This window comes from Photobacterium rosenbergii (assembly GCF_033022775.1).
GTDB classification, from domain to species: domain Bacteria; phylum Pseudomonadota; class Gammaproteobacteria; order Enterobacterales; family Vibrionaceae; genus Photobacterium; species Photobacterium rosenbergii_A.
Genome location: NZ_JAWJZI010000006.1, coordinates 91,970 through 207,312 on the forward strand (window position 1 = coordinate 91,970; position 115,343 = coordinate 207,312).

The 115,343-nt window shown below is 49.6% G+C and carries 105 protein-coding genes, 1 tRNA gene, 1 riboswitch and 1 other annotated feature (1 of these 108 cut by a window edge); of the genes, 46 read left to right on the plus strand and 60 right to left on the minus strand.

From position 1 onward, the window contains the following. Window positions 1-218 precede the first annotated feature (218 nt). Window positions 219-2,231, minus strand: a complete 2,013-nt coding sequence (locus R2X38_RS16090) for an NADPH-dependent 2,4-dienoyl-CoA reductase (RefSeq protein WP_317523347.1) — start codon at window positions 2,229-2,231, stop codon at window positions 219-221. A 344-nt stretch (window positions 2,232-2,575) separates the two neighbouring features. Between R2X38_RS16090 and sppA the strand changes: the two genes are divergently transcribed. The 3 genes from sppA (at window position 2,576) to R2X38_RS16105 (ending at window position 6,325) form a co-directional block, all read left to right on the plus strand. Next, entirely contained in the window at window positions 2,576-4,426 is a 1,851-nt protein-coding gene (sppA, locus tag R2X38_RS16095) for a signal peptide peptidase SppA (protein WP_317523348.1), read from the plus strand. A gap of 89 nt (window positions 4,427-4,515) precedes the next feature. Beyond that, window positions 4,516-5,526, plus strand: a complete 1,011-nt coding sequence (gene ansA, locus R2X38_RS16100; RefSeq protein ID WP_317523349.1) for an asparaginase — start codon at window positions 4,516-4,518, stop codon at window positions 5,524-5,526. A gap of 130 nt (window positions 5,527-5,656) precedes the next feature. Then, window positions 5,657-6,325, plus strand: a complete 669-nt coding sequence (locus R2X38_RS16105) for a glutathione S-transferase family protein (protein ID WP_317523350.1) — start codon at window positions 5,657-5,659, stop codon at window positions 6,323-6,325. Between the two features lie 26 nt (window positions 6,326-6,351). On the opposite strand, the gene R2X38_RS16110 is transcribed toward R2X38_RS16105, so the two are convergent. Next, window positions 6,352-6,660, minus strand: a complete 309-nt coding sequence (locus tag R2X38_RS16110; protein ID WP_317523351.1) for a YeaC family protein — start codon at window positions 6,658-6,660, stop codon at window positions 6,352-6,354. 186 nt (window positions 6,661-6,846) lie between these two features. Between R2X38_RS16110 and R2X38_RS16115 the strand changes: the two genes are divergently transcribed. Then, the gene (locus R2X38_RS16115; protein ID WP_317523352.1) at window positions 6,847-7,659 is read left to right on the plus strand and encodes a DUF2989 domain-containing protein; all 813 of its coding nucleotides are present in this window, start codon (window positions 6,847-6,849) and stop codon (window positions 7,657-7,659) included. A 98-nt stretch (window positions 7,660-7,757) separates the two neighbouring features. Here the strand turns inward: R2X38_RS16115 and msrB are convergent, their stop codons facing one another. Continuing rightward, entirely contained in the window at window positions 7,758-8,174 is a 417-nt protein-coding gene (gene msrB, locus R2X38_RS16120) for a peptide-methionine (R)-S-oxide reductase MsrB (protein ID WP_317523354.1), read from the minus strand. A gap of 348 nt (window positions 8,175-8,522) precedes the next feature. Here msrB and gap point away from each other — a divergent pair, with 348 nt between their 5' ends. Both gap and R2X38_RS16130 read left to right on the plus strand, forming a co-directional pair. After that, the gene (gene gap, locus R2X38_RS16125) at window positions 8,523-9,518 is read left to right on the plus strand and encodes a type I glyceraldehyde-3-phosphate dehydrogenase (RefSeq protein ID WP_039459186.1); all 996 of its coding nucleotides are present in this window, start codon (window positions 8,523-8,525) and stop codon (window positions 9,516-9,518) included. Between the two features lie 254 nt (window positions 9,519-9,772). Continuing rightward, window positions 9,773-10,648, plus strand: coding sequence for a D-hexose-6-phosphate mutarotase (locus R2X38_RS16130; RefSeq protein WP_317523355.1), 876 nt, complete (start codon window positions 9,773-9,775; stop codon window positions 10,646-10,648). Between the two features lie 83 nt (window positions 10,649-10,731). Here the strand turns inward: R2X38_RS16130 and R2X38_RS16135 are convergent, their stop codons facing one another. Next, complete coding sequence (locus tag R2X38_RS16135) at window positions 10,732-11,112, minus strand: VOC family protein (protein ID WP_317523356.1); 381 nt, start codon at window positions 11,110-11,112, stop codon at window positions 10,732-10,734. Between the two features lie 573 nt (window positions 11,113-11,685). Here R2X38_RS16135 and R2X38_RS16140 point away from each other — a divergent pair. From R2X38_RS16140 to R2X38_RS16150, 3 genes are read left to right on the plus strand one after another with little or no spacing between them, the layout of a single operon-like run. Beyond that, a complete protein-coding gene (locus R2X38_RS16140; RefSeq protein ID WP_317523357.1) occupies window positions 11,686-13,620 on the plus strand; it encodes a PrkA family serine protein kinase in 1,935 nt (644 codons plus the stop codon). Between the two features lie 34 nt (window positions 13,621-13,654). Continuing rightward, window positions 13,655-14,926, plus strand: coding sequence for a YeaH/YhbH family protein (locus R2X38_RS16145; protein WP_317523358.1), 1,272 nt, complete (start codon window positions 13,655-13,657; stop codon window positions 14,924-14,926). Between the two features lie 23 nt (window positions 14,927-14,949). After that, on the plus strand, window positions 14,950-16,479 hold the full coding sequence (locus tag R2X38_RS16150) for a SpoVR family protein (protein WP_317523359.1): 1,530 nt from the start codon (window positions 14,950-14,952) through the stop codon (window positions 16,477-16,479). A gap of 83 nt (window positions 16,480-16,562) precedes the next feature. Here the strand turns inward: R2X38_RS16150 and fadR are convergent, their stop codons facing one another. After that, window positions 16,563-17,414, minus strand: a complete 852-nt coding sequence (gene fadR / locus R2X38_RS16155) for a fatty acid metabolism transcriptional regulator FadR (RefSeq protein WP_317523360.1) — start codon at window positions 17,412-17,414, stop codon at window positions 16,563-16,565. A 558-nt stretch (window positions 17,415-17,972) separates the two neighbouring features. Here fadR and nhaB point away from each other — a divergent pair. Beyond that, window positions 17,973-19,565: a Na(+)/H(+) antiporter NhaB gene (gene nhaB, locus R2X38_RS16160; protein ID WP_317523361.1), complete on the plus strand. Its 1,593-nt coding sequence runs from the start codon at window positions 17,973-17,975 to the stop codon at window positions 19,563-19,565. Between the two features lie 231 nt (window positions 19,566-19,796). Beyond that, entirely contained in the window at window positions 19,797-20,315 is a 519-nt protein-coding gene (gene dsbB / locus R2X38_RS16165) for a disulfide bond formation protein DsbB (RefSeq protein ID WP_317523362.1), read from the plus strand. Between the two features lie 6 nt (window positions 20,316-20,321). On the opposite strand, the gene R2X38_RS16170 is transcribed toward dsbB, so the two are convergent. Further along, window positions 20,322-21,053: a PHP domain-containing protein gene (locus R2X38_RS16170; protein ID WP_317523363.1), complete on the minus strand. Its 732-nt coding sequence runs from the start codon at window positions 21,051-21,053 to the stop codon at window positions 20,322-20,324. 153 nt (window positions 21,054-21,206) lie between these two features. Between R2X38_RS16170 and R2X38_RS16175 the strand changes: the two genes are divergently transcribed. Next, window positions 21,207-23,711: a Lon protease family protein gene (locus tag R2X38_RS16175; RefSeq protein ID WP_317523364.1), complete on the plus strand. Its 2,505-nt coding sequence runs from the start codon at window positions 21,207-21,209 to the stop codon at window positions 23,709-23,711. Between the two features lie 131 nt (window positions 23,712-23,842). Here the strand turns inward: R2X38_RS16175 and R2X38_RS16180 are convergent. Beyond that, a tRNA-Ser gene (locus R2X38_RS16180) sits at window positions 23,843-23,930 on the minus strand. Window positions 23,931-24,175: 245 nt separating this feature from the next. On the opposite strand from R2X38_RS16180, the gene R2X38_RS16185 reads away from it, so the two are divergent. Next, window positions 24,176-24,763 carry a UPF0149 family protein gene (locus R2X38_RS16185; protein WP_317523365.1) on the plus strand — a complete coding sequence of 196 codons (588 nt, stop codon included), beginning with the start codon at window positions 24,176-24,178 and terminating at the stop codon, window positions 24,761-24,763. Window positions 24,764-24,838: 75 nt separating this feature from the next. Here the strand turns inward: R2X38_RS16185 and R2X38_RS16190 are convergent, their stop codons facing one another. The 18 genes from R2X38_RS16190 to R2X38_RS16275 form a co-directional block, all read right to left on the minus strand. Next, window positions 24,839-25,711, minus strand: a complete 873-nt coding sequence (locus R2X38_RS16190; protein WP_317523366.1) for a bile acid:sodium symporter family protein — start codon at window positions 25,709-25,711, stop codon at window positions 24,839-24,841. 102 nt (window positions 25,712-25,813) lie between these two features. Continuing rightward, window positions 25,814-26,875, minus strand: a complete 1,062-nt coding sequence (nadA, locus tag R2X38_RS16195; protein WP_317523367.1) for a quinolinate synthase NadA — start codon at window positions 26,873-26,875, stop codon at window positions 25,814-25,816. 120 nt (window positions 26,876-26,995) lie between these two features. Further along, window positions 26,996-27,742, minus strand: coding sequence for a tol-pal system protein YbgF (gene ybgF, locus R2X38_RS16200; protein ID WP_317523368.1), 747 nt, complete (start codon window positions 27,740-27,742; stop codon window positions 26,996-26,998). Between the two features lie 18 nt (window positions 27,743-27,760). After that, complete coding sequence (pal, locus tag R2X38_RS16205; RefSeq protein ID WP_317523369.1) at window positions 27,761-28,291, minus strand: peptidoglycan-associated lipoprotein Pal; 531 nt, start codon at window positions 28,289-28,291, stop codon at window positions 27,761-27,763. Between the two features lie 35 nt (window positions 28,292-28,326). Beyond that, window positions 28,327-29,676 (minus strand): Tol-Pal system beta propeller repeat protein TolB, encoded by a 1,350-nt coding sequence (tolB, locus tag R2X38_RS16210; RefSeq protein ID WP_317523370.1) that lies wholly within the window; start codon window positions 29,674-29,676, stop codon window positions 28,327-28,329. 10 nt (window positions 29,677-29,686) lie between these two features. Further along, on the minus strand, window positions 29,687-30,730 hold the full coding sequence (tolA, locus tag R2X38_RS16215) for a cell envelope integrity protein TolA (protein WP_317523371.1): 1,044 nt from the start codon (window positions 30,728-30,730) through the stop codon (window positions 29,687-29,689). 13 nt (window positions 30,731-30,743) lie between these two features. Next, window positions 30,744-31,190 (minus strand): protein TolR, encoded by a 447-nt coding sequence (gene tolR, locus R2X38_RS16220; RefSeq protein ID WP_317523372.1) that lies wholly within the window; start codon window positions 31,188-31,190, stop codon window positions 30,744-30,746. A gap of 5 nt (window positions 31,191-31,195) precedes the next feature. Further along, window positions 31,196-31,879 carry a protein TolQ gene (gene tolQ / locus R2X38_RS16225; protein WP_317523373.1) on the minus strand — a complete coding sequence of 228 codons (684 nt, stop codon included), beginning with the start codon at window positions 31,877-31,879 and terminating at the stop codon, window positions 31,196-31,198. Next, the gene (ybgC, locus tag R2X38_RS16230; protein WP_317523374.1) at window positions 31,876-32,283 is read right to left on the minus strand and encodes a tol-pal system-associated acyl-CoA thioesterase; all 408 of its coding nucleotides are present in this window, start codon (window positions 32,281-32,283) and stop codon (window positions 31,876-31,878) included. Before ybgC ends, tolQ begins: the two co-directional genes overlap by 4 nt. Window positions 32,284-32,558: 275 nt before the next feature. Continuing rightward, complete coding sequence (gene ybgE, locus R2X38_RS16235) at window positions 32,559-32,861, minus strand: cyd operon protein YbgE (protein WP_317523375.1); 303 nt, start codon at window positions 32,859-32,861, stop codon at window positions 32,559-32,561. After that, entirely contained in the window at window positions 32,854-32,967 is a 114-nt protein-coding gene (cydX, locus tag R2X38_RS16240; protein WP_317523376.1) for a cytochrome bd-I oxidase subunit CydX, read from the minus strand. The genes ybgE and cydX overlap by 8 nt, the downstream gene beginning before the upstream one ends. A gap of 11 nt (window positions 32,968-32,978) precedes the next feature. Beyond that, window positions 32,979-34,115, minus strand: coding sequence for a cytochrome d ubiquinol oxidase subunit II (gene cydB, locus R2X38_RS16245; RefSeq protein WP_317523377.1), 1,137 nt, complete (start codon window positions 34,113-34,115; stop codon window positions 32,979-32,981). Window positions 34,116-34,132: 17 nt separating this feature from the next. Then, window positions 34,133-35,719 carry a cytochrome ubiquinol oxidase subunit I gene (gene cydA, locus R2X38_RS16250; RefSeq protein WP_317523378.1) on the minus strand — a complete coding sequence of 529 codons (1,587 nt, stop codon included), beginning with the start codon at window positions 35,717-35,719 and terminating at the stop codon, window positions 34,133-34,135. A 996-nt stretch (window positions 35,720-36,715) separates the two neighbouring features. Next, complete coding sequence (gene nanQ, locus R2X38_RS16255) at window positions 36,716-37,186, minus strand: N-acetylneuraminate anomerase (protein WP_317523379.1); 471 nt, start codon at window positions 37,184-37,186, stop codon at window positions 36,716-36,718. Window positions 37,187-37,267: 81 nt separating this feature from the next. Then, window positions 37,268-38,749: a sodium:solute symporter gene (locus R2X38_RS16260; RefSeq protein ID WP_317523380.1), complete on the minus strand. Its 1,482-nt coding sequence runs from the start codon at window positions 38,747-38,749 to the stop codon at window positions 37,268-37,270. Between the two features lie 50 nt (window positions 38,750-38,799). Then, window positions 38,800-39,681: an N-acetylmannosamine kinase gene (locus R2X38_RS16265; RefSeq protein ID WP_317523381.1), complete on the minus strand. Its 882-nt coding sequence runs from the start codon at window positions 39,679-39,681 to the stop codon at window positions 38,800-38,802. Continuing rightward, complete coding sequence (locus tag R2X38_RS16270) at window positions 39,678-40,391, minus strand: N-acetylmannosamine-6-phosphate 2-epimerase (RefSeq protein WP_317523382.1); 714 nt, start codon at window positions 40,389-40,391, stop codon at window positions 39,678-39,680. The genes R2X38_RS16265 and R2X38_RS16270 overlap by 4 nt, the downstream gene beginning before the upstream one ends. Before the next feature lie 479 nt (window positions 40,392-40,870). Beyond that, window positions 40,871-41,743 (minus strand): MurR/RpiR family transcriptional regulator, encoded by an 873-nt coding sequence (locus R2X38_RS16275; RefSeq protein ID WP_317523383.1) that lies wholly within the window; start codon window positions 41,741-41,743, stop codon window positions 40,871-40,873. A gap of 278 nt (window positions 41,744-42,021) precedes the next feature. On the opposite strand from R2X38_RS16275, the gene R2X38_RS16280 reads away from it, so the two are divergent. Beyond that, window positions 42,022-42,918 carry a dihydrodipicolinate synthase family protein gene (locus R2X38_RS16280; protein ID WP_317523384.1) on the plus strand — a complete coding sequence of 299 codons (897 nt, stop codon included), beginning with the start codon at window positions 42,022-42,024 and terminating at the stop codon, window positions 42,916-42,918. 73 nt (window positions 42,919-42,991) lie between these two features. On the opposite strand, the gene ruvB is transcribed toward R2X38_RS16280, so the two are convergent. The 6 genes from ruvB to aspS all read right to left on the minus strand — a co-directional run bounded on the left by ruvB (window position 42,992) and on the right by aspS (window position 49,680). Then, complete coding sequence (gene ruvB / locus R2X38_RS16285; RefSeq protein ID WP_317523385.1) at window positions 42,992-44,008, minus strand: Holliday junction branch migration DNA helicase RuvB; 1,017 nt, start codon at window positions 44,006-44,008, stop codon at window positions 42,992-42,994. A gap of 38 nt (window positions 44,009-44,046) precedes the next feature. After that, window positions 44,047-44,670 (minus strand): Holliday junction branch migration protein RuvA, encoded by a 624-nt coding sequence (ruvA, locus tag R2X38_RS16290; protein WP_317523386.1) that lies wholly within the window; start codon window positions 44,668-44,670, stop codon window positions 44,047-44,049. Window positions 44,671-44,775: 105 nt separating this feature from the next. After that, window positions 44,776-46,239, minus strand: coding sequence for a methyl-accepting chemotaxis protein (locus R2X38_RS16295; protein WP_317523387.1), 1,464 nt, complete (start codon window positions 46,237-46,239; stop codon window positions 44,776-44,778). A gap of 216 nt (window positions 46,240-46,455) precedes the next feature. After that, a complete protein-coding gene (gene ruvC / locus R2X38_RS16300; RefSeq protein WP_044622848.1) occupies window positions 46,456-46,977 on the minus strand; it encodes a crossover junction endodeoxyribonuclease RuvC in 522 nt (173 codons plus the stop codon). Between the two features lie 12 nt (window positions 46,978-46,989). Then, window positions 46,990-47,733, minus strand: coding sequence for a YebC/PmpR family DNA-binding transcriptional regulator (locus R2X38_RS16305; protein WP_317523388.1), 744 nt, complete (start codon window positions 47,731-47,733; stop codon window positions 46,990-46,992). 162 nt (window positions 47,734-47,895) lie between these two features. Beyond that, the gene (aspS, locus tag R2X38_RS16310) at window positions 47,896-49,680 is read right to left on the minus strand and encodes an aspartate--tRNA ligase (RefSeq protein ID WP_317523389.1); all 1,785 of its coding nucleotides are present in this window, start codon (window positions 49,678-49,680) and stop codon (window positions 47,896-47,898) included. 416 nt (window positions 49,681-50,096) lie between these two features. On the opposite strand from aspS, the gene R2X38_RS16315 reads away from it, so the two are divergent. After that, window positions 50,097-50,981 (plus strand): DUF72 domain-containing protein, encoded by an 885-nt coding sequence (locus tag R2X38_RS16315; RefSeq protein ID WP_317523390.1) that lies wholly within the window; start codon window positions 50,097-50,099, stop codon window positions 50,979-50,981. Between the two features lie 288 nt (window positions 50,982-51,269). On the opposite strand, the gene R2X38_RS16320 is transcribed toward R2X38_RS16315, so the two are convergent. The 3 genes from R2X38_RS16320 to R2X38_RS16330 all read right to left on the minus strand — a co-directional run bounded on the left by R2X38_RS16320 (window position 51,270) and on the right by R2X38_RS16330 (window position 53,559). Continuing rightward, window positions 51,270-52,166: a DMT family transporter gene (locus tag R2X38_RS16320; protein ID WP_317523391.1), complete on the minus strand. Its 897-nt coding sequence runs from the start codon at window positions 52,164-52,166 to the stop codon at window positions 51,270-51,272. Between the two features lie 102 nt (window positions 52,167-52,268). Next, on the minus strand, window positions 52,269-52,982 hold the full coding sequence (locus R2X38_RS16325; RefSeq protein WP_317523392.1) for an AraC family transcriptional regulator: 714 nt from the start codon (window positions 52,980-52,982) through the stop codon (window positions 52,269-52,271). Window positions 52,983-53,139: 157 nt separating this feature from the next. Beyond that, the gene (locus R2X38_RS16330) at window positions 53,140-53,559 is read right to left on the minus strand and encodes a GFA family protein (RefSeq protein ID WP_317523393.1); all 420 of its coding nucleotides are present in this window, start codon (window positions 53,557-53,559) and stop codon (window positions 53,140-53,142) included. A gap of 389 nt (window positions 53,560-53,948) precedes the next feature. Here R2X38_RS16330 and cmoA point away from each other — a divergent pair, with 389 nt between their 5' ends. The 8 genes from cmoA to R2X38_RS16370 all read left to right on the plus strand — a co-directional run bounded on the left by cmoA (window position 53,949) and on the right by R2X38_RS16370 (window position 61,917). Further along, window positions 53,949-54,677: a carboxy-S-adenosyl-L-methionine synthase CmoA gene (cmoA, locus tag R2X38_RS16335; protein ID WP_317523394.1), complete on the plus strand. Its 729-nt coding sequence runs from the start codon at window positions 53,949-53,951 to the stop codon at window positions 54,675-54,677. 14 nt (window positions 54,678-54,691) lie between these two features. Continuing rightward, window positions 54,692-55,666: a tRNA 5-methoxyuridine(34)/uridine 5-oxyacetic acid(34) synthase CmoB gene (gene cmoB / locus R2X38_RS16340; protein ID WP_317523471.1), complete on the plus strand. Its 975-nt coding sequence runs from the start codon at window positions 54,692-54,694 to the stop codon at window positions 55,664-55,666. A gap of 90 nt (window positions 55,667-55,756) precedes the next feature. Further along, on the plus strand, window positions 55,757-56,524 hold the full coding sequence (locus R2X38_RS16345; protein WP_317523395.1) for an ATP-dependent zinc protease: 768 nt from the start codon (window positions 55,757-55,759) through the stop codon (window positions 56,522-56,524). 20 nt (window positions 56,525-56,544) lie between these two features. Then, the gene (locus R2X38_RS16350; protein ID WP_317523396.1) at window positions 56,545-58,050 is read left to right on the plus strand and encodes an inactive transglutaminase family protein; all 1,506 of its coding nucleotides are present in this window, start codon (window positions 56,545-56,547) and stop codon (window positions 58,048-58,050) included. A gap of 9 nt (window positions 58,051-58,059) precedes the next feature. Further along, window positions 58,060-59,028, plus strand: coding sequence for an alpha-L-glutamate ligase-like protein (locus tag R2X38_RS16355; protein ID WP_317523472.1), 969 nt, complete (start codon window positions 58,060-58,062; stop codon window positions 59,026-59,028). 108 nt (window positions 59,029-59,136) lie between these two features. Further along, the gene (locus tag R2X38_RS16360) at window positions 59,137-60,336 is read left to right on the plus strand and encodes a PatB family C-S lyase (protein ID WP_317523397.1); all 1,200 of its coding nucleotides are present in this window, start codon (window positions 59,137-59,139) and stop codon (window positions 60,334-60,336) included. 97 nt (window positions 60,337-60,433) lie between these two features. Next, window positions 60,434-60,940: a VC2046/SO_2500 family protein gene (locus R2X38_RS16365; RefSeq protein WP_317523398.1), complete on the plus strand. Its 507-nt coding sequence runs from the start codon at window positions 60,434-60,436 to the stop codon at window positions 60,938-60,940. A gap of 290 nt (window positions 60,941-61,230) precedes the next feature. Then, the gene (locus R2X38_RS16370; RefSeq protein WP_317523399.1) at window positions 61,231-61,917 is read left to right on the plus strand and encodes an SDR family oxidoreductase; all 687 of its coding nucleotides are present in this window, start codon (window positions 61,231-61,233) and stop codon (window positions 61,915-61,917) included. A 108-nt stretch (window positions 61,918-62,025) separates the two neighbouring features. On the opposite strand, the gene adhE is transcribed toward R2X38_RS16370, so the two are convergent. Further along, entirely contained in the window at window positions 62,026-64,725 is a 2,700-nt protein-coding gene (adhE, locus tag R2X38_RS16375; RefSeq protein ID WP_317523400.1) for a bifunctional acetaldehyde-CoA/alcohol dehydrogenase, read from the minus strand. A 710-nt stretch (window positions 64,726-65,435) separates the two neighbouring features. On the opposite strand from adhE, the gene R2X38_RS16380 reads away from it, so the two are divergent. Then, window positions 65,436-66,074 (plus strand): YchE family NAAT transporter, encoded by a 639-nt coding sequence (locus R2X38_RS16380; protein WP_317523401.1) that lies wholly within the window; start codon window positions 65,436-65,438, stop codon window positions 66,072-66,074. A 46-nt stretch (window positions 66,075-66,120) separates the two neighbouring features. On the opposite strand, the gene R2X38_RS16385 is transcribed toward R2X38_RS16380, so the two are convergent. Together R2X38_RS16385 and cysS are read right to left on the minus strand one after the other, a co-directional pair. Beyond that, window positions 66,121-67,416, minus strand: coding sequence for a mechanosensitive ion channel family protein (locus tag R2X38_RS16385; protein WP_317523402.1), 1,296 nt, complete (start codon window positions 67,414-67,416; stop codon window positions 66,121-66,123). A gap of 164 nt (window positions 67,417-67,580) precedes the next feature. Beyond that, complete coding sequence (cysS, locus tag R2X38_RS16390) at window positions 67,581-68,963, minus strand: cysteine--tRNA ligase (protein WP_317523403.1); 1,383 nt, start codon at window positions 68,961-68,963, stop codon at window positions 67,581-67,583. Between the two features lie 319 nt (window positions 68,964-69,282). On the opposite strand from cysS, the gene R2X38_RS16395 reads away from it, so the two are divergent. Continuing rightward, window positions 69,283-69,780 (plus strand): peptidylprolyl isomerase, encoded by a 498-nt coding sequence (locus tag R2X38_RS16395; RefSeq protein WP_039463212.1) that lies wholly within the window; start codon window positions 69,283-69,285, stop codon window positions 69,778-69,780. Between the two features lie 40 nt (window positions 69,781-69,820). Further along, window positions 69,821-70,549: a UDP-2,3-diacylglucosamine diphosphatase gene (gene lpxH, locus R2X38_RS16400; protein WP_317523473.1), complete on the plus strand. Its 729-nt coding sequence runs from the start codon at window positions 69,821-69,823 to the stop codon at window positions 70,547-70,549. A 120-nt stretch (window positions 70,550-70,669) separates the two neighbouring features. On the opposite strand, the gene R2X38_RS16405 is transcribed toward lpxH, so the two are convergent. Then, window positions 70,670-71,572 carry a sulfite exporter TauE/SafE family protein gene (locus tag R2X38_RS16405; protein WP_317523405.1) on the minus strand — a complete coding sequence of 301 codons (903 nt, stop codon included), beginning with the start codon at window positions 71,570-71,572 and terminating at the stop codon, window positions 70,670-70,672. Between the two features lie 210 nt (window positions 71,573-71,782). Here R2X38_RS16405 and R2X38_RS16410 point away from each other — a divergent pair, with 210 nt between their 5' ends. From R2X38_RS16410 to hisIE, 10 genes are all read left to right on the plus strand, one after another. Then, entirely contained in the window at window positions 71,783-73,015 is a 1,233-nt protein-coding gene (locus R2X38_RS16410; protein ID WP_317523406.1) for an EAL and HDOD domain-containing protein, read from the plus strand. After that, the gene (locus R2X38_RS16415; protein ID WP_317523407.1) at window positions 73,012-73,530 is read left to right on the plus strand and encodes a YchJ family metal-binding protein; all 519 of its coding nucleotides are present in this window, start codon (window positions 73,012-73,014) and stop codon (window positions 73,528-73,530) included. Before R2X38_RS16410 ends, R2X38_RS16415 begins: the two co-directional genes overlap by 4 nt. 393 nt (window positions 73,531-73,923) lie before the next feature. Further along, window positions 73,924-74,061: a sequence feature (His leader region), on the plus strand. A 35-nt stretch (window positions 74,062-74,096) separates the two neighbouring features. After that, a complete protein-coding gene (gene hisG, locus R2X38_RS16420) occupies window positions 74,097-74,993 on the plus strand; it encodes an ATP phosphoribosyltransferase (RefSeq protein ID WP_317523408.1) in 897 nt (298 codons plus the stop codon). Between the two features lie 3 nt (window positions 74,994-74,996). Continuing rightward, on the plus strand, window positions 74,997-76,310 hold the full coding sequence (gene hisD / locus R2X38_RS16425) for a histidinol dehydrogenase (RefSeq protein WP_317523409.1): 1,314 nt from the start codon (window positions 74,997-74,999) through the stop codon (window positions 76,308-76,310). A 1-nt stretch (window position 76,311) separates the two neighbouring features. Further along, a complete protein-coding gene (hisC, locus tag R2X38_RS16430) occupies window positions 76,312-77,364 on the plus strand; it encodes a histidinol-phosphate transaminase (protein WP_317523410.1) in 1,053 nt (350 codons plus the stop codon). Window positions 77,365-77,380: 16 nt separating this feature from the next. Next, on the plus strand, window positions 77,381-78,451 hold the full coding sequence (gene hisB / locus R2X38_RS16435; protein ID WP_317523411.1) for a bifunctional histidinol-phosphatase/imidazoleglycerol-phosphate dehydratase HisB: 1,071 nt from the start codon (window positions 77,381-77,383) through the stop codon (window positions 78,449-78,451). After that, complete coding sequence (hisH, locus tag R2X38_RS16440) at window positions 78,451-79,086, plus strand: imidazole glycerol phosphate synthase subunit HisH (RefSeq protein WP_317523412.1); 636 nt, start codon at window positions 78,451-78,453, stop codon at window positions 79,084-79,086. Before hisB ends, hisH begins: the two co-directional genes overlap by 1 nt. A 20-nt stretch (window positions 79,087-79,106) precedes the next feature. Beyond that, window positions 79,107-79,841 carry a 1-(5-phosphoribosyl)-5-[(5-phosphoribosylamino)methylideneamino]imidazole-4-carboxamide isomerase gene (gene hisA, locus R2X38_RS16445; protein WP_317523413.1) on the plus strand — a complete coding sequence of 245 codons (735 nt, stop codon included), beginning with the start codon at window positions 79,107-79,109 and terminating at the stop codon, window positions 79,839-79,841. Window positions 79,842-79,858: 17 nt separating this feature from the next. Further along, a complete protein-coding gene (hisF, locus tag R2X38_RS16450) occupies window positions 79,859-80,632 on the plus strand; it encodes an imidazole glycerol phosphate synthase subunit HisF (protein ID WP_107298545.1) in 774 nt (257 codons plus the stop codon). Beyond that, complete coding sequence (gene hisIE, locus R2X38_RS16455; RefSeq protein ID WP_317523414.1) at window positions 80,629-81,255, plus strand: bifunctional phosphoribosyl-AMP cyclohydrolase/phosphoribosyl-ATP diphosphatase HisIE; 627 nt, start codon at window positions 80,629-80,631, stop codon at window positions 81,253-81,255. Before hisF ends, hisIE begins: the two co-directional genes overlap by 4 nt. Before the next feature lie 93 nt (window positions 81,256-81,348). Here hisIE and R2X38_RS16460 read toward each other — a convergent pair whose 3' ends face one another. Both R2X38_RS16460 and R2X38_RS16465 read right to left on the minus strand, forming a co-directional pair. Beyond that, window positions 81,349-81,927, minus strand: a complete 579-nt coding sequence (locus R2X38_RS16460; protein ID WP_317523415.1) for a thymidine kinase — start codon at window positions 81,925-81,927, stop codon at window positions 81,349-81,351. 230 nt (window positions 81,928-82,157) lie between these two features. Next, window positions 82,158-83,753 carry a Na+/H+ antiporter NhaC family protein gene (locus R2X38_RS16465; protein WP_317523416.1) on the minus strand — a complete coding sequence of 532 codons (1,596 nt, stop codon included), beginning with the start codon at window positions 83,751-83,753 and terminating at the stop codon, window positions 82,158-82,160. A gap of 99 nt (window positions 83,754-83,852) precedes the next feature. Beyond that, window positions 83,853-84,036, minus strand: a riboswitch (Lysine riboswitch). A 370-nt stretch (window positions 84,037-84,406) separates the two neighbouring features. Here R2X38_RS16465 and R2X38_RS16470 point away from each other — a divergent pair. Next, entirely contained in the window at window positions 84,407-84,805 is a 399-nt protein-coding gene (locus tag R2X38_RS16470) for an H-NS family nucleoid-associated regulatory protein (RefSeq protein ID WP_317523417.1), read from the plus strand. A 279-nt stretch (window positions 84,806-85,084) separates the two neighbouring features. On the opposite strand, the gene R2X38_RS16475 is transcribed toward R2X38_RS16470, so the two are convergent. Beyond that, a complete protein-coding gene (locus tag R2X38_RS16475) occupies window positions 85,085-86,053 on the minus strand; it encodes a lytic murein transglycosylase (RefSeq protein ID WP_317523418.1) in 969 nt (322 codons plus the stop codon). Between the two features lie 3 nt (window positions 86,054-86,056). After that, on the minus strand, window positions 86,057-86,341 hold the full coding sequence (locus R2X38_RS16480; RefSeq protein ID WP_317523419.1) for a YcgL domain-containing protein: 285 nt from the start codon (window positions 86,339-86,341) through the stop codon (window positions 86,057-86,059). 222 nt (window positions 86,342-86,563) lie between these two features. Between R2X38_RS16480 and minC the strand changes: the two genes are divergently transcribed. Genes minC through minE form a run of 3 tightly spaced genes read left to right on the plus strand, consistent with a single transcriptional unit; the run spans window position 86,564 to window position 88,331 of the window. Beyond that, window positions 86,564-87,226: a septum site-determining protein MinC gene (gene minC / locus R2X38_RS16485; RefSeq protein WP_317523420.1), complete on the plus strand. Its 663-nt coding sequence runs from the start codon at window positions 86,564-86,566 to the stop codon at window positions 87,224-87,226. Between the two features lie 22 nt (window positions 87,227-87,248). Then, a complete protein-coding gene (gene minD / locus R2X38_RS16490; RefSeq protein WP_107298537.1) occupies window positions 87,249-88,061 on the plus strand; it encodes a septum site-determining protein MinD in 813 nt (270 codons plus the stop codon). A 6-nt stretch (window positions 88,062-88,067) separates the two neighbouring features. Continuing rightward, window positions 88,068-88,331 (plus strand): cell division topological specificity factor MinE, encoded by a 264-nt coding sequence (gene minE, locus R2X38_RS16495; protein ID WP_107298536.1) that lies wholly within the window; start codon window positions 88,068-88,070, stop codon window positions 88,329-88,331. 80 nt (window positions 88,332-88,411) lie between these two features. Here minE and rnd read toward each other — a convergent pair whose 3' ends face one another. From rnd to R2X38_RS16530, 7 genes are all read right to left on the minus strand, one after another. Further along, window positions 88,412-89,536, minus strand: coding sequence for a ribonuclease D (gene rnd / locus R2X38_RS16500; RefSeq protein WP_317523421.1), 1,125 nt, complete (start codon window positions 89,534-89,536; stop codon window positions 88,412-88,414). Between the two features lie 116 nt (window positions 89,537-89,652). Then, window positions 89,653-91,338 (minus strand): long-chain-fatty-acid--CoA ligase FadD, encoded by a 1,686-nt coding sequence (gene fadD, locus R2X38_RS16505; protein ID WP_317523422.1) that lies wholly within the window; start codon window positions 91,336-91,338, stop codon window positions 89,653-89,655. A 110-nt stretch (window positions 91,339-91,448) separates the two neighbouring features. Continuing rightward, window positions 91,449-92,363 (minus strand): alpha/beta hydrolase, encoded by a 915-nt coding sequence (locus R2X38_RS16510; RefSeq protein ID WP_317523423.1) that lies wholly within the window; start codon window positions 92,361-92,363, stop codon window positions 91,449-91,451. Window positions 92,364-92,372: 9 nt separating this feature from the next. Further along, the gene (locus R2X38_RS16515) at window positions 92,373-92,927 is read right to left on the minus strand and encodes a Slp family lipoprotein (RefSeq protein WP_317523424.1); all 555 of its coding nucleotides are present in this window, start codon (window positions 92,925-92,927) and stop codon (window positions 92,373-92,375) included. 65 nt (window positions 92,928-92,992) lie between these two features. Continuing rightward, on the minus strand, window positions 92,993-93,274 hold the full coding sequence (locus R2X38_RS16520; protein WP_317523425.1) for a hypothetical protein: 282 nt from the start codon (window positions 93,272-93,274) through the stop codon (window positions 92,993-92,995). 77 nt (window positions 93,275-93,351) lie between these two features. Then, a complete protein-coding gene (tsaB, locus tag R2X38_RS16525; RefSeq protein WP_317523426.1) occupies window positions 93,352-94,053 on the minus strand; it encodes a tRNA (adenosine(37)-N6)-threonylcarbamoyltransferase complex dimerization subunit type 1 TsaB in 702 nt (233 codons plus the stop codon). Continuing rightward, window positions 94,054-96,012, minus strand: a complete 1,959-nt coding sequence (locus R2X38_RS16530) for an ATP-dependent DNA helicase (RefSeq protein ID WP_317523427.1) — start codon at window positions 96,010-96,012, stop codon at window positions 94,054-94,056. A gap of 209 nt (window positions 96,013-96,221) precedes the next feature. On the opposite strand from R2X38_RS16530, the gene purU reads away from it, so the two are divergent. Beyond that, the gene (gene purU, locus R2X38_RS16535; RefSeq protein ID WP_317523428.1) at window positions 96,222-97,055 is read left to right on the plus strand and encodes a formyltetrahydrofolate deformylase; all 834 of its coding nucleotides are present in this window, start codon (window positions 96,222-96,224) and stop codon (window positions 97,053-97,055) included. Window positions 97,056-97,229: 174 nt separating this feature from the next. Here the strand turns inward: purU and R2X38_RS16540 are convergent, their stop codons facing one another. Beyond that, window positions 97,230-97,820 (minus strand): VOC family protein, encoded by a 591-nt coding sequence (locus R2X38_RS16540; RefSeq protein WP_317523429.1) that lies wholly within the window; start codon window positions 97,818-97,820, stop codon window positions 97,230-97,232. A gap of 423 nt (window positions 97,821-98,243) precedes the next feature. On the opposite strand from R2X38_RS16540, the gene argS reads away from it, so the two are divergent. Beyond that, window positions 98,244-99,974, plus strand: coding sequence for an arginine--tRNA ligase (argS, locus tag R2X38_RS16545; RefSeq protein WP_317523430.1), 1,731 nt, complete (start codon window positions 98,244-98,246; stop codon window positions 99,972-99,974). 161 nt (window positions 99,975-100,135) lie between these two features. Then, the gene (locus R2X38_RS16550) at window positions 100,136-101,155 is read left to right on the plus strand and encodes a GGDEF domain-containing protein (RefSeq protein WP_317523431.1); all 1,020 of its coding nucleotides are present in this window, start codon (window positions 100,136-100,138) and stop codon (window positions 101,153-101,155) included. A gap of 42 nt (window positions 101,156-101,197) precedes the next feature. Here R2X38_RS16550 and R2X38_RS16555 read toward each other — a convergent pair whose 3' ends face one another. Next, window positions 101,198-101,803 carry a DUF924 family protein gene (locus R2X38_RS16555; RefSeq protein WP_317523432.1) on the minus strand — a complete coding sequence of 202 codons (606 nt, stop codon included), beginning with the start codon at window positions 101,801-101,803 and terminating at the stop codon, window positions 101,198-101,200. Window positions 101,804-102,095: 292 nt separating this feature from the next. Here R2X38_RS16555 and R2X38_RS16560 point away from each other — a divergent pair, with 292 nt between their 5' ends. Next, window positions 102,096-102,527 (plus strand): HIT family protein, encoded by a 432-nt coding sequence (locus R2X38_RS16560; protein WP_317523433.1) that lies wholly within the window; start codon window positions 102,096-102,098, stop codon window positions 102,525-102,527. A 50-nt stretch (window positions 102,528-102,577) separates the two neighbouring features. Here R2X38_RS16560 and R2X38_RS16565 read toward each other — a convergent pair whose 3' ends face one another. The 5 genes from R2X38_RS16565 to R2X38_RS16585 form a co-directional block, all read right to left on the minus strand. After that, window positions 102,578-102,823 carry a FeoC-like transcriptional regulator gene (locus R2X38_RS16565; protein ID WP_317523434.1) on the minus strand — a complete coding sequence of 82 codons (246 nt, stop codon included), beginning with the start codon at window positions 102,821-102,823 and terminating at the stop codon, window positions 102,578-102,580. Continuing rightward, window positions 102,820-105,099 (minus strand): Fe(2+) transporter permease subunit FeoB, encoded by a 2,280-nt coding sequence (gene feoB / locus R2X38_RS16570; protein WP_317523435.1) that lies wholly within the window; start codon window positions 105,097-105,099, stop codon window positions 102,820-102,822. Before feoB ends, R2X38_RS16565 begins: the two co-directional genes overlap by 4 nt. Then, on the minus strand, window positions 105,099-105,326 hold the full coding sequence (locus R2X38_RS16575) for a ferrous iron transport protein A (RefSeq protein WP_281026747.1): 228 nt from the start codon (window positions 105,324-105,326) through the stop codon (window positions 105,099-105,101). The genes feoB and R2X38_RS16575 overlap by 1 nt, the downstream gene beginning before the upstream one ends. A gap of 225 nt (window positions 105,327-105,551) precedes the next feature. Beyond that, entirely contained in the window at window positions 105,552-109,220 is a 3,669-nt protein-coding gene (locus R2X38_RS16580; protein WP_317523436.1) for an ATP-binding protein, read from the minus strand. A 290-nt stretch (window positions 109,221-109,510) separates the two neighbouring features. Continuing rightward, complete coding sequence (locus R2X38_RS16585) at window positions 109,511-110,521, minus strand: zinc ABC transporter substrate-binding protein (RefSeq protein WP_317523437.1); 1,011 nt, start codon at window positions 110,519-110,521, stop codon at window positions 109,511-109,513. 93 nt (window positions 110,522-110,614) lie between these two features. On the opposite strand from R2X38_RS16585, the gene znuC reads away from it, so the two are divergent. Then, window positions 110,615-111,400 carry a zinc ABC transporter ATP-binding protein ZnuC gene (gene znuC / locus R2X38_RS16590; RefSeq protein ID WP_317523438.1) on the plus strand — a complete coding sequence of 262 codons (786 nt, stop codon included), beginning with the start codon at window positions 110,615-110,617 and terminating at the stop codon, window positions 111,398-111,400. Then, window positions 111,393-112,178 carry a zinc ABC transporter permease subunit ZnuB gene (znuB, locus tag R2X38_RS16595; protein ID WP_317523439.1) on the plus strand — a complete coding sequence of 262 codons (786 nt, stop codon included), beginning with the start codon at window positions 111,393-111,395 and terminating at the stop codon, window positions 112,176-112,178. Before znuC ends, znuB begins: the two co-directional genes overlap by 8 nt. 113 nt (window positions 112,179-112,291) lie before the next feature. On the opposite strand, the gene R2X38_RS16600 is transcribed toward znuB, so the two are convergent. The 4 genes from R2X38_RS16600 to odhB all read right to left on the minus strand — a co-directional run. Further along, window positions 112,292-112,594: a VF_A0006 family four-cysteine protein gene (locus R2X38_RS16600; protein WP_317523440.1), complete on the minus strand. Its 303-nt coding sequence runs from the start codon at window positions 112,592-112,594 to the stop codon at window positions 112,292-112,294. Window positions 112,595-112,734: 140 nt separating this feature from the next. Then, window positions 112,735-113,607 carry a succinate--CoA ligase subunit alpha gene (gene sucD, locus R2X38_RS16605; protein ID WP_317523441.1) on the minus strand — a complete coding sequence of 291 codons (873 nt, stop codon included), beginning with the start codon at window positions 113,605-113,607 and terminating at the stop codon, window positions 112,735-112,737. After that, on the minus strand, window positions 113,607-114,773 hold the full coding sequence (sucC, locus tag R2X38_RS16610) for an ADP-forming succinate--CoA ligase subunit beta (RefSeq protein ID WP_187461775.1): 1,167 nt from the start codon (window positions 114,771-114,773) through the stop codon (window positions 113,607-113,609). Before sucC ends, sucD begins: the two co-directional genes overlap by 1 nt. A 129-nt stretch (window positions 114,774-114,902) precedes the next feature. Then, window positions 114,903-115,343, minus strand: the 3' end of a protein-coding gene (gene odhB, locus R2X38_RS16615) for a 2-oxoglutarate dehydrogenase complex dihydrolipoyllysine-residue succinyltransferase (RefSeq protein WP_317523442.1). Its footprint extends 777 nt past the window's final position; only the last 441 of its 1,218 coding nucleotides appear in the window; its start codon lies off the right edge, out of view; the stop codon is at window positions 114,903-114,905.

Sequence of the window (115,343 nt, forward strand, 5' to 3'; positions counted from 1 at the left end):
TTGGCTATTGGCTATTGGCTATTGGCTATTGGCTATTGGCTATTGGCTATTGGCTATTGGCTATTGGCTATTGGCTATTTCAGGGGGATATCTTTCAACAAGTCAACACAATTTGAGCACTCTTAGCAAAGTGTTGGGTAAGCTTTTGTATTTAGCATTACCCAACATTTGCTCTTCCTATTGCCCCGAGCCCATGGCCGCTCTTGCCACGCTGATTCCTACAACTTCGCCGCCAGCTCAACCCCTTGGCGGATCACCCGCTTGGCATCGACTTCGCCGGCAACGTCAGCACCACCAATCACATGAACATTGATGTTCTTGGCCTTGAGCGCATCGGAAAGCTCATCCACCGAGGTTTGTCCGGCACACAGAACGACGTTGTCGACCTCCAACACCCGCGACTGGCCTTCAACCGTGATGTGCAAGCCTTGGTCATCGACTTTGTCGTAGCTCACGCCGCTTAGCAGCTCGACCCCTCGTTTTTCCAGTACTTTCTTGTGGATCCAACCGGTTGTCTTGCCCGGCCCTTTACCCATCTTGCCCGGGCGGCGCTGCATCAGCCACACCTGTCGCTGGCTAACGTATTCCTCATGCGGATACAGCCCACCAGCATGCTCAATGGACTTGTCGATCCCCCAATCCTTGAGCCAGTCATCCAAGCTTTGATGATCCGGTTCGGTCAGCATGGTAGAGACATCCACCCCGATCCCACCCGCACCGATGACAGCGACCCGCTGTCCCAGTTCGACTTTGTCGCGGATCAGGGTCTGGTAATCGATGACCTTCTCATGGTCGATACCCGGGATTGGCGGCCTGCGAGGCTGAACGCCGGTTGCAACGATCACTTCATCATAATCTTGCAAGTCATCGACAGACACGGCATGGCCGAGCTTCACATTCACCTCGGTCTGCTCTAGGCGGCGGGTGAAATAGCGGATGGTTTCCTTGAACTCTTCCTTACCGGGGATCTGCATCGCCAGGTTAAATTGGCCGCCGAGATGATCGTTCTTCTCGAACAAATCGACTTTAAAGCCCCTTTCAGCCGCCGCAACAGCCGTTGCCATGCCGGCAGGGCCTGCCCCAACAATGGCAATACGACGCTGGCTGGCTGATGGCGACAAGATCAATTCTGTCTCGTAACAAGCCTGCGGGTTGACCAAGCAGCTCGCTCGCTTACCAACGAATACATGGTCCAAACAGGCTTGGTTACAACCGATACAGGTATTAATGTCATCGGCACGGTCTTGCTCGGCTTTGACCACGAAATCCGGATCGGCCAAGAACGGCCTTGCCATCGACACCATATCCGCTTGATTGCTCGCCAGGATATCTTCAGCGACCTGCGGGGTATTGATACGGTTACAAGTCACCAGAGGAATCGAGATTTCCGACTTGAGCTTTTCGGTCACCCACGCAAAGGCCGCCCGCGGCACCTGGGTGGCAATTGTCGGTATCCTAGCCTCATGCCAGCCAATACCAGTATTGAGGATAGTCACGCCAGCTTGCTCAAGCTGCTTTGCCAGCATCACCACCTCTTCATGGGTGCTGCCCTGCTCCACCAAATCGAGCATCGACAGGCGGAAAACGATAATGAAATCCCGTCCCACACGCGCTCGCACCGCCTTGACCAGCTCAAGCGGGAAGCGCATCCGGTTCTCGTAGCTGCCGCCCCATTCATCGTAACGATGGTTTGAACGCTTACAGATAAACTGGTTGATCAGGTACCCTTCCGAGCCCATCAGCTCCACGCCGTCGTAACCCGCCTCCCTGGCAAGCTCTGAGCTGCGGGCAAAGGCTTCGATGGTTTTCTTGATCTGGCGGGTACTCATCTCTTTGGGCGTGAACTTCGAGATAGGCGCTTTGATAGCGGAAGCACTGACGGCAAAGGGATGCATGGCATAGCGCCCGGCATGGAGTAGCTGCAAAGCGATCTTCCCACCCTCATCATGCACGGCATCGGTAATAACACGGTGTGCCCGTGCTGCGCGGCCGGAACTGAATTCGGCACTCAGCGGATGAAGACGCCCGCGAAAGTTCGGCGAGAAACCGCCAGTAACAATAAGACCAACGCCACCTTTGGCACGGGCGGCGTAGAAAGCAGCAAGTTTCTTGAATCCGTCACGGGATTCTTCCAATCCGGTATGCATCGATCCCATCAACACACGATTACGTAATTGAGTGAAACCAAGTTCTAGCGGTGATAACAGATGAGGGTAAGATTTATCGTCCATGGCTTCCATTCTTTATGTTGTTATGGTCTGACCAGTATACGAAGCAGCCAACCATATTTCAAACAATCGTTTACATTAACGCAACAATATATTGATTTAGATCTAACTCCATGTATAAAAACGTATCGTTAGGCAATGGTAAGAGGTTCGGTCATTTAGATGATAGCTGCCACGCATTTGTATCCCTAAGCCATTCACCTAATACGATTAATTACTGTATTTCCTTTATTACTCGGTTAGCATATACAGTTACATACAGAACTAAATCATTATTATTACGTCCAATCTTATATAGATTGTGAAACAAGCAGGCTCTGAGCCTTGGCGAAAAATCAGGAAACTTCATGAAAGTGATCTTTAAAGGAATTGGCAAACTCTTCCGTTGGATATGGAAACTGATCAGCTTTACCCGCCAGCTGATCATCAACTTACTATTCCTCGTTATCATTGGCGCGCTGTTCTTCGCCTTCACCGAGAGTGGCAAAGAGCCAGAGCTACCGGAGCAAGCAGCATTAGTGTTGGATCTCTCCGGGCCAATCGTCGAGCAGCGTAGCTTTACCAGCCCGCTTGATAGCCTGACCAGCAGTGCATTCGGCAATGAACAAACGCAAGAAAACGTGCTGTTCGATATTGTCGATACCCTGCGTACTGCCGCCACTGATGAGCGAATCACAGGTCTGGTGCTCAACCTGCGTGACATGAGCGAAACCAACCTGACCAAGCTGCGCTACATCGCCAAAGCACTTGAGGAATTCAAGGAGTCCGGCAAACCGGTCTATGCCATTGGCGATCATTACAAGCAGAGCCAATACTACCTGTCGAGCTACGCCGACAAAGTATTCATGTCGCCAGATGGCGGTGTCATGCTTACCGGTTACGGCAGCTATACCCTCTACTACAAGAGCCTGTTCGAGAAGCTTAACGTCAATACTCATGTCTTCCGTGTCGGTACCTACAAGTCCTTTGTCGAGCCTTATACCCTCGATGGTATGTCTGACCAAGCCCGTGAAGCCAACACTGCATGGCTGAACCAGCTTTGGGGCGCTTACACCTCCGATGTGGCTAACAACCGCCAGATCGATGCTAGCACACTGACCCCACAGCTGGATCAGTTTGTTACTGAGCTGAAAAACGTCGATGGTGATTTCGCCAAACTAAGCAAGAAGATGGGCTTGGTTGATGAGCTGGTGAACCGTCCCGAGCTACGCAAACAGCTTATCGAAGCTTTCGGCGAGAATGACGACCACAGCTTCAACCAGATCAGCTATTACGATTACCAGCCAACCATTGGTGATACCCAGTTGCCAAGCGACAACCAGATCGCTGTTGTGGTCGCAAGCGGTGCCATTATGGACGGGCCACAGCAAAGGGGCAATGTTGGCGGTGATACCACGGCTGCCCTGCTGCGCGAAGCTCGCCTTGATGACAAAGTGAAGTCGGTCATTCTCCGTGTCGATAGCCCGGGCGGCAGCGCCTTTGCTTCTGAAGTGATCCGCAACGAAGTTGATGCTCTAAAAGCGGCTGGCAAGCCTGTGGTGGTATCCATGTCGAGTGTCGCGGCATCAGGCGGTTACTGGATTTCGGCTTCTGCTGACAAGATCATGGCCCAGCCAACTACCATCACCGGTTCAATCGGCATCTTTGCTATCTTGACGACGTTCGAAAAAGGCTTGGAGAAAATGGGCGTTTACAGTGACGGGGTCGGCACAACGCCATTCTCTGGTGTCGGTGTGACCCGCGAGCTACCAGAAGGTATCGCCGAGATCTTCCAACTGGGTATCGAAAACGGTTATCAGCGCTTTATCGGCCTAGTCAGCCAAAACCGCGATATGACGCTTGAGCAAGCAGACAGCGTTGCTCAGGGCCGAGTCTGGACCGGTAAGGATGCTCTTGCTCTGGGTCTAGTCGATGAGCTCGGTGACTTCGACGATGCTATTGCCAGTGCCGCCGAACTGGCAACGCTAGATGAAGACTATGAGGTACGCTGGATGGCTAAGCCATTGAGTACGGCCGAAATGTTCATGCAACAATTCAGCTCTGAGGCTAAGGTCTTCTTCCACCAGTTGGTATGGGGAGAGTTGCCTGAAGCAATGCAACCCGTGACACAAAAAGTTGTAACAGACCTTTCCACCCTTGGTAACTTCAATGATCCAAAAGGGCAATATGCCTTCTGTGTAAACTGCCCGGATCTTTAAAAGTGAGATCAGCCCGGCATCGCCGGGCTTTTTTTACGCTACATACCCCGTATAATGCGCCCACCAAACCGATAATTCTGTACCTTCATATGGAAAGAAAACACATTTACATCGCCTACACAGGCGGCACAATTGGTATGCAGAAGTCAGACCATGGCTACGTACCTGTTGCTGGTTTTATGGAACAGCAATTGGAAAGCATGCCAGAATTCCATCGTGCAGAAATGCCAAAGTTCACCATCCACGAATATGATCCCCTGATCGATTCGTCGGATATGACGCCAGCGGATTGGCAGCGCATTGCTGATGATATTAAAGCGAACTACGACAAGTACGACGGTTTTGTGATCCTACATGGTACGGATACCATGGCATATACCGCCTCTGCTCTGTCCTTTATGTTCGAAAACCTCGACAAGCCTGTGATTGTCACCGGTTCGCAAATTCCGCTTGCGGAGCTGCGTTCTGACGGCCAGAGCAACTTGCTCAATGCCCTTCACGTTGCTGCGAATTACCCGATCAATGAAGTCACCGTGTTCTTCAACAATAAACTGATCCGTGGTAACCGCAGCACCAAAGCCCATGCAGACGGATTCGGAGCCTTTATTTCACCTAACCTACCACCGCTGCTGGAAGCCGGTATCAATATTCAACTCAACAATGTTGAAATCGACAAGAAACCGGAAGGCGCATTCAAGGTCCACAACATTACCCCACAGCCGATTGGCGTGATCACCATGTATCCGGGGATCTCACCAGAAGTGATCCGCAATACCCTGCGCCAGCCAGTCAATGCGATGATCCTGCTGACCTTCGGTGTCGGTAATGCCCCGCAGAACCCTGAACTACTGGAACAGCTCAAAGCAGCTAGCGACCGTGGTGTGATCGTCATGAACCTAACCCAGTGCCTGTCGGGCAAGGTCAACATGGGCGGCTACGCAACAGGTTGTGCCCTGGCCGATGCCGGTGTCTTAAGTGGTTACGATATGACGCCTGAGGCTGCTCTGGCCAAGCTGCACTTCCTGCTAAGCCAAGAGCTTCCGGTAGAAACCGTCCGCAGCCTGATGCAACAAGACCTGCGTGGCGAGCTAACCCACTAAGCCCTAGCCTTGCATCAGGACAGCAATTCAAACGGCAGCCTTAGGCTGCCGTTTTTGTTGTTCTACTCTCAAAATCAACTACTCAGCTACACTTTGACTATTCCTGTCAGAGAAAGGCCTTGCGTACATTATGATCCTACATGGCTCCTCGATTTCACCGTCTGTCCGAAAAATCATGCTGGCCCTTGCCTACAAAGGGCTCAACTACGAGCTTCAACCCCTCAATCCCTACGTCGAAAAAGAGCTGGCTCAAAAACGCCATCCGTTGGGGAAGGTCCCGGTATTGGAAATCGACCAGCACAGCATCATGGACTCGACGGTGATAGCCCACTACCTGGATGACCAGTATCCTGTTCCTCCTTTGTATCCCGGTAACGCACTGACCAGGGCAAAAATCCGCTGGCTGGAAGAGTATGCTGACACCCGCCTCACTTCACTGATCGGCGGGGTACTCTTCTATCAGAAAATATTGAGGGGAAAAATGCTCGACAAAGAGGTTGATGAAGAAGCGGTCGAACAGTGCCTCGAGCATCATCTGCCGAAGGCTATTCAGTACCTGGAGGAACAATTGCCTGAAGATGGCTATATCGGCGATCATTTGTCGATGGCAGAAATCAGTCTATGGAGCGTGTTGCGAAGCGGTTGGATGGCCGGGCTGCGTTTTTCCCATTATCCGATGCTAAATAGCTATCTGGCCCGCATCGAGCAGGAGCCGTGGGTGGCTAACCTGGTTGGAGAAGAAGACCACGAGCTGTCAGGTTTCTATTGCCCGCCCGTGGTTCTCGGCACAATCAAATAACAGCGTCTTTACTACAGAGCGCAAACTTACAGTTGGTCATGTTCGAAGCGGGCAATGTCATCTGACGCCCTATCTGATGCTGACGTATCGTTGCCCGCAAACTCTTTTTTCAGCTCCGCCTTGGATTTAAATTTAATCTCCCCTCCTTTTTCCACTGTCATATGCGCAGCTTCGGCATTATGGCGGGACTGGTAGAGCATAACGGCCTGCATGGAAGAGTCACGCTGCTCCGGTGTCAGCGGTGTGCCGTCTGGCCACTTGCCAATTTCAACCGCAGTGGCAAGGCGTTGATAAACTTCTGGGGTCATAGCATTAAGCAGGGTATCAAGATCCATGGCTGTTCTGTTTTCCTTTTATTAGCATTTCTTGCTCGCAGTAATAACAGTTTCCTCTAAAGCTCGCCAAGAATACGTCGATAAAATGCTTGGGAGATCACACTGCTGAAAATCAGCGGCCCGCCGCAGTCTTATATCTCTATTTTGATAAACTTGTCATCTTTTATGCAGACACTGAAAAGCCAAATGAGAATAGCTACCATAAAATTCACCCTATTACTGGCCAGCGTCGTTGTAATGAACGGTTGCTTCGAGCGACACCGTTCTACCGATAGCTTGTGTCAGGCCGAGCCACAACTTTGTGCCGACACCAATCTCAATGATGGCCAATGCCGCCTACAACGGGTCAACCTCATTTGGCAGCGCTACGATGTGCTAAAAAACCCAACAGATAAAGAGAAATTTAAAGAGCTCCAATACACCTACGATTACCAGAAGTGTTTGGAGTACGCCGCACGTATTGAACCGACAGAATTAAAAGAGCGTAAGACTCTGCGAACTCAAGCCATGCTCAGTGCTTACGCCTCTATCAAGCGGCTTAATCTCGAACTAGCAGAGTCCAACGATCCGGAAATCCTTTATTTTCGGTGGAGTCAGGGTGATCAAGATGCCTTACGCAAGTTCCTGAGACTAGAAGGCAGCGAGGTAATGGAAACCCCAGAGATGCAGTTGGCATTGGCGACCTTCTATACCACCAAAGATCAGGAGAAGACGGTTGTCTTGCTCAAGCGCGCTCTGGAGCTTTACGGAAGCCGGCCAAAGATTAAACCAGAAATCATCCTAAGCTTAGCCACTTTGTCTCATCAACAAGGGGAAGCTGAGAAAGCTTACCTGTGGGCTAAAGTCGGCAGTGAGCTGTCGATGCCTGTGGCAAGCCAGGATAAATTGAATGCGTTTTACCCGATGAGCACTGAGCGACGCAGCGAGCTGGATGGTCAGGCCGTCAGCATTGCCCAATCGCTTCGAAACGGCGACTTCAATGCCAGCATGGCCAATTAAGCTTTCAGGCTCGCTATCCCCCCTGTTGCTCGCAAATAAAACGCCCTGCGGTTGAAAGCAGGGCGTGTTAATAAATAATAGAGGTGTGCTAATGCTATTTAAGCATCGCCTTGCTGCCCGCTTTCAGCATCCTCGTGATTAAACATCAAGGACACCGAGTTCACACAATACCTTTCCCCGGTGGTTTTCGGCCCATCGGGGAAAACATGCCCAAGATGGCTATCGCAATTGGCACAACGGATCTCAATCCGGTGCATGCCATGGCTGTTATCTTCCAGATAGCGGATAGCATCTCGCTCAATAGGTGCATCGAAGCTCGGCCAGCCACAGCCTGAATCATACTTACCGCTTGAATGGAACAATGGCGCCTGACAACACGTACAACTATAAACACCTGTTTCGCGGTTATGGAGCAGCTTGCCTGAGAATGGCGCTTCGGTTCCTTGCTCACGACAGATGTGATACTGCTCTTCCGTCAGTTTTTCACGCCAGTAAGAATCTGATTTAACTGACATTATACTTCCTTCTTTTATTATTCACGCTATCAATTTTGAAAAATGGTTGCCATTTACGTCAACTGTGGCACATACTTTCTGCTCGAAAGGATTTTACATCTTCACTGCTCATTTAAGCATATTTTGAATGAGCTTCGTGTTGATATTAAAAGTTAATAACAGCAATGATTGATATTCATACAACTTCTGTACGAATTTGCAGCGTTGTAGTGGGAATGTAAAAAAAATCCGAACTTTTTTTTGACCTTACGCAATTTAAGTTCGTTTTTCACTTGCAGCATCACATTAGATTCTGTAATTTTACTACCAGTTATCTTTCATTAGAAATTAAGTTGTGGAGCAACTGTAATGACTATCAAAGTAGGTATTAACGGTTTTGGCCGTATTGGACGTTTTGTTTTCCGTGCTTCTGTAGAGCGTAACGACATCGAAGTTGTTGGTATCAACGACCTAATCGACGTTGAGTACATGGCTTACATGCTTAAGTACGATTCAACTCACGGCCGCTTCAACGGTACTGTTGAAGTAGAAGGTGGCAACCTAATCGTTAACGGCAAAACAGTTCGCGTAACTGCAGAGCGTAACCCAGCGGACCTTAAGTGGGACGAAATCGGTGTTGACGTTGTTGCTGAAGCAACAGGCATCTTCCTAACTGACGAGACTGCTCGTCAGCACATCACAGCTGGTGCGAAGAAAGTTGTTCTAACTGGTCCATCTAAAGATGCGACTCCAATGATCGTTATGGGTGTTAACCAAGACACTTACGCTGGTCAGGACATCGTTTCTAACGCTTCTTGTACTACGAACTGCCTAGCGCCAATCGCTAAAGTTCTTAACGACAAGTTCGGCATCGAGTCTGGTCTTATGACTACTGTTCACGCAACTACAGCGACTCAGAAGACTGTTGACGGTCCTTCTGCTAAAGACTGGCGTGGTGGTCGTGGTGCTTCTCAGAACATCATCCCATCTTCAACTGGTGCTGCTAAAGCTGTAGGCGTTGTTCTTCCAGAACTAAACGGCAAACTAACTGGTATGGCTTTCCGCGTACCAACTGCTAACGTTTCTGTAGTTGACCTAACAGTTAACCTAAAAACTGGCGCATCTTACGAAGCTATCTGTGCAGCAATGAAAGAAGCTTCTGAAGGCGAACTAAAAGGCGTTCTAGGTTACACTGAAGATCAGGTTGTATCTCAGGACTTCATCGGTGAAGTACAGACTTCTGTATTCGATGCTAAAGCAGGTATCGCTCTAACTGATAACTTCGTTAAAGTTGTATCTTGGTACGACAACGAAATCGGTTACTCAAACAAAGTTCTAGACCTAATCGCTCACATCTCTAAGTAATGTAAGCTTTTAGCTAGATAATAAAAGGCGACGCTACGGTGTCGCCTTTTTTGTATCTGTGTTCTGTATCCGTAGTTTTTTTACTTCCACAAAGAGTGAAGCAATAAAAAGCAACTAAAAAATCATTACAAATTTAACAAATATTTTTTAATAGGCACTGTTATTTTTTAAATAAAAATAAGTGTAGAATTGACTGTTACTTTTCCACCAAGGTGGCAATCATTTATACATTGCTACAACCAAAGGATAGTCTGATGGATTTCAATACTCTTCCAACAGTGGCGGCCTTATCCGATGCTGTCACTATCTGCGAACACCAAGGGATCAAAATTGTACGAATCAGCCATGACCAGGCTGAGGCAGGTATTTCTCTGCATGGTGGCCACCTTGTTTGGTTCAAGCCAAAGGGTGAAGACGATGTAATTTGGCTCAGCGAAAAAGCAGAATTCGATACCGCAAAAGCCATCCGCGGCGGGATCCCTGTCTGCTGGCCTTGGTTTGGCAAGGCCGCCGCCCCATCGCACGGCTTTGCCCGTAACAGTGAATGGACACTGAAAGAGCATCGCGAAAACGACAACGGGGTGATTGTTGCCTTAACTCTTGAGGACTCAGAAGCCACCCGCGCAGTATGGCCACACAAGTTCAGCAATGTACTGACATTTGAAATCGGCACCACTCTAAAGGTCTCATTGACCTCGACCAATACCGACAACACCGAGTGGAGTTTCTCGGGTGCCCTTCATACTTATTTCAATGTAGAAAGCATCCACGGCACCACCATCAGTCAAATGGGTGGCGAGTACCAGGATAGCACTCAAGCGGGTAAAATCTGTCAGGGTGGCGAAGAACTGAGCTTTGAGGGTGAAGTTGACCGTGTCTACACCCAACCAGAACCAACAGTGATGATCCAAGACCACCAGCGTCGTCAGATTGCCGTGACTAACAGCGGTCATAATGCCGCGGTAATTTGGAACCCATGGCAAGAGCTGTCAATTAGCATGACCGATATGGCCGACGATAGCTTCGAAACCATGGTGTGCGTCGAATCAACCATCCACAACAGCAACAGCATCACTCTGGCTCCTGGTGAGTCACATACCCTGACCACTGAGGTCAGTGTAAAGCGATGACAACTGATTAGCTGTAAACAGGCAGTTATCACTCTTATGAAGATACCTGACAGGCCTAAACGTCAGGTATCAACTTCAGCGGCTCAAGCCAGCATTTGCGTGTTTGCTTCAATCAGTACCCAACCATTACCGTCGGGATCAGCAAAAGTCGCAAACCGCCCCCCAATTAAGGTCACAATCTCCGAGAGCGGCACCCCCCGGCTCGACAACTCATCATGGGTCAAGTGGATATCATCAGTCTGCACCACCAAGCCCTGAACCGATCCGGCTTTCATGCCACCGAAAGGCATGACCAAGCTAATTGTTGTCTCAGCTCCTCTGGGTGCAAGCTGAATCCATCGCTTATGCTGATCCGCTTGATGATCACGGATAAGCTCGAATCCCAACATATCGCGGTAAAACGCTAACGCTTGGTTTTGATCAGAAACAGGTATCGACACAGTATCAACACGAGAAATACTCATTAAATTAGCTCCCCCAACTCTCGGCACTTTTTTAGCTTAAGCCAGAGATTTTGATTTAGCTCTCAAAATAACTCCGACTCGCATTTTTTTGACACTGCCCGTTAACACGTTAAAACCCACCATCCCCACATCGACTCCATGCTTATTTGCAAGAATACCGATGGAAAATCTATTTTTTTGCAAAAAAGCCATCATGCCCTAACCGAACATCATTTATCACCATCTTGCATCAATGAAATCCTTTTCATTCAGTAAATAACTCTGCTCTGGAAATAAAATTCACCATATATGACTACCTATTTGTTCAAGCCACGCAAGTCACATTCCATCAACATTTTTGTGAGTTTTTTTAAACACCAGCTCTTGCAGAACACGATTTATAGGAGGATAGTAGATTAATGAGCAAAAATTATTCAGCTTGTAAGGAACACCGAAAAAGGAAATTTAGTTTATAAACCAACAACTCAGTCAAGCAATTTAATCAGTTAGGTCTAGTCTTAAGATATGGGGGATGTGAAAGATTTGTGTTTTCGTCCTTTCTAATTGATTAAAGAACGATTCAGGGGGCATACCATGAGTATTTTTGACCACTATCGTCAACGCTATGAAGAATCCAAGGATGAAGAGCTTTCATTGCAAGAGTTCCTTGAGATCTGTCGTAACGATCGCAGCGCTTACGTCAATGCAGCAGAGCGTCTGCTGATGGCTATAGGCGAACCCGAAATGATTGACACTGCTCAAGACCCACGCTTGAGCCGCCTTTTCTCCAACCGCGTCATTTCCCGCTATAAAACATTTGAAGATTTTTATGGTATGGAAGATGCGATTGAGCAAATCGTTTCCTACCTCAAACATGCCGCACAAGGTCTGGAAGAGCGTAAGCAAATCCTCTATTTACTTGGCCCTGTCGGGGGCGGTAAATCATCATTGGCTGAAAAACTGAAAAGCCTCATGCAGAAGGTGCCAGTCTATGTGCTAACAGCCAACGGCGAACGCAGCCCGGTTAATGATCATCCTTTCTGTCTGTTCGACAAATTAGAAGATGGCGACATCCTCAAGAAGGAATATGGCATTCCTGATCGCTACCTGAATACGATTATGTCGCCTTGGGCCGCCAAGCGCCTGCATGAGTTTGGTGGTGACATTACCAAGTTCAAAGTCGTGAAGGTGCGTCCTTCTATTCTTGACCAAGTCGGTATTGCCAAGACTGAGCCAGGTGATGAAAACAACCAAGATATCTCGTCACTGGTTGGTAAAGTAGATATCCGCCAGCTTGAGCACTTCGCTCAGGATGACCCAGATGCCTATAGCTACTCCGGCGCACTCTGTAAGGCCAACCAAGGCCTGATGGAATTCGTTGAGATGTTCAAGGCACCGCTTAAAGTGCTACACCCACTACTTACCGCGACGCAAGAAGGTAACTACAACGGTACCGAAGGGCTATCAGCACTGCCATTCGACGGCATCATCTTGGCGCACTCAAACGAATCTGAGTGGCAGTCATTCCGTAACAACAAGAACAATGAAGCCTTCCTCGACCGTGTCTTCATTGTCAAAGTGCCATACTGTCTGCGTGTTTCCGAAGAAATCAAAATCTACGAGAAACTGCTGCAGAGCTCTGAGCTGTCAGCGGCACCTTGCTCACCTTCTACCCTGGAAATTCTTGCCCGCTTCTCGGTGCTTTCTCGCCTGAAAGAGCCTGAGAACTCAAGCTTGTACTCGAAGATGCGAGTCTATGACGGTGAAACGCTCAAAGACACCGACCCGAAAGCCAAATCTTATCAGGAATACCGCGATTATGCCGGTGTTGATGAAGGGATGGCCGGCCTGTCTACCCGTTTCGCGTTCAAGATCCTGTCTCGTGTATTCAACTTCGACCACTCCGAAGTGGCCGCTAACCCAGTCCACCTGTTCTATGTCCTAGAGCAGCAGATTGAGCGTGAGCAGTTCCCGCAAGAGCTGGCTGAGAAATATCTTGAGCATCTCAAGGGTTACCTAACACCTAAGTATGTCGAGTTTATCGGTAAAGAAATCCAGACTGCATACCTTGAGTCCTATTCTGAGTACGGCCAGAACATTTTTGACCGCTATGTTAGCTATGCCGACTTCTGGATCCAAGACCAGGAATACCGTGACCCAGAAACCGGACAGCTATTCGACCGCGCCGCTCTGAACAACGAGCTGGAGAAAATCGAGAAACCTGCAGGCATCAGCAATCCGAAGGATTTCCGAAACGAAATCGTCAACTTCGTACTGCGTGCCCGTGCGAGCAACGCCGGTAAGAACCCGAACTGGACCAGCTACGAGAAACTTCGTACGGTTATCGAGAAGAAGATGTTCTCCAACACCGAAGAGCTGCTTCCAGTGATTTCATTCAATGCCAAAACCTCTACCGAAGAGCAGAAGAAACACGACGACTTCGTTGCTCGTATGATGGAAAAAGGCTACACCCGTAAGCAGGTACGTCTACTTTCCGAGTGGTACCTACGCGTACGTAAGTCTTCTTAAGTTAGCGTGGATGGGATGAATAAGGGGAGAGCTTATGGCGCATTTTATAGACCGAAGGCTCAACGGTAAAAACAAAAGCACGGTAAACCGTCAGCGTTTCCTACGCCGTCACAAGCAACAGATCAAGGAGTCTATTGCTGATGCGGTAAACAAACGCTCGATTACCGATGTGGAAAGCGGTGAAGATATTACGATTCCGAACCGTGACATCCGCGAGCCAAGCTTTCACCAAGGCCGTGGTGGACAACGTGAAGTTGTCCACCCGGGCAATGACCAGTTCAGCCCCGGAGACCGAATTGAACGCCCCCAAGGAGGGGGCGGCCAAGGCGGTGCGGGTGAAGGACAGGCCAGCCCTGATGGTGAGGGCCAGGATGAATTCGTATTCCAAATCTCCAAAGATGAATATCTCGATCTGCTCTTTGAGGATTTGGAACTGCCAAACCTCGAGAAGAACCAGCTCAACAAAATTGTTGAGTGGAAAACTTTCCGCTCGGGCTACAAGTCGTCCGGCGTACCGGCCAATATTGCCATTGTAAAATCGCTCCAGAATTCCCTGGCGCGCCGAACGGCAATGACAGCAGGTAAACGCCGCCAACTTCGCGAGCTAGAGAAAACACTGGATCTGCTCATGAACACCGAACCGGCTCAACCTTTTGAGGAAGAGCGGGTGAAGAACGAGATCCAGGCACTACGACAGAAAATCAGCAGCGTACCGTTCATTGATACCTTTGATCTACGCTACAAAAACTATGAGCGTCGACCTCAACCAAGCAGCCAGGCGGTAATGTTCTGCTTGATGGATGTCTCGGGCTCGATGGATCAGGCGACTAAAGATATGGCTAAACGCTTCTATATCTTGCTGTACCTGTTCCTCAACCGAACCTACAAGAATGTCGACGTGGTGTTTATCCGCCACCATACCCAAGCCAAAGAGGTGGATGAGCACGAGTTCTTCTACTCCCAGGAAACTGGGGGCACCATAGTGTCGAGTGCACTGCGGTTGATGAATGAGATTGTGAAGAAACGCTACTCCCCTTCCGAATGGAATATCTACGCAGCACAAGCGTCGGATGGGGATAACTGGGCGGATGATTCACCAGGCTGTCGAGAGCTGCTGGATAAAGAGATCCTGCCAGTCACCCGTTACTACTCATACATCGAAATCACACGCCGGGCACACCAAACACTATGGCGGGAATATGAGGCGCTACAAGCCAGCCACAGTAACTTTGCGATGCAGAACATAAGGAGTGTGGAAGACATTTTCCCTGTATTCCGGGAGCTATTTAAAAAGCAAGTCAGTTAACATCGCTTTAGGGGGAATGTGCTATGGAGACAGTCGCCAAATCTAAGACACTCAGTGACGGTCCAGATTGGACATTCGATTTGTTGGATCAGTATCATAAGGAAATCAAGCGGGTAGCCGACCACTACCGGCTTGATGCCTATCCCAACCAAATCGAGATCATCACTGCCGAACAAATGATGGATGCTTATTCCAGTATTGGTATGCCGATTAACTACCACCACTGGTCATTCGGTAAGCGCTTCATCGAAACCGAGCGAGGCTACAAGCACGGCCAAATGGGCCTCGCCTACGAAATTGTGATCAACTCAGATCCTTGCATTGCCTATTTGATGGAAGAAAACACCATCACCATGCAAGCCCTGGTTATGGCCCATGCCTGCTACGGCCACAACTCGTTCTTCAAAGGCAATTACTTATTCAAGACATGGACCGATGCCAGCTCGATCATCGATTACCTGTTGTTCGCCCGTAAATACATCACCGAGTGCGAAGAAAAATTCGGTGTCGATGAAGTTGAAAGGCTGCTGGATTCCTGCCATGCGCTGATGAACTACGGTGTCGACCGTTACAAGCGACCGCAGAAGATTTCTATGGTCGAGGAAAAAGCGCGCCAAAAAGCTAGGGAAGATTACCTACAGACGCAAGTCAATTCACTGTGGCGAACCATCCCGGTGACACAGGAGGAGGAAGTCGAAGCCGAAGAGGTACGATTCCCGGCAGAGCCACAGGAGAATATCCTGTACTTTATCGAAAAGCATGCCCCGCTACTGGAGCCATGGCAGCGTGAAGTGGTCAGGATCGTACGTAAAGTCAGCCAGTATTTCTACCCGCAGAAACAGACCCAGGTCATGAACGAAGGGTGGGCAACGTTCTGGCACTACACTATCCTCAATCATCTCTATGACGAGGGCTTAGTGACAGACCGTTTCATCATTGAGTTCTTGCACAGCCATACCAATGTGGTGGCCCAACCGGACTACAACAGCCCATATTACAGTGGTATCAACCCTTATGCCCTGGGCTTTGCCATGTTCCAGGATATCCGCCGAATCTGCGAGAACCCAACCGAAGAGGACAAATACTGGTTCCCGGATATTGCCGGCAAGGACTGGTTGGATACGCTGCATTTTGCGATGGAGAACTTCAAGGACGAAAGCTTTATCAGCCAGTTCCTGTCTCCTAAGGTGATGCGTGATTTCAAACTGTTTGCTGTCAATGATGACGACCGCCATAACTATGTTGAAGTCAGTGCGATCCACAATGAGGAAGGCTACCGGATGATCAGGGAGAAGCTTTCATCCCAGTACAACCTCAGCAACAATGAGCCAAATATCCAAGTTTGGAACGTCGCTTTGAAGGGTGATCGCTCGCTAACCCTGCGTTATGTACCGCATAACCGTATTCCGTTAGCCGACAGCCACCAAGAAGTGCTCAAACACCTGCACCGTCTATGGGGCTTTGATGTGACATTGGAAGAGGAATTACCGGACGGCCGCTCCCACATTTTGGGTACCTGCCCGAACCGGGCCCAGTACAATACGGAGATATAATTGCTACACAGCTGTTAATATTTAGATACAAAAAGGAGATGCCGAGGCATCTCCTTTCTTTGCTACGTAGAAAAATACTCGAATTACTGCTCTTCTTCGTACAGGTAACGAGCAATTTCAATACGATTGGCATACCAAATCGCCCCACTCTCACGACCGTATTTGCGGATACGATCAGCGACCATGTCTGGCTGGCTGTTATCGCAATATGCCTTCATGTCACGGTAGAAGTCGAGTGCTAGCTCGCACGCTTCCTTAGACATGAAGTAGTAGCCACCGACACGGGTGTAGATTTTGCGCAGGCCATTGATAGTCAGTACGTACAGGGTGTTGCCCGACTTGGAGGCCAAGCCCTGGAACATACGGTAGTCAAAGTAGTTGAATGCGCGGGCACGGGAAATCGCCTCACACAATTCAGGATCGTCTTTGCCGTATTTATCAACAATCTTCTTCACTTCCTGCATCAGCTCTGCTTTGTCTTCGCTTTGCTCGATGTAGTCAGAGAAACTGTCGGCTTTCAACAAGGCTTCGCACTCTTCAATAACATGATTGATCAGTGCCGAAGACTCTTCAGGGTTACCCTTAACGGCATAACGCATATAGACGCTGCTGATATCAGTACGAGCTGAAAGCAAATCTTCCAGAACGCCCTGAACATCTTGGCCGTCAAGTGTGATTAGGGTGTCGAGAATATTCAGGCCGGAGGTGTCCATGTAATTGTTCACCCGGGTTGGCTTACCGTGTTGAATGGTTAACCAGCCATCACGCGCCAGACGCTGCAATACCTCACGAAGAGTCGTACGAGTAACTCCAATTAGTTCAGACAACTCTCGTTCTGCGGGAAGGATTGAGCCCTGTGGGAAGTGATTATTCCAGATACTCTCAATAATATATTTCTCAGCAAATGTTGCTGGGCTATCAGCCTTTATAACCATCTGATCAGTTTTCCAGTTGCTTCTTGCTCTATTTTTATTAACTCATCATACCACCAGTCTTTACCTAATGCCTACCTAATTACCAAAAGAAGTATCTCGGTTGTCTATTATAATCATTCACTCCAGCGAGCTTGATATGCACCTAGCATACAAGGCGCACGCAAAATTCCGCTCAAAGATTCGTCGAACCAAAACTTGACTAAGCTCAACGTAAAATGAAAATTGTAAGCATATATTTCAAATCTACGTGAAAAATACCCGTACAAGCCATGTTTTGCGATGAAATTTCACAATCTTAAATAACTTCATCTCTAAGCACTTGACTGCGATGGATCACGCGGTAGAGTTAGCACGTTTTCACTCTGGGAGCTGAACGGATGCTGCTGCCTGCTTTAAGTTAAACACCATCAAGGAAATGGTCTTTAGCTTAGAGGGTCTCAAAAGAACACTTAACCAGAACAATAACATAATGGTTATCCTGCTCTCGGACTTCAAAAGGCAAGATAGCAACGCAGCTCGTTAATATTAGTATTTGCGTATATCAAGAGACTCGAACAAATGGCAATTTCGCTAGGGAACGCCTTTATAAAAAACTTCCTAGGAAAAGCACCCGACTGGTACAAAGTCGCGATCATTGCTTTCCTGATCATCAACCCGATTGTTTTCTTTTTCGTTGACCCATTCGTTGCAGGCTGGCTACTCGTTGTCGAGTTCATTTTCACCCTGGCGATGGCACTGAAATGTTACCCTCTCCAGCCAGGCGGCTTACTGGCTATCGAAGCGGTCGCTATCGGGATGACCAGCCCCGAAATGGTCAAGCACGAGTTGGTTGCCAATATTGAAGTTCTATTGCTACTGATCTTCATGGTTGCCGGCATTTACTTCATGAAACAATTGCTGCTTTATATCTTTACCAAGATATTGATCGGCATACGTTCAAAAACCTTACTCTCATTGTCATTCTGTGTCATGGCGGCCTTCCTGTCCGCCTTTCTGGATGCATTGACCGTTATCGCCGTGGTGATCAGTGTGACCATCGGTTTCTACAGCATTTACCACAAAGTAGCTTCAGGCCAGGAGCCTCATGCTTCTCACGACCATACTTCGGACAAGCACATCCTGGAAGTCAGCCGGGATGACCTGGAAAACTACCGAGCATTCCTTCGCAGCCTGCTGATGCATGCCGGTATCGGTACCGCGCTGGGTGGTGTTATGACCATGGTAGGCGAACCGCAGAACCTGATCATTGCCGACCAGGCCGGTTGGTTGTTCGGCGAGTTTATTATCCGCATGCTACCTGTCACCCTGCCGGTGTTCCTGTGCGGTATCGTCACCTGTGTGTTGGTCGAGAAGTTCCAAATCTGTGGCTACGGCGCCCGTCTTCCTGAAAACGTTCGCCGCATCTTGGTTGAATTCGACAATGAAGAACGTAAACGCCGTACCAACCTAGACTACGCCAAACTAGTCGTTCAAGTTATCATTGCCATCTGGCTGATCGTTGGTCTTGCGATGCACCTTGCAGCCGTCGGTCTCATCGGCCTGACAGTGATTATTCTTGCCACCTCGTTCACCGGTATTACCGACGAGCACGCACTGGGTAAAGCGTTTGAAGAAGCACTGCCGTTCACCGCGCTTTTGGCTGTATTCTTCTCGATTGTTGCGGTGATCATCGACCAGCACCTGTTCGCGCCTATTATCGAAATGGTATTGAGCCTTGAAGGTAGCATGCAGATGACCATGTTCTACATTGCCAATGGCCTGCTTTCCATGGTGTCTGACAATGTGTTCGTGGGTACCGTTTATATCAATGAAGTGAAAGCGGCACTGCTGGATGGCATCATTACCCGTGAGCAGTTCGATATGCTGGCTGTTGCTATCAATACCGGTACCAACCTACCGTCTGTGGCGACGCCAAATGGCCAGGCAGCCTTCCTGTTTGCGTTGACATCGGCACTGGCTCCGCTAATTCGCCTATCGTACGGTCGAATGGTATACATGGCATTGCCATACACCATCGTGCTGTCACTGGTTGGCTTGGCCTGTATCGAGTTCACGCTGGTACCAATGACACAGTGGTTCTATGACCTAGGCTGGATCACCCAAGGAGCATTGGAGGCTGCTTCACAGATTGCCCCGGCGGTTGGCCATTAATTGAATTTTTTCAATATCTGATTGTCTGTATTAAAGCCCTGAATCATCAGGGCTTTATTGTATTTTTCGGTATTAATTGGTGCTAAGATTTATTTCACAAGACAAATTTCTGACAGAAATTAGCACTTTCTTGGTCATTAAAATAGATGGCTAAGTGCTAAATCGGCTCATGCTTTGATAGAGACTTGAGTAAGCCGAATTAGCAGTTAACCTTTCAATCGGGAACACTGTATGTATTTTCTAAATACTTTTTCTAAAAGCCGCCTATCTTGGGCTATCTTGCTAGCCTTCATTATCTTTTTTGAAGCCTGTGCCCTGTTCTTCCAGCATGTGATGAAGCTCGACCCGTGCGTAATGTGCATCTACGAGCGCGTTGCCATGATGGGGATCGCGGTGGCGGCAATCGTGGGGATGATTGCACCGAAGAACAATGTGGTTCGCTGGGCTGGCCTTGCAGGCTGGGCCTATAGCTCCTACCAAGGGCTGGCGCTGGCCCAGGAACATGTCGGCTACCAATTTCCTGAATTCCCTTGGTCAGCAACCTGTGCGCTGGATGTGAACTTCCCCGCTTGGGCACCACTGAACCAGTGGGTACCTTGGATGTTTGAAGCCTCTGGCGACTGCGGCAAAATCGTATGGCAGTTCTTCGGCCTATCCATGCCTCAATGGCTGGAAGTGATCTTCGCGGCCAACTTGGTGGCAGTTGCCATTATTGTTATTGCTCAGATCCTTGGCAATAAGAAAGCCTAAGCGAGCTCATTGCCCAGCCCGGCGCTGGGCAAGCCCCACCCTCGAAGGACGTTGGTATAAGCTACCCAGTAGCCGCTGATGGCGCCTTTCTTCTTGCCCGAGAAAACGGCAAAAAGACAACAGCTCATGTCTAATGAAAGCGCTGCTACCAAACGTTGCCTCTAACTGATAAAAACGCCTGATAATTTGTGCATTAACATTTCTGTTCTTGGGAAGTGCATGATTATAAGTTTCGATAGCATCAACCCTCTTAATCACACTTTTCATCTGAGGCATATTTTTCAAGTAATTCTTCTCGGCCAACCCATTGATATGCGGGATTGATAGGTAACAGTCCCTTTCTTGCAACAAATCTAGGTAGTAATCGATCCCCTTATCCGTCCTCGCCATCCGGTAGCGATGTTTGCTCTTTTCTACTTCCTTTGCATAAAAAGCTTCGAGGTCTTGCAGGCTGTTAAAATAGACGAGCAATTCAAAACCATCCTCGCAAACCAGCTCTATACTCGGAATATTGTTCATACCAATTTCACACATTGCAGCAGCACCCCTGATATCGTTGTGGTCTGTCACCGCGATCAAATGGGGTTGTTCCAACAGAAAAGACACGACCGAAGGCGTTATCGTTGCTCCCTCTGCGGCTACAGTATGCAGATGGAAATCAAGATAAATAAACTTATCTCTAGGCTTAAATTGAAAATAGCCAGAGAAGAAACTGGAAAGCTTATCAAACTCAATCATAGTCCCCTCCACCTTAAAGATAGGAGAAATCCTCAGCTTTGATAGGCCCGAAAATAGCACTTTCTAAGCTTCGCTCTAACAGTTGAAGCTGCCAATTGCCCAATGGTTATTATACTTAGCGCTATATCGATATCAGCCGGATAAGCCAGTGCTATGAATGATTTGTATTCTAAGTTCAATCTACAACGTAAGACATTGAGTTCGGCCTGCTACTCCGCTCATCCCGATCAGGTAACGGCTGCGACAAGACTCGAAGCGGCCAAACTATTCCACCCTTGCGATCCCGCGTTACTCGATTTTGATACCACAGAAGACATCGCTGCAGAATCCTCTCCACTTGGCCTAGAGCGTGCCATTGAAGCACTAAAAGTCGGCATAGGGATCCCTAGCAAAGGGTTCAATATCTTTGTTATGGGCTCAGCAGGGCTGGGTAAACACACAATGACCAAGCAGCTGCTGGCCCAACATGCCGATTTAAAAAGTAAACTGTCCGACTGGTGCTACGTCAATAACTTCAGTAACGGAAATAAACCTGTTGCTCTCCAGTTACCCGCAGGTATGGGGATCAGACTGAAAGAGAGTCTTTGGCACCTGATTGAAGAGCTGAAAAAGACCGTGCCTACGCTGTTACAAAACGAGGACTTCATTAGCAATGTTGACAAGCTACAAAACGAGCTCAATGACAAGGAAATTGCCGCCTTCCGAGCCATCGAAAAAAGAGCCAAAACAAAAAGCTGCATCTTGAAGCGCTCGAGCAATGGCTATGTGATCCATCCGGTAAAGGAAGGCAAGATATTCAGCAAGGAAGAGTTTGAAAAATTACCAAAAGAGAAACAGCAAGCCATTGATCAATCAATCAATGAGCTTAGACGAATGCTCGTTAATCTGCTCAAGCAAGTGCCGCTCTGGGATCAGGAAATGAGACAGAAAAAAGACCAACTCGAAAGGGAGTCTATCGCCAGCACTCTCGATTACCTGATCAGCCAACTCCCCGAGGATCTAATGGCCATTGACTGTATTGTCAGCCATACCGAAAACCTTAAGCAGCATGTGCTCAATAATATTCCACTGTTCAACGGCAGCCTCGAGACAGAGGTAAATGAATATACAGGACAAAAACTGAGCTTTAGTCCATATACCATCTATGACGTCAATCTCCTTATTGACAACAGCAGGCTTGAACGCCCTCCTATCATCTACGAAGATAACCCGACCTATGCCAACCTCATTGGACGGATCGAACACAAAGGTGAGCTTGGCACCTTTATCACCAACTTTACCCTCATCAAGCCCGGAGCGTTTCACCGTGCCAACGGCGGCTACCTCATCCTCGATGTCATCCAACTGCTTAACAAACCGTTTGTCTGGGATCTGTTCAAGCGCACTTTGTTGTCAGAGGAAATCAAGCTTCAGCCGCTGGAACAGCAACTCAGTGTCAGTGCTCTTTCTAGCCTTGAGCCGGATTCGATTCCGTTGGATATCAAGGTCATATTAGTTGGTGATCGTACGACATATTACCTGTTAAAGCGCTACGATCCCGACTTCGGGCAACTGTTCAAAATACAAGCCGATTGCTCTGAGCAGCTGACCCGGACCCCGGAATCATGCCGACTGTACTCTCGTTTAATCAAAACCCTGCAGTCAGAAGCAAATACCCGTCACCTTGACCGTAATGCGGTAGCAAGAATCATTGAATATGCCGCGCGGTTAGTCGAAGACGGTGAAAAGCTGACTTTGCATCGAGAAACTCTCAGCGGCGTCTTGCTTGAGGCAAATTACTGGGCCCAACAACATAATCATAATTTGATCACCCTACAAGCCGTTGAGCAAACGATTGACGCCCGCCAATACCGCGCTGGCTACTTAAAAGAGTGCGTTACAGACAGCATTCACCGGGGTATCCATCAAATTGAAACGGAAGGGGAAACCATCGGGCAGGTAAACGGCCTGTCGGTGATCTGCCTTGATGACAGTACGTTTGGCCGCCCAAGCCGCATTACAGCAGCAGTACACCTCGGACCCAGTAATATCCTGGATATTGAGAGAGAGGTAGACCTCAGTGGCGCAAGCCACTCCAAAGGAGTGATGATCCTGACCGCCTTCCTGCGAGAACAATACGAACAACAGCAACCGCTGGCTTTTTCGGCCACCCTCACCTTCGAGCAATCCTATGGTATGGTCGATGGTGACAGTGCCTCGGCCGCCGAACTATGTGCATTGCTATCGGCCATCGCCCAGATCCCCCTAAAACAAAATATTGCGGTAACCGGTGCGATAGACCAGCATGGCAACATTGAAGCCATCGGCGGCGTCAATGAGAAGGTCGAGGGCTTCTTCGATATCTGCAACGCTGGAGGACTAACCGGGGAACAAGGGGTGATCATCCCGAAAACCAATGCTGCCCACCTCATGGTTAACAAGCAGGTACGTCAGTCGGTGGAAAGCAAACAATTTCACGTCTGGGCCGTTGATCACATCAGCCAAGTCATGGTCCTGCTCACCGGACTGCCTATGGGCGAAATTAACAGCCAAAAGCAGTTCCCCGCCCACAGTATTAATGGCGCAGTAATTTCCCGCATAAAACAAATGAATAAGGCGCTCAATAAAACAAACGGCAAAACAAACGGCCATGCACGTTTAAAAAAAACAAAGGACTAGCAGGTAAGCCTACCATTTGGGAAGAGTGAACCGAAAACACGGTTTACCAGGAGACGTCCCGCCCCCCGATGAGACGGTAAATGACAGATACGAAAAAGCCCGTTGGAAACCAACGGGCTTTTCATCGAATATGGCGGTGAGGGAGGGATTCGAACCCTCGATACGTTGCCGTATACACACTTTCCAGGCGTGCTCCTTCAGCCACTCGGACACCTCACCAAATTGTGCTGCCAAGGCATGTTGCCTCAACAGGGTCGGTACTATAGTGGCTGAGGCAGTAAAGGTCAACAAAAAACATAGCACAATCAATTGAGTGTTTACTATTGCAGCAAAGTTCCCGAATTGCCGGTGAACAGTGCCACCTTGTTCACGACCCTGTTACAATACCCCTAATTAAAATCGTGTTCTTCCAGCGACAGACTTGCGTTGGACCTACCCAGATACCAAATATACGAGAGCGAATTATGTCTTCATCTTTACGCACCCTGCTGGCAAACCCACAACTGGCTCAACAGTTGCTTTCCGAAGCCCAGACCCGTGGCTTTGTGACAGCAATGGCAGCGGCCCCTCACCTTATCAATCCGTCTGAATGGCTGGCCTTCATGTGGGGCGGTGAAGAGTCTTCTCCTTTTACAAGCCAGGAAGAACTTGAAGACTATGCCAATGCCATTATTGACCTATGGAATGAAAGCCGTGAATCACTGCTTGAAGGCAGCTGGCAATGGCCGGAAGGTTGTGCACTCGATGACAAAGAGTTGGTCTCAAGCGAAGCCCGCGAATTTTCTGAAGGTCTGCTTCAGGGCTGGCAATTGTCTCGCGATGACTGGGAAACGATTATGCCGGAAGAGAGCGAAAACAACGCGCTGCTTGGCGGTGTATTGCTTTGCTTTAGCCTACTTTACGATCCAGAAAATGCGATGGAAGCCCTTTCCCAAGAAGGTGCTGACGGCCTAGCCCAATTTGAAGAAATCTTCACCTCTGTCCCGACAATGCTGTGTGGCCTGACTATTCGTGGCTACCAGCTGGTCAACGAAGACGAAGAAGAAGCCTAATCTATAACAGACAAAAAAAGGCGGCCAACAGTACAACCCGTACTGAGTGGCCGCCTTTTTTATATCACTGTGAGATCAGTTTGGCTCGCGGGCAAACAAAGCACGCAGGCGTCCGCGCTGATGGCGATAGATCATCACCGCAACCGGAATGTTCATCAATACGCCGTACAACAACGGAGTCAGTGCCAACTCAGGCTGTTTGAGTTGAACGACGGCAACGAAAATGGCGGTGCCGGCATTTTGGATCCCCACCTCGATAGCCAATGTCTTGGTCAATTGCTCCCCACCTTTGAGCAACCGGGCAACTATCACGCCCAATGCCATCCCCAACAAACACAAGGCAATCGCCACGATCGACGCACTTGAGAATAGCTGCTGGAACACCTTAGTGTTGGCAGCCAGTGTGATCGCTACAGTAAACATCAATACCCAAATCGACGAACGCCCCGCCCATTTGGCAAACGTTTCGAACCGTTTTCCACGCCCCAGATGATGGCATAGCATCCCAATTGATACCGGCACCAGAGTCACCATGACCAATTGCAAAATAGCCGTTTTCAGTGGCAACACCAATTGGCTTTCGCTCAATACAACAGGAAGCAATAAAGGCAGGCTAAAAGGGATGATCAAACTGCTGACAGCGGTCATCGAAATTGACAGCGCGGTATTACCGCCGCACAGGTGAGTGATCACATTCGATGATGCCCCGCCAGGTGCCAAAGCCAATAACCACAAGCCCACCGCAACAACTTCTGGCAAACCGAGAATTTGGATCAAAGCCAGTGCGATCAACGGCAAGCCGATCAATTGGGCAGACAGTCCCGCCAGTACCGCCATAGGATAGCGGCCAACCCTTTTGAAGTCCGCCACAGACAGTGTCAGACCCACACAGTACATCATCCATGCCAGCGCGATGGGCAACGCCACCGTCAGCATCGTCTGTCCCATTCGAGATCTCCTTCCTTAAACGTAGAGTCTACTCCAATATGCGCTGTGGCATATAGCAAAAGAGCGACCCAAGGTCGCTCTTTTGCTATACATTATAATGCTTTACGCATTGCCCTTCACGCTCACCTGTAGCTGGGCAGCAAAGTCCAGCATACGGTTCAGCGGGATCAGTGACTTTTCACGTAGCGACTCGTCAACAAAAATCTCATGTTGCTCGCCACCTTCGCGCAGGCCCTGTTCAATCGCTTTGAGGCCATTCATCGCCATCCATGGACAGTGGGCACAGCTGCGACAAGTCGCACCCGCACCAGCTGTCGGCGCTTCGATCAGCTCTTTACCCGGTACCATCTGCTGCATCTTGAAGAAGATACCTTTGTCCGTAGCAACAATCAGCTGCTGGTTAGGCAGCTCTTTCGCTGCCTTGATCAGCTGGCTGGTCGAGCCCACTGCATCGGCAAGGGCTACAACGCTGGCTGGTGATTCTGGGTGAACCAGTATCGCTGCATCCGGATACAGGTGCTTCATATCACGCAGTGCTTTGGCCGAGAACTCGTCATGCACGACACACTCGCCCTGCCACAGCAGCATATCCGCACCGGTTTCTTTCGCGATATAGGAGCCTAGGTGACGGTCGGGGCCCCAGATAATTTTCTTGCCTTCGCTATCTAGGTGCTCAACAATTTCCAGCGCGATACTTGAAGTCACCACCCAGTCTGCACGGGCTTTTACCGCCGCGGATGTATTGGCATACACCACGACAGTGTGGTCTGGATGCGCATCGCAGAACTTGCTGAACTCATCAATCGGGCAACCCAGGTCGAGTGAGCACTCGGCTTCCAGTGTCGGCATCAATACACGCTTTTCCGGGGTCAGGATCTTGGCTGACTCGCCCATAAAGCGTACACCACAGATCACCAGCGTTTTAGCCGGATGCTGGTTACCGAATTTGGCCATTTCCAGCGAATCGCCAACAAAGCCGCCGGTCTCTTCCGCCAGAGCCTGGATCTCAGGATCGGTGTAGTAGTGGGCCACCAGCACTGCATCTTTTTCCTTTAGCAATGCCTTGATTTTTGCCTTGTACTCCTGCTGTTCTTCGACAGATAGCGGAGTCGGCTTAGGTGGAAACGGATAGACCATTTCAGAGGGATCAAATGTTAGACTCATAGCTCGGTTGCTCTATTGCTGTCCATGTACAATCCGCGCATTATACACCGCAAACGTTCAAATAGCATGGATCAAAAAAGGCCGTATAAACGGCCTTCTTATATCTATCCGGGCAAGCGCTTAGAGCTTATCAAGATTACTTTGCGCCTGGCGTGAACTGGTTGAGTTCGGGTAGGCGGAAATCACTTGCTGGTAGTATTTCTTCGCGTCTTCTGTTTTCTTGCTTCGCTCGGCAATGATCCCCAGCTTCAGCAATGCATCAGCACGCTTGTTGGACTTCTCGAAACTGGCAACCGCGGTGAATTGCTCTGCCGCATCAGGTAGCTGGTTCTGTGTGAAGTAAAGCTGCCCAAGCCAGTAGTGCGCATTCGGCTTGTAGCTTGATTCAGGATAGGTAGTAAGGAAACCTTTGAATGCGCTGATCGCACCGGTGTAATCCTTCTCTTTCAAGATCAGGTTCACGGCAGACTCATAGGCTTCGTTTTCACTCACATTACCGGAGTAAACTTCGGTGCTTGCCTTCTCCGATGCTTTTTCTTCAGCTGGCTTCGCTTGCGGCTGACGGCTCAGGGTGTCAATCTCACGGTAGAGTTCACGCTGACGCTCAAGCATCTGGCTAAGATCATAGCTGTTTCTTTCTACGATCCCTCGTAGCTCATCCATTTCGGTTGCCAGCTGATCCAGTTGCCGTTGCATATCCAACTGCACCTGGTTGCGTGCCTCAATCATCCTTTCCAGACGTTCCAGGCTACCGCCCTGCGCACTGTTACCGCTAATTTCAGTAACAGGAGCAGGTGCGGCGACCACCTGGGTCGCCGCACCAACCAGCAACGTAAATGCGAGCTTTCGCATTGTGTTACTGTTCATCGTAATTACCTATTTGGCTTAGTAAACCAGAACCGAACGACGGTTCTTGGCGTAGTCAGCTTCAGTGTGGCCTAGAACTAGAGGCTTTTCTTCACCGTAGCTCACAATTGAGATCTGGCTAGCAGATACGCCTAGCGCCTGAAGGTACTTAGCAACTGCGTTTGCACGGCGCTCACCTAGGGCGATGTTGTACTCTGGCGTACCGCGCTCATCAGCGTGGCCTTCAACAATCACTTTAACTTCCATGTTATCACGAAGGTATTCAGCGTGTGCAGTTAGCATGTCCTGGTAGTCAGGCTGAATTTCAGCGTTGTCAAACTTGAAGTAAACAGTTTGCTCTTGACGTAGCTGCTGGCTGCGTAGCTCCTGCTCAGATAGTACTGGCTCTTGCTCAACAGGAGATGTTACTACAGTAGACTGTTCAGTTGTTGAACCGGTGTTGGTCTCTGACGCCGCTGAGCTATCAGTGCTTTCGCTTGAGCTACATGCCGCTAGAGTGAACATTGGCAGCGCAATTGCCAAACCCTTTAAAACTTTGTTCAGTTGCATTTTATTTTCCTTTTTTATTACTAGTTACTGCTAACTTACAAGAAAGGTCCCCAAGCTGGAGCCCTCACCCGCCCGTTAGTAGCAGGTAATCTTGCTTTAAATCGCCCATCAATCGACACTAGGGACAACTCGTTAGACTTGTTATTGACCGAGCTGTAAATCACCATGCCGCCATTTGGCGCAATGCTTGGTGACTCATCCAAAAATGTCTTGGTCAGTACCTGCACGGCATTGGTTTTCAAGTCTTGTTTGGCAATGTTGTAGCCGGACTCAGACCTATTGACCATAATCAGGAACCGACCGTCAGGCGTCAATTGACCACCGAGGTTCTGACTTCCTTGCCAAGTCAGGCGCTTAGTCGAACCGTCAGCTAAATTTACTCTATATATCTGTGGGTTACCACCTCTGTCTGAGGTAAATATCAAAGAGTCACCGCTCGGATCCCAAAATGCCTCGGTATTGTTCGCGCGACCACGGGTGATCTGCTTCAATTCCTTGGTTTCCAGGTCTTTAATGTAGATCTGCAAGCTACCACTCTTCGACAGTACTATCGCCAGCTTCTTGCCGTCTGGCGAAAAACGCGGGTTACCGTTGTGACGAGGAAAAGAGGTCACCATTTCACGGGTACCCTTGTAGATATCCATGATAAAAATCTGCGCCTGCTGGTTTTCAAAGCTCACGTATGCCAGCTTGCTACCATCCGGTGACCATGACGGTGACATCAATGGCTGCTGGGATTTCAATACAAGGCGCTCGTTAAAACCATCATAATCGGCAATACGCAATTGGTAAGGGTACTGTGCCTTATCATCAATCACCACATAGGCAATACGCGTAAGGAACGCCCCTTTCTCACCGGTCAGCTTCTCGTAGACAAGATCCGAGATACGATGGGCATACATACGCAGCTGTGACTTTGTCGAGGTAAAAGTTTTAGCTATCAGTACATGATCCTTTGTCAGCACCAGCTCACCATTTTCCAAACCGCGGCTCTGACCGCTGGTGAGCTGACCACGCACCACGTCAATCAATTGGTATTTAACGACATAGTTGCCCTGCTCGTTCATGGCGACTGTACCTGTCACCAGGGCATCGACGCCCATTGACGTCCAGGCGTTATAATCCACTTCCGTATCGATGGAAGGGGTTTGCGGCATATTACTGGTCGATACCGGCGAAAACTTACCGCTTCGACGCAAGTCAGAAGCAATGACTGCCGAAATATCAGTCGGCATTTTGCCGGCACCTTCCCACTTAAAAGGTACGACCCCGATAGGACGGGCAGAGTCTACCCCTTCGGTGATCACCAATTCCAACTCTGCATGTGCGATTTGGCTGAAACTCAACAGAGCCACGCACAAACCCATTAACCAACGTTTCATCATTACTCCTTCCTTATTGCGGGCTTACTGTTAGTCTGATATTGCGAAGCTGCTCAACAACGGCTGGATCTTCCGGCATCGGGAACTGGCTAACCTTCACCACCGCGGCTTTCGCTGCGCGGCATACGGCACTATCACCACTATCTTCCGATGCATCAAGCACCAAGCCATTGCTCGACAAACGCATACGGATCACACACTCTTTGCCGATAAAGTTTTGCTCTACCAACAAGTTTTGCTGAATCATCTGGGTATAGATGGCTCCGTAGCGTTGGGTTTCGTCCGCCACAAACTGGCCGCGGGCACCGCCACGCTGCTCAGACTCAGCTTCAAGACCTGCGAACATATCATTCAGTGCCGCTTCCTGCTGGCGCTGTTGTTCACGGGCCTCGGCCGCTTTACGTTCGGCTTCCTTACGGGCAGCCTCCGCTTTGCGGGCTTCTTCTTCGGCTTTCTTCTTGGCAGCGATCTGTGCCTGGCGTTCTGCTTCTGCTTTTGCCGCAGCAGCCTCTGCCTGGCGTTTCGCTTCTTCTGCTTTACGCTGCTCAGCGACTTGACGCTGGCGCTCCTGCTCAGCTTTTTTGGCTGCTTCCTGTTTCGCTTTACGCTCAGCTTCAGCCTTGGCAGCTTGCTCACGCGCTACACGTGCTGCTTCATCCGCTTTACGCTTCTCTTCCGCCGCTTTTGCTCGCTCGGCCGCTACGCGCTTGCGCTCTTGCTCGGCTTCACGGGCTTCTTTTTCCGCTTTCAGCTTATCCGCCTTAAGTTGGCGCAAACGCTGCTCTTCTTCCTGACGCATCTTCTCCAATGCATCGGCTTGCTGCTCCAAACGCTTCAACCTATCTTGCTCTGCAGCTTTTGCTGCTTCACGTTGCTGGCGAATGCGCTGTGCCTGCTGGTTCACCAAAGCCGGATCGACCACCACCGCCTGAACGATGTTTCCCGATGGCTTAGGTTTTGTCATGATGAAATCCGTTCCCCACAACAACATAGCGACCAGTGAACCATGCATAAGTAACGAAATAATGAAGGCAGCACTGTATTCTCTTTTCTTCATCCTGCCTGCCTGCTTATTGCTCTAGAGGTTCAGTCATCAGACCTACTGATCCAACACCAGCCTGATTTAGGGCATCGAGGGTCTCGATGATATAAGCATACGGTGCACGCGCATCACCACCAACCAGCACGGCGGACTCAGGATTAAGCTGCAACTCGGCACGAACACGAGTAAGTATGTCGTTAAGACCCAGCCCACGTTGCATATCCTGATCATCAACACTGATCCCTAGGTGACCGTCTTGGTCAACTTCAACAATAATCGGTGGCTTTTCGTTATTTTCACCAACCAGCTCTGCTGCCGTCTTAGCCGTTGTAGTGCTCGGCAAATCAACATCAACGCCCTGAGTAATAAAGGGAGCGGTTACCATAAAGATGATCAGCAAAACGAACATCACGTCGATATAGGGAACAATGTTTATCTCACAAGTAACCTTGCGTTTTTTCGGTTGATAAGACATTGCCTTTACTCCTGCTGAGCAGCAAATGCCTGGCGGTGCAGGATGCTAGAAAACTCTTCCATAAACGTGGCGTAAGAGTGCTCGAGCTTGGCCACCTGGTTGGTCAGCTTGTTAAAGAAAATAACAGCCGGGATCGCCGCGAACAGGCCAATTGCTGTTGCAATCAGAGATTCTGCGATACCCGGAGCAACCATGGCAAGCGTGGCCTGCTTCACCGCACCAAGCGCGATAAAGGCGTGCATAACACCCCACACCGTACCGAACAGGCCGATATATGGACTGATAGAACCGACGGTCGCCAAAAATGGCAGGTTGGTTTCAAGCTCTTCCACTTCACGAGACATGGCAACGCGCATCGCACGCCCGGTCCCTTCCATCACCGCTTCCGGGGCTTTGCCGTTGTTACGGTGCAAACGAGCGAATTCTTTAAAACCCGCATGAAAAATTTGTTCGGTACCGGTCAGGTTGTCTTTGCGCGCTTCTACCTCTTGGTAAAGCTGCGATAAATCGACCCCAGACCAGAAACGGTCTTCGAAGCGTTCTACATTGGTTTTGGCCCGTGACAAGACCTGGGAACGCTTGATGATCATGGTCCATGATGCAACGGACATACACATCAAAATGATTACAACGACCTTACCTAGCAGACTCGCCTGAAGGAAAAGATCTAAAATCGAAAGTTCAGTCACTTAGTTATCTCCGATAAAATATGTTCTGGGATCTTGATAGGTTTCAACGTATCGGGGTGGACACAGGCTACCTGAATCGATGCGCTACACAAGGTTTGCCCGCTAGTGTTAACTAAAACCTGACAAAATTCGATTGAAGCCCGGCGTATAGTATTAGGCCAGGTTCTTACAACAAGTTGATCATCCAATTTGGCGCCTTTGAGGTAGTCGACCTCTAAATGACGCACAACAAAACTGACTTTTTCGGCGAACAAGTCGTTAAGACTGACACCGACAGAGCGGAAGAGTTCCGTCCTCGCCCGCTCGAAAAACTTAATATAGTTAGCATGATAAACAAGGCCACCTACGTCAGTGTCTTCGTAGTAGACCCTGATCGGCCATTCAAACGGATGCTCTTCGGTCATTATCATTCCAACCTTGGTGTTCGTGTGCCAATGTATTTAGGCTTTTACTCAAGGGCTTACTATACCTAACTTGGCTACCAGATTGGAATCATGCATTAACAGTTAACCGTCAGAGTTTTACTTTTTGATGATCTTGTCACTGCCTGTACTTCCCTATCCACTTCCTAACCGGTGGCATTTTATCCAGATATAAAAAAACAGCCCATTACTCAATTGCAATGGGCTGTTTCAATTGTATGTTTTTGTATCAGCGTAAACAGTTTGAAATCAGTTTGTTACGCCAAACGCAAAAACAAAATGTAAGCCAAGATAGGCAACGAGATATACGGGGTGAAAAACACCTGCCAGTACCAGCGGCGAGGGACAAAACCCACGCCGAAGACCATGGCTGCACACGTTGCCCAAATCAGGGCTGGCGAGATGACCGGTCCGAATCCGCCAATCGCCTGGGCGAAGAGTGTGGGCTCCCACACCACCAGTCCTGCCGATGCCATCGACATCAGCAGTGACGCTACGCGCAGCAGACCGAAGTCCACCCACTGGTGGGCACGCTTCACCCAGTGATCGAGGTTACTCACCGGTATCCTCTTTATCCATATTTTCTGTCGCTTCAAGCCACAGCGCGTTGATGATACCGAATGAGCAAGCAAGTAGCACACCCAGGATCCAAGCGAAATACCACATAGTCTGTCTCCTTAGTACAGTGAGTTCTTGTTGTCTTCGATATATTGAGTATCAAGACGGCCAAACATCTTGTAGTAACACCAAGAGGTGTACGCCAGGATAATCGGAACCATCACAGCGGCAACACCGGTCATGATGTTCAGGGTTAGCTCAGAAGACGTTGCATCCCACATGGTCAAGCTGTGGTTTGGAACCAGGCTTGAAGGCATGATGAACGGGAACAATGCAAAGCCAGCAGTCAAAATCACACCCGCCATCGTTAGGCTAGAAGTGATAAATGCCAGTGCGCCGCGGTTGGCACGAGAACACAATACAGTCAGTACAGGCATCGCTACCGCTAGCGCCGGTGCAATCCACAACAGTGGGTAAGCATCAAAGTTAGCAAATAGAGCACCGCTCTGGCGCATGACTTCTTTAGTCAGCGGGTTAGAAGGCGCGTTAGTCGCGATTTCAGAGGTCACGATGTAGCCTTCGATGCTCTGAGCCCAGATACCAGCGATAGCAAAACATACCGCCGTACCTACTGAGGTTAGCATTGCTACACGGCGAGCGCGCTCGCGGATAGCGTCAGTGGTTTTCATCTGCAGGTATGCGGCACCTTGGGTAGTGATCATCAGGATGCTCACGATACCGCACAACAGTGCAAACGGGTTAAGCAGGCCGAAGAATGAACCCTTGTACGTCGGGATCAGGAATTCGTTCAGCTCGAACGGTACACCCTGCATCAGGTTACCGAACGCCACACCGAAGATCACAGGCGGTACAAAGCTACCGACGAAGATCGCTTTATCCCAGGTTTCACGCCACTTTGGATCTTCAATCTTTGAACGGTAGTCGAAACCGATAGGACGTAGCCAAAGCGCCGCCAGCGTGATGATCATGGCGAAGTAAAAACCAGAGAACGCTGTTGCGTAAACCAATGGCCATGCCGCAAACAGTGCACCACCGGCGGTGATCAACCATACCTGGTTACCGTCCCAGTGCGGGGCGATAGAGTTAATCATTACACGGCGTTCGCTGTCTGTCTTACCGATAACTCGGGACAGCACACCGACACCCATGTCAAAACCATCAGTGACTGCGAAGCCGATGCATAGCACACCGATCAGCACCCACCAAATAAATCGCAATACTTCATATTCAAACATTGCTCAACTCTCCCTGATTATGCTTCAACCTGACGCGCAACAACATTCTGTGGTGCATCGGTAGTTTCAAAGTGGTAGCGGCCAGTTTTCAGGCTGCTAGGACCTAGACGAGCAAACTTGATCATCAGGTACAATTCTGCAATCAGGAACACTGTGTACAGCGCAATAATTGCTAGCAAAGAAGTGATGATATCTGATGGTGCCAGGTTAGACACCGCCATTGATACCGGCAGGATCTCACCCACAGCCCATGGCTGGCGGCCGTATTCTGCAACAAACCAGCCCGCTTCTACTGCGATCCAAGGGAGTGGCAGGCCGTAAAGCGCCGCTTTCAGTACCCACTTGTTCTCGGTGATCTTATGACGGCAAGACTGGACGAATGCCGCACCAATAATACCCAGCATCAGGAAGCCACATGCCACCATGATACGGAAGCTCCAGAATAGCGGCCATACAGTTGGGATAGAGTCATCCGCAGCACGGGCGATATCTTCTTCTGTCGCATCAACCACGTTCTCGGCATAAGGCTTAAGTAGGAAGCCGTAACCAAGATCTTTTTTCACCGCATCGAACGCTGCGATGTTTTCAGGCGTCTTGTCACCGGCACGCAGTTTCTCTAGTAGGCCGTAAGCAACCATACCGTTGCGGATACGCACTTCGTGCTCGTCTTTCAGATCACGCAGGCCAGTTACTTCGGTATCGAAAGAACGCGTGGCGATAATACCCATTACGTAAGGGATCTTGATCGCGTAGTCGGTTTCCATGGTTTCCTGGTTTGGAATACCAAACACCGTGAAGGCGGCTGGTGCTTCTTCTGTGTGCCACTCGGCTTCAATCGCCGCTAGCTTAGTTTGCTGAACATCACCTAGCTCGTAACCTGATTCGTCACCCAGAACGATTACAGATAGGATTGACGCCATACCGAACGCTGCTGCAATCGCAAAAGAACGGCGGGCAAAGGCGATATCACGGCCTTTTAGGATGTAGTAAGCACTGATAGCCAGTACGAACATCGCACCTGTTACGTAACCAGACGCTACAGTGTGAACGAATTTCACCTGTGCAACCGGGTTTAGTACCACTTCTGCAAAGCTCACCATTTCCATACGCATGGTTTCGAAGTTGAACTCTGCACCTACAGGATTCTGCATCCAACCATTTGCCACCAGAATCCATAGCGCCGAGAAGTTAGAGCCAAGAGCAACCAACCAAGTAACAGCAAGGTGCTGACGCTTGGATAGACGATCCCAACCAAAGAAGAACAGGCCGACTAGGGTAGATTCAAGGAAGAAAGCGATAAGGGCTTCGATAGCCAACGGCGCACCGAAAATATCACCTACGTAGTGGGAGTAGTATGCCCAGTTAGTACCGAACTGGAACTCCATGGTAAGACCCGTGGAAACACCAAGGGCGAAGTTAATGGCAAAAAGCTTACCCCAGAACTTGGTCATGTCCTTGTAGATTTGCTTTCCGGTCATTACGTAAACCGACTCCATGATGGCTAGTAGGAAAGCCATACCAAGAGTCAATGGGACGAACAAAAAGTGATACATCGCAGTTAATGCGAACTGTAACCGCGATAGTTCGACGATATCAGTGAACATTGAGAACTCCTTCTTTCGCCAGGCTGACTGACGACAGTACAACACAGTGCACTTATGGTTGGGCTTAGCAAAATGTAGCCAAACATCGTCGCAATTTTGTCACCTTCCTGGTTGCCATTATTTGAATAATCAGTGGCATCCCTGATATGTTGCGACACTGTACCAAATTAGTTAATTTGTTGTTAAGCTACAGCTAATAAAGTCATTGCTAATATTACTGGCATTCGTCTTCTGGCTCAATGGATTTATCGCACAATTTGCTTTGATAAATATCAATAAATGCCGCTCAAAGATTAACCACCCGCACCTTGGTTGACTCAGATCAAACTATTGAGTGCCATTTAAACAACTGGCTTTGCGATATTAAAACCCTACTCTTCTAAATCTTGAATGGCCGTATTAATACCACTTCACATTCTGTTTTATCGCTTCATATTCTTGGCGTTTATCCTTAGAAAAAAAATGATTGAACACACGTAAGGTGGTCAATCTATGACCAGAAAATCCTGGTCACTACTGACAAATCAGTAGTTACATGGACTATAAATTGCAAATTTGGATTAGTTTAACTTATGCGAAATTGAAATTTAACTCGCTTTTGGAATAATCAAAAATACCTATAATCAGCACCAGAAACAGATAAGGCCGCCCAGAGAGTAAAAGTCATCTTTTTGGCGGGTTATAGGCTGTTTCCCCAACCATTTTGATTCAGATTGAGGAAGTAGATATGGCTCGTATTTTTGAAAAAATCATTGCGTTATACCAACCAAGCTTTGCCGAAATGTACAAAAGCAGCTGCTAAAAATCGCCCATAAAGCAATCAACTGCTGCAGCGGCTGCCAAATGCACGATATTTTTTTCCTGTGGCTCCCGCTCGACTTGTCACAGAGTTGTAACGATAGAAACAGCGGTTAAACAAAATAACAGTTGTGCTAGGTGCTAAAAATCAAAAACGAGGCCCGATGGCCTCGTTTTTGTTTGGTTCTCATTTCACATTTATTCAAACAGGCTTCGGTGTACTTTCACCACCGCTTTCTTTATTCGTTGCGACGTCCCAACAACACAACCCGGCTTATGGGGCTGGTTCGGTAGAAAAATCGCAAACATTCCCGGCTCTAAAACGACCTCAGACTCGCAATCCACAGGACCGACCAACCAAAAATCATTCTCGGCATCATAAGGGGTTTCAACCGTATGTTGCTCACTTGCCAATGCAAAGCCAATACGTTCATTTCCGGCAATGAGATATTGAATATCCAGGTAATCGCGATGCACTTCATGCAACTTGCTATCAGCACCAGCTGTTTCAAACGCCATCACATTGACAAAGATATTGTCGCCATCAATGTCATAGCGGCCTACGGGAAGCGCTTCTAAGTTGGTTTCAGACAAAAATGCCAAGCTACGGTGGACAGCAGCAGGCAGATAGGAAAATGTCTCTCGCTGATCAATATGGCCAACAATCATAGGTACTCTCTTAAATTAAAGGCCCGGCTTTTACGGCACGGACCTTGAGGGGGAATTGTTTTTGTAACGGTTGTAGCTGAGTTAGATAGTCAGTGCCTTGACCTCTTCATCACTGTGGCTGTTTTTAAACAGCGGTGCGGTGATAAAGCCCACCAGCACAACCACCAAGGTGCCAATCACGCCATAGAAGAAGAAGTTCAGATCTGTGCTTGCACGTACCCACAAGATAGTCGCAACAGCTACCACTACACCTAGCAGTGCACTGTTGGCATTGGCACGGCGTACAAACACACCCAGCATAAACAGACCAGTCATAGGGCCACCCATCAGGCCAATCAGGCTGTTAAAGGCATCCCACAGTTCGCTCTCATTCGACATGATGAGATAGGTAGAGGCAATCACACCGAGCACACCCGCAGTGACTGTCACCAGTCGGCCGACTTTCAGCTTCTGCTCAGGGCTTTTCTCGCCGCCAAATCGGGTATAGACATCTGATGTAAAACACGCCGAGATACTGTTAAGGCTGCTCGAGATACTTGATTGTGATGCCGCAAAAATAGCTGCGATGATCAATCCGGCAATACCTGCAGGCATCTGGGAAATCACGAAGAATGGCAAGATCCCGCCGGTGTTGAAGTTTTCAGGCAGCAACTCTGGATGCTGGTTGTAGTAGGCAAATAGTGCTGCACCGACCGCGAAGAAGAACACTGGGATACAGGCTACCAATTTGGCATTGGTGACCAAGGCTTTTTTCGTTTCCTCAATAGAGTCAGTCACAATGTAGCGCTGTACCACATCCTGGCTGGCTGTAAACTGCTGCAAGCTGGCGAACAGGAAACCAATCATCAGCACGGGAACAGTACTTTCAGACCAGCTCCATGCCATTTTATCAGCCGGGAAGTACTTATCGGCTTCTGCTGACAAACGGAAGATCTCAGTCATACCGCCATCGACATTGAAGCAGATCATCACAAAGATCATAACCGCAGCTGCTGATAGCATGATTCCCTGGATCACATCGGTCCAAATCACGCCTTCGATACCGCCCATGAAGGTATAAACAATACATAGCACACCAATCAGGAAGACAATCGTCAGCGGGCTAATATCAATGAATGGCATCAGCGCTAGCGCAGTCAGGTAAGTGATAATTGCAATACGTCCGATGTGGAACAGCATAAACGACAGGCTGGCAAACAAGCGCATCCGCACATCAAAGCGTTTTTCCAAATATTCGTAAGCAGATGTCAGGTTCAACTTACGGAAAAAAGGAATGTAATAAATAAATACAAACGGCAGGATGATAATCGCAATGTATTGGCCGAGCAGAAAGGTCCAGTCCTCGGTGTAGGCCTTGGCCGGGATCGACATAAAGGTAATGGAACTTAAGGTGGTGGCAAACACACTGATCCCCGCCGCCCAACCGGGGATCCGACCACCGGCTTTAAAATAGTCATCCGCTGACTTCTGTCGTTTAGCGAAATACATTCCCACCATCATGATCGCCGCCAGATAAACCAGCAGGACGATATAGTTTAGGGTTCCAAAAGCATGCATTTCCATGCGCTAGCTCCTCGCAAGAGTGTAGGTTGAGATAAAATGTCTAAATGTTGTTATCTTTGTCTGCAGGATTGTGCCCACAGGGCAGCACCGATCAGTCCGGCATCAGTGCTGCATTTAGCTGGAAGTAATTTGGGCTGGTACACCGCAGGCAATGTAAAGAGAGCCTCTTCTACCAACTCCAGGTAGTTGGTTGCTAGACCAACCCCACCACCGATCACCACAGCATCAAGGTCATTGGTAATGGTGAGATCCGCGATCAGCTGAGCAATGACAGTCGCTGAACGCGTGACAATCTGCTTTGCCGCCTCGTCACCGGCTAGGTATCGCTGATACACGTCCCGCCCCGTACAGCCGGTACCGAAAACCGCACAGCCCTGCTGACCAATCGCCGTTCCGGATGCAATCGCCTCCACACAGCCTCTGCGGCCGCAACCACATACAGGCCCATGAGGATCTGCCAAGGTGTGACCTGCATGTCCGGCAATACCGCGGGCGCCAATTTGCAATTGACCGTCTATCACCAAACCCGCACCAACCCCTGTCGATACAGTAATAAAAGCCATGTTGCTATATTGCCCACCCGTCGCCTGATGTTCGGCCCATGCTGCGGCCTGGGCATCATTAATCACCCGTGTAGGGAGCCCTGTGATAGCTTCTATCTCTGCTTTGAGCGGAAAATGATCCAAGCCGCCCAAATTTAGTGGGTTAAGTGCGGTAAGCAGCCCATCCTGAATGATGCCCGTAGAGGCAACCACCACCTGATCAGCCTGATTGTGAAAAGACGCAAGCAGTGATATCAGATTCTGGCGCAATACCTCTGGAGACTTCTCCGACTGGGTATCAAGTTGCTGACGGGCACTGACTATGCCATCTTTCACCAAAGCAGCAGCCAGCTTCGTTCCACCAAGATCAATTGCTAAGTAAGTCGTCATAAAATGGCCTCTTTTGCCGGTCGCTCAGCCTGTGACACTTCCTGACTAAACCACTGGCAGATATGTTCAATTCGAGTAATCGCTGAACCAACAGTGACACATGACGCGCCCGCCTCAATCGCCTTACGGGCAAGTTGCGGCGAGTTGTAGCGCCCTTCGGCCATTACAAAACAACCAGCCTGATCAAGCTTGGTCACTAAGGCGAAATCAGGCTCGAGCGGTACGGTACCGCCGGTATAGCCAGAGAGGGTCGAGCCAATAACCTCTACACCCAAACGCTGGCTGTTAAGCCCTTCTTCATAAGTGGAGCAATCCGCCATCGCAAGACAGCCAGCCTGCTTGATCGCAGCGACAAGATCTGCAACGGGTACAGGGCGCTGACGCTCAGTCGCATCGATCGCAATGATGTCAGCCCCCGCTTCAGCCAAAGCCACAACATCATCAACAAAAGGCGTAATTCGTACATCACTGTCAGTAAGATCGCGCTTGACGATACCGATAATAGGTACAGATACCGTCGGCCTAACCGCTTTGAGGTTATCGATACCTTCTATCCTTAATGCTGACGCACCGCCCGCCACTGAGGCCTGGGCCATGGCGGCAACAATAGCAGGAGAATCCATTGGGCCACCATCAACTGGTTGGCATGAAGACACAAACCCATGCTTCAGCGTTGCCAGAACAGTATTGTTAACAGTAGAAACTGTCATAAAGCATAACTCCAAGAAACAAAACAAGAGTGAAGTTTTATTTCAATCTACCCACCACGGAGTAAAACTTCAACCGTAAAGATCAAAAAAGGAGATCGACACCACACTTATTCGCTCTAGGCATAAACACCCTTCGATTGCGAACTTATGTTTGTTTGAAATCACCGCGCAATGGAGAAACACTCCAACACTGAAGCGAATTGGCCAAGAATAGCCACCGCAATCAGATACGGCCCGTTTGATTAACAATTTAGGAAGAAACGATGATGGGAAACTTCAACGCTTCCCAAACACCCTTTGCGCAGACCAATACAGCTGCCTTTGGTGGCGGTACCTTGCCGGGTGCTCAGGCCGTTATAATTCAAGGTGACACTATCGTAAGTGTAGTGCCAATAACGCAGGATCCTGCTGAGGGGAAAACAGCAAGCCAAAGCCCTTTTCAATTGGGACAGGCTTGCCATCCAAACATTGTTGGAGAGTTAGGACTCGAGGGCCTTGGTGGTGAGAAGTTTCTTGGCCTGAGCACCATCAACATCGTCTTTGACGAGCAAGGTGTAGACCAAATCCAGTACGAAAAGCTGGGTAATTTTAGTACCTATTGAGTCTCCCTGGAGCTGCCCCTGACGATTGCCGTTCAGCAACACCCAATCAGCATACTTGCAGATCCCCGACTTGGGGTTATGGGTCAAAGCCACCGTACTCGCGCCATTTTCTTTTGCCAGCATCAACGCCTTGGTGGTTTCCAGCGAATTACCAGAATGGCTGATACCAATCGCCAGATCCCCCGGCTGCAGCAATGATGCTTTCATATACATAAAATGGTTATTGGTCAGGGCATCAACATTGTAGCCAATACGCATAAACTTATTTTTGGCATCCTCTGCCGTGATCCCCGATGAACCGACTCCGAAAAAGTAGACAGCACGGGCATCCCTGATCTGCTGGGCAACCGCTTCAAGGGCATCAAAATTGAGTAGGTTCAAGGTTTCGGACAGCACGTTATTGATCGTGGTCTGAAGCTTCTGACCAATAAGTTCGGCACCATCACCTGATGTAATATCGGTATCAAGGATCGACTTGTCACCCTGGTTTTGGTTGGACAGTTCAATAGCCAGATCCATTTTGAAATCTTGAAATCCCTTGAACCCCAACATCCGACAAAAACGGATAATTGTCGCCTCGCCAACATTGACCATCTGCGATAATTCGGCAATGGACAGCTTCGTGACCCCTGCTGGATTGTCCATCACAAACTCAGAAATACGACGGGCCGAAGGCGTCATGCTCTCTTGCATGCTGCCCATCATATCAAGCACTTTTCCTGATTTTACGGGTATGTGATTTGCGGCCATTGTTCCATCCTACGGGGCTTAAACTCATGTATTACTACCAATTCTCCCATTTATCATCACTGTTGTGAAGTAAAGCTCCATCGATATTTCATCAAGTATGCGGACTTCAAGCCAAGTCACTACAATCTAATTGGGATGATACCTTCATCACAATTTCGATGTGCTAAGCCGTTTTCCTGCTTATATCGATTGCTAAATGAAACTTTACTCCATAAGATGACAACCAAACTCCATTATCAACATATTTTTTGAAGTATAACTTCACAGGTGTTTGAACTATGCAAAAACTGACTGGGCTAATCGCCGCTCCTCATACCCCATTTACGGCAAATGGCGACGTTAACTTTACCGCTATTGATCAGATCGCCGCACACCTGATCAAAGATGGTGTAAAAGGCGCATACATCTGTGGCACTACTGGTGAAGGGATCCACTGCTCGGTTGAAGAGCGCAAAGCAATTGCAGAACGCTGGGTGGCAGCTGCCAATGGCCAGCTTAAACTGATCATCCATACCGGCGCGCTCAGCATTGTTGATACTCTAGAGCTTACCCGTCACGCCGACACCTTGGATATCTTTGCAACATCGGCAATTGGTCCATGTTTCTTCAAACCAGGCTCAGTGGCTGATCTGGTAGATTACTGTGAAACCGTCGCGGCAGCTGCCCCGTCAAAAGGTTTCTATTACTACCACTCAGGCATGTCCGGCGTAAATGTGGATATGGAGCAGTTCCTGATCCAGGCAGAGTCACGTATTCCAAACCTTTATGGGTTGAAGTTCAACAGTGGCGACCTATACGAGTACCAGCGTTGTCTCCGTGCTTGCGACGGTAAGTTTGATATTCCGTTCGGTGTTGACGAGCACCTACCGGGCGCACTTGCCGTTGGCGCAACCAGCGCGGTGGGCAGTACCTACAACTACGCCGCTCCCCATTTCAATGCCATCATTGAAGCCTTCCACCAAGGCAAACACCAACAGGTTATCGAGGGAATGGATAGTGTGATTGCACTGATCCGTGTACTGGTCGAATACGGTGGTGTCGCAGCTGGCAAGGCAGCAATGGCGCTTCACGACATTAATGCCGGCAACCCGCGCCTACCACTTAAAGCACTGACTGCTGAGCAAAAAGCAGATGTTGTTGCCAAGATGCAGGCGGCTGGCTTCCTGAAAGCTTAAGCTCTACAGCAAAGCAGAAACGAAAAAGCGAGGCACTGCCTCGCTTTTTACGTATTTACATTATGGTTGGAGTTTATTTACTCTCAGGCACATCAAACCCAAAATGCAGATAGGCCCGATGAGTGGCAATACGGCCACGCGGGGTACGCTGCAGGAAACCCTGCTGGATAAGGTATGGTTCAAGCACATCTTCGATAGTGTCACGCTCTTCACCTATCGCCGCAGCAAGGTTGTCCAAGCCAACCGGCCCGCCCATGAACTTGTCGATAATCGCCATCAGCAGTTTGCGGTCCATGTAGTCAAAACCGCTGCTGTCGACATCGAGCATATCCAAGGCTTTTGCTGCCACATCCGGGCAGATATGGCCATTGCCTTTTACTTCAGCAAAGTCACGCACTCGGCGCAGCAGGCGGTTGGCAATACGCGGCGTGCCACGGGCTCGCATCGCCACTTCCATCGCACCCGCCTCTTCCATAGAAAGGTCAAGACAGTTTGCACTACGCTGGACAATCCCCTTGAGGTCTTCCACCTTGTAATATTCAAGGCGCTGGGTAATACCGAAGCGGTCACGCAACGGCGAAGTCAGCGAGCCGGCACGGGTCGTAGCCCCGATCAGGGTAAAGGGTGGCAGGTCAATCTTGATAGAGCGTGCCGCCGGGCCCTCACCGATCATGATATCCAGCTGGTAGTCTTCCATCGCCGGATACAGCACTTCTTCAACCTGTGGGCTGAGGCGGTGGATTTCATCGATAAACAACACATCGTTTTCTTCCAGGTTGGTCAGCAGCGCTGCCAAATCACCGGCTTTTTCCAACACAGGACCAGAAGTAGTACGAATGCTCACGCCCATTTCATTGGCAACAATGTTGGCCAGTGTGGTTTTACCCAATCCCGGCGGACCAAATATCAGCAAGTGATCCAAAGCTTCGTCACGCAGCTTGGCAGCCTTGATAAAGATTTCCATCTGATCACGGACATGATCCTGCCCCTTATAGTCTTCAAGGAGCTTGGGGCGGATCGCGCGATCAATAATGTCTTCTTCACGCGTGGTCGGGTAATCATTGGCGACCAGTCTGTCTGCTTCTATCATCAAGTCTTACCTACATTCAAAATCAATAAAAACAGCACTTACACCATTGAACGCAGCGCGTCACGGATAATGGCTTCGCTGGTCATCTCTGGCTGGGCCACCTGGGCCACGACTTTAGAGGCTTGCTGAGGCTTGTAGCCAAGGGCAACAAGGGCGCTGACTGCCTCATCTTCGGCGCGAGCTTGAGAAGCTGTGTCCTGTACCGGTGCGTTCGATGCTGCGGTATCAAGCGCCGGGGTGAACAAGTCGCCCTCGCCCCAACCTTTGAGGCGGTCTTTCATTTCGACCACCAAACGCTCGGCCGTCTTCTTGCCGACACCCGGAATCTTCACCAAAGTGGTCACGTCTTCGTTTTCAACACTCAATACGAACTGGCTCGCCGTCATCGCCGATAGGATCGCCAAGCCAAGCTTAGGCCCCACTCCGTTGGCTTTGATCACTTCACGGAAAAGGTCGCGTTCACTTTTCTTATTGAAGCCATACAGCAACTGCGCATCTTCACGCACCACAAAGTGAGTCGAGATAATGGCTTCTTGGCCAACTTCCGGCAGCTCGTAAAAGCAGCTCATCGGCATCTGGACTTCATAGCCCATGCCGTTCACCTCAAGCAATACTCCAGGTGGTTGTTTTTCAATGATGATTCCACGTAGTCGGCCAATCACAGCAAGATCTCTTTTCTATATCCACAAAATTGGCTCTAGGATAGTAAAGAGCTGGATGTATATCCAGCTCTTTTTTCATTTCAAGCACTGCCTTGGAGCCCGGTACTATGCCATCTGCTGGCGCATGCCGACAACCTGGTTGAGGCTTTCGGCCAATGCATTCAGCCGTTCAACCTGCTCGGCCAGCAGCGCTCCCTGCGAGGCCACCGCGTCAGACACCTGATTGGTTTCCACCACACTGCTTGCCACCGCCTGACTGGCACAAGTCAGCTCTCTAAGAGCTTCAACCTGCTGGCTAATATTCTCCGCCAATTGGCTTACATCACCTGAAACACTGCTCACCTGCTCGATGATCCCGCTCAGTTCTGTAGTACTGTTTTCGATCACCGCCTGGCCTTGTGATACCTCTCTTCGGCTGCGCTCCAGCAAGGCGCGAATATCCACCGCGGAGCTGGTACTCTTGGCAGACAGCTCACGAACCTGGTCGGCAACAACGGCAAAGCCCCTGCCCTGCTCACCGGCTCGCGCCGCTTCTATCGCGGCATTGAGTGCCAATAAGTTGGTCTGCTCGGCAACCGAAGTAATGACATCTGCTACCGACATAATCTCATCATTACTGCTAAGAATGCGGGCAATCGCTTCTTTAGATGCTCGCAGGGATTCAGAACTGGTTTCAGCCTGACGGTAGATAGTATCGCTACGCTGTTTCAGCTCGGTCACAAACTGATCGGACGCTTCCATGCCTTGGGTGAGGTGCTTGACCTGCTCACTCATTTGCTCGGCAGCACTGGCCTGAGATTCACAATTTAGGTTAAGAGTGCCTACTTGCTGATGCAATTCGGTCGACTGCTGCTCTATCACAGATGATACATCACTTAATGATGCCGCGTTGCCACTGGCCTGATCTAGCACCTGAGAGAGCTGATTCGCCCCTTGCTTGGCCTGCTCAGCCATTGCCTCACTGGACTGGTAAGCAGACTCAGCCTGAGAAATGGCCTGTTGCCGCTGGCGCGAGGCCCAAGCCTGCGCCATCACAATCACCACCAGAGGTAGTAAAAAGCCTGACCAGGTTTCTACAGCCAATGCAGAGGGGCTAAGTTCAACGTTAGGGAAACTCTGACCCACCAAGTGACTGTTGACCATCCATGCAGATACCACCACCACTAGCAGTGACCAAGCGGTAGCCATGAAGAGCCTGGCCGATAAATAAAACGCCACAATCAATAGCGGTAACCAGAAGGCTTGAGTAGATTCTACGATACCGCCGGTTTGGTAAATGATGTTAACCGCATGGATCACCATGCCGAGAAAACCGACGTTCAACGCCGCTTCCGCTTGCTTGCTCAATCGAAAGATGATGCCGGCCAGACACTCCAGTACCACCAGCAACACAGAAGTCATCACCAGCGCACTGTGATCGTGGCTATACCACTTGAACAGGCTATATATGCCGACAAAGAAAGAAGTGAGGGTAAAAAATAAGAATGTATCGACGTAGCGTGCGCCCTCGCCCTGCCAACTTGCGTTTGTCGGCAAAAACAGCGCGCGCCAAATAGCCAATGGCGTCATGGAATCCGTTCCTTGTTCTATCTAGATTATTATTGTCAGGTATGTTCGAGCTTGCTCGACAGCGAGCACCATCACAAGGTCATATGACCTCTGACCAATATATGCCAAGAAACAATATCGCAACAAAATAAAAAAGCAGCCAAAGACTGCTTTTTTGATCAATCACTCATTATGCATATATCTTCGTGACGATATAACACTTTGTAATAATGGCAATTATCTATAACGTCCACGACGAGCACCGCGGGCTTGCCCCGCCATCGCCACCAAGGTTTTGTGGGTATGGGCATGGCAGATTGCCACCGCCAAGGCATCGGCGGCATCGGCTTGTGGTTTACCCGGTAGCTTAAGCACTGAACAAACCATGTGCTGTACCTGAGCCTTGTCTGCCCCGCCGGTACCTACCACTGCCTGCTTAATCAAACGGGCAGCATATTCGTTAACCGGCAAGTCGGCATTCACCGCCGCAACAATGGCACTGCCTCGGGCCTGACCCAATTTCAGTGCCGAGCTGGCATTCTTGCCCATGAAGACTTCTTCGATAGCAAATACATCGGGTTGGAACTGGGTGATGACCTCGCTCACCCCGGCATAGATTTGCTTGAGGCGGCCGGGGATATCCTCGACAGAAGTGCGGATACAACCACTGCCGAGATATTCCAAGTGCCGGCCAACTTGGCGGATCACACCGTAGCCGGTGATCCTTGAGCCAGGGTCGATCCCCAAAATAATAGACATACTCGTGAGGCGTTACAGCTGAGCCGCAACCTCATCAGAAATATCACCGTTATGGTACACTTCCTGGACATCATCCTGATCTTCCAATGCATCAATCAGGCGCAGTAGTTTCGGTGCCGTGTCGGCATCCAACTCTGCTTTAGTAGACGGCACCAAAGTAACTTCGGCGTTCTGGGCTTCAAAGCCAGCTGCATCCAAAGCATCTTTTACCGGGCCGAAATCGGCAGGTGCAGTGTAGACATCGATAGAACCGTCATCGTTGGTTTCGACATCATCCGCGCCGCCTTCCAAGGCCGCTTCCATCACGGCATCTTCATCAAGACCCGCCGCGTATGAGATAACCCCTTTCTTGTCGAACAGGTAGTTAACACTGCCATCGGTGCCCAAGTTACCACCGGCTTTCGAGAACGCATGGCGAACACCCGATACAGTGCGGTTACGGTTGTCAGTCATACACTCAACCATTACTGCTGTACCACCCGGCCCGTAACCTTCGTAGATCACGGTTTCCATGTTGTCGTCGCCCTCACCGCCAGCACCACGGCTGACAGCACGGTTGACCGTATCACGGGTCATGTTGTTTGACAGTGCTTTATCGATTGCCGCACGCAGGCGTGGGTTGTTTTCAATCTCACCACCGCCTTCTTTTGCCGCCACGACGATCTCACGGATCAGCTTGGTGAAAATTTTACCGCGCTTGGCGTCCTGTGCCGCCTTACGGTGTCGAATGTTGGCCCATTTACTATGACCTGCCATATCACTCTCCAATTTATTGCTCGCCAAGTGGCGAGTGTTCCACAAATAACCAACCTAAAAATATTTTGATAAGTGCCGGAGCCGGCTTGCAAGTAAAGGTTGGGAAAATCTAGCCCTAAAACAAAGACTGGCCTTTCGGCCAGTCTTAATCAAGGTTGTTGCTTACTCTTGCTCAGCGCTTTCTTCTTTCGCCAAGTTGACGGCAATCGCCAGCTCTTCAAGCGCGGCTGGGTTAGCCAGGCTCGGTGCGTCAGTCAGAAGACATGCTGCTGCCGTTGTTTTCGGGAAGGCAATCACGTCACGGATGTTTTCCGTACCGCAAAGTAGCATCACCAAGCGGTCCAGGCCGAATGCCAGGCCCGCGTGCGGTGGTGTACCGAACTTCAGTGCATCCAGTAGGAAGCCAAACTTCAGCTGCTGCTCTTCTGCATCAATACCAAGAAGGTCGAATACTGCAGACTGCATTTCAGCGTTGTGAATACGTACAGAACCACCACCAACTTCGTAGCCGTTGATAACCATGTCGTAGGCGTTAGAGTTCGTCGCTGCTGGGTTCGCCTTCAGCTCTTCTGGGCTCACGCCTAGAGGAGAAGTGAATGGGTGGTGCATCGCGTGCAGGTTGCCTTCGTCGTCTTCCTCGAACATTGGGAAGTCAACCACCCATAGCGGTGCCCAAGCATTCGTATCCGTCAGCTCAAGATCAGTACCTAGCTTCAGACGAAGTGCACCCATTGCTTCTTCAACAATACGCTTCTTGTCTGCGCCGAACAGGATGATGTCGCCAGACTCAGCCTGAGTACGGTCAAGTAGCTGTGCAACCACTTCTTCGTTCAGGAACTTAGCCACTGGAGACTGAACACCTTCGAAGCCTGCTTCGCGGTCGTTCACCTTCATCCATGCCAAGCCTTTCGCACCGTAGATGCCAACGAACTTGGTGTACTCGTCGATTTGCTTACGTGTTAGCTTAGCGCCACCCGGTACGCGGATAACTGCCACACGGCCTTTCTCGTCGTTTGCTGGGCCAGAGAACACTTTGAAGTCAACATCTTTCAGGATGTCGGCAACGTCTACTAGCTCAAGCGGGTTACGCAGATCTGGCTTGTCAGAGCCGAAACGGCGCATTGCTTCTTCGAATGGCATGATTGGGAACGTGCCTAGGTCTACGTTTAGTAGCTCTTGCCACATTTCAGTGATCATGCGCTCAGTCACGCCACGTACCTGCTCGGCAGACATGAATGAGGTTTCGATATCGATCTGGGTGAATTCTGGCTGACGGTCAGCACGTAGGTCTTCGTCACGGAAGCACTTAACGATCTGGTAGTAACGATCGAAGCCAGACATCATCAGCAGCTGCTTAAATAGCTGAGGTGACTGAGGCAGAGCGTAGAAACTACCTTTGTGAACACGGCTTGGTACCAAGTAGTCACGTGCACCTTCTGGTGTCGCTTTGGTCAGTACTGGCGTTTCGATATCCAGGAAGTCGTTGCTGTCTAGGAAACGACGAACAAAGCTTGATGCTTTTGCACGTAGCTTGATGCGATCGCTCATTTCTGGGCGACGTAGGTCTAGGTAACGGTACTTAAGGCGCTGCTCTTCAGTGTTCTTCTGGTTGAAGTCTAGCGGTAGCACGTCTGAACGGTTGATGATTTCCAGGCCAGTTGCCAGGATTTCAACTTCACCAGTTGCCATGTCTTTGTTTACCTGGCTTTCTGGGCGTACACGTACTTCACCAGTTAGGCGAATACAGAATTCGTTGCGCAGTTGGTTAGCGATCTCGAATACATCTTTCATATCCGGATCAACAACAACCTGAACAATACCTTCACGATCTCGCATATCAATGAAGATAAGACCGCCTAAATCACGGCGACGGTTAACCCAGCCGCATAACTCTACTGTTTGCCCTGCTATGGACTTGTTCAGGTGACCACAATATTGGGTGCGCATATGAAATTCCCGATCTGTTTACTAACTTTCCTGTGCGTATGGCACTGCCCGAGGCAGACAGCCATACACAAACTGAATCCTTCCCGGCCATTTTGGTTAAACATCGCGCAACTATCGCGCTCAGTCAGGCCGAGAGACAAAAATAACGAGGCATTATATACCCAAGCGCCTTCAACATACATGATCCACGAGAATTAATTGGCAATCCGCCTCACCCGAAAACACTTGAGCTGGCAGCTTGTCGCAGACGTAGCACTTTATATGTAGAAAATGCAGGGGAAATAAAGCGAAATACCACTTTAGGGAAAAGTGCCTAATGAGATCAAGGAAAAATCCGAAATCAATGGCTTAAAAGATTGACCTGGCACTCAAACCCTATACACAATGGCCAGTAAACACAGCTAGGAAGCCTCGCTATGCCCGCAAATCAAGCTAACCTCCCTGTTCGCCTCGGCCTTGCCATGTGGTCCCATAACCACTGGCAGCAAAGCTTATATGGCAGCGGCTGCAAAGCAGGCGACAGACTGGCAAGGTATGCCGAGATTTTTCATACCGTCGAGGGCAACACCACCTTCTATGCCACACCGGGGATCCCGACAGTTAAAAAATGGCATGACGCCACGGGTGATGACTTCCGGTTCACCTTCAAGCTGCCGCAAGCCATTACCCACCAAAACCAGTTAGTGCATTGCGATCAGCTGCTGGCCGACTTCTTTACCACCATGGCCCCGCTCGAAGGTAAAATCGGGTTATGGAAAGTCCAGCTACCAGCCCAGTTCGGTCCGGCCGCACTGCCTGCTCTAAAGAAGTTTCTCCAAAGGCTGCCTGCCAACTATCCCATTGGGGTTGAGGTGCGCCATCCGGCATTCTTTGCCAAGGGTGAAGAAGAAAAACAGCTAAACCGCCTGCTCATCGAACACGGCGCCAACCGCATTATTATGGATAGCCGCCCGGTGTTTGCCGCACCGCCGACAACAGAGGCTGTGATCGACGCCCACCAAAAAAAACCAAAGGTCCCGGTCCATGCTATCGCAACGGCCACCAGCCCGATGATCCGTTTTATCGGCCATCCCATTGATGCCAGCAACGACGCCTTCTTTGCCAACTGGCTGGTCCGCTTGCCCCAGTGGCTGCGCGACGGCAAACAGCCTTACCTGTTCATCCACACCCCGGACAACAATCACGCCCCGGAGCTGGCAACAAGGCTGTATCGCTTGCTGCAGAAAAAAGCCGCCGATGCCAACCTGCCAGATGTCGAGCTGCCGAAGGCCGAGCCAGATCCGCAGATAAACTTGATATAGCCGGGCTGGTTAGTGCTATGGTGTTCTGGTGTTTTGTAAGAGGTAGGAATTGGGCAAGCAATACGCAATCATTAAACGTAAATCGAAATTGGACAGAAATGAGTTACCAAGGTTGCTAATTTAGTAATATACGAATAACTATAGGTATTGGAAAATCGCTTGGAGGGGGCCATTTCCTAGTGTGACTTTATATATCATAATCGAACAGCTTTGTTAGCAGTCAGTCTAGTGCTTAACATAGGAGACAACTAGACACGATAGTATCTATACCTGTTGGTTCGTAGGTGGCTATCTACCTTTTACTTGAATCAACAAACAAATTAGGATTAAAGCGATGCCACTCCATCCAAGCATTGGCATCGACTCGCCAACCACCACCACTGCCAAAGCTGCTGCTACAACAGGTTCAAAAAGTGTAATCAAACTTGCACTACTGGCTGTTACAAACCTTAGGCCAAATCCATAAGCAATATAACCCAACCCCATTGGAATCAACGCCATATAGCCAACTACCAGAATATTGGTTGTTGATGCAAAAAGATTATCTCCAGTAACCAAAAGTGTTGGGAGCAAAATTAACGAACCAAAACCAAAAATACTGCCTAAAGCCGATTGGGATTGGACACCCTGTTCAATCATTGTCTTAGCAATCCACGAATAGACGGCATAACACAAACCCGCAATAAAACCCAACAAGATGCCAATCAGTCTCAAGTCATTAACTGTATGGGTTGCAGGTGACTCAGAGAAAACCAACAACATGATGCCTGCAATTCCGACAGAGAAGCTTAGCAACCATTTTTTCGTGATTCTTTGATCTTTGCTAAATAGACACTCAAGTATGGCCGCAAAAAACGGTGCTGTGGCAATAGAAATTACGGTACCAATTGCGACACCAGCCAGCCTCATCGAAGAATAAAATGCTAATGGATAGGCAGCCAAAGCGATTGCGCTAATCGCTAATTTTCTCTTGTGAATCAGAATCTTTTTGAAATCATTTAGCAATTGTTTGCGAGATAGTGCGGCTTGAAAAAGCCCACCAACACCCATTGAAAAAGCGCCTATTGCTAGAGAGCTAATATCTGGAGCTAAACTAGCGACTGTACCTGTAGTACCCCATAAGACTGAGGCAAACAGTATCGAGAAAATGCCAAGCTGATAGGAAGTATAGCGACTGTACAACATAAATATATCTACCGAAAAACTCATAACAAGGCAGAGATTTTAGGCGATCAATCACATCATGTTTTTGCTAAAAGGACGCAATAGTTGCTTAAGTAGACGAACTCAAGAGCGTGCAAACTCCCTTGGAGACATTCCATAGTGGGCGGAAAAGCGTCGGCTAAAAGCTGAAAGGTCGCTGTATCCTACTCGCTCAGCTACCCACTGCACAGGTAAGTCGGTATGGGTTAGCAGTGCCTTAGCCTTCTCCATACGTTGCTCAGTGATGTATTTGAGTACACTCATCCCTATGTTTTCTTTGAAGAGCTTCTTGAACTGAGTTGGGCTAAGATACGCAATCTTAGCAAGCGACTGAATGGTTAGAGGCTCGGCTAACTGTTCACTGATCATCACCTGCACTGCTCGAATCCGTGGATCGTTAGTTCGAGATAACTCTTGTTGTCCCAGCAATAAGGTGAAGATACTTACCATAGATGCTTCAATTGCACTATCCACCTGATATTCAAGTTGCTTTTCAACAAAGTGAATAAAGCTCAACAGAGGGGGAGAGGTCGAAAAAACAGCTAGTTCCTCACTGATCAAATGAGAAGGCAGTTCATCAAGATCAGCTACAATGAATCGTGCTGCTTCATCAGCATTAAACCCATGTGCTACACCTTTTGGGATCACCACGCATTCACCGACACTCACCTTACCCAAGAAACCATCCATATCAATATGAATATTACCTTGAATAGGCAGTACCAGCTGATGATAGCTATCGTGAACATGGCGACTAAAGCGCTTTGTGTAAGTACGAATACTTAAACTAGTTTTCATATCAACAACAAGTTAGCAAAAGACAATAACAGGTATTTCCAGCAACTTTCACTCATTACAAAAATTAGGTCAAGCAGATGGTTCACGTAGCTCACAATGGGGCACCTCTGAGTTATCAAGTGCTGAGTGTGATAAGGCTTAAAATGTTCTAATGTGTTTAGCTCTTAACTTGCTCCGGTAATTCTTCATAGTTAGGAACATTATCTAAATTTTTAGTCCAGTTTGCACAACGACTAACAAAGATTTTAGCGGTTGGCTTCATTGAAATTGGGGTATCTAGGCTACCTGCGGGAACTACTACACTGTCAATACTTTCAGCAATCGTGGGAAGGGCAGACCCACATTTTTGACAAAAGCTTTTTGCATGCATTGAATTTAGATGCTGGTAGGTTCTAACGTCATTTTCACCTTGCAACCAAGTTAACGTGTTCGCTTTAGCAAATAGATTAGCAGCATGAGCGGAACCAGTATCCTTTTGACAACGAGTACAGTGACACAAAAAGAAAGACTGGAAATCACCTGATAGCTCATACTTCACTTCACCACAAAGACATGAACCTCGATGTTTATTGGTCATGAAAGCCTCCTTACTTTCGATTACACATGTAGCTTCATAAAGAAATGTGCACCGCCACCAAATCAGTGGCGGCAAGTCAACACGCATTAATACTCAACCAAAATTATATTGAATCATTAAAGAAACTTGATCAAACACGAGGGAGCGGGAATGTTATGAGTAAAACTGACCTTCCTCCCTCCACTCCCACGGGTATATGCCGCCATCTCGTCACTACAGCCTCTTACCGTTACAAAATCAGTAAAGACAAATGGCCCGTTTTTCACTACAATACGCGACCTTTCAGCGGTGACGGATCACCCAGTATGAAGAATGGCGCCCAAGGCGCAGAAAAGTTCATACTTATCGTTTGGGATCCCTGTTTTTTTGTATAGATGAGGTTCGTGAAGATGGCCGGTCACGACAATATTTTTGCGGCGCCGATAGACAAAATCGGTGATTTTACGTTTGACGAACGCGTAGCCGAAGTGTTCCCGGATATGATCCAGCGCTCGGTACCGGGCTACAGCAACATCATTTCAGCCATCGGTATGCTTGCCGAACGCTTCGCCAAGCCGCACTCAAAAGTGTACGATTTGGGCTGCTCGCTGGGAGCGGCAACCTTGTCAATGCGTCGCCACATCCAGCAGGAAGGCTGTGAGATCATCGCTGTCGATAACTCCAGCGCTATGGTGGAACGCTGCCGCCTGCACATCAATGCCTACCGTTCGGACACACCGGTCCAGGTCGTGGAAGCCGATATCCGCGATATCGAAATAAACGATGCCTCGGTGGTGGTACTCAACTTTACCCTGCAGTTCTTGGCACCCGATGATCGCCAAACCCTGCTTGAGAAAATCTATGCCGGCCTGCGTCCGGGCGGTATTTTGATCCTGTCGGAGAAATACATCTTCGACGATGAGCGCGCCCATGAGCTGCTTATCGACCTGCACCACGACTTCAAGCGCGCCAATGGTTACAGCGAACTAGAAATCAGCCAGAAGCGCAGCGCCATTGAAAATGTCATGCTGCCAGACAGCATCGACACCCACAAGCAGCGCTTTGAAAAGATTGGCTTCACCAGCTCGGAAGTCTGGTTCCAATGCTTCAACTTCGGCTCGATGTTTGCCATTAAATAAGGTTTCTAATGTCTATCTTTACCTTTGCTGAGTTTTATCAGCTTCTCGCCCAGCATGAAACACTGCGCCCTTGGCTAAATACCCTGCCTCAGCAACTGAGTGACTGGGAAGAGAAAGCCCACGGCGACATGGCCCGCTGGATGCGTGCCCTGAAGAAATTCCCAACCGACAAGCCAGACATCATTGACCTGAAAAATGCGGTCAGTGTACGCAATGAAGACGGTATTGCCGACGGTGAGCAAAAGCGCCTGGAAAGCCTGCTGCGCCTACTTCACCCGTGGCGCAAGGGCCCTTACGAAATGCACGGCATCCATATTGATACCGAGTGGCGCTCAGACTGGAAATGGGACCGCGTCCTGCCGCACATCTCACCGCTAAAAGGCCGTACGGTGCTGGATGTCGGCTGTGGCAACGGTTACCACATGTGGCGGATGCTGGGCGAAGAAGCCAAGCTAACCGTCGGTATCGACCCGTCGAACCTGTTTCTGATCCAGTTCGAGGCAATCAAACGCCTGATGGGCATGGACGACCGCGCCTACCTGCTGCCGCTGGGTATCGAACAGCTGCCAGAGCTGAAGGCTTTCGATACCGTTTTCTCAATGGGTGTGCTTTACCACCGCCGCTCACCGCTTGATCACATCATCCAGCTCAAGAACCAGCTGCGCAAAGACGGCGAGCTGATCCTCGAAACCTTGGTGATTGACGGTGACGAGAACGATGTACTGGTGCCGACCCACCGCTACGCCCAGATGCACAATGTCTACTTCTTCCCGTCTGCCAAAGCGCTGAAGGTATGGATGGAAAAATGTGGCCTTGTTGATGTGAAGATTGTCGATGAATGTGTCACCACCACTGACGAGCAGCGCTCAACAGGCTGGATGACCAATAATTCCCTACCGGAATATTTGGATCCTAACGACCCATCGAAAACGGTCGAAGGATACCCAGCACCTAAGCGTGCCGTGCTAATTGCACGAAATCCTGACTAACTACTGACAAGGGGGTGCTGTTCGCATCCCTTTTTGTAAGTTAAAATATTGCCGCCTAAGAAAAAATTAGAAGTACCTCCGGGAGACATAATGCTTCGCCGCTTTGTACCATTACTGACCTTTGCCATCCTTTCAGGCTGTAGCCTTACCCAGCCACAACAAGACCATGAGCAAACTATGCAAGCGATTAACGTCATGGAAGATCGTGTAAATTTCCAGCTTGCAACCATGATCAAACAAATTGATGACCAAAACGCTAATATTGACAAGTTAGAGAAGCAAATTTCTACCCTGTCGGATGATATGAGCCAGCGCTATACGGATTCTTCCCTGCTGACTTATTCCGAAGAGGAAGAAGAAGCGACTCCTATCCCACTTATCATCGATAACGATCCCCGCGTTGCCCACGGCAAGGTGATTTTGGGAGAAGAAGAGTGGGTATGGCTGGACGCGACCCAGAGCTTTTACAAAGCCCGAATTGATACTGGCGCAACAACGTCATCGGTCAGTGCCACTAACATCCAGATTTTCGAGCGTGATGGCAAGGAGTGGGCACGTTTTAACATGAACCACACGTCGGATGAAAACCCGAGCGAGGCAGATATTGTCGAGGCTCCAGTGGTTCGTTGGGTCAAAATCCGCCAAGCCAGTGCTAACGGCGTAAATCGCCGCCCGGTCATCGAAGCATGGGTAAAACTCGGCCAGCTTCATGAAAAAGCACAATTTACTTTGGCAGATCGCACTCAAATGACCTATCCAGTATTATTAGGGCGAGAGTTTTTCAAAGACATAGCGCTTGTTGACGTAGGTAAAAAGTTTGTTCAGGGAATGAATGAACAACAAGTACAACAAAACTAATAACAAATGATGAGGACGTCATGACATCAAGAATCCCGTTTTATTTTCTTATTACCCTGCTAGTCATCGCAGGGGCGGCACTGAGCATGTACCGCCACGATGTCTACGGGGTGCCATGGACGCCGGGTGAAGAACGCGCGCTGTGGGAACTCGAAGCTCGAATTGAATTCGATGCGATTGGCGATCCGGTTAAAGTCTCGATGGCCGCGCCGGAAACCCAGCAAGGATTCACGCAAATCGATGAGAGTACCTCATCACCAGGTTATGGCGTCGCGCTGATCGATACCAACAAAGGCCGCCGTGCCGAGTGGTCTATCCGCGAAGCGACCGGGAAACAGATCCTTTACTATAAGACCCAGATGCTGGTCGATGATCAGGCAAGCTTCAATATGGTACCGCCGAAAGGTGATACGGTTGCGGTCAGCCTCGATAATCCACAGCAAACAGCCGCTACAGCTCTACTTGACCAAGCCCGCAGCCTGTCTTCTGACAACGTTACCCTGGCCCGTGAGCTGATCAAGCAATTTAACGACCGCAATAACCAGAATGCGGCTTTGTTACTCAACAGCCTGAGTCGCGAGCAAGCGATTATCAACCTGCTATCACTGGAGAAAATCCATGCCCGCATCGTCGGTGGCCTGCAACTGGAAGATGGCCGCCGTCGCCAGAGCATTACCCCAATGGTCGAAGTATGGGGTGGCGAAGTTTGGGAGCTGTTTGATCTGCAGACCGGCGAGGAAGGCAAGCCTGACAACATCCTGCTATGGAACCAGCAAGGTCACTCTCTGCTAGATGTGATCGGTGGCCGTAACTCCAATATCAGTTTCTCGATCATTGCCCAGGATATTACCCCGCAGCAGGCAACCCGCGAGAAAGTTCAGGCCGAAGACCTGCTGAACTTCTCGATTCACAGCCTGCCGGTTGAAGAACAGGCGATGTTCAAGACCATCATGCTGGTCCCTATCGGTGCCCTGATCGTCGTATTCCTGCGTATCATCGTCGGCCTGAAGACCTCGGGTACCTTCATGCCGGTTCTGATCGCCGTCGCATTTGTTCAGACCCAACTGGTTACCGGTATCCTCGGCTTCCTGTTGATTGTCGGTACCGGTTTGGTGATCCGTAGTTATCTCTCTAAGCTCAACCTACTATTGGTCGCGAGGATATCCGCGGTGATCATCACGGTTATCATGATTATCTCGGTCTTCACCGTTGTTGCCTTCAAGATTGGTTTGGTGGAAGGCCTGTCGATTACCTTCTTCCCGATGATCATCCTATCGTGGACCATCGAACGTATGTCTATCCTATGGGAAGAGGAAGGGGCAAAAGAAGTCTTGATCCAGGGTGGCGGCTCGCTGCTTACCGCGGTATTCGTCTACCTTGCGATGACTAACCCATTGATCCGTCACCTGACATTCAACTTTATCGGTATCCAGCTGATCATCCTGGCGTTGATCCTGATGCTGGGTAACTATACGGGCTACCGTTTGAGTGAGCTACGCCGCTTCAAGCCACTAGCGGAGGACTAAACTATGTCACTGTTTTCACAGTTTACGTCCCCGTTCAAGCTGCGCGAGCGCGGGATCATGGGAATGAACCAGCGCAACCACAGCTACATCGGTCGCTATAACGACCGAAGCCTGTATCCGCTGGTTGATGACAAGCTCAAAACCAAGCTGATTGCCAAACAAGCCGGGGCTACGGTTCCGGAATTGATTGGCGTTATCGACAGCCAGGTCTACGTTAAGCGCGTTCATGACATGGTGAAAGACTGGCCGGGTTTTGTTATCAAGCCCGCCCAGGGCTCGGGTGGTAAAGGCATTCTGGTTGTGGTCAAGCACAAGGATGGGATCTATGTAAAACCGTCCGGTGCCGAAATGAACAAGCAGGATGTCGAACGCCACATCACCAACACCTTGGCGGGCCTGTTCTCGCTCGGAGGTAAGAACGACGTGGCGATGATCGAAAACCTGATCCAGTTTGATGATGTTTTTGATGGTTTCAGCTACGAAGGTGTGCCTGACGTACGGGTTATTGTCTTCAAGGGCTACCCCGTGATGGCGATGATGCGTTGCTCGACCGCCGCTTCTGATGGTAAGGCCAACCTGCACCAAGGTGCGGTCGGTGTAGGTATCGATATTGCCACCGGCAAAGCAATCCGAGCGGTACAGTTCGACCAACCGGTTGAACGCCACCCAGATACCGACCGACTGCTGAGTGAATTGGCAGTACCCAATTGGCACAAGCTACTAACCCTAGCCTCCAGTGCGTGGGAGATGACCGGCTTGGGTTACATGGGTACTGATATGGTTCTGGATAAGGTCTATGGACCTATGGTACTTGAACTCAATGCCCGACCAGGCTTGGCTATCCAGACCGCCAACGGCGCCGGCCTGTTGCCTCGCCTGCAGCATATCGAAAACCTTGGCGTGCCTTCCAAGCCACCGACGCCAGAAGAGCGAGTCGCCTACGCGGCAGACCAATTTGGTGTAAAATCAAAGTTCTAGCGCTTGCACATTCCCAATCAAAATCAAGCCCCAGCCCCTAGCTGGGGCTTTTTAATTCAGCTGCTATGTGGCAATAATAGGCTAATTCACTTGCGCAAAGGATTCTTCATGCAGCCCGCTAAATCAGATAGTTCAGCTCACCCTCAGCCCGATCCCTTATTTGATCAGCATATTGACCGCTCCCGCAGCAACAGTATCAAATGGCAGAAATACCAAGGCCGAGATGTGCTGCCGATGTGGGTCGCCGACAGCGACTTCAAGGTGCCACAGGCGATCACCGATGCTCTGCATAGCCACGTCGATCACGGCATTTTCGGTTATGGTAGTGCCCCAATAGCACTGACCGAACTCATTGTCGAGCGTATGCAGCGGCTCTATCAATGGCACATCGAGCCGGAGTGGATTGTGTATTTACCGGGATTGGTTTGCGGTATTAACCTCGCGGTCCGCTCAGTTTGTGGCGAAGAACAAGGGGTTGCCTGTCCGAGCCCTATCTACCCACCGTTCAGATCATCGGCCAAGCTGGCCAAACGTCCTTTGAGCAAATTACCGGTATTGCTCGATGATCAACGCTGGCTGATGTCACTGGATGAAAAGGCTTTATTACCTGACACACGGTTACTTCTGTTTTGCAATCCGCTCAATCCTGGTGGCACGGTATACCGCAGAGACGAACTGGATGCGGTTGCTAACTTTGCCAAACAACAGGATTTAATTGTTTGCTCGGATGAAATTCACTGTGATTTGCTCCTTGAGCCTGACTGCCAGCATATTCCCTTCGCCAGCCTCAATGAGGATGCGGCACAGCGCTCGATCACCCTGATCGCACCAAGCAAAACCTTCAACATTGCCGGCCTCGGCGCTTCTATGGCGATTATTCCCAACCCGACATTACGGCGCGAGTTTGTCCGGGCCAAAGCGGGCATCGTACCGGACGTTAACGTTCTGGCATACACTGCCGCCCAAGCCGCCTATGAACACGGCCAGCCTTGGCTCGACCGACAACTTGCTTATCTGAAGCAAAACAAAGCCACTGTCGAACAGGCCATCAATAGCATGCCCTACCTGACTCTCCATCCTATTGAAGGCACATATCTGGCCTGGATTGACGCTACGGCACTGCCTGTACCTTCGCCGTTCAAATTCTTTGAACAAGCTGGGGTGGGGCTATCGCCCGGTGCTGATTTCGGCAATCCCGGCTTTGTTCGGCTTAATTTTGCCTGCCGCCATCAAACATTATTGGACGCACTCGGTAGAATGGAAAAGGCCGTTACTACATTGCAACAGGAAGAGATGGCTAAACAGTAGCCAATTGATCACCATCGCTCTTTTTTTATTAAAGATATTACGGGCTGTACCGATACAAATCCCATCACACTGATTTGTTTTCTCGGTACAGCAATTAATGCAAATTCACTCACTCGACAAAGCGCAGCTGATCAATGAAGTTCAGCTAGGCAGCCAGCTCAGCCATGCGGTTGAAGGCGGGCGTCGTGCTGATTTTGCCCTGATGCTGGCCCTGCTCTCTCCCGAGCAGTTGGAAACCACGCCGGTTGATGCTCTGCCTTCAACTGGAAAAACAGAAAGTGAGCTACGCGCTTATTTCGAATTGCCCGAGCCCCAGCCGTTAACAACGACTGAGAGCAGCTACCAAAATGCCGCCCAACAAGCCCAGGCTTTCCATGAAAGCGGATTGGCTGATGCGCGCCTACTCGATAGCCTCAAGCCAACCCCACTCACCTACCCGCCACAAGGCACCAAAGGCATGCCGGAAGAGGTATACCATAACCTGTCAGGCCATGAACGCCGCCTGCTGCCACCTTCCGAGGATGCCACCATCAAGGCATCCCCCCAGGATCTCTACCTGTCACTGGTCCAGGCCAAGCGCTTCGCCGAAATGTACGGTATCTGATCTCGCCTAGCTTGGTGATTTTGCCTAATTTTTCAGTCAAAGAGAGCCAAATTACTGGCGAATATATTGACAAAGGTAGCAATGTCGAAATTATTTCGTGACCGCCTTCATAGCTTTGTCACCTTGATGCTGCACAGTGATCACAGTTCACTAACATTTTAATGCTAGGTCGCGAGTTTGGGGGAGTATTCACAGACATGTACTCTTGGAATTTTGTAACCTAAGTGCATGATTTGTAAGTTGGCTTTTTGACAGTAACAATGTGTCGGCCACCTGATAAAGGAAGAGCTATGAATATCGCACATTCAGTCATTCTCATCACCGCGGCAGGCAGCCCCTTGGGGAAGTCCCTTTCGCTCCATTTTGCCTCCCTGGGGGCAAAACTGGCGTTGGTCGATGAACGCCAACATGGTCTGGGCCAGACCCTTCAGGCCTGCCAGGCAGTAGGGGCGACATGTCAGTCCTATCTCATTCCAGACCAAAGCGAACAAACAATAGGGACACTGATCGACAATATCCATCAACATTTTGGCAGGATCGAAGTGTTGGTAAACTGTTGGGTTGATTCTGCCCTGCCTTCGTTGTTGAGCCCCACTTCGGTCGATCAGTTCAGCCGCTCGATGAATGAAAAGGCAACCCCTTTCTTTACCTTCGGCAAACAAACCGCTCATTACATGCGGGATCATAACTGCCACGGGGTTATCATCAACCTGGCTGCCAATGAAGACTGTTTGCACACCTCAGTCCATTCTGGCTCTAAAGCCATTGTTTCGGGCTTAACCCAAAGCTGGGCCAAGGAATTGGCAGAGTTCAATATCCGCGTTGGCGGCGTGGTGCCGCTCACTATCGAGCGCCCATGCAATAGCCACCATCATAAACTCAGCTCCCCCCTGCAATACGAAATTGCCCGCAGCGCCGAGTACATTGTTGCCAACGATTATTTCAACGGCAGGATGATTGAAGCCGAAGTCAGCTGATCGCCTCTTCTTCCCATCAATTTTTCTTTCACATAAGTTCTAAACGAAAAAAGCCCGCCAAAGTGGCGGGCTAAATAGGTAGTCTAAAGTGCGCTAGCTAAACAATGATTAAGCTTCTGCTTTCTCTTTTTTAGCTTTTGGTGCTTTCACTGCTTCCTGGTCTTCTTTTTTCTTGATAACCGTTGTGCCTTCGAAAGTTTCACCTTCAACAAACGCCTTACCGTAGTAAGAAGCTAGTAGAACTTCTTTCAGCTCAGCAATTAGAGGGTAGCGTGGGTTCGCACCAGTACACTGGTCATCGAACGCTTCAACCGCTAGCTCATCAAGCTTCGCTAGGAAGTCAGACTCAGCGACACCCGCAGCCTGGATAGACATTGGGATTTCTAGGTTAACTTTTAGCTCATCCAACCATGCTAGTAGACGCTCGATCTTCTGTGCAGTGCGGTCACCTTCCTGAGATAGGCCTAGGTGGTCAGCAACTTCTGCGTAACGACGGCGTGCCTGTGGACGGTCGTACTGAGAGAATGCAGTCTGCTTAGTTGGGTTATCGTTCGCGTTGTAACGAACAACGTTAGAGATTAGCAGTGCGTTCGCTAGACCGTGAGGTACGTGGAACTCAGCACCAACCTTGTGCGCCATTGAGTGACAAACACCTAGGAAGGCGTTGGCAAACGCGATACCGGCGATAGTTGCTGCGTTGTGTACTTTCTCACGTGCGATTGGGTCGTTAGCACCGTTCGCGTAGCTTGATGGTAGGTACTCTTTCAGCATCTTAAGAGCCTGTAGAGCCTGGCCATCAGAGTATTCGTTCGCAAGAACAGATACGTAAGCTTCTAGGGCGTGAGTTACTGCATCGTAACCACCGAACGCTGTTAGCGACTTAGGCATGTTCATCACAAGGTTGGCATCAACGATAGCCATTTGTGGTGTTAGCTCGTAATCCGCTAGAGGGTATTTAGCACCAGTCTTGTCATCGGTAACAACCGCAAACGGAGTTACTTCAGAACCTGTACCAGAAGTAGTAGTGATACATACTAGTTCAGCTTTCTGACCCATTTTCGGGAACTTGTAGATACGCTTACGGATATCCATGAAGCGCATTGCTAGTTCTTCGAAGTGCGTTTCTGGGTGCTCGTACATAACCCACATGATTTTCGCAGCATCCATTGGTGAACCACCACCTAGAGCTAGGATCACGTCTGGCTGGAAGCTCTGCATTGCAGCTGCACCTTTCTCTACAACAGATAGAGTAGGATCGGCTTCTACATCGAAGAATACTTGAACTTCAATACCCTGAGCTTTTAGTAGCTTAACTACCTCATCAGCGTAACCGTTGTTGAATAGGAAACGGTCAGTTACTAGGAATGCACGTTTCTTGCCTTCTAGGTCGCCAAGCGCGATTGGCAGGCTACCACGACGGAAGTAGATTGACTTAGGTAGTTTGTGCCACAACATGTTTTCAGCTCGCTTAGCTACAGTTTTCTTGTTGATAAGGTGCTTAGGACCTACGTTCTCAGAGATAGAGTTACCACCCCATGAACCACAACCCAGTGTTAGAGACGGTGCAACATTGAAGTTGTACAGGTCACCGATACCACCGTGGGTAGTAGGGATGTTTACAAGAATACGTGCAGTCTTCAGCTTGTCGCCGAAGTAGCGGATGCGGTCTGCATTCACGTCTTGGTTAGTGTAAAGACCAGATGTGTGGCCGATACCACCGATCTCAACCATAGTTACCGCTTGAGCAACTGCATCTTCGAAGTTATCAGCGCGGAATAGACCAAGAGTTGGAGATAGTTTCTCGTGAGCGAATGCATCGTCATAAGACACTTTACCCAGACCTTCACCTACAAGTACTTTGGTGTCAGCTGGAACTTTAACGCCTGCCATTTCAGCGATAGCTGGCGCTGGCTGGCCTACGATTTTCGCGTTTAGGTTGCCGTCGATAAGCAGTACTTTACGTACTTTCTCAGCTTCTGCCTTAGATAGAACGTAAGCTTTGTGAGAAGCGAAACGCTCTTTCACTTCGTCGTATACTTCGTCAACAACGATTGCAGCCTGCTCAGAAGCACATACTACACCGTTATCGAAAGTCTTAGACATCAGGATAGAAGCAACAGCACGCTTAACGTCTGCAGTTTCGTCGATAACAACTGGAACGTTACCCGCACCTACACCGATTGCTGGCTTACCAGAAGAGTAAGCTGCTTTAACCATGCCTGGACCACCGGTAGCAAGGATAAGTGCAATGTCGTCATGCTTCATCAATGCGTTAGAAAGCTCTACAGATGGCTGGTCGATCCAACCGATGATGTCTTTTGGAGCACCAGCAGCGATAGCCGCTTCTAGAACCAGTTTCGCCGCATCGTTGGTAGAGTTCTTCGCACGTGGGTGTGGCGAGAAGATGATACCGTTACGGGTTTTTAGAGAGATTAGAGATTTGAAGATAGCAGTAGAGGTTGGGTTTGTGGTTGGTACGATACCACAGATGATGCCGACTGGCTCTGCGATAGTCATAGTACCTAGGTTGTCATCCTCTTCAAGGATGCCACAGGTCTGCTCATCTTTGTATTTGTTGTAGATAAATTCTGAAGCGAAGTGGTTTTTGATAACCTTATCTTCGACAATACCCATACCTGACTCTTCTACCGCTTGTTGCGCTAGAGGAATACGTGCTTGGTTAGCCGCTAGAGATGCAGCACGGAAGATTTTGTCCACTTGCTCCTGAGAGTAAGTCGCAAACTCTTTCTGAGCCGCTTTAACGCGTGCAACCATTGCATCTAGTTCAGCCATATTAGTAACAGGCATAGTTAACTCCTAACTTAAGATTGAAAACTTTTTAGTAAGGATGCGTTCACATCCTTGGAGGTTATCCGGGAGCTATCCTGCTCGAAAAAACCGGTAACACACATACTTAGTAAATTGCTTTCAAAACTGATTATATTCTTTCACACCTCGAAAAAAATTGATTTAGATCACTTGTAACCATTTAGAGTTACACTTTGTTATTTTTTGACGCATATCACCCAAAAACAATAACCTAAGCGATTAATTTGTGACCACATCGCTTGAAGTACAGTGAAGTGAAGCTAAATCACCCTGACATCAAGCCATAACATTACGTAATAAAGCTACACAATTTGTCATATATGCATCATAACGAGAGCCAAATCACACTTTAATGAGCGTCATCATTCAGTTTTGTTTCATTAATGTAGCACGCTATTCACTCATCAAAGAGTAACCCATATCAAGCCGTTTTACAGCACCGCAACAAGATATTCATAAATTACTTTAAATAGGCTGTGATATAACTATTTTTAATTGGTGAAATACAAACGTTTGGCTTAAAGTATCGCCGATCAACAGGTTTGTACTGTTTTAATCGAAGGTTAGATCATTGGAAGAACACGCCTTGCTGACTCAGCCGCGGTTTCCCGTCACACAATTTTCCCGACCTTTGGCTACACTGAACGCCTGTTGGGCTTTAAACTCCCATAATTAGCACTAAACCCAATATGCAACCACTTGAATTAGCCATCTTTCTGCAATTTTTTGTCGGCCTGATTGCAGCCGTCAACCCGATCGGGATTATGCCTATCTTTGTCTCGTTGACAGGCCATATGAGCCCAGAGGAACGTAACAAAACGGCATTGACCGCCAATGTGGCCGTTGCTGTGATCCTGACTGTGTCGCTTCTTGCAGGCCAGCTCTTGCTGGATATGTTCAGTATTTCCCTCGACTCATTCCGTGTCGCCGGTGGCCTTCTGCTGCTGACTATCGCCTTTTCGATGATGAGCGGTAAGTTGGGTGAAGACAAACAGAACAAGCAGGAAAAATCCGAATCGATCAGCCGCGAGCAGATCGGTGTTGTTCCTCTGGCCATGCCATTAATGGCGGGGCCTGGTGCCATCAGTTCGACTATTGTTTACGGCTCGCGTTACCCGGGAATGAGCAGCACGGTCGGCATTGCACTGACCATCGTTGCTTTCGCATCGTGTTGTTGGCTGCTGTTCCGAGCCGCACCGATTATTGTTCGCTTCCTCGGCCAGACTGGCATCAACGTCATCACCCGTATCATGGGTTTGATCCTTGCCGCACTGGGGATCGAGTTCATTGCCAACGGCTTGCGTGCCCTATTCCCTGGCCTAGCCTGATAATTATGACCTGCGATGGCCTACAGGCCATCGCACTTGATATTCACTATTCTCTATTCAAGATCCGAACTTCTCTCTGCGGGAATGGAATTTCATATCCATGTTCTTGTATAGTTTCCAGAATAATCAATAACAAATCACCACCCACCCGGTTTTTGCCGTCGTCTATCCCTTCCATCCAAAATTCCACGAACATATTAATCCCAGAATCACCAAAACTGTCTATTTCACAGTCTGGCCGCTCTTCAATGGGCAGTTTATCGCCGCTCAGTACCTGAGGGTGGACGCTGACGGCCTCCTTGATGATCTCGACAAGCCGCCTGACATCAGAGTGGTAGGCGACCGAAAAATCAACTCGATAGCGCTGCCTTTTGTCTTTGTGGGTCCAGTTGATAAAGGTTTCCGTGATAAATTTATCATTCGGTACAACAATATCCTTGCCATCGAACGTTTCCAGCGTCGTCGAGCGCATGCTCAGCTCACGTACAACCCCCGATCTGCCGTCGTCAAGCTCAACAAAGTCACCGATGGACACCGAGCGGTCCATCAAGATAATGACGCCGGAGATAAAATTAGAAGCAATGGCCTGAAGGCCCAGCCCGATCCCCACCCCCAAGGCACCGCCAAACACTGCCAATGTCGTCAGGTTGATCCCCATTATTTTGAGTATCAACATGAAAACGACGAAGAATATCAATATTTCAAATGCCTTTGCCACAACCTCCCGGGTGCGCTCATCCAGATCTTCCTGGTGGGAGATGAACTCCCTGCCCGTTTTGCTACTGATTCGACCGAGCCAAAACAGCAAAGAGCCAAAAATAACCAGTCGAAACACCGCATAGGCCGTGATGTGGATACTGCCAATCTGGATAGCAATGGCATCGAGAATGGTGATCAAATCATCCAGAACGCCCAGCATGTGGAGAAACAGGAGTGGCAGGCCCACCCAGCGAAACACTCTCGCCACCAATTTATGCTTGATGAAATTGCGGGTGACCGAGTAAAACAACAGCAAAACAGCCACCGTTAGGGCCGCTTGCATTAATCCCCCCTGTAACACCGCGTTATCAAGGATGCCAACCAAGACACGCAACAAAAAAATGGCCAGGATAGGAAATATCAGCCCGCCCATTTTTCCGAGGAACTGTCGTGTCCGACTGTCAGTTGCCTCGCTGATGTCACTATTGAATACAGGGACATATTTTCTGATTCGATTGGCAATCAGATACGCAACGGCGTATATAACAATCACCGCGCCAATTTGAATGTAGGTACCTGGCTGGACAAATGCAGCGGCCACTTTTTCCATCTGTTGGTCGGCTAGTTGGGACCAGTTCTCCATCGTCATCCTCCTGTGACATCTTCATAAAATATAGAGCAAATTTCATCGAAGTCGCGTATGAGTGGCAGGGGATGTTGGGACATGGCAGATACAAATCAGTCGACCTGAAACAAAAAAAGCCGGAGTTTTCACTCCGGCTCATTTAATTCAAAGAAGGTTATTCTTTATTTACGGCGCCAAGTCGTACCTTGAGGGCCGTCTTCCAGAATGATGCCCATCGCGGTCAGCTTGTCACGGGCTTCATCAGCTGCAGCCCAGTCTTTCGCAGCACGGGCATCTAGGCGCTGCTGGATAAGTGCTTCAATTTCAGCGACGTCTTCATCTTCACCTGCACCACCTTGTAGGAAAGCTTCCGGCTCTTGCGCCAACAGGCCAAGTACATCAGCCAACTCACGCATGCGGGCACCCAGTGCAGAAGCGGCATTGATATCTTCCGCTTTCAGGCGGTTGATCTCGCGCGCCATGTCAAACAACACAGAATAAGCCTCTGGCGTATTGAAGTCATCGTCCATCGCTTCTTTGAAGCGTGCAATGAACTCATCACCGCCTGCGGCAGCAACAGAAGTATCTAGGCCACGAAGCGACGTGTACAGGCGCTCAAGGGCAGAACGCGCCTGCTTGAGGTTGTCTTCGCTGTAGTTCAGCTGGCTGCGGTAGTGGCCAGACATCAGGAAGTAACGCACGGTTTCGGCATCGAAGTAGCCCAGCACATCACGGATAGTGAAGAAGTTACCCAGCGATTTAGACATCTTCTCGCGGTCAACCATTACCATGCCGCTGTGCATCCAAGTATTCACGTACTGGGAGCCAGTTGCACAGCAAGACTGAGCAATTTCATTCTCGTGGTGCGGGAACTGCAGATCTGAACCACCGCCGTGGATGTCGAAATGATCACCCAGGATAGCCGAGTTCATTGCAGAACACTCGATGTGCCAGCCCGGACGGCCTGCGCCCCATGGTGATTCCCACGTTGGCTCACCCGGCTTGGACATTTTCCAAAGCACGAAATCAAGCGGGCTGCGCTTGGCTGTTTCGATATCGACACGGGCACCGGCCTGAAGCTGATCAAGATCTTGCTTAGACAGCTTGCCGTATTCGTCGAACTTGCTCACTTCGAACATCACATCGCCATTGTCCGCCACGTAAGCGAAGCCGCGTTCAATCAGACGCTCACACATTGCAATAATTTCAGCAATGAATTCCGTCGCACGCGGCTCGATATCCGGACGCTTCATGCCAAGCGCATCGAAGTCTGCGTGCATTTCACCGATCAAACGCTCGGTCAGTGAATCACAGCTTTCGCCATTTTCCGCTGCACGCTTGATGATCTTGTCATCGATATCTGTGATGTTACGAACAAAAGTCAGATCGTAACCCGAGTAACGCAGGTAGCGAGAAACCACGTCGAATGACACAAATGTACGACCGTGACCAATGTGACACAAATCGTAGATGGTAACCCCACAGACATACATGCCAACTTTACCTGGCTGGATGGGTTTAAATTCCTCTTTTTGTCTTGTCAGTGAGTTATAGATCTTCAACATGTCTCTTCAATACTCATTTGGTGGGGTTACAATTCAAGAAGGTAATTACACCTTTATTGGCCGCCCATAGCAAGGAAAATCACGCCATCGGGACGATTCTGCAACAATATCACCAAGGATACAGCCGCAATCGCTCAACCTCTGCGACCATGGTCCATGGTGCCAAGCCTTCGCACATATTCTATAGTTAAGCAAAAGGTCAATATTTCGCCTATATATCACAGAGTTTGCCGTCGGCAACAGTTAATATTGACGCCTATGTTGGGTAAGATAGAATCCAACGTTTAAAGCAATCTACACCTATTTAAAGGACAAGCTCATGGTAACGCTTCACACTACTTTTGGTGACATCAAAATCCAACTAAACACTGAAAAAGCACCTGAGACCTGTGCAAACTTCCTACAGTACTGCCGTGACGGTTTCTACAACGGTACTTTGTTCCACCGCGTTATCGATGGTTTCATGATCCAGGGCGGCGGCATGGCTTCTGGCATGGAAGAAAAAGAAACTCGTGCACCAATCAAAAACGAAGCTAGCAACGGCCTAAGCAATAAAGTGGGCACACTGGCTATGGCGCGCACTATGGAACCGCATTCAGCGAGCTCTCAGTTCTTCATCAACGTGAACGACAACAAATTCCTGGACTTCAAATCAGAGACACCTGACGGTTGGGGTTACTGCGTATTTGCTGAAGTCGTTGAAGGTATGGACGTAGTAAACAAGATCAAAGGTGTGGCAACAGGTAACTGGGGCTACGTGCACCAGGACGTACCGGTAGAAGAAGTTGTTATCAACAACGTCACTATCGAAGAGTAATGCTTCACAAAGGGTGGCCGTTGTGCCACCCTTCCCTCCTATGACCACACTTTTTATTTCCGACCTGCACCTAAGTGCCGACAGGCCTGATATCACCGCCTGCTTCCTTCGTTTTATGTCCACCGAAGCCCGTGGCATTGATGCCCTTTATGTGTTGGGCGATCTGTTTGAGATGTGGATTGGCGATGATGACGATTCCCCATTCCACCAGCAAATAAAATCAGCCTTCCGCCAGCTCACCGACAGCGGCGTGCCTTGCTATTTTATCCACGGCAACAGAGATTTCTTGATTGGCAAGCGTTTCAGCCAGGAAACCGGCGTCGAGCTTCTGCCTGAACATACGGTCGTCGATCTCTACGGTACCCCTACCCTGATCTTGCACGGTGACACCTTGTGTACCCTAGACGAAGGCTATCAGCGATACCGTAAAAAGGTACACAACCGTTTTATCCAATGGTTGTTTTTTCGCCTGCCGCTACGCTATCGCCAGCGTATTGGTGAAAAGATGCGAAGCGGCAGTAGCCAGACTAACCAGACCAAAAGCCAGGCCATCATGGATGTTACCCCCGGAGAGGTTGTCCATGTCATGGCAGAGCTAGAGGTCAACCAGATGATCCACGGCCATACCCATAGACCTGACGTTCATGCCCTGTCAGTAAACGGGCAAGACGCACGCCGAATTGTACTTGGCGACTGGTATGATCATGGCTCTGTATTGGTTTGTACCCCGCAGGGATGCCAGCTTGAAACACGCGATTTTCAGCCGTAGTCAACTTTGAGCCACATCCAAAATCAGATGCCACACCCAGACACAGGCGCCAGGCCAAAACGCAGACATTAAAAAAGGTACGCCATTCGTACCTTTTTCACACTTAAGGGGGGGCAAGCCCTACTTGGTTAAGCCTGCCAATGCTTCATTGCCAGCAAGCGCGCGCTCTTTGGACCATGAACGGTACATAGTAATGGAGGTATAAAGCACCACACCAATCACCAGCCACGCCAGCAAGTGTAAATCAAGTGACTTCACCAGATACGCCGCAATCACCACCCCGATAGGGCCAGTAATCGCCACAACCAACGCCGCACGGCTGTTGATGCGATTCATACGAATAAAACCGCCTGCCGAGAAGAAACTCAGGAAAGCACACGAACACATCATGATAGGGAATGCCGCCAGCGGGTGCATACCCAGCAGGTAAACCATAGTCATGCACGGGGCATAAAGGCCAATACCCACTGTCATTAGTGCTCCGAACAGGAAGTTACCCGCAATGGCGACGGCCAATTTCCAGCCAGACAGGCCTAGCTCAAAGCCGCCGAGCGGAAACAGCTTAAGCTGACCCGCCAACATCAAGCTGGCTACTACCAGCAGGGCACCACTCATGACCAAGCGGATCAACTGGCGATCCCAGCTCGACACCAATCTGGCCCCGAAGGTTGCCCCCAAGCAGGCTGCCAACACCATAGAGACCATGGTCGTAGGATCAACATCAACAGCGGTCAGAAAGATCAGTGACTGAACCACGGTTGCTAAAACCGCCTGGCAATTTAGGGTGCCCGGCAACAACTGATCATCAATAAGCTTGAACTGTTTATAGCCTGCGGTTTTGATAGCAAAGCTACCCACTCCTAGAGTGTCGCAAAAGTTGGCAAAGCCGCCAATAAGGCCAATCGGTAAGATTTTTGTTTGTGCTTCCTGCTCTCGATTTTTACGCCATGAAAGAAGCAACATAGCGATGAAAACCAGCCCACCTACAAGCAATCCCGCTTGTATGAATGTGAATACGGTCATGAGTTACACAAAATTTTTCGGAAAGCCGCGGATTATCCATTATGCTCACGAATATTTCCATGCTCAGTATCATGGTAAATAGGCAAAAAATGTAACACTGTCTTATTGAGCTTATTTTTGTCATAATTTGCATGAATAGCCATACATTAATCGTTAAATGCAACTACATTAATAACGGCATCACCAACGTAAGATCGATTATTTACTTACATGAATTCATATCTTGCCAGACAGCCAGTCTTAAACAGGGACAAAGACACCATCGGCTACGAGTTGTTATTCCGAGACGGTCCAAACAACAGCTTCCCTGACGTTGATGAAGAGCATGCCACTCATCGACTGCTGACAGATAACTTCCTCAGTTCTGGCAACAGTGATGCCGCTTCGGGCAAAAAAGCCTTTATCAATTTTCCGTACGGCAGCCTGATAAATCGCATTCCCCTGCTGTTTCCGAAAAGAAGCTTCATTATCGAGATCTTGGAAACCTGCCAACCCGACGATGACCTGTTAGAGGTGGTACAAGAGCTTTACCAAGCAGGCTACACCCTAGCGCTGGATGACTTTACCCCTTCTCCGGAGTGGAACCGTTTCATCCCTTTTGTCCACATTATCAAGTTTGATCTTCGTGTGACCCCATTGCCAAAGGCAGGATTTTTTATCCGCCGGCTTAAGGAAAAAGGTAGCCAAATTACCTTTTTGGCAGAAAAGGTAGAGACTTACGAAGAGTTTATAGCAGCCCACGAAGCCGGGTTTGATCTGTTCCAAGGCTACTTTTTCAGCCGCCCTGAAATCGTCCGCAAGAAAACCCTCAAACCCTCGGCACTGACAACCCTGAGGTTATACCAGGAGATCAGCCGTTCTGAGGTGAATTTCGCGCAAATCGAAAAAATCATTGCCACCGATGTCACGCTCTCTTACAAGTTGCTGCGCCACGTCAATAACATGACATACACACGTGCCAAGCCTATCTCTTCGTTCAAACAGGCTCTGGTGTACTTAGGCGAAGAAAAATTACGCCGTTTTGTTACGTTTGTCGCGACCTCTCACGCCATTGAGGACAAACCGGAATCACTCTACTTCTTATCACTGCAAAGAGCCCGCTTCTGCGAACAGCTAAGCCAGCAATTGCATTCAAAGCTAGATTGTAACCAAGCTTTCCTGACCGGCTTGTTCTCCCTACTTGACAGTATACTCGATCAGCCCATTGAAGCGCTGATCGACCAACTACCACTGGACAAACCCGTACAGCATGCCCTCATCAACCGCCAGGGTTACCTCGGTGGAATACTTCGCCTAGCAATCGCCCATGACCAGGCGGATTGGCATACCATCAAACGCTTGTGCCAAGCCCTAAACGTCAAGGAATCAGTCGTTGCACAGACCCACATGGACTCTATAAAATGGGCCACTGTTTTTGAGCAAACTTTACCGAGTAAATCATGACCCAACAAAATCAGTCATGTCCTTGTGGCAGTCAACGCCTGCTATCTGAGTGCTGTCAACCGATCCACCAGACCCCGAGCCTAGCGCTCCACCCAGAGCAACTGATGCGCTCACGCTACAGCGCCCATGTACTGGGGTTGGTTGACTATGTTGTGGCCACTTACCATCCAAGCTGCGAAGCGGAGCAGCACCGTGAAGCCATTGCGGACTCGGTGCACAGCCAATGGCTAGGACTGGAAGTGATCAGCAGCGAAGTGGCGACCGACACCGAAGGGTTTGTCGAATTCAAAGCCTTCTACCAAGACGGCGACGAGCAATATTGCCTCCATGAACGTTCGCGTTTCCTCAAAGAAATGGTAGATGGCAAGCCGCAGTGGTTTTACATCGATGGCGAGTACCCGGAGCCGCCGGCAGTTGAAGAGAACAAGCCGTCACCTGCCGCCAGCGATAAAGTGGGTCGTAATGATCCGTGCCCGTGTGGCAGCGGTAAAAAATTCAAAAAGTGCTGTGCTTAACGCTAGCTCTTTAAACCCGCAAGGCTTCCCTGCTGAGCTCCCCTAACAACTTAGGGGAGTGTTTATTTTGAGAAACATTATTCACCCAACCGAATAATACGACCGCCCCCCGTCGCTTCCTCCCCTCTCAGTCGTTAACAAATCGTATAGCCTACTGTTGCAAGCCGTATTTGCCTCCATCTTAATGAAAGCAGAAAACCGTTTAAAATCTTCGCGCAACACCGCCAGTTGACTGTGATTCATACACCACTAAAATCTTCATCGATAAAAATTTAATATTTCCGTAAAATTGCTATTGCAAAATAAATCCAGCTTCGTTAGTGTGAATCACAAGCAAGCGTTAATAATGATTTATACAGAGTACATAACTATGCGTATCCCAATGGTAAACCTACATCACCATCATCATCCTGATTAGTCTTTCGGGAGGATACGCCTCGCTCTGGAAGACGCAAAAAACACTCTTCCAGCGGTCGTCATAGCACAGATTACAAGGCCCTCGGAAGAGACATCTTCCGAGGGTTTTTTCGTTTTCAGGCTCAACATCGAGTACAGGGATTAAAACAATGCAGACACAACGACTACGAATTGCGATTCAAAAGAAAGGACGCCTGAGCAAAGAGTGCCAGGAGCTACTCAAGCGCTGTGGCGTGAAGTTCAACATGATGGGTGAGCGCTTGGTGGTTCACTCTGAAAACATGCCGATCGACCTCTTGCTGGTTCGTGATGACGATATTCCGGGCCTGATCATGGACGGTGTCGTTGACCTAGGCGTGATTGGTGAAAATGAGCTGGAAGAAGTTGGCCTTGAGCGTGAAGCCCGTGGTGAGCCTGCCAACTATATCAAACTACGTCGCCTGGACTTCGGGGGCTGCCGCCTATCCATTGCCATCGACAAGGATGCCGAGTACAACGGCCCGCAAGATCTGCAAGGCAAACGTATTGCAACCACCTACCCGCAGCTAGTAAAACGCTACATGGATCAGCAAGGCGTGAAATTCAGCACCTGTATGCTCAACGGCTCGGTGGAAGTGGCACCGCGTGCTGGCCTTGCCGACGCCATCTGTGATCTGGTATCGACCGGTGCAACGCTTGAAGCCAATGGCCTCAAAGAAGCTGAAGTGATCCTGCGCTCCAAAGCGGTACTTATCCAGCAAACCGGTGAGCTATCTGACGATAAACAAGCCCTGATTGATCGCCTGCTGACCCGTATGCAGGGCGTGATCCAGGCTAAGGAATCCAAGTACATCATGCTGCACGCACCTGCTGAGCGCCTTGACCAAATCAAAGCCCTACTGCCAGGTGCCGAAGACCCAACGGTACTGCCGCTGTCTCAGGACAAGAGCCGCGTTGCGGTACATCTTGTCAGCTCTGAAAATCTGTTCTGGGAAACCATGGAACAACTCAAAGAACTGGGCGCGAGCTCAATCCTAGTCCTACCTATCGAAAAGATGATGGAGTAAGCAATGAAAACCGTTGTGTGGCAATCCCTGAGCGACAACCAACAAGAAAGCCTGCTTGAGCGCCCTGCGATCACCGAGGGTGCCAACATCACCGCGATTGTCGAAGGCGTCATTGCCGATGTCCGTAGCCGTGGTGACCAAGCCCTGCTTGAGCTAACCGAAAAATTCGATGGCATCAAGCCAAACAGTATCAAAGTCGGTCAAGAAGAAGTCTCTGCGGCTTCACAAAGATTGGGCGATGAGATGAAGCAGGCGCTGCAACAGGCCTACCAGAACATCGCCACTTTCCACCAAGCACAAAAGCAGCCGACGTTGCGAGTTGAAACTCAGCCAGGTGTGGTATGTGAACAGGTTACCCGTCCAATCAACTCTGTCGGCCTGTATATCCCAGGCGGCAGTGCGCCGCTGCCATCAACGGTATTGATGCTGGGCGTACCGGCTCAAATCGCAGGCTGCCGTCAGGTTGTATTGTGCTCGCCCCCCCCTATCGCTGATGAAATCCTCTATGTCGCTAAGCTTTGCGGCATTACTGAAATCTACAATGTCGGCGGCTCACAGGCTGTTGCAGCAATGGCCTACGGCACCGAGAGCGTGGCTAAAGTCGATAAAATCTTCGGCCCGGGCAATGCCTTTGTCACCGAGGCCAAGCGCCAGGTCAGCAATGACTTCCGCGGCGCGGCAATTGATATGCCTGCCGGCCCTTCAGAGGTTTTGGTGATTGCCGATAGCAATGCTGACCCTGATTTCATTGCAGCGGACTTGCTTAGCCAAGCAGAGCACGGCCCGGACTCGCAGGTGGTATTGGTCACCCCAGACCCGAGCATTGCCGATCGCACAGCCGATGCCATCCAGCAACAGCTCAAAGCCCTGCCGCGCGCAGACATTGCCCGCCAGGCGCTAGGCTCAAGCATTTTGATTGTGGCAGAAAGCCTGACTCAGTGTGTGTCGATTTCCAACCACTACGGTCCTGAGCACTTAATTGTTCAGACCCGCAACCCGCGTGACCTGGTCTCGCAACTGGACAATGCCGGTTCGATCTTCCTTGGTAACTGGTCACCGGAATCAGTCGGCGATTATGCCTCTGGTACCAACCACGTGCTGCCGACCTACGGCTATACCCGTACCTATTCGAGCCTGGGGCTGGCTGATTTTAGCAAGCGCATGACAGTCCAAGAGTTAAGCGCAGATGGCCTGAAAGAACTAGCACCGACCGTGGTTGCCATTGCTGAAGCGGAAGGCCTCGATGCCCACAAACGCGCGGTGACTATCCGAGTTGAAAAACTGGCCGCGGCTCAAGATGGTTCAGAGGGGGCATAAGATGAAGATTGACCAACTGGCACGTAAAACGGTTCGCGAACTGACGCCATACCAGTCAGCCCGCCGCTTGGGTGGCAGCGGTGATATCTGGCTCAACGCCAACGAATCACCGTTTGCCAACGAATACAACATCAAGTGCGATCGCCTCAACCGCTACAGCACCTGCCAGCCTACAGAGCTGATTGAAACCTACGCCGATTACGCCTCGGTACGCCCGGAGCAGGTATTGACCTCACGTGGAGCCGATGAGGGCATCGAGCTGCTGATCCGCGCATTCTGCGAACCGAACCAAGACAGCATTCTTTATTGCCCGCCGACGTACGGCATGTATGCCATCAGTGCGGAAACGTTCGATGTGAACAACAAAACAGTTCCACTGACGAAAGATTGGCAGTTAGATCTTGAAGGCATCCGCGAAAACCTCGACGGCGTGAAGCTGGTTTTCGTCTGCAGCCCAAACAACCCGACCGGTAACCTGATCAAACGTCAGGATATCGAATCCCTTTTGGATATGACCCAAGGCAAGGCACTGGTCGTGGTTGACGAGGCGTACATTGACTTCTGCCTTGAAGCGACCGCGGCGAATATGCTGGATCAGTACCCGAACCTGGTAGTGCTTCGCACCTTGTCAAAGGCATTTGCCCTTGCCGGCCTGCGCTGCGGCTTTACCCTAGCCAATGCAGAGGTGATTGAGCTGCTGCTGAAAGTCATTGCCCCTTACCCGGTTCCTGTACCGGTAACAGATATTGCGGTTCAGGCGCTCTCCCCGGCAGGTCGTGCCAAGACCAAGTTTCAGGTACTGGATATCAGCGCCAACCGCGCTTACCTCCAGGCAGGACTCGGTATGCTGGAAGGCGTTACTGTCTATGAAGGTTACGGTAACTACCTGCTGGTAAAATTCCCCGATGCCGACGCTCTATTCAGCGCATTGTGGGATCACGGCATTATCCTGCGCCGCTCCCCGATAGAGAACTGTATCCGTATCAGTATCGGTAGCCGCGACGAATGCGAAAAAACACTGGCCTTCATCCGAGAGCAGCTAGCAAAAAATTAAGAGTAAGGACAACACTGTGAGCAAGGAAAAAATCTTATTTATCGACCGTGACGGTACCCTGATCGTTGAGCCACCAATCGACTTCCAGGTTGACCGCCTCGACAAGCTCAAGCTGGAGCCTTTTGTGATCCCGGCATTGCTGAAACTTCAGGACGCGGGCTACAAACTGGTGATGGTGACCAACCAAGATGGCCTGGGCACCAGCAGCTACCCGCAGGAAGATTTCGATGCCCCGCACAATATGATGATGGAGATCTTCGAATCCCAAGGGGTCAAATTTGATGATGTCCTGATCTGCCCGCACTTCGATGAAGACAACTGCAGCTGCCGTAAGCCTAAGCTGGGTTTGGTCAAAGGCTACCTCCAGCAAGGCAAAGTTGATTTTGAAACCTCGGCCGTAATTGGCGATCGCCAAACCGATCTGCAACTGGCAGAAAACATGGCCATCCGTGGCATCCAGTACAACCCGCAAACCATGGGCTGGCAACAGATCGTTAAAGATCTTACTACCCGTCCACGGATCGCCGAGGTCGTGCGTACCACCAAGGAAACCGATATCCGCGTCAAGGTAAACCTAGACGAAACCGGCGGCAACCACATTGCCACCGGCCTTGGCTTCTTTGACCACATGCTAGATCAAATCGCGACTCACGGCGGCTTCCGCATGGAGCTGACCGTCGATGGCGATCTGCACATCGACGACCACCACAGCGTGGAAGATGCCGCGCTGGCACTGGGTGAAGCCTTGAAAAAAGCGCTCGGCGACAAGCGCGGTATTGGCCGCTTTGGCTTCAGCCTGCCGATGGACGAATGCCTGGCCCAATGTGCCTTGGATCTTTCCGGCCGCCCGTACCTCAAGTTCGATGCAGCCTTCAGCCGCGAGCAAGTTGGCGATTTATCAACGGAAATGGTTTCGCACTTCTTCCGCTCGCTGACCGATACGCTGGCATGCACCCTGCACCTTTCATCGAATGGTAACAATGATCACCACATCGTCGAGAGCTTGTTCAAAGCCTTTGGTCGTACTCTGCGCCAAGCCATTCGCGTTGAAGGTAACGAGCTGCCAAGCAGCAAGGGAGTATTGTAATGACCGCGTCTAACCAGCAAGTCGTCATCATCGACACCGGCTGTGCCAATGTGTCATCGGTACGTTTTGCTATCGAGCGATTGGGCTACCCGGTTACCGTTAGCAAAGATCCTGAGGTGGTATTGGCGGCAGACAAGCTGTTTCTGCCTGGTGTAGGCACCGCCAGCGAGGCAATGAAAAACCTCGAAGAACGTGACCTTATCAACCTGGTTAAAAAGGTCGATAAACCGCTGCTTGGCATTTGCCTTGGCATGCAGCTACTGGGTGAACTTTCTGAAGAGCAAGGCCAAAACGGAACCGAGCAGGTGAACTGCCTTGGGCTATGCGGCGCGCCGGTGAAGAAGATGCAAACCGGCGATTTGCCCCTGCCCCACATGGGTTGGAATACCGTTGCCGCCGAATCGGGTCATCCACTGTTTAAAGATATCCCAGCGGACAGCTATTTTTATTTCGTGCACAGCTATGCCATGCCGGTGTTCGACGAGCCAGAGGCAGGCCGTACTATTGCCCGCTGCGAATACGGCCAGCCGTTTACCGCTGCGGTACAGAGCGGCAACTATTATGGCGTCCAGTTCCACCCTGAACGCTCGAGTAAAGCTGGCTCGCAGTTGATCAAAAACTTTCTTGAAATGTAAGGACACCAAAAGGACTTGTTATGATTATTCCCGCTCTCGATTTAATTGAAGGCCAGGTTGTCCGCCTGTTTCAAGGAGACTATGGCAAGGTGACCGAATACAAAGTCGACCCTGCCGAACAGTTCAATTTATACCACCAAGCCGGTGCGAACTGGCTGCACTTGGTTGATCTGACCGGTGCCAAAGATACCTCCGCCCGCCAGCTTGATTTGATCAGCAAACTGCTGGCCAGTACCCCGGCCAATATCCAGATCGGCGGTGGCGTGCGCACCGAGCAGGATGTCGCCGACCTACTCAATGCCGGTGCCCAGCGTGTAGTGATCGGCTCGACCGCCGTCAAGCAGCCAGCGCTGGTCAAAGGCTGGATGGAAAAATACGGCCCTGAGCGCATTGTGCTGGCGCTCGATATTAATATCGATGCCGCAGGCAAGCGCAATGTCGCTGTATCAGGCTGGCAGGAAGATTCAGGTGTCACTATCGAAGCCCTGCTGGATGACTTCCTGACGGTTGGCCTGCAACATGTGCTATGTACCGATATATCCCGAGACGGTACCCTTGAAGGCTCAAACGTCGAACTGTACCAAGACCTGTGCGCCCAGTACCCACAGGTGCAATTCCAATCGTCAGGTGGTATTGGCTCGCTGGATGACATCGCAGCCCTTAAAGGCTCTGGTGTGGCTGGCGTGATCGTCGGCCGTGCCCTGCTTGATGGCAAATTTACCGCAGAGCAAGCCTTTGCTTGCTGGGCAGAATAAGGCAAGGAGAAATACCCATGTTAGCTAGACGAATTATTCCCTGCCTTGATGTAAGAGATGGCCAAGTGGTCAAAGGGGTGCAGTTCCGCAACCACGAAATCATCGGTGACATTGTCCCGCTTGCCAAACGCTATGCCGAAGAAGGTGCCGACGAGCTGGTGTTCTACGATATCACCGCATCCAGTGATGGCCGTGTGGTCGATAAAAGCTGGGTTGCCCGGGTAGCAGAAGTGATCGACATTCCTTTCTGCGTCGCCGGCGGCATCAAGTCCGCCGAAGATGCCAGCCGTATCTTGCAGTTTGGTGCCGATAAAGTGTCGATCAACTCCCCTGCTCTGGCTGATCCTAATTTAATCACCGAATTGGCGGATAAGTTTGGTGTCCAGTGCATTGTGGTCGGTATCGACTCCTATTTTGATGCCGATACCGGTAAATACCAAGTTTACCAATTCACCGGGGATGAGAGCCGCACCAAGGCAACCCGCTGGGAAACCCGCGACTGGGTACAGGAAGTCCAGCGCCGCGGTGCCGGTGAAATCGTGCTTAACATGATGAACCAGGACGGCGTACGCAACGGATATGATCTCACCCAGCTCAATATGGTCCGCGAAGTATGCCATGTGCCGCTTATCGCCTCGGGCGGTGCCGGTGAAATGGTGCACTTTGCCGATGCCTTCAATAAAGCGAATGTTGATGGCGCTTTGGCTGCCTCGGTGTTCCACAAGCAAATCATCAATATTGGCGAACTCAAGCAATACCTGAAACAACAAGATGTGGAGATCCGACTATGAGCCTAGCAAGCAGTATTAATTGGGACAAAGTAGACGGATTAGTTCCGGCGATTGTCCAGGACAACACCAGCGGCCAGGTACTGATGCTGGGTTACATGAATGATGCCGCCCTGAGTAAAACCCTTGAGACTAAGCAAGTCACCTTCTGGTCACGTACCAAAGAGCGGCTATGGACCAAAGGCGAAACCTCGGGCAACGTGCTGCAGCTAAAAAGCATCAAGCTAGACTGTGATCAAGACACCCTATTGGTAAAAGTCGACCCTATCGGTCCAACTTGCCACTTGGGTACCCCTACCTGCTTTAGCAATGACACCGCTGAAGAAGGACAGGTCGAGCAGCCTGCTCTGGTGTTCCTTCATCAACTGGAACAGGTGCTGGCTTCTCGTAAAGGTGCCGATCCTGAATCATCCTACACCGCCAGCCTGTACGCCCGTGGCACCAAGCGGATTTCGCAAAAGGTGGGTGAAGAAGGGGTTGAAGTCGCGCTTGCGGCAACGTCGGGTGACAAGGAGGAGCTGATCTGTGAATCTGCGGACTTGATTTACCACTTGCTGGTACTGCTGCAAGATCAAGGCAAGTCACTCTCGGATGTCACGGCTAAATTGCAGGAACGCCATACATAACGCCTTCCTCTAGATACAATAAAGCCCAGTATTACTGGGCTTTATTACTAATAGTAGATCTGAGCAGCAGGGTAAAGTTTCAAAACCCAGGAATTAACGCTCAAGCGCTTCTTTGTAGTGTTTGCGGCAAACTGAGACATAGCGGTCGTTACCGCCGATCTCAACCTGATCACCATCGGCAATCGCTTTACCGCTGGCATCTTGGCGAATAACCATATTGGCTTTACGGCCACAATGGCAGATAGTCTTCAATTCAACCAATTTATCTGCCCACGCCAGCAAATAACGGCTGCCTTCAAATAGCTCACCACGGAAATCACTGCGCAAGCCGTAGCAAAGCACGGGGATATGTAGCTTATCGACCACTTCCGTTAATTGATATACCTGCTCTTTGGTCAAGAACTGGCATTCATCAATCAGGACACAATCGACTTTTTTTGCCGTATTCATATCCTGCATACGCGCATAAAGATCATCGTTGACGTTAAATAGCTCCGCCTCTTCCTGCAAACCAATACGCGAGCTGACCTTGCCTTTGCCATAACGATCATCAATCGCAGCGGTAAAAATAACCGGTGTCATGCCGCGCTCGCGGTAATTAAATGATGACTGCAATAATGTTGTCGACTTACCCGCATTCATTGCCGAGTAATAGAAATACATCTGGGCCATTAAGCTTCCCTAGTAATACGATTGGTGCGTGAAAAAATCAGCCGGAATGCTACAGAAAAGCCCTTCAGATTGAAAGGAGCAAGCTCATCTTCTTTGTTACCAATTCACGCTAAAATGGATAAAAATCGCCAATCTGATTGATTTGCCACAAAAACAAAAAAAGGCCTGTATAAAATACAGACCTTTTATCATCAAACTATTAGCATCAAACCATCAGCATCATGCCAGGGTTAAGCGTTGGCTGTTGCTTCCTGAGGACGGCGAGATAGCCAAGACAACAGGACACAAGCCACAATAAACGCCACTGTCGCGGTCATGAACGACACAGCCAACGAGCCAGTGAAGCCAAGCACCAAGAAACCAATGGTTGAAACTACAGCCACAGATAGCGCATATGGAAGCTGTGTTGATACGTGGTCAATGTGGTGACAACGCGCACCTGTCGAAGACAGGATTGTAGTATCTGAGATAGGTGAACAGTGGTCACCGAATACCGAACCGGCCAGAACCGCACCTAGCATAGGAAGCATCAACATAATGTCCGTTGCCGCCGCCAGATCACCGGCAATCGGCAACATAATACCGAACGTACCCCACGACGTACCGGTCGAGAATGCCATCAGGCCTGCTAGCAAGAACAGGATAGCCGGCAGCATCATTGGGTTAATGCTACCCTCAACCAAGGTCGATAGGTATTTACCTGTCGCCATGTCGCTAATAACAGTACCGATACTCCATGCAAACAGCAGGATCAAAATCGCACCGAACATCGACTTGGCACCAATCCACAAAGTAGATGATATATCAGACATTGGGATGCGCTGGCGCAATACCGGAATAAGGGCAGCGGCAAAACCGACAAGACCACCGTATACCAAAGACATACCGACATCAGTATTTTCAAAGGCGCCCAAGACGCTAAACGCCAAGCCATCGGCAGACAATGCCTGGTAACCAGTAAACAGCATGAAGAAGAAGGTTGCCACAATCAGGGCGACGATTGGCATTACCAGATCGGCAACACGACCGTTCTGGCTCTCTTCAATTTCTAGCTCGTCATTGAGATCTTTTGCGCGGCTGTCGTCATCACCTTCATCGAAACCACGGCAATGGCTCGCTTCCAGCTCATGCTTTTTCATTGGGCCCACATCAATTTGGAACCAAGCCACCACGAATACCATCAGCAGTGCAAATACTGCATAAAAGTTCATTGGTGCCAGCTGCATGAAAGCGCCAAGCGGAGTGTACTCAGTTACGCCGTGCGACACCAAGATACCGCCGATAAGGGTAATAATGTATGCCCCCCAGCTTGAAGCAGGCATCAATACACACATAGGTGCAGCCGTTGAGTCAAGGATATACGCCAGTTTCGCGCGTGACACGTAGAAACGGTCTGTCACAGGACGTGAAATAGAACCAACAGCCAAGCTATTAAAGTAATCATCAACGAAAATGAACACGCCCAAGAAAGCCGCCAGCAGTTTTGCCCCGCGCTTGCTCTTGATTTTTGTCTGCGCCCATTCAGCAAAAGCACGAGTACCGCCTGAAAGTGTCAGCAATGCTGTGGTCATACCCAGCAAAATAAGGAAGGCGACAATACTCATGTTCCAGCTGTTGATGGCACCGTCTTCAATAAACAGGCCAGTCACTGTGGTACCGATATAAGAGGCTGTGCCACCGATTGAAAAATCAGTCAGCAGGGATGCGCCCAGCAGGACACCGACACCCAATGAAACTAAAACGCGACGTGTGAGGATAGCCAAGCCAAGTGCAACCAAAGGTGGCAACAACGACATGGCGGAGTGTGAAAAATCTACAATATTCATGATCTCGACTACAACCGATCCTGGTTGGAGATCTACTGTTTTACACGACATCGTGTCGTGTATAGAAGAGCATTAGGAAGAGAAGTTACCCTTTTCCGACTCCACAGTAGCGCTCCATAGTTAATGTAATTATATACTATGGCAGTGTTGTCCCTATTCGGTGACAACCCCAGCAAGCTGGCTTGATAACCTGAGCTTACTTCGGCATCGGCTCCTTTCGTAAATCCTCACCGGAATCACCCTCCGATTTACTACTAATAGACGATGCGCCTCTACCCTTAGTCTAGGTCTGGTTAATTCTACGGAATAGATATCCAAATGCAACAAGTTAAGATGAAAAAAATGACAAAAATAGTGAATAGTCTTGCTGCGGGGTACAAAAATCACTCACTTAAATCAATTTATTATACCTTTCACATATGAAATTGATGGCAAATATTTATCAGTACGAGATGATTTTAGATAAGAATATTTACTTATCCTGACCATTACATTTTATTACAAATGAGAAATGAACCCGATAAATTGCAAAAATTTAAATGAACCCTTCATTTTTTATTTGGCAACACCGTATTAAAAGTATTATTATTGCAACTATTGAATTGTCACTGCTATTATTATTTTATAGTTTTGGACCTACAGGAAATTAAAAAATGTCTGATGCAATGAAAGCGCTACTTAACCTTCGCAGCCTTCGCGCACTTTCTCGTGAATATTCTCTTGAGCAACTACAAGAAGCACTAGAAAAGCTTCAAACTGTCGTTTCTGAGCGTGAAGAAGCAGAAGCTGAAGAAATCGCTAAAGAAAAAGAACGTACAGAGAAACTAGCTCAATACCGTGAAATGCTACTAGCCGACGGCATTGACCCTGAAGAGCTTCTAGCAACTCTAAATAAAGCACCTAAAGCAAAACGTGCACAGCGTCCAGCTAAATACCGTTTCCTTGATGAAAATGGTGAAGAGAAAACGTGGACAGGCCAAGGCCGTACTCCAAGCGCACTGAAAAAAGCGCTTGATGAAGGTAAGTCTCTAGAAGATTTTGAAATCAAATAATTCAACGTCTTTAATGAATACCTAAAAAACCCAGCAATTGCTGGGTTTTTTATTTTCTGAACCCAACCCCACAAAAAAAACACAAACAACTGATTTTAAACGAGATTTATTTATTTTTTGCGGAAAGCCCCTTCCCATAGAGTATATTTCCTCTTCCCCTACTCTAAGTAGGTATAAGCGGCGTGTAGGGTAAATCAACTTATGTCGTGTATGGGTTATTTGCTAAAGAGCATAAAAAACCAGACTCTAAGGTCTGGCTTCTTTGTCATATTTTTATCTTTAGCGGATCTGATCTGCCAAGTGGCTCACGGCCAAGGCGAAATAATGTGAACGGTTCCAGTTCAACAAGGATTGATAATTGCCGTAGATAAGGTAGGCACGGCCATGTTTATCATCAGGTTGAATAAGCCAAGCATTAATATCAACACTCGGTAGTGCCTGACCATTGAAACGCCGAACGCCTAACTTCTGCCACTCTGCTAAAGAACGAGCCTTGTTCTTCTCTACGCCCATCAACGACGCATCGATAGAAGCGGGCAGGGAAACTTGGCGACCCCATGTATATTGATCATCCCAGCCCGCCTTCTTTAAATAATTTGCAGCAGAGGCAAAAACATCCGCCTCGGTCTGCCAGATATCTATCTTACCGTCGTTATTGCCATCAACTGCGTAAGATAAAAATGACGTAGGCATAAACTGGGGCTGCCCCATCGCGCCGGCCCAAGAACCCTTCATATCTTCAGGGCTAATATGACCCGCATCCAATATTTCCAATGCTGCCATTACCTGACTGCGAAAAAACGCTTCACGCCGACCTTCATAAGCAAGCGTTGATAACGCCTCAACAACGTTATAATTCCCCATTAAGCGACCGAAATTACTTTCAACGCCCCATAGAGCAACAATAAATCGAGGCTGAACACCGTACTGCTGACCAATTTTATCCAACGTCGTTTTATGCTTACGGTAGAGCTCGTTAGCCTGTTTTACTTTCCAGGCCGGAACTGCACGGGGAATATACTCATCCAGGGTTAATTTGCGCTCTGGTTGATTTTTATCCGCTTTTACTGCACGTTCAACAAAAGTAATGCCATCAAGAGCAGAGTTGATAATCGACTCTGAAATTCCTTTTTCACGGGCTTCTACTTTTAGTCCCTCGACATAATTATCAAACCCCTCATCAGCATAAACTGCCGATGATAATCCTAACCCTAAGGCCACAAAGGCCGATATCAATCGCTTATGCATAGTTTATCCTTGGCTGCTGGCGGCTTTGTCCGCTTTGTATTTCTCCAGTAAGTTTGGCACGGGAGGCGGTACTTGCAGGTAATACCCTTTCTCTTTAAGTTCCGCTTTGACTTTTTCGATATCGGCCTGTGCCAACTTATGTCGTTCTTCTAACTTAAGTACCATGACAAATTGTGGCGTACCAAATGTTTTCAACAAAGTTTCAGGTACTGGCGAGAAGTCATCTTTGTTGTTGATATAAAGGTAGGTATTGTCTTTTTTAGGGCTTTTGTAAATTGCACACAACATATTGTCGGTAACCTGTTCGTTAATTTCGCTATTTTGTCAGACAACAATTCGACTGAATCATTCCCTTTAAAGAGGGGGATCGCCTACTTGATGAGACGGTTGTCTGAAATTCCAACGCAAAAGCAAGGATAGCTTGCTGATATACGCTTTGGAATATAACATGCAAGTTACCCAAGAGATAACGTTCCCGGACGACTAATTTAGCGACAGTCATCAATACACATGACAAAATCTGCAGAACTCAAGGGAGGCTCATTTACCCTCTCTGCCCTCCACCTCGTGGATGGCGACATACAGCAAGCAGTCAACTTTCTGAAAGAGAAGGTTGAACAGGCGCCTAATTTCTTTTCAGCCGCTCCCATCGTTATTGATGTCAGCCAAGTCGACAGTAAATTGGACTTCGCTTTGCTAAAAAGCCAAGTCCATGAAGCAGGAATGATCCCTGTTGGGATCAGCGGCTGTAAGCAACCGGAGCTACAAGCACAAGCCAAGCAGGCTGGTTTTGCCATTATGAATGCGGCAAAACAGGCCAAAGCAGCTGAACCTGTGATGACACCGACAAAAATCATTAAAAATCCGGTTCGGTCAGGCCAACAAATTTATGCTAAAAATAGTGATTTGATAGTGCTTGGACATGTGAGTGCGGCGGCGGAGATCATTGCTGATGGCTGTATCCATGTCTACGGAACTTTAAGAGGCCGTGCTATCGCTGGGGCCAGCGGTCAAAAAGAGGCAAAGATTTTCTGCCATAACTTACAGCCGGAACTCATCTCAATCGCAGGGAACTACTGGTTGAGTGACAAAATACAACAAGAGTTCTGGGGACAAAATGTCGTTATCTCGCTTGCTGAAAACAATTTGAACATAGAGCAGATGGCTCTATAACGTTTAATAAGGAATTTATAAGATGGCTCGTATTATCGTTGTTACCTCAGGTAAAGGTGGCGTTGGTAAAACTACCTCGAGTGCAGCTATTGCATCGGGTCTTGCGCTTAGCGGCAAGAAAACAGCGGTGATCGATTTCGATATCGGCCTGCGTAACCTTGATCTCATCATGGGCTGCGAGCGCCGTGTAGTCTATGACTTCGTCAACGTCATCAATGGTGAAGCCAACCTCAACCAGGCGCTAATCAAAGACAAGCGTGTCGACAATCTATACGTCCTACCCGCTTCGCAAACCCGCGACAAAGATGCCCTCAGCCGTGAAGGTGTAGAGCGTGTCTTCAATGACATGGCAGAAATGGGCTTTGAGTTCATCATCTGTGATTCACCAGCAGGTATCGAGACTGGTGCACTGATGGCCCTGTACTTTGCCGACGAAGCCATTGTTACCACCAACCCTGAAGTCTCATCTGTTCGTGACTCCGACCGGATTCTAGGCATTCTTGACTCCAAGTCTCGCCGTGCCGAGCAAGCTGAAGAACCGGTAAAGACGCACCTACTGCTGACTCGCTACAACCCGGCCCGTGTCACACTGGGCGAGATGCTAAGCGTGGGTGATGTCGAAGAAATCCTACACATACCGTTACTCGGCGTGATCCCGGAAAGCCAGGCAGTACTGAACGCCTCGAACAAGGGTGAACCGGTGATTTTCGACAAAGAGTCTGATGCCGGTATCGCCTACGAAGACACGGTTGCCCGCCTGCTTGGCGAAGAGCGCCCGTTCCGCTTCCTTGAAGAAGAGAAGAAAGGCTTCCTAAAACGTCTGTTCGGAGGGTAATACACGATGGCATTGTTAGAATTCTTCCGCCCCAAGAGACCAACGACTGCCAGTGTAGCCAAAGAGCGCCTGCAAATTATCGTTGCTGAACGCCGCTCTGCCGATCAGGGTGCACCTAGCTACTTACCGCAGTTGAAGCAGGATATTCTGGATGTGATCCGCAAATATGTCGAGATCAGTCCGGATCAGGTTACCGTCAACCTCGACCAGAAAGAAGAAGATCTTTCTGTGCTGGAGCTCAACGTCACCCTGCCAGACGAAGAGAAATAATATCTGGGTCAGTTGCCAAAAAGCCCCGCTCAATAAGCTTGAGCGGGGCTTTTCTTTACACTGCACTTTTTTCACAGCGCTTATTTTGACTGCAGTAAAGGCAGGACTTTGTCTTCGAATAGCGGCTTGCGCCAAGTTTTGAGCATATCTGGCATATGATCTTCTGAACGCTCTTTTTTCCACGCCCATGAAATCAGCTGGTTGATTTGCTTCTTCGACGCCAAGAACTCCGCCATCAACCCAGTCTCTTGCTCTACCCGCGTAACCACATCTTTAATATGCTTCACTTTCTGCTTGTAGCCAGGCAAATCAACAAGACGGGTGATTCTCTCAGGGTACTGCTCTTCAGGCATGTCATCGACATCATGAACCATTTTCAGCAACCGGTTGGCGTGGCGCTGAATTTCCATGTTATCGAAACCTTCTTTGGCCATCACAGCCTTGGACTTGATGCCGTAGCGGGCCAGCTTCCATAGATTCAGCTCTTTGACGATAAAGTTCAGGGCCAAATCGCGCTTACGCGCTTCCAGTACCCGCCATTTGGCCACTTTTTGTAAAATCGCCAGCTGTTTTGGGTTCAGCTGCCAGGCGTTTTTAATATCAAGGTAGGCTTTTTCTGGATCCAAGGTTTTCACTCGCTTGAGCATCAAACCTGCACACTCCTGCGCCAAAGCTTCCTGCCAGCCTTTGGCTTCAACCAACGGCATCAGTTTCTGGTATAGCGGCAACAGGTAATACACATCAGCGGCAGCATAATCAAGCTGGCGATCGGTGAGTGGACGAGCCAGCCAATTGGTTCGCGCTTCACCTTTATCAAGCTCGATACCCAAGAAATCTTTCACCAGCGTACCAAAACCTGCTGACACCCCATAGCCAAGGAACGAGGCCATCACCTGGGTATCAATCATCGGCACCGGCAAGCAACCGGCATAATATTGGAAAACTTCCAAATCTTCGCCGCAAGCATGGAGAACCTTGATCACCGACTGATCGCGCAGTAGCTCCCATAAAGGCTCTAGATCGTCGATAGCCAGCGGGTCGATCAATGCCAACGACTCGCCATCGAACAACTGGATCAAACCCAGCTTAGGATAAAGGGTTCGGGTTCTGACAAACTCGGTATCCAGCATGACTGCCGACTGGCGACGCGCCTGAAGACAGATTGTTTCCAACCGCGTGCGGCTGGTGATCATTTCAAAATTCACTATATCTTCACCACAAATACCAAACTGGGCTCAAGGCTAATAAAGCAGAATATTGCCCAATATGGAATAAAATGCCGGCTAATCGCCGGCATTTTGAGTTCTAATTGAGGATACGGTTACGCATCCTGAGTTTGCTGGTTGGACTCTTCACGCAAAGCACGGCGGAGGATCTTACCGACATTGGTCTTTGGCAGTTCATCACGGAACTCAACAATTTTAGGGATCTTATAGCCGGTTAAGTGCTCACGACAGTGCTCAAGCAACTCTTCACGAGTCAGGCTGGCATCGCGTTTAACCACACAAACTTTAACGACCTCACCAGATACTTCATGCGGCTCACCAATGGCTGCCACCTCAAGTACCTTGCTGTTCAGAGCAACCACATCTTCGATTTCATTCGGGTAAACATTGAAGCCCGATACCAAAATCATATCTTTCTTGCGATCAACAATGTGCAGGAAGCCTTCTTCATCGAAGCGAACGATATCACCGGTCGATAACCAACCGTCTTCGGTCAGCACTTCTTTACTCGCTTCCGGGCGCTGCCAGTAACCCTGCATTACCTGCGGACCACGCACCTGCAGTTCACCTGTCTGATCGTTACCCAGTACCTGACCTTCGTCATCAACAATACGCACGTCTGTCGATGGCACCGGCAAACCGATAGAACCATTATAGTCGGTTAGATCATACGGGTAAGCGGCCACCAGCGGTGAACACTCGGTCAGACCATAGCCTTCCAGCAGGTAGTTGCCGGTAATTTGTTTCCACTTGTCAGCCACAGCACGCTGGACAGCCATACCTCCGCCTACCGATAGGCGTAGCTGGCTGAAGTCGATTTCGTGGAAATCTTCATTGTTGACCAGGGCATTGAACAAGGTATTCACACCTGTGATTGCTGTGAATGGGTAACGCTGCAACTCTTTGACAAAAGTCGGGATATCACGCGGGTTGGTGATCAGCAGGTTACGGCCACCCATTTCAATGAACAGCAAGCAGTTCACAGTCAGGGCAAAGACATGGTAAAGCGGCAAAGCGGTCACAATAAGCTCACGGCCTTCGGTCAGTACCGGGCCATAGGCACCTTTTGCCTGCATCACATTTGCCAGCATATTGCGGTGACTAAGAATCGCCCCCTTGGCAACACCAGTTGTACCACCAGTGTACTGAAGGAAAGCAGTATCTTCACCAGACATAAATGGTTTCACATATTGCATGCGGCGGCCTTTACGCAGCGCCATACGCATTGATGTGGCGTGGGGAAGATGATACTTAGGCACCATCTTCTTGATGTACTTCACCACAAAGTTAACCAAGGTGCCTTTCGGGCGAGATAGCTGATCACCCAGGCTGGTCAGTACTACATGCTGAACACTGGTATTTTTAACGATGCTTTCAAGGGTGTGGGCGAAGTTAGAAACAATGACGATAGCCTTGGCACCAGAATCGTTCAACTGGTGTTCTAGCTCTCGCGGAGTATAAAGTGGGTTAACATTCACCACCACACAACCGGCACGCAAAATACCAAACAGGGCAATCGGGTACTGAAGCAGATTCGGCATCATCACGGCAACGCGATCACCCTTCTTTAGCTTCAGCTCATTTTGCAGGTAAGCAGCAAAAGCACGGCTTCGCTCTTCCAGTTTACGGAAGGTCATCACCTGACCCATATTGATAAATGCAGTCTGATCAGCGTACTTCTGTACAGATTGCTCAAACATTTCAACCAACGACGGATACTGATCCGGGTTGATTTCAGCCGGTACATCTTCCGGATAGCGGTTAAGCCAAACCTTATCCACTTTGCACTCTCCTTTTTGAATTTGGCATGGTGCCTATATGTGCTAACGGGTATTTAAAACATGTGTTTACACCACAATTACAGCACAATTAACATACAAGTAACACTGGCCTATTCGGCCAATGCATTAAATTTTGAACTAAACAACAATATCTCTTCAGCCACCCTTTCCGAGCTCTGAAGGTGGCAGTGGTGGCCACCCGCGACTTCAACTTGCTTAAGCTTTTTCCATCCTTGAGCCTCTGGATGTTGCAGCTTCAGTCGCCGATAGCCCGTTTGCCCAATAATCGATAACACCGGACAAGTTAAGGCGGAAATCAGGGCATCAATATGATCAGGCGACATCCTATACAAGGAATCACAGCGCAGGCGGTTGTCGTGACGCCAATACCAGCGTCCCTCTCGTTGCAACACAGCCCGCTCAACCACTGGCTGAATGTGTTCAGGCAGCACATCATTCACCGAGCAGCGCAGATCGAGCGCTTGTTGAAATGTCGCCATTGAGCGGCTTTGACGCTGCTGCGCCCTGGCACGATAGCGCTGACGACTTTGGATACCCTGCCGCAGCCTTTCAGGAGCATTGAATGTCTGTTCGGATAACGGTGCCAGCCCTTCGATTAAGCTCAACGAGGCAACCTTATCGCTAAAGGCGGCCGCATAACAGACCGAGACCAAGGCCCCCATCGAATGGCCAACAAGCGTCACCTGAGGTTGATCCAATAACTCGACCAGCTGAGCCAGATCATCAACATAATCGACAAAATGGTAAAAATTATCTGCCGCCCTGGGTGCCGATAGCCCATGACCGGGCCAGTCAATCGCAATAACATGGAAATGTTCTGCAAGTGGACCAAACAAAGGGGCAAAACTGGCCGCGTTATCCTGCCAGCCATGCAGCATCACCATCACCGGTTTTGGCGCTAAGATACCGCTTAACTGGGACTTGTCAGCGATAGGTTGCTCGGTTGGAAACGAGGCAAGCCCCGATAACGGCTGTTCAGCCAGCTGAAATTCAATCTGATACATGGCGGCTATCTACTTGGTCACCCGCTCCCTGACTTCAGCGCGGGAAAATCCTTTGTTAATCAGGCTTGGTGAGCAATGCAGACCAATACAACTTCTGTAGCGGTCAAAGTCATCAATCCAGACCTCCTGCCTCACTTGCCACAACTGGGTTCCTGAAGCGGCAACCACAGGGAACCGGTAGTTGAACTCACCAACTTTGCCGTCTTCCTCGCCATCAACATGACCAGCAACAGAAATCAACCGACCAGGATGATATTCCATCGGCTCGAGAAAGCCATCGACATATGCAACAAAACGTTTCTGGGTGCTATTCCCCAATTTAGGCTTACCATCACTGCCTATCGGCATGGCAACAATCTCCAATCGGGTTTTCTGCTCACCATTATCAATAGCAGCAATCATACCGCCAAGGCGAATAGCCTGCCCAAGCTCCTGGCCGGCAGGATCACTCAGTGCCATCACATCAGTGATCGGATTTTCGCTGTCGGTCATCAGGCTCTCAGGCACCGCGGCGCAGCCTATCATAGTCGCAGCAAGCAACCCAACGATTAGCTTCCTAAACATAGGTAACTCCATTGTAAATGATGAATATCCGCGCAATTCCCCGAGGTTCAGGCAACTAATCGCGCTTAAACATATACATCGACCCCAACCAACATCGAGAGTTCATCGCGCTTTTGCTGATGCATCACACCCAAATAACTCTCCAATGCCTGGCGATTTTGACCCTCAGGTTGGTCGTACTGAATATGGGAGTGGGCTGCGTTCAACACTTCAGGATCACGAACAGACTGGGCGACAGCTTTGGCGACGGGTGTAGGCTCACTGGCATCCTGAACGGAGGCGCGGGAGATTTTCGTCTTCGACGGGGCTTGGGGGATGGTGACAGGGAGGCGCTGAATAGAAACCATAGGAAACGTCCAGTATCCAAATAATTGCCGAGCATGCTAATACAATAGTATGCATACACGGCAATGAGGCAAGTGTATTATTCGCGGCCTGGCAATTTTTTCCAGGTAACAGTATCGCGAAGATACACAGGGCTTGCTTCTTCGGCTGCTACAGCCTCGCCACGTGCAAATGCATATTGGGCTAAATGCACCATATCGGCCGCGTCAGGATACAAAACAGAGCCTGAAACGGTTTCAACAGGTAATTGTGCCAATGCCTCAGCATAACTTTCCCAACCTGTACCAGCCGTTAACCACTGACCTTCACTCTCCGGTAGTTGCGTGATCAGCATCTCAGGCTTGATAACCAGCTCGCTCCCCTGCACCACCCAATCACCATCGCCCTGACGGCGGTACTGTCCCCAGTAGATTTCATTCATACGGGCATCAATGGCTGCCATCACCTGTTCAGCCTGATGCTGACGGTATGTACCCTGTGCCATCGCCGCCAGCGTTGAAACACCCACCATTGGCAGATCAGCACCGAATGCCAAACCCTGGGCGATACCAATACCGATGCGCACGCCGGTAAAGCTACCCGGACCGCGGCCGAATGCCAGCGCATCTAACTGGTTTAGCTTCAGGCCAGCCTGGGCCAGTACGCTGTCAACCATAGGCAACACTTTGGTGGTGTGCTCACGCGGTGCGTATTCACAGTGAGAAATCACTTCATCGCCCACAAGCAGGGCAACGGAACAGTTTTCGGTGGCAGTATCTACTGCAAGGATTTTGTTGCTCATTCAAGCCTCTGAATGCTGTTCTTCGGTATCGGCAGACGCTTGCTGACCATTTACCGAAGATAAAAATTGCCCGACGCCAATCACATCCCGGGTACGCGGGATGGGCGGCAGGCTGTTAAGAAATACGGCACCGTAAGGGCGCGTGACTAACCGGTTGTCACAGATCACCAGAACACCTTTGTCCTGCTTGTCGCGGATCAATCGGCCGACCCCCTGCTTGAGGGTGATCACCGCATCCGGGATCTGTACTTGCGCAAAAGGATCGCCACCGCGTAAGCGGCAATCCTCAATACGCGCTTTAAGCAGCGGGTCATCCGGCGCTGTAAAGGGTAATTTGTCAATGATAACACAGCTTAGGGCCTGTCCTCTAACATCCACCCCTTCCCAGAAGGCACCGGTGGCTATCAGTAAGGCGTTGCCCCGCTCGAGATATTCTGCCAGCAACTTCTGCTTGGTGGTTTCCCCTTGCACCAATACGGGCAAGTCGAGTTTAGCACGGAACCCTTCGGCTAAATCACGGACCATCTGGTGCGAAGTGCACAGGAAGAAACACCGCCCGCTATTGTCTTCAATAACCGGAGCCAGCATCTCCACCAACCGGTCGGCGATACCGAAGCTATTGGGTTCAGGCAAGAAACGGGGCACACAAAGCAAAGCCTGCTGTTGGTAATCAAACGGGCTTTCCAGTGAAAACTGCTGTTTGGGTTTGAGCCCTAACCGCTCACTGAAATGGCTGAAGTCCTCATTCACCGCCAAGGTGGCCGAGGTAAAAATCCACGCCCCGCCCTGTTGCTCTACCTGCTCGCTGAACTTATCGGCTACCGACAACGGCGTAATATGCAAGCTAAAGTGGCGCGGGGTACATTCATACCAATAGGAATAACCCGTAATGCTGGTATCGCAAACCCGCTCCAAGCGTGCCTTGATCAACGTCGCCCGCTCGAAGGCGGCATCCAATAACTGGCTCCGGCCCAATGACAGCTTCAGCACTTCATGGGTCAAGTCCAACGCATCACTCAAGCGGGTAATTTCACGCTGTATCGTCGGGCTGGCATTGGCTTCTCGCCAGTTGCCGCGAAATCCGGGTTCACCCAGCACAATCCGCATATCAGCCGCGGCCTGGTGCAGCCTATCGGCCGTCTTTTGCAGCTGACGCATGTCTTTAGCTTCAGTGCGATAGCCAATCTCGACATCTTTGGCCAGCTCTTGAATTTGGCGGCTGGACAAGCTCTGGCCAAAGTACTGGCTGGCAATATCCGGCATCTGGTGTGCTTCGTCAAAGATGAACACTTCCGCTTCGGGGATCAGCTCACCAAAACCGGTTTCCTTGATAGCCTGATCTGCCAAGAACAGATGGTGGTTAACCACCACGACATCGGCTTCCATCGCTCTGCGACGGGCCTTGACCACAAAACAGTCTTCATAGGACGGACACTCGCGGCCGAGACAGTTGTCATTGGTCGAGGTGATCATCGGGATCACCGGGCTATCTTCGGCAATGTCTTCACAATCACCCAGGTCGCCGCTTTTGGTCGAGGATGACCAGCTTCTGACCTGCACCAATTGACTGAGTAATTTGGGATCGGTATGGACACCATGGCTTTCGGTGATCTGACGGCTAAGGCGGTCAAGACACAGGTAGTTGGAGCGCCCCTTAAGCAAAGACACCCGGCCGGTAAAGCCGAGGGCATCAGCCATTAACGGCAAATCGCGGTGGAACAACTGTTCCTGAAGGTTCTTGGAGCCGGTCGAGATAATGGTTTTCTTGCCGCTGACCAGGGCTGGTACCAAGTAGGCAAACGTCTTGCCGGTACCGGTTCCCGCCTCGACCACAAGCTGGCTCTCGGTTTTAATGGCGTCGGCCACGGCCTGCGCCATATCGATTTGCGGCTGGCGGGCCTGGAACCCCGGAATGGCTTTATCCAGCGCACCACCGGAGGCAAAAAACTTGGCTATCATAGACGTTTGAGTCTCTAGGCTTTCAACTATTGGGGTTTAGAAAAACGGACTTTGGGCATGGCCCTTGATTGACCGGCCATTATGCCAATATTCCCAGCTAGCAGCCATGATTTATTCCAGTTCAAGATTTAGACTTTGACCCCGAAAGCAATCCAAGGTAAATACTAATAAATCGGATTGTTAAAAATAGTAGTTCAAGGAAGAGCACCATGGAAAAGAAAACCCTGCTGACCGACTGCCCGGACGCAATGGGCCTGATCAGCAAAATCACCAACATCTGCTACAAGCACCAACTCAACATTGTCCACAACAATGAATTTGTCGATCATTCCCACAGCCAGTTCTTTATGCGCACCGAACTGGAAGGCTACTTCAATGACGAGACATTCCTATATGACTTGGACCGCGCCCTGCCAGAAGGCAGCCACCGCCGCCTGATCAGTTCCGATCGCAAGCGGGTGGTGATTATGGTCACCAAGGAAGCCCATTGCTTGGGGGATATCTTGGTCAAGACCTTCGACGGCACCTTGGATATCGAGATTGCCGCCATTGTCGGTAACTATGACCACCTTGCGGATTTGGCCACCAAATTTGATATTCCCTTCCATCATGTCAGCCACGAAGGGCTCAGCCGCGACGAGCACGAAGCCCTGTTGTTGGAAACCGTTCAGCAATACACCCCGGATTATGTGGTACTGGCCAAATATATGCGGATCCTAACGCCAAACTTCGTGGCCCAGTTCCCCCATAAAATTATCAATATTCACCACAGCTTCCTACCGGCGTTTATTGGTGCCAAGCCTTACCAGCAAGCGTTTGAGCGCGGGGTGAAAATTATCGGTGCCACAGCCCACTTTGTGACCAACGATCTTGATGAGGGCCCGATCATTACCCAGAACGTGATTCCGGTTGACCATAACTTCAGTGCCGAGGATATGGCGCGGGCGGGGAGAGATGTCGAAAAGTCAGTGCTAAGCAAAGCACTAGGCTTGGTGATTGATGACCGGGTGTTTGTCTACGGTAACCGGACGGTGATTTTGTAATTAGCAACAACACGAAGCGCCAAGCAGCAGGGCAAATTATCAAATACGCATAAAGACATCCATGTCGCTCCGACCCACCGTCCATGGTGGGTAGGTTTTGCTAATTTACCCTGCTACTCTCGCAGAACCAGTACCGCATATTCGATCAGCTCAATGAAGGAGTGACTTCTTTGCTTACTCCGCTTCACTTTCAATGACCGCCTTCAACGAATGCGGGTGCAGCTTGATACATACGCCGTCATGCTTGAAGGCGTACGTTGGGTTAGATAGGCGCTCTTTTTCGCCTGACGGGCTGCTGGCTTTGACCTTGATGCCCTTATCTTCCAATTCACCCCACAGCCCTGCTAATTGCGGGAAAGCCTCATCAAGCGTGATTTTCAATGCCTCGGTATCGGCTGCTTTTGACGGGATAACAAACTCGACATGTTCCCAGCCTTCTTGTGGGTAGACTTTGTTGCCAGGATAAGGCAATTCCAATGCTTCAATCTGCCATGGGCCGCAGCATAGCGGCTTGTCAAAACCAATCACCACAATCGGGCGGCCATTGATTTCGTTAGTTGACCATTCCTTGCCGTAAGCCAGCCAGGCTTGGTGTAATTGCTCGGCGGTTTCCCAATCATTGACCCGCAAGGCAATATGGTCAGCCTGGTAACCGGCAAGCGATAGGCCCAGCTGTTCGGCAAGGCGCTCAATCTTCGCCATAAAGGCGGGCAACGCGACCAACATTTGCTCGGGTAACAGGCCCTTTTGTTCTAGCTTGTACATCTCTTTTCTCCGATTATTCACGCTGAGCGATTGAACGCATAATTATCCATAGTTTTCGGCTTGACAACAGTCCTTTCAGCATCGGCAAAGCCCTTGTGCTTGCTAGACTCCTGCATATTTTTCACCCCGCGATGGTTATTTAAAAAAAATCGCAATCTATGGCCTTTACGGCTTGCCAAAGCACCTAAATTTGTGGGTATTATTAGGGCAATGCAACCAGCGTATTCAAGATGTTTCCCCTCTACCCACTTCTGAGGCGGCCCCGTCAAAAATACTCACGTTATAAAATTATCACTTGGTGCTATCTTTATAGGCCAATGGTCGTGATTATTTTTGACGGTCATATCCCTTGAATACGGTGCCGTTTTTGCCTCGCCAATATGCATTTCATTTGGCGTTACAAACGATTTAAAGGATAAGCGTGTGAACATTCAAGCACTCATTAATGACAAAGTCTCTCAGGCGCTAGAAGCCGCAGGCGCACCTGCCGGCAGCCCTGCCGCGGTTCGCCAGTCTGCAAAAGCACAATTTGGCGACTACCAAGCCAACGGTGTTATGGGCGTAGCCAAAAAACTGGGTACTAACCCTCGCGAGTTCGCACAAAAAGTTATCGAGCAGCTAGACCTTGACGGTATTGCTGAAAAAGTTGAAATCGCCGGTCCTGGCTTTATCAACATCTTCCTAAGCAAGACTTGGCTTGCCGAGCAAGCTGAAAGCGCACTGAAAGATGCACGTCTGGGTGTAGCGCAAGAAGAGCAGAAAACCATCGTGGTTGACTACTCGGCTCCAAACGTAGCAAAAGAAATGCACGTTGGTCACCTGCGTTCAACCATCATCGGTGATGCCGTTGTTCGTACTCTTGAGCACCTAGGTCACAAAGTGATCCGTGCGAACCACATCGGTGACTGGGGTACCCAGTTCGGTATGCTTATCGCTAACCTTGAGCGTGTACAGAAAGAGTCTGGCGAAGTATCAATGGAGCTTTCTGATCTGGAAGCTTTCTACCGTGAATCTAAAAAGCTTTACGACGAAGATGCGGATTTCGCCGAGCGTGCACGTAACTACGTGGTTAAGCTACAGGGCGGCGACGAATACTGTGCTGAAATGTGGAAGAAGCTGGTTGATGTGACAATGATCCAAAACCAGCGTAACTACGATCGCCTGAACGTATCACTAAGCCGTGATGACGTAATGGGTGAGTCGATGTACAACGACATGCTGCCTGGCATCGTAGCTGATCTGAAAGAAAAAGGTCTGGCTGTTGAAGATGACGGCGCTCAGGTTGTGTTCCTCGACGAGTACAAGAACAAAGACGGCGAGCCTATGGGTGTGATCATCCAGAAGCGCGACGGCGGCTTCCTGTACACCACCACTGATATCGCTTGTGCGAAATACCGTTACGAGCAGCTTGGTGCAGACCGCGTACTTTACTTCATCGACTCGCGCCAGCACCAGCACCTGATGCAGGCTTGGACTATCGTCCGTAAAGCGGGTTACGTGCCAGAGGAAGTGAGCCTAGAACACCATGCTTTCGGTATGATGCTGGGCAAAGACGGTCGTCCGTTCAAGACCCGTGCCGGTGGTACTGTTCGCCTCGCCGATCTGCTTGATGAAGCCGAAGAGCGCGCAGCGAAACTGATCGAAGAAAAGAACCCGGATCTAGACGCTGAAGAGAAAGCAAACATTGCCAACACAGTTGCAATGGCTGCAGTTAAGTATGCGGACCTGTCTAAGCACCGTACTACTGACTACATCTTCGACTGGGACAACATGCTAGCGTTCGAAGGTAACACTGCACCTTACATGCAATACGCTTACACCCGTGTTGCTTCAATCTTCAAGCGTGCCGATGTTGAGCTGGCTGATCTAACTCATCCTGTTGTGATCAACGAAGAGAAAGAGCAGGCGCTACTTTCTAAACTGCTGCAGTTCGAAGAAGCGGTACAGACGGTTGCTCGTGAAGGGCACCCTCACGTAATGTGTTCTTACCTGTTCGAGCTAGCAGGTAACTTCTCAAGCTTCTACGAAGCGTGTCCGATTCTGAACGCTGAAGAAGAAGTGAAGCAAAGCCGCCTGAAGCTGGCGCTACTGACAGCGAAGACCATCAAGCAAGGTCTGGACCTTCTTGGTATCGAAACCCTTGAGCGCATGTAAGAAAACGCTTACATAATTCGATAAATCTCTAATAATTCATAGCCTTCTAGGGTATCCTTAGAAGGCTTTTTTATTTTCTGAAGCCATAAACCAACGTCAAACCCAAACGAACAACAATAATAGCCGTTGGTATAGATGACCCGTAAGAATGGATGTTAGGTATGAATAACGACAGCTTTGCGAAATCAACGGAGATCCTGAAACAAGCCGTTCCCCTGATGATTAAGCATAAGGTACCCACCACCCCAACCAACTATGCCCTGTGGTACACCTATAGCTCTCAACAAAATCCCCAGCTCAATATGGCTCTCGACAGCGGTATTGAGTCAATCGGTCACTGCACCCCGACCCTGTGTGAAAGCATCTATCAAGATCATCTTGCTAGCCAAACCGATAGCGATGTCAAACAGCTCAAGCTAAGCCTCACCGCGATGATGCAGGAGCTATCTCATAGCATGGCGGATACCCTGTCAGATACCAATAGCTTTCACAATGCGCTGGAAAGTACGTTTGGCCGCCTGGAGCAAGTTGGTAATGAAGGGATCTCACTGGAAGAAACCGTCGGCCTGGTGCGCGAACTGCTCCGCGAGTCGCAACAGATGCGCCAATCAACCGGGCTGTTCAAAGGGCAACTCGATTCGGCCCAGCAAGAGATCCAGTCATTGCGGGCTGCACTGAATAAAAGCCAGCAACAAGCCAACGAGGATGCCCTGACCAAACTCTACAACCGAAGAGCCTTCGATCAGGACATACAAAGCTATCTCGACAACCAGATCCCAACTAGCCTGATTCTATTGGATATCGATCACTTCAAGAGCTTCAATGACGAGTTCGGTCATCTGATGGGCGATCAGGTCTTGAAAATGGTTGCGAAAAGACTCACCGAGTGCTGCCGGGATTATGCCAAGGCCTACCGCTTTGGCGGGGAAGAGTTTGCCGTGCTATTGCCACATAAATCACTGCCATCGGCCCGTCAGCAAGCAGAGACCATGCGCAAAGCCATTGAGAAGATCTCAGTGCTCGACAAGAAATCAGGCCAACGGATCAATTCAGTCACAGCTTCATTTGGTATTAGCGCCTCTGAGCAAGATGAACACAGTGAGAAGCTGATAGAGCGAGCCGATCATTTTCTCAGTCAAGCCAAGCAACTCGGTCGAAACCGCGTTTTACCTATTACCTAGCCACAGAAACCTGGCCACAGAAGCATTCACGGTGTTGTTACCCTATTGGCCAAAACGCTGACCACCGCCATGAAGCCATTCCAGCTCTTCCTGAGTTGATAGCCTACCGAAAGCGGCGTTGCGATGAGGAAAGCGACCAAAGCGTTTCACGACATCATGATGACTGACTGCATATTGGTGGAAGCCCTCAAACGTATCGATATGCGTCGGCGTCACGACCTGACGTAAGCGATCGAAACGGAATACCGCCTCTTCCTGATCTTCAATTGCCTCTGAATGTTCCAGGGGTAAATAGAAAAAGACCCGCTCTATCGGAGTCAGCTCCAGATCTTGGTTCTTTGCTAACCCTCGCTTGCACAGTGCCAATGCCAGTGAGTCATAGCGGAATGCGGCACTGAGTCCTCGGTAAATATTACGAGTAAATTGATCCAGTAAAATAATCAGTGCCAAGGTGCCTTTGGGCTCTTTTGTCCAATGGCTCAGCTGCCCGCCCCCAGCTTGGCTCACTAGTTGGCGGAAGCGCTCAGCAATCAGCTGATCGGTCTCTTCCCCCCCTTGGAACCATAATTTATTACGATCAGTGACCGTTACCTCTTCACCTATCTCACCGAACCAAAAATCCAGCACTTCTTGATATTGAGCCACCATGCATCACTCCCACATCGATCTTCGCCACGATACCGCCAAATCCACATAGCGGCCAATCCAATACAACTGCCTGATCACAACCAAATCAACCATACACTGCTGAAAAACACCGACTGCCAAGGCAGAAAGCATTGCCACTGCTTTATATTCACACTATCTTACTGTCATCAGTGCAGCTCCTGATGTCTTTATACTCAAGGTAACTTGGGTATATCCTACCCCAAAGCCAATTTTTGGCTGTTGGCAAATATCCCAACGTGTGAGCTACACAATACAAATAAGGAAAAATCCCATGCAGTTTACACTCCATCCGAGACTAGCCGCAGATACTACAATTATTGGCAACCTTCCCCTGTGTCAGGTATTACTTTCTAAGGAAGCGCTTGGTCCTTGGCTGATACTGGTACCAAGAAAAGCCGATCTGCGCGAAATCCACCATCTGCCTGAAACCGAGCAGCTTCAGTTGATCAAAGAGTCGAGCGCTGTCGCAGCCGTACTGGAAAAAGATTACCAGGCCGACAAAATCAACGTCGGTGCGCTGGGTAACCTCGTGCCACAACTGCATGTCCACCATATTGCCCGTTTCAAAGATGATGTTGCTTGGCCGGGCCCGGTTTGGGGCAATACAGACGGCACCCAACGTGACGACACCCTGCAACAAGCATTAACCGAAGAGCTAAGGGCTGAGCTAAGCCATATCGACGGTTTCATTGCGGCTAAGTAACGCATTAAAAAAGGCAACCCTAAGGTTGCCTTTCTTCTAGATACGGCCTGTTATCCACGCATTACTGTGATAGCAAGCTCATCGGATTTTAGCGGTCGGTACCAAATCTCTTTGGCCCCCTGGCAGCATCCATCACTGTCGCAGCCGACCAGCTCCTTGCCCAACTTGCCTTTGCGAATCCACACCTCCAGCATGGCCTCGACGCCGTCTTCCGACATACCGAACCGCAGTGCCAACGCCTTGCGACTAGCACGCCCGTGTTGTTCAATATACTGTTTCAGCTGCTGCAGGATCATAGTGTTGCCAGCTCCTTCGCTTGCATCTGCTGGCCTTTACGCTTGAAGGTAATAAACAAGCCAGCATTGATCGCGGTGAAGACACCAATCCACAGCATGCTCGTTGCCGGGTGGTCAGCAAAGTGAGCGATCTGGTAGTAGTAAGTTGCGAAAGTATACGCCAACAACATGGTGTAACCCGCAATGAACACCGAGTACTTCTGGCCAAATTCACGTACGTAGGCACCCATAGCGGCTGCACATGGCGTGTAAAGCAGAATGAAGATCAGGTATGCCATTGCCGCAGCAGAGCTCACGAAGTGGGCTTGGATATTGCCGAAGATTGATGCATCCACTTCCTGCTCTTCTGCAGCCGCTGCTTTATCTTCCAGCTCACCAACAGTGATACCCAAAGGATCAGAGTAGCTAAGATCAGCAAGGTTCGCACCGATACTGCCTACGGCTTCCTGAAGGCTACCCATCAGGTCGTATTCAGCCTCTTCTTCACCAGCAGCTGGTGCGTAAAGGTTATTCAAAGTACCGACTACCGCTTCTTTTGCAAAGATACCGGTTAGGATACCCACGGTAGCAGGCCAGTTATCTTCTTTCACGCCTATCGGAGAAAGCACAGGAGTAACAATCTGGGCGGTTTTCGCCAATACTGAGTTAGGGGTATCTTCGTTACCGAACGACCCATCGGTACCCAATGAGTTGAAGAAGCTCAGGATAGCCACAACAACGACGATTGTCTTACCGGCACCCAGTACGAATTTCTTCAGTTTCTGCCAAGTCTTGATACCCACGTTACGCAGTGTCGGCATTTCATAATCCGGCATCTCCATAATGAAGCTATCGCTGCTACCCGGATAAATGGTGTGACGCAATACCAAACCAGTCAGTACCGCTGCCACAATACCCAAGATATAAAGACCAAATACCACATTCTGACCATTTTCAGGGAAGAAGGCTGCGGCAAAGAGTGCGTACACAGGTAGACGCGCACCACAAGACATAAACGGTGCCATGGCAGCAGCAAGCTTACGCTCACGCTCTTGCTCCAGCGTACGGGTCGCCATGATAGCCGGTACGTTACAACCAAAGCCCAACACCAATGGGACAAAAGCTTTACCCGGCAGGCCAACTTTCTGCATCACTTTATCAAGTACAAATGCTGCACGAGCCATATAGCCTGAGCTTTCAAGCATCGCCAAGAATAAGTACAGGCAAGCGATGACAGGAATGAAGGTTGCTACGGTCTGGATACCGCCGCCGATACCGTCGGCAATGACAGTGACCAGCCATACTGGAAGGTGATCATCAAGCAGGTAATGGCCGCCATCGACAAGGAGAGCGCCGGCACTGATATCGAAAAAATCGATAAATGCACTACCGATGTTGATGGAGAACATAAACATCAGGTACATCACTACAAAGAAGAAGGGGATACCAAAAGCACGGTTGAGCAACACAGCATCGATCTTGTCGCTCAGACTGCGGCTCAGCTTACCCTCTTGGCGGCGAACCTTGCTGCACAGCTGGTGCAAGAAACTATAGCGTACGTCAGCCACTTGGATATCAGGATCAACATCTACCATCAGGGTATTGCGAACATTGCACACCTGATTTTTTTGCTCTTCTGACAACTGGTTGATCACCAAGGTATCATTTTCCAAAGCACGGATAGCCTGGGCACGGCTGTTAAGCTGGGCATCGGTAAAGAAAGTTTCTGTCTCGGCAATGGCTTGCTCAAACTGGGTACCGTAATCCAGCGTCAGTTCATTGACTGCGATACCCTGCGCCAACATCTTGTGCAGCTGGGTTTTGAATTCAGCGACTTGCTTGAGGTTGTTCGCCGACAGGCTCATCACTGGACAACCCAGGGCTTTTTCCAACCCTTTGATGTCTAGCTTCTGGCGCTGACGCTCGAGCACATCCATCTTGTTCAGCACCACCACCATTGGGCGGCCCAGCTCGCGAAGCTGCAACGTCATGTACAGGCTACGCTCAAGGCACGATGCATCCACAACATTGATAATCACGTCTGCAGGCATGGTCAAGATAGCTCGGGAAGCAATCGCTTCATCCAAACTGTTCACGTCGTTTGCGCTGTCAAGGTTATAGATACCAGGAAGGTCAGTCAGCGCAAAGCTGTCGCCTGCGCAGTCATAACGGCCTGTTTTCTTCTCAACCGTGACACCGGCCCAGTTACCCACCTGCTGCTTAGCGCCTGTTAGGCCATTGAACAGCGTCGTCTTACCGCTGTTCGGGTTACCGACTGTCAGAATACTGTATTGCATCAGTTCACCTCCACATCAATGCTTTCTGCAAGTTGTTTACGCAGGGCGATATCCACGCCGCGTACTCGCACCTGAAGAGGATCCCCAAGCGGTGCTACACGAATTACACTCACCGGTGTATTCGGCAGCATCCCCATAACCATTAGCTTTTTGCGGGTAGCTGCTGGTAAGCCGGCTAAACTGGCTACCCTTCCTTCAGCTCCGCATGACATTTCTGACAGTTTCATTCTAAACCGCTACCCTAAATAAGAATAATTAGCATTAATACTTACAATATTACAGATTGAAACACATTCAGTGTTGTTTTAAATCAATAAATAACTCTCATTTTTGCATTCATTGTTTGCATTATTGACGCGCGGCACATTTTGCCAGCGGTTCAGAAGGGGTGTAACGATATAAATAAAATCAAGCGATAGTAAACCGCTTGAAAAAAAGATATTTCATGATCTTTACTCTGCTGGCGCCGAACTGGCGGCAACTTCGGTAGGAGTCTGACCGCAATATGCTTTGAATCGAGTGCTGAAGTAGGACGGATCCTTAAAGCCACATGCCAAGGCAACATCAGAGACGTTGTCTCCCTGCCTGAGCATCACTGTGGCCTGTTCGAAACGAAACTGAGTCACATAGTCCTTGAAAGGCAAGCCAAACTCTTGTTTGAAGCGGCGCTGGAATGTCCGCTCGGACATATACAAGGCTTTGGCTGCTGCCGAGGTACCAAAACCGGTATGCTGAAATTGGTTAGACACTAGCGACTGGACATTGTCTTGCCACTCTTTGTTTTGCAGCCCTCCACTTTCTGCTAATGATTGCTGCAGGCTGAGTAAGTGTCCGATCTCAGCGACCACAGTATGAGGAAGTAACGGTTTTTGCAGTGTATGGTCTGCCCAACTGACAGGTTGAGGACGTTTGCCCTCGTTGGCACTGCACAACGCAACGATCACCGGACCTTTCTTGACAAAAAACTCATCCTTCAATCCCTGAAGTAATTCTTCATCGCTTGGCTCGAGCGCATCTCTGTCAACCATCACCAGTTCGGGTAGCGGGTCTTCAAGCAACATCAGGTCTTCATAGTCGCCCCGGGTGTGGCTCACATGACAGTGTTCAGAAAGCTGTTTACTCCAGTCACTCTGAGCATCCGCCTCATCACCAATCACCATTACCCAGCGACGTAAATCAGATGCCTCTTGGCCAACATCCTGACCCTCCTGATCTAATGTCCCAACAACAAGCGGTAAACGAATAATAAATTCACTCCCGACCCCCTGGTAACTGATCACCGATATTGTGCCGCTATACTGTTCCACCAATTGCTTGACGGTACCTAGCCCAAGGCCAAAGCCTCCTTCAGCCGTATATTGCGCTTCTTCTTGGTAATAGTTATCAAACAGATGGGCTTTGGTTTGTTCTGACATCCCGCGGCCAGTATCACTGACCGAAATAACCAGCTGCTTTTCATGCTGCTTAACATTGACCGTGATCCCGCCTTTGCTATCGGTATATTTCATCGCATTGGACAATAAGTTACCCAAGATCATTTCAAGGTGGTAAGGGGCAAGATCAATGCAGGTGTCCTCAGGTATATGGTCTTCAAGACACAAGGCGATCTGTTTTTTCTCGGCTTCAGCCTGCCAGCTCAAACAGCAAGCCTGGATGATCGGCCCCACCAGCTGCTCACACGTTTTATCTGGCTCGACCAAGGCAAAAACATCACGAGCCAGCAGTTGCTCGGTAACATGCAAGGCATGGGCAACGTTGCGTTCGGCAATATCGATTTTGCTCGGAGTCTGGCAGTATGGCCGTAGATCAGAGAGTAAACCGAGCGATAGCTGCAATGGGGTTCTTAGCTCATGCGATAGATGTGCCATGATATGTTGCCGTACATCCAAAATGCGCTGCAAATGCACGTTGCTGGCATTGAGTTCTTTTTTCTGCAGCTCTATTTTTGCGGTTTTTTGAAACACAGCCTGCTTGAGCTGCTGAGCCTGGTCGCGGAAGACTTTGCTTCGCCAATAAAAGAGCAGCAGCACCAATAATAAAGCCGATACAATAACGAAACCTATCAGCGCCTGGTACACCTGCCAAGCTGCCTGAACCCGAAATACATACCGTAACTCCGCTGTTTCATTGTTTGATGGACTCACCCGACGAACTTCCAACGTATAACGCCCTGCGGACAATGCCCCAACAGCGAGCAGAGGCTGCGTAGCGATCTGCCACTCGCCGGCCTGTTCATTTTCGTCTACCAGACGATATTGATATAACGTCGAACGAGATGGCGCTGTCTCTAGCTTAAAGGCAATAGTTGAGCCATAGGGTAACCGTCTCAGCTGACTCCATGAGTCCCCCAGCGGCCAAATATCGTTATCCACCCTGACAGCACTCAGAGCCAACTCCGGCTCGGCAGGAAATTCATCGAAAAGGGCATCATGGGATATACTCAACAGCCCCTGACGGTAACCTAGCACCAGCGCATTCACATCATCTTGCAGACAAGCCAGCGAGCCGACATCCTCCGGCAGCAAACCACTATTGAAACTCAAGTGCTGTTTTAACTCGCCATAATAACTGATGAATGACAATCCACTGCTAGAAGAAAGCCAGACACCGTTATTACCCCCAACAATGCAATGGGGCAGGGCAAAATCGGAAGACAGCTGAACATCCTGCAGCTTCAAAGGTTTTAGTGTCGGTGAGACCTGCAACGCATAGTTTGTCGCAACCCAAAGTTGGCCCATTCGATCTTCATAGATATCGACAACACCACCACGATTTTCGCTCCCCGGTACAAAGTGCAGCATGCCTGCATCAAATTTATACATACCAAAGGTTGTACCTACCCAAACCTGATATTCACTGTCTTCCAAAATATTGGTGATCTGTTCTCCACCAACAGGATCACGCAACCAATGACTGCCAAATGGCATCCACTCTGTGAATTCGGGCCAATAGCGATAAAGACCTCTTTCGTAACCCACCCAAAGAGAATCAAAGTGGTCCACCATAATTCGGCTCACCGATGCCGCTTGAATATCCTTTGGTAAATCAACACTTTGCATCCTTGACTGACTGATATCGTAAGTCGTGATACCGTCTTCTTTTAGGACCCACAATTGATCACCGGACAAAGCCAGCTGCTTGATTTTACCCAAGCTGGCAATATGCCCTACCACCTCAAAAAGCGGTGAGACTTCAAATAGCCCATTGTCCGTCGCCAACCAGTAATGTCCGTTGCTACCATAAGCAATATCGGCAATGAATGAAGCATCTATCAGCCCTTCTCCTTTACCCAACCTTATGCGATTGAGCAGATCAGAACCTGCAGGTAGCTGGCTTATTCCCTCTGGTGTTGATACCCAGAGCGTACCTTGTTGATCTTGGTGAAGGCCCAATACCCGGCGACCTGGCAAAGCGTACTTGTCATGGTCAGACGGCATAAAATGTGCCTTTGTTTCCATGTCCGGCCCCATAAGGTACAGCCCCATGGTACTTCCTACCCACATGCCTTGTGTCGTAGCTTGAAGACTAAGTACCGCAGGCCTACTCTGTTTCTGCAATGGGTGTAAAACACCCTCTCTGCCTTTGATTACCCCTTGCCGGGTGCCAAACCACAATTCTCCCTGCATGTCTTGCTCAACTGCAGTAATATTATGATCTGGAAACAATTTTGTTGGCGGTATCGAAAACGAAAGATATTCGTAAACACCTTGCTGTGCGGCGACATACAAGTGATTTCCAGCGACATATAATCCCGCTAGCTTGATCGGATGCGGAAAAGGAAGGAACTTCGCATCAGGTTCTAAATCCGATAATTGATAAAGTCCGCGCCGGTTAGCAAACCATGCAGCATCACCCATACTGACAACGGATTCAATCGGAACCTGGCTGATATTGTGCCTTTTAAGGCTGGCTGTTTGCGGAGAATAAGAAAAAGCATGATTGTCTTTCACCAGCCACAACGTGTTATTAACCAGAGCAACATCTGTCACACCCGTTACTGGCTTACCCGTTCTTTCAACAGCAGGTTTGAGGTTAGTGCCGTCATAGAACAATAACTGGCCACGGATATCCACCAGCCAAAAGCCCTTGTTAGTATCATCGACGATTTTACGTACGGACAAAGCACTTGGTCCGCTGAGATCCGGCATCGAACGAAATAGAAAGCTCGACGCAGATGCTGGTATCGAGTTTGCCAGCCCGATAGCCACTAAAGTAATGAGTAGTAAAAACCGCCCGACCATAACAACGTAAACAATTACCTCAACCTCTGAATTTCACAGCCATTATGCAGTATTGACAGGTTGATTATAAGCTGACATTTATAAAATGAGGCAACATGCATAAAAAAACGCACCTTAGTGCGTTTTTTATCATTTTTAAACCTGAGTTGTTTGGTACAAAAGCCTTGTGGTTACTTCAGACACTGGCTATAGCTTTGCGACAACTGGTTCAAAAACTCGACATAGCTGCCTTGGCCGTATTCTATTTCGGTCCCCATTGGGTCCAGGGTACCAATATTGACGCCAGTACCACGTACTACACTATCAACCACGGCTGGCGAGAACTGTGGCTCACTGAATACGCATTTGGCGTGCTGATCTTTCAGTGAATTGCGAATCGCAATCAAGGTCTTAGCTCCTGGGCGGCGGTCCGGCTCTACAGTAAAGTGGCCAAGGTTGTTGAGGCCAAACTGATCTTCGAAGTAACCATATGCATCGTGGAAGACAAAGTAGCCACGATCGGAAACCGGTGTCAGCGTTTGTTCAATAGAGGCAACAGTAGCGCGAACCTCTGCCGAAAAGTTTGCCAAATTCTGCTCAAAGATATCCTTATGTGCCGGGGCGACAGTGATCAGCTTCTCGGTGATCACCTGCGCAGCCTGAACCGCTTGATCTGGACCTAACCATAGATGCGGATCAATACCGTCGTGGCTATGGCCGTGATGATCATCATGGTCGTGACCTTCATGGTCATCATGGTCGTGCCCTTCGTGATCATCATGGGCATGTTTGTCATGGTCGTGGCCTTCGTGGTCATCATGAGCATGTTCGTCATGATCGTGGCCTTCGTGGTCATCATGAGCATCACCGTAATGACGGAAATTGATGCTGTCTTGAGCTGTCAGTGTCAGTACATTTTCTTTTCCATCAAGCATCTTTATCAAAAAACGCTCCAGCTCAGGGCCTACCCAAATCACCAGGTCAGCGTCATTGAGCTTGCGGGCGTCAGAAGGACGCAGCGCATAATCATGTGGCGATGCACCTGCAGGTAGAAGCGTCTCCGTTGACGTTACTCCCTGTGTCAGCTCCTGGACAATCATAGTAACAGGCTTGACTGTCGAGACGACTTTGAGCTCTTCGGCATGCAGTGCAGGTGTAGCTAACAGCCCTAAAGTGCTGCAAGTGAGGAGTAAACGGCGCATAATAGGTTCCCTGAATAATTCTTGATTACAACAATTGCCAAAGATGTTATATTATAACATCTCACTTTGGCAAATATCTAAGCAAATAAATTTATGAATTCCTTAGTTGAATTACAGTCGGTCACCGTGACGTTTGCCGAACGGCACGTACTGGATCAAGTCTCGCTAAAATTAGAACGGGGACAGATCACGACCCTGATAGGCCCAAACGGAGCCGGAAAATCGACCCTCGTCAAAGTTATTACGGGGTTGAACAAGCCAACAGTAGGGAAAGTTATTCGCCAAAAAGGACTTCGTATTGGCTACGTGCCGCAAAAGCTGGCACTTAACAGTACACTGCCGCTAACCGTTGATCGCTTCATGCGCCTGGCTGGCCGCTATAACGAAGCCCAGCGTATCGAGGCTCTCGAACTTGTTAATGGCAAGCACCTTCACCATAGTAATATGCACTCACTCTCTGGGGGTGAAACGCAACGGGTGTTGCTGGCCCGGGCACTATTACAAAAACCAGATTTGCTGGTACTCGATGAACCTGTACAAGGCGTTGATGTCAATGGCCAGCTAGAATTATACAGCCTGATCCAATCACTGCGAGACAAACTCAACTGCGCCATCTTGATGGTATCGCACGACTTGCATCTGGTGATGGCGAAAACAGACCATGTCATCTGCCTTCACCACCATATCTGCTGTTCAGGTGAACCCGAAGTGATCACCAACCACCCATCATATGTGGCACTGTTCGGCCGCCACCAATGCGAACAGCTGGCGCTTTATCAGCACCATCACAACCACGAACATGATTTATCTGGCAACCCGGTCGGCCCTTGCCAGCATGAGCACCAACATAACGAACAACAAGAGACCAACAATGCTTGATTTATTGCTTCCCGCACTGATTGCGGGGATTGGTATCGCCCTGCTTGCAGGCCCGCTCGGCTCCTTCGTGGTCTGGCGTAAGATGGCCTACTTTGGCGATACCCTATCGCATGCCTCGCTACTAGGGATTGCACTTGGTTTCCTTTTCAATATCAACCTTAACCTTGCGCTGCTTATTTGCTGTCTGGCTCTGGCGGTGATCCTGGTAAGCCTGCAGAAACAAAAATATGTAGCAACAGATACCCTGCTCGGTATTCTTGCCCACAGCGCCCTCTCGTTGGGTTTGGTTGCAGTCAGCTTTCTCGATCATGTCCGTATCGATCTGATGTCTTACTTGTTTGGCGATCTGCTGGCAGTAACACCGGCGGATTTACTTTGGATCTACGGCGGCGGCGCTATTGTGATGACCATGTTGATTGTCTTGTGGCGCCCATTGCTGTCCATGACGATTAACGAAGAGCTTGCCCAAGTCGAAGGGGTCAACGTCGACCTGATGCGCCTGCTACTGATGTTAATGGTCGGTATGGTGATCGCGGTTGCGATGAAGTTCGTCGGTGCCCTGATCATTACCTCTTTGCTGATCATCCCTGCCGCAACCGCCCGTAAGTTCTCGCACAGCCCGGAAATGATGGCCGCGCTAGCCTCAGGGTTGGGTATTATTGCCGTTATGTGCGGACTGGCTATGTCTTGGCACTATGACACCCCAGCAGGCCCGTCTGTGGTAGTAGCAGCCGCTGCTTTGTTCCTATTGAGCCAGTTCAAGCGAGCCGAAGCCTAATTTCTTTAACCAAGAACTAAACAGCAGTCCCCCCGGGCTGCTGCCCTTCTGCTCCCCACAACTACGCCGCCATTTCAAACCAGCAAACCGTGAACAATTTAGCCTCCATCTTGTCAGTTAAACAAACTGCGGTGTCGACTGTTGCAGGTGCTCTTTACTTGCATTGCGGTGCGTAAATACTTGGTATCAGGTAGGTAGTCTAGCAGGCACTGAAAATAGGCTTCATCTTTATCCGATAACATGAAGTTGTCGATATATAGCCGATGACAGGCGTTGGTCATCAAGTTGGCTGATGTACCATTTTCGGCCAATGATACATGCTCGAGAATGCAGGTCTCGTAACCTTCCTTGTCTTCTTTAGCCACGCTAAACGCGGAACTTAACGTGAATATCAGCAGTAAGGCCACCTTTCTCACTGCCAGCCCTCCGGGTCACTAACCTCTCCTAAGCATATACGTATACCCATCTAGCTGCCTCCTACCATGTGTAGCCAATAAAAAACCCGCCAAATGGCGGGTTTCATTAGAGTCTTTAGGTATCGCTTTGAAGGTAAGGTTTACCAGCCAGTTACTTCACGTAATGCCTTGCCGATGTCAGCAAGGCTCTTCACGGTTTTAACACCTGCAGCTTCCAGAGCCTGGAACTTATCTTCTGCAGTGCCTTTACCGCCAGAGATAATCGCACCAGCATGGCCCATGCGCTTGCCAGGAGGCGCTGTTACACCTGCGATGTAAGACACAACAGGTTTAGTGACATTTTCTTTGATGTAGGCAGCCGCTTCTTCTTCCGCGGTACCGCCGATTTCACCAATCATCACGATGGCTTCAGTCGCTGGGTCGTTTTCGAACAGCTCCAGCACGTCAATGAAGTTTGAACCCGGGATTGGGTCACCACCGATACCGACACAAGTCGACTGACCGAAACCTTCATCCGTTGTCTGCTTAACAGCTTCGTAAGTCAATGTACCCGAACGGGAAACAATGCCTACTTTACCCGCTTTGTGGATGTGGCCCGGCATGATACCGATCTTACACTCGTCCGGCGTGATCACACCCGGGCAGTTTGGACCAATCATACGCACGCCTGCTTCATCAAGGCGTACTTTAACATCCAGCATATCGAGCGTAGGGATGCCTTCGGTGATGGTCACAATAAGCTCGATACCCGCATCAATCGCTTCCAGGATCGCGTCTTTACAGAACGGCGCCGGTACGTAAATGACTGTTGCTGTTGCGCCAGTGGCTTCAACGGCTTCACGTACCGTATTGAACACAGGCAGACCTAGGTGCATAGTGCCGCCTTTACCCGGTGAAACACCACCGACCATCTGCGTTCCGTACTCAATAGCTTGTTCTGAGTGGAATGTACCCTGACCGCCAGTAAAGCCCTGACAGATCACCTTGGTATCTTTATTAATTAGAACAGACATTATTTACCCTCCGCTGCAGCAACAACTTTTTCCGCTGCTTCAGTTAGGGAAGTCGCAGCAATGATGTTCAAACCACTCTTCGCCAGGGTTTCCGCCCCCAGCACCGCATTGTTACCTTCAAGACGAACCACTACCGGTACTTCAACACCGACTTCTTCGACCGCACCAATGATACCTTCGGCAATCAAGTCACAACGGACGATACCACCAAAGATGTTAACCAATACCGCTTTCACATTGGTGTCGGAAAGGATGATCTTGAATGCTTCGGTAACACGCTCTTTGGTTGCACCGCCGCCCACGTCGAGGAAGTTGGCTGGCTGGCCGCCGTGCAGGTTAACAATATCCATGGTACCCATAGCTAGGCCAGCGCCGTTAACCATACAGCCGATGTTGCCATCAAGTGCGACATAGTTCAGCTCCCACTGTGCCGCATGTGCTTCACGCTCGTCTTCCTGTGAAGGATCGTGCATTTCACGAAGTTTCGGCTGGCGGTATAGGGCATTGGAGTCAATGTTGATCTTACCGTCGAGACAAAGCAGGTTGTCATCACCGGTGATCACCAATGGGTTGATTTCTAGCAGGGCAAGATCGTAATCAGCAAACATGTTGCCCAGACCCAGGAAAATCTTGGTGAACTGCTTGATCTGGTCACCTTTAAGGCCCAGTTTAAATGCCAGCTCACGGCCTTGATAAGGCTGAGGGCCAACAAGAGGGTCAATGGCTGCTTTGTGGATCAGCTCAGGAGTTTCCTCAGCCACTTTTTCAATTTCCACACCGCCTTCAGTCGATGCCATGAACACGATGCGACGTGTACCACGGTCAACCACTGCACCTAGGTACAGTTCGTTGGCGATGTTAGAGGCTTCTTCAACCAGGATTTTCGTTACCGGTTGGCCATTTGCATCAGTCTGGTAGGTTACCAGATTCTTACCCAGCCACTTCTGGGCAAAACCCTTGATACCTTCTTTGGTGTCGTGCAGTTCCACGCCGCCCGCTTTACCACGGCCACCGGCATGTACCTGACATTTCACGACCCATTTGTCGCCACTGATTTTACCTGCAGCTTCTGCGGCTTCTTGTGGCGTGTCGCAAGCGTAACCTTCTGGAACTGGCAGACCGTACTCGGCGAACAGCTGTTTCGCCTGATATTCATGCAAATTCATGATGTTCTATCCGTTTTCATATCCCTTGGGGAATCGTTATATCCATGTGAAATACTCTTTGGTACTTCTTCGATTGTAGCTGCAAAATTGGCAGGCCAACTGTCGAGCCTGACTGGCCTGCCTGCAGGGTTACACGTCTAGAAGCAGACGTGTTGGATCTTCAAGTAACTCTTTGATAGTAACCAGGTAGCCCACTGACTCACGGCCATCAACCAAACGGTGGTCATAAGACAGTGCCAGGTACATCATCGGCAGGATTTCAACCTTGCCATCCACTGCCATCGGGCGGTCTTGGATCTTATGCATACCCAAAATAGCCGACTGCGGCGGGTTGATAATCGGTGTCGACATCAATGAGCCGAATACACCACCGTTGGTGATTGTGAAGTTGCCGCCGGTAAGCTCATCGACAGTCAGTTTGCCGTCACGGCCCTTGATAGCCAGCTCACGAATACCTTTCTCAATCTCAGCCAGGCTCAGCTTGTCACAGTCGCGAAGGACCGGCGTTACCAGACCACGAGGGGTTGATACCGCAATACTGACATCGAAGAAGTTGTGGTAAACAATATC

What these genes read in the sequence shown, in the direction of transcription:
- R2X38_RS16090 (WP_317523347.1), bottom strand. Translation starts at nt 2,231, where the DNA reads ATGGACGATAAATCTTACCCTCATCTGTTATCACCGCTAGAACTTGGT.
- sppA (WP_317523348.1), top strand. Translation starts at nt 2,576, where the DNA reads ATGAAAGTGATCTTTAAAGGAATTGGCAAACTCTTCCGTTGGATATGG.
- ansA (WP_317523349.1), top strand. Translation starts at nt 4,516, where the DNA reads ATGGAAAGAAAACACATTTACATCGCCTACACAGGCGGCACAATTGGT.
- R2X38_RS16105 (WP_317523350.1), top strand. Translation starts at nt 5,657, where the DNA reads ATGATCCTACATGGCTCCTCGATTTCACCGTCTGTCCGAAAAATCATG.
- R2X38_RS16110 (WP_317523351.1), bottom strand. Translation starts at nt 6,660, where the DNA reads ATGGATCTTGATACCCTGCTTAATGCTATGACCCCAGAAGTTTATCAA.
- R2X38_RS16115 (WP_317523352.1), top strand. Translation starts at nt 6,847, where the DNA reads ATGAGAATAGCTACCATAAAATTCACCCTATTACTGGCCAGCGTCGTT.
- msrB (WP_317523354.1), bottom strand. Translation starts at nt 8,174, where the DNA reads ATGTCAGTTAAATCAGATTCTTACTGGCGTGAAAAACTGACGGAAGAG.
- gap (WP_039459186.1), top strand. Translation starts at nt 8,523, where the DNA reads ATGACTATCAAAGTAGGTATTAACGGTTTTGGCCGTATTGGACGTTTT.
- R2X38_RS16130 (WP_317523355.1), top strand. Translation starts at nt 9,773, where the DNA reads ATGGATTTCAATACTCTTCCAACAGTGGCGGCCTTATCCGATGCTGTC.
- R2X38_RS16135 (WP_317523356.1), bottom strand. Translation starts at nt 11,112, where the DNA reads ATGAGTATTTCTCGTGTTGATACTGTGTCGATACCTGTTTCTGATCAA.
- R2X38_RS16140 (WP_317523357.1), top strand. Translation starts at nt 11,686, where the DNA reads ATGAGTATTTTTGACCACTATCGTCAACGCTATGAAGAATCCAAGGAT.
- R2X38_RS16145 (WP_317523358.1), top strand. Translation starts at nt 13,655, where the DNA reads ATGGCGCATTTTATAGACCGAAGGCTCAACGGTAAAAACAAAAGCACG.
- R2X38_RS16150 (WP_317523359.1), top strand. Translation starts at nt 14,950, where the DNA reads ATGGAGACAGTCGCCAAATCTAAGACACTCAGTGACGGTCCAGATTGG.
- fadR (WP_317523360.1), bottom strand. Translation starts at nt 17,414, where the DNA reads ATGGTTATAAAGGCTGATAGCCCAGCAACATTTGCTGAGAAATATATT.
- nhaB (WP_317523361.1), top strand. Translation starts at nt 17,973, where the DNA reads ATGGCAATTTCGCTAGGGAACGCCTTTATAAAAAACTTCCTAGGAAAA.
- dsbB (WP_317523362.1), top strand. Translation starts at nt 19,797, where the DNA reads ATGTATTTTCTAAATACTTTTTCTAAAAGCCGCCTATCTTGGGCTATC.
- R2X38_RS16170 (WP_317523363.1), bottom strand. Translation starts at nt 21,053, where the DNA reads ATGATTGAGTTTGATAAGCTTTCCAGTTTCTTCTCTGGCTATTTTCAA.
- R2X38_RS16175 (WP_317523364.1), top strand. Translation starts at nt 21,207, where the DNA reads ATGAATGATTTGTATTCTAAGTTCAATCTACAACGTAAGACATTGAGT.
- R2X38_RS16185 (WP_317523365.1), top strand. Translation starts at nt 24,176, where the DNA reads ATGTCTTCATCTTTACGCACCCTGCTGGCAAACCCACAACTGGCTCAA.
- R2X38_RS16190 (WP_317523366.1), bottom strand. Translation starts at nt 25,711, where the DNA reads ATGGGACAGACGATGCTGACGGTGGCGTTGCCCATCGCGCTGGCATGG.
- nadA (WP_317523367.1), bottom strand. Translation starts at nt 26,875, where the DNA reads ATGAGTCTAACATTTGATCCCTCTGAAATGGTCTATCCGTTTCCACCT.
- ybgF (WP_317523368.1), bottom strand. Translation starts at nt 27,742, where the DNA reads ATGAACAGTAACACAATGCGAAAGCTCGCATTTACGTTGCTGGTTGGT.
- pal (WP_317523369.1), bottom strand. Translation starts at nt 28,291, where the DNA reads ATGCAACTGAACAAAGTTTTAAAGGGTTTGGCAATTGCGCTGCCAATG.
- tolB (WP_317523370.1), bottom strand. Translation starts at nt 29,676, where the DNA reads ATGATGAAACGTTGGTTAATGGGTTTGTGCGTGGCTCTGTTGAGTTTC.
- tolA (WP_317523371.1), bottom strand. Translation starts at nt 30,730, where the DNA reads ATGAAGAAAAGAGAATACAGTGCTGCCTTCATTATTTCGTTACTTATG.
- tolR (WP_317523372.1), bottom strand. Translation starts at nt 31,190, where the DNA reads ATGTCTTATCAACCGAAAAAACGCAAGGTTACTTGTGAGATAAACATT.
- ybgC (WP_317523374.1), bottom strand. Translation starts at nt 32,283, where the DNA reads ATGACCGAAGAGCATCCGTTTGAATGGCCGATCAGGGTCTACTACGAA.
- cydX (WP_317523376.1), bottom strand. Translation starts at nt 32,967, where the DNA reads ATGTGGTATTTCGCTTGGATCCTGGGTGTGCTACTTGCTTGCTCATTC.
- cydB (WP_317523377.1), bottom strand. Translation starts at nt 34,115, where the DNA reads ATGTTTGAATATGAAGTATTGCGATTTATTTGGTGGGTGCTGATCGGT.
- cydA (WP_317523378.1), bottom strand. Translation starts at nt 35,719, where the DNA reads ATGTTCACTGATATCGTCGAACTATCGCGGTTACAGTTCGCATTAACT.
- nanQ (WP_317523379.1), bottom strand. Translation starts at nt 37,186, where the DNA reads ATGATTGTTGGCCATATTGATCAGCGAGAGACATTTTCCTATCTGCCT.
- R2X38_RS16260 (WP_317523380.1), bottom strand. Translation starts at nt 38,749, where the DNA reads ATGGAAATGCATGCTTTTGGAACCCTAAACTATATCGTCCTGCTGGTT.
- R2X38_RS16265 (WP_317523381.1), bottom strand. Translation starts at nt 39,681, where the DNA reads ATGACGACTTACTTAGCAATTGATCTTGGTGGAACGAAGCTGGCTGCT.
- R2X38_RS16270 (WP_317523382.1), bottom strand. Translation starts at nt 40,391, where the DNA reads ATGACAGTTTCTACTGTTAACAATACTGTTCTGGCAACGCTGAAGCAT.
- R2X38_RS16275 (WP_317523383.1), bottom strand. Translation starts at nt 41,743, where the DNA reads ATGGCCGCAAATCACATACCCGTAAAATCAGGAAAAGTGCTTGATATG.
- R2X38_RS16280 (WP_317523384.1), top strand. Translation starts at nt 42,022, where the DNA reads ATGCAAAAACTGACTGGGCTAATCGCCGCTCCTCATACCCCATTTACG.
- ruvB (WP_317523385.1), bottom strand. Translation starts at nt 44,008, where the DNA reads ATGATAGAAGCAGACAGACTGGTCGCCAATGATTACCCGACCACGCGT.
- R2X38_RS16295 (WP_317523387.1), bottom strand. Translation starts at nt 46,239, where the DNA reads ATGACGCCATTGGCTATTTGGCGCGCGCTGTTTTTGCCGACAAACGCA.
- ruvC (WP_044622848.1), bottom strand. Translation starts at nt 46,977, where the DNA reads ATGTCTATTATTTTGGGGATCGACCCTGGCTCAAGGATCACCGGCTAC.
- R2X38_RS16305 (WP_317523388.1), bottom strand. Translation starts at nt 47,733, where the DNA reads ATGGCAGGTCATAGTAAATGGGCCAACATTCGACACCGTAAGGCGGCA.
- aspS (WP_317523389.1), bottom strand. Translation starts at nt 49,680, where the DNA reads ATGCGCACCCAATATTGTGGTCACCTGAACAAGTCCATAGCAGGGCAA.
- R2X38_RS16315 (WP_317523390.1), top strand. Translation starts at nt 50,097, where the DNA reads ATGCCCGCAAATCAAGCTAACCTCCCTGTTCGCCTCGGCCTTGCCATG.
- R2X38_RS16320 (WP_317523391.1), bottom strand. Translation starts at nt 52,166, where the DNA reads ATGTTGTACAGTCGCTATACTTCCTATCAGCTTGGCATTTTCTCGATA.
- R2X38_RS16325 (WP_317523392.1), bottom strand. Translation starts at nt 52,982, where the DNA reads ATGAAAACTAGTTTAAGTATTCGTACTTACACAAAGCGCTTTAGTCGC.
- R2X38_RS16330 (WP_317523393.1), bottom strand. Translation starts at nt 53,559, where the DNA reads ATGACCAATAAACATCGAGGTTCATGTCTTTGTGGTGAAGTGAAGTAT.
- cmoA (WP_317523394.1), top strand. Translation starts at nt 53,949, where the DNA reads ATGGCCGGTCACGACAATATTTTTGCGGCGCCGATAGACAAAATCGGT.
- R2X38_RS16345 (WP_317523395.1), top strand. Translation starts at nt 55,757, where the DNA reads ATGCTTCGCCGCTTTGTACCATTACTGACCTTTGCCATCCTTTCAGGC.
- R2X38_RS16350 (WP_317523396.1), top strand. Translation starts at nt 56,545, where the DNA reads ATGACATCAAGAATCCCGTTTTATTTTCTTATTACCCTGCTAGTCATC.
- R2X38_RS16360 (WP_317523397.1), top strand. Translation starts at nt 59,137, where the DNA reads ATGCAGCCCGCTAAATCAGATAGTTCAGCTCACCCTCAGCCCGATCCC.
- R2X38_RS16365 (WP_317523398.1), top strand. Translation starts at nt 60,434, where the DNA reads ATGCAAATTCACTCACTCGACAAAGCGCAGCTGATCAATGAAGTTCAG.
- R2X38_RS16370 (WP_317523399.1), top strand. Translation starts at nt 61,231, where the DNA reads ATGAATATCGCACATTCAGTCATTCTCATCACCGCGGCAGGCAGCCCC.
- adhE (WP_317523400.1), bottom strand. Translation starts at nt 64,725, where the DNA reads ATGCCTGTTACTAATATGGCTGAACTAGATGCAATGGTTGCACGCGTT.
- R2X38_RS16380 (WP_317523401.1), top strand. Translation starts at nt 65,436, where the DNA reads ATGCAACCACTTGAATTAGCCATCTTTCTGCAATTTTTTGTCGGCCTG.
- R2X38_RS16385 (WP_317523402.1), bottom strand. Translation starts at nt 67,416, where the DNA reads ATGGAGAACTGGTCCCAACTAGCCGACCAACAGATGGAAAAAGTGGCC.
- cysS (WP_317523403.1), bottom strand. Translation starts at nt 68,963, where the DNA reads ATGTTGAAGATCTATAACTCACTGACAAGACAAAAAGAGGAATTTAAA.
- R2X38_RS16395 (WP_039463212.1), top strand. Translation starts at nt 69,283, where the DNA reads ATGGTAACGCTTCACACTACTTTTGGTGACATCAAAATCCAACTAAAC.
- lpxH (WP_317523473.1), top strand. Translation starts at nt 69,821, where the DNA reads ATGACCACACTTTTTATTTCCGACCTGCACCTAAGTGCCGACAGGCCT.
- R2X38_RS16405 (WP_317523405.1), bottom strand. Translation starts at nt 71,572, where the DNA reads ATGACCGTATTCACATTCATACAAGCGGGATTGCTTGTAGGTGGGCTG.
- R2X38_RS16410 (WP_317523406.1), top strand. Translation starts at nt 71,783, where the DNA reads ATGAATTCATATCTTGCCAGACAGCCAGTCTTAAACAGGGACAAAGAC.
- R2X38_RS16415 (WP_317523407.1), top strand. Translation starts at nt 73,012, where the DNA reads ATGACCCAACAAAATCAGTCATGTCCTTGTGGCAGTCAACGCCTGCTA.
- hisG (WP_317523408.1), top strand. Translation starts at nt 74,097, where the DNA reads ATGCAGACACAACGACTACGAATTGCGATTCAAAAGAAAGGACGCCTG.
- hisD (WP_317523409.1), top strand. Translation starts at nt 74,997, where the DNA reads ATGAAAACCGTTGTGTGGCAATCCCTGAGCGACAACCAACAAGAAAGC.
- hisC (WP_317523410.1), top strand. Translation starts at nt 76,312, where the DNA reads ATGAAGATTGACCAACTGGCACGTAAAACGGTTCGCGAACTGACGCCA.
- hisH (WP_317523412.1), top strand. Translation starts at nt 78,451, where the DNA reads ATGACCGCGTCTAACCAGCAAGTCGTCATCATCGACACCGGCTGTGCC.
- hisA (WP_317523413.1), top strand. Translation starts at nt 79,107, where the DNA reads ATGATTATTCCCGCTCTCGATTTAATTGAAGGCCAGGTTGTCCGCCTG.
- hisF (WP_107298545.1), top strand. Translation starts at nt 79,859, where the DNA reads ATGTTAGCTAGACGAATTATTCCCTGCCTTGATGTAAGAGATGGCCAA.
- hisIE (WP_317523414.1), top strand. Translation starts at nt 80,629, where the DNA reads ATGAGCCTAGCAAGCAGTATTAATTGGGACAAAGTAGACGGATTAGTT.
- R2X38_RS16460 (WP_317523415.1), bottom strand. Translation starts at nt 81,927, where the DNA reads ATGGCCCAGATGTATTTCTATTACTCGGCAATGAATGCGGGTAAGTCG.
- R2X38_RS16465 (WP_317523416.1), bottom strand. Translation starts at nt 83,753, where the DNA reads ATGAATATTGTAGATTTTTCACACTCCGCCATGTCGTTGTTGCCACCT.
- R2X38_RS16470 (WP_317523417.1), top strand. Translation starts at nt 84,407, where the DNA reads ATGTCTGATGCAATGAAAGCGCTACTTAACCTTCGCAGCCTTCGCGCA.
- R2X38_RS16475 (WP_317523418.1), bottom strand. Translation starts at nt 86,053, where the DNA reads ATGCATAAGCGATTGATATCGGCCTTTGTGGCCTTAGGGTTAGGATTA.
- R2X38_RS16480 (WP_317523419.1), bottom strand. Translation starts at nt 86,341, where the DNA reads ATGTTGTGTGCAATTTACAAAAGCCCTAAAAAAGACAATACCTACCTT.
- minC (WP_317523420.1), top strand. Translation starts at nt 86,564, where the DNA reads ATGACAAAATCTGCAGAACTCAAGGGAGGCTCATTTACCCTCTCTGCC.
- minD (WP_107298537.1), top strand. Translation starts at nt 87,249, where the DNA reads ATGGCTCGTATTATCGTTGTTACCTCAGGTAAAGGTGGCGTTGGTAAA.
- minE (WP_107298536.1), top strand. Translation starts at nt 88,068, where the DNA reads ATGGCATTGTTAGAATTCTTCCGCCCCAAGAGACCAACGACTGCCAGT.
- R2X38_RS16510 (WP_317523423.1), bottom strand. Translation starts at nt 92,363, where the DNA reads ATGTATCAGATTGAATTTCAGCTGGCTGAACAGCCGTTATCGGGGCTT.
- R2X38_RS16515 (WP_317523424.1), bottom strand. Translation starts at nt 92,927, where the DNA reads ATGTTTAGGAAGCTAATCGTTGGGTTGCTTGCTGCGACTATGATAGGC.
- R2X38_RS16520 (WP_317523425.1), bottom strand. Translation starts at nt 93,274, where the DNA reads ATGGTTTCTATTCAGCGCCTCCCTGTCACCATCCCCCAAGCCCCGTCG.
- tsaB (WP_317523426.1), bottom strand. Translation starts at nt 94,053, where the DNA reads ATGAGCAACAAAATCCTTGCAGTAGATACTGCCACCGAAAACTGTTCC.
- R2X38_RS16530 (WP_317523427.1), bottom strand. Translation starts at nt 96,012, where the DNA reads ATGATAGCCAAGTTTTTTGCCTCCGGTGGTGCGCTGGATAAAGCCATT.
- purU (WP_317523428.1), top strand. Translation starts at nt 96,222, where the DNA reads ATGGAAAAGAAAACCCTGCTGACCGACTGCCCGGACGCAATGGGCCTG.
- R2X38_RS16540 (WP_317523429.1), bottom strand. Translation starts at nt 97,820, where the DNA reads ATGTACAAGCTAGAACAAAAGGGCCTGTTACCCGAGCAAATGTTGGTC.
- R2X38_RS16550 (WP_317523431.1), top strand. Translation starts at nt 100,136, where the DNA reads ATGAATAACGACAGCTTTGCGAAATCAACGGAGATCCTGAAACAAGCC.
- R2X38_RS16555 (WP_317523432.1), bottom strand. Translation starts at nt 101,803, where the DNA reads ATGGTGGCTCAATATCAAGAAGTGCTGGATTTTTGGTTCGGTGAGATA.
- R2X38_RS16560 (WP_317523433.1), top strand. Translation starts at nt 102,096, where the DNA reads ATGCAGTTTACACTCCATCCGAGACTAGCCGCAGATACTACAATTATT.
- R2X38_RS16565 (WP_317523434.1), bottom strand. Translation starts at nt 102,823, where the DNA reads ATGATCCTGCAGCAGCTGAAACAGTATATTGAACAACACGGGCGTGCT.
- feoB (WP_317523435.1), bottom strand. Translation starts at nt 105,099, where the DNA reads ATGCAATACAGTATTCTGACAGTCGGTAACCCGAACAGCGGTAAGACG.
- R2X38_RS16575 (WP_281026747.1), bottom strand. Translation starts at nt 105,326, where the DNA reads ATGAAACTGTCAGAAATGTCATGCGGAGCTGAAGGAAGGGTAGCCAGT.
- R2X38_RS16585 (WP_317523437.1), bottom strand. Translation starts at nt 110,521, where the DNA reads ATGCGCCGTTTACTCCTCACTTGCAGCACTTTAGGGCTGTTAGCTACA.
- znuC (WP_317523438.1), top strand. Translation starts at nt 110,615, where the DNA reads ATGAATTCCTTAGTTGAATTACAGTCGGTCACCGTGACGTTTGCCGAA.
- znuB (WP_317523439.1), top strand. Translation starts at nt 111,393, where the DNA reads ATGCTTGATTTATTGCTTCCCGCACTGATTGCGGGGATTGGTATCGCC.
- sucD (WP_317523441.1), bottom strand. Translation starts at nt 113,607, where the DNA reads ATGTCTGTTCTAATTAATAAAGATACCAAGGTGATCTGTCAGGGCTTT.
- sucC (WP_187461775.1), bottom strand. Translation starts at nt 114,773, where the DNA reads ATGAATTTGCATGAATATCAGGCGAAACAGCTGTTCGCCGAGTACGGT.